105 protein-coding genes, 1 tRNA gene and 2 riboswitches (1 of these 108 running past the window's edge) are annotated in these 115,343 nt (G+C 37.4%); of the genes, 16 read left to right on the top strand and 90 right to left on the bottom strand.

The genetic code is table 11. From position 1 onward, the window contains the following. Positions 1–789, top strand: partial view of a hypothetical protein gene (locus tag VIO64_RS05090; protein ID WP_331915821.1) — the 3' portion only. It extends 930 nt beyond the left edge of the window; 789 of the gene's 1,719 nt are visible here — the last part of the coding sequence; its start codon lies beyond the left edge, outside the window; it ends in the stop codon at positions 787–789. A gap of 22 nt (positions 790–811) precedes the next feature. Here VIO64_RS05090 and VIO64_RS05085 read toward each other — a convergent pair whose 3' ends face one another. From VIO64_RS05085 to VIO64_RS05050, 8 genes are all read right to left on the bottom strand, one after another. After that, a complete protein-coding gene (locus VIO64_RS05085) occupies positions 812–2,017 on the bottom strand; it encodes a 4Fe-4S binding protein (protein WP_331915819.1) in 1,206 nt (401 codons plus the stop codon). A gap of 4 nt (positions 2,018–2,021) precedes the next feature. Next, entirely contained in the window at positions 2,022–2,993 is a 972-nt protein-coding gene (locus VIO64_RS05080) for an FAD:protein FMN transferase (protein ID WP_331915817.1), read from the bottom strand. 197 nt (positions 2,994–3,190) lie between these two features. Further along, the gene (locus VIO64_RS05075) at positions 3,191–4,102 is read right to left on the bottom strand and encodes a LysM peptidoglycan-binding domain-containing protein (protein ID WP_331915815.1); all 912 of its coding nucleotides are present in this window, start codon (positions 4,100–4,102) and stop codon (positions 3,191–3,193) included. A 198-nt stretch (positions 4,103–4,300) separates the two neighbouring features. Continuing rightward, positions 4,301–4,534, bottom strand: a complete 234-nt coding sequence (locus VIO64_RS05070) for a dockerin type I domain-containing protein (protein WP_331915813.1) — start codon at positions 4,532–4,534, stop codon at positions 4,301–4,303. A gap of 160 nt (positions 4,535–4,694) precedes the next feature. After that, positions 4,695–5,675, bottom strand: a complete 981-nt coding sequence (locus tag VIO64_RS05065) for a glycoside hydrolase family 9 protein (RefSeq protein WP_331915974.1) — start codon at positions 5,673–5,675, stop codon at positions 4,695–4,697. Between the two features lie 41 nt (positions 5,676–5,716). Further along, positions 5,717–6,136 (bottom strand): universal stress protein, encoded by a 420-nt coding sequence (locus VIO64_RS05060; RefSeq protein ID WP_331915811.1) that lies wholly within the window; start codon positions 6,134–6,136, stop codon positions 5,717–5,719. Between the two features lie 9 nt (positions 6,137–6,145). Then, the gene (locus tag VIO64_RS05055; RefSeq protein ID WP_331915809.1) at positions 6,146–6,814 is read right to left on the bottom strand and encodes a TrkA family potassium uptake protein; all 669 of its coding nucleotides are present in this window, start codon (positions 6,812–6,814) and stop codon (positions 6,146–6,148) included. 1 nt (position 6,815) lies between these two features. Then, positions 6,816–7,220 carry a potassium channel family protein gene (locus VIO64_RS05050; protein ID WP_331915807.1) on the bottom strand — a complete coding sequence of 135 codons (405 nt, stop codon included), beginning with the start codon at positions 7,218–7,220 and terminating at the stop codon, positions 6,816–6,818. Positions 7,221–7,504: 284 nt separating this feature from the next. Here VIO64_RS05050 and VIO64_RS05045 point away from each other — a divergent pair, with 284 nt between their 5' ends. Next, positions 7,505–7,984, top strand: a complete 480-nt coding sequence (locus VIO64_RS05045) for a cation:proton antiporter regulatory subunit (protein ID WP_331915805.1) — start codon at positions 7,505–7,507, stop codon at positions 7,982–7,984. A gap of 46 nt (positions 7,985–8,030) precedes the next feature. Next, positions 8,031–9,692 (top strand): cation:proton antiporter, encoded by a 1,662-nt coding sequence (locus tag VIO64_RS05040; protein WP_331915803.1) that lies wholly within the window; start codon positions 8,031–8,033, stop codon positions 9,690–9,692. 24 nt (positions 9,693–9,716) lie between these two features. On the opposite strand, the gene VIO64_RS05035 is transcribed toward VIO64_RS05040, so the two are convergent. From VIO64_RS05035 to VIO64_RS04780, 52 genes are all read right to left on the bottom strand, one after another. After that, entirely contained in the window at positions 9,717–9,941 is a 225-nt protein-coding gene (locus VIO64_RS05035; RefSeq protein WP_331915801.1) for a hypothetical protein, read from the bottom strand. 9 nt (positions 9,942–9,950) lie between these two features. Then, positions 9,951–10,556 carry a DUF6115 domain-containing protein gene (locus tag VIO64_RS05030; protein WP_331915799.1) on the bottom strand — a complete coding sequence of 202 codons (606 nt, stop codon included), beginning with the start codon at positions 10,554–10,556 and terminating at the stop codon, positions 9,951–9,953. Between the two features lie 72 nt (positions 10,557–10,628). Continuing rightward, complete coding sequence (locus VIO64_RS05025; protein ID WP_331915797.1) at positions 10,629–10,913, bottom strand: hypothetical protein; 285 nt, start codon at positions 10,911–10,913, stop codon at positions 10,629–10,631. Between the two features lie 30 nt (positions 10,914–10,943). Beyond that, positions 10,944–12,572, bottom strand: a complete 1,629-nt coding sequence (locus VIO64_RS05020) for a FapA family protein (protein ID WP_331915795.1) — start codon at positions 12,570–12,572, stop codon at positions 10,944–10,946. A gap of 61 nt (positions 12,573–12,633) precedes the next feature. Then, positions 12,634–13,404, bottom strand: coding sequence for a FliA/WhiG family RNA polymerase sigma factor (locus VIO64_RS05015; RefSeq protein ID WP_331915793.1), 771 nt, complete (start codon positions 13,402–13,404; stop codon positions 12,634–12,636). A gap of 66 nt (positions 13,405–13,470) precedes the next feature. Further along, positions 13,471–13,776, bottom strand: coding sequence for a hypothetical protein (locus tag VIO64_RS05010; RefSeq protein WP_331915791.1), 306 nt, complete (start codon positions 13,774–13,776; stop codon positions 13,471–13,473). A gap of 34 nt (positions 13,777–13,810) precedes the next feature. Further along, positions 13,811–14,296 carry a chemotaxis protein CheD gene (locus VIO64_RS05005; RefSeq protein WP_331915789.1) on the bottom strand — a complete coding sequence of 162 codons (486 nt, stop codon included), beginning with the start codon at positions 14,294–14,296 and terminating at the stop codon, positions 13,811–13,813. Further along, on the bottom strand, positions 14,296–14,916 hold the full coding sequence (locus tag VIO64_RS05000; RefSeq protein WP_331915787.1) for a chemotaxis protein CheC: 621 nt from the start codon (positions 14,914–14,916) through the stop codon (positions 14,296–14,298). Before VIO64_RS05000 ends, VIO64_RS05005 begins: the two co-directional genes overlap by 1 nt. Before the next feature lie 17 nt (positions 14,917–14,933). Further along, a complete protein-coding gene (locus tag VIO64_RS04995; RefSeq protein ID WP_331915785.1) occupies positions 14,934–15,386 on the bottom strand; it encodes a chemotaxis protein CheW in 453 nt (150 codons plus the stop codon). Positions 15,387–15,410: 24 nt separating this feature from the next. Next, positions 15,411–17,477, bottom strand: coding sequence for a chemotaxis protein CheA (locus VIO64_RS04990; RefSeq protein ID WP_331915783.1), 2,067 nt, complete (start codon positions 17,475–17,477; stop codon positions 15,411–15,413). A gap of 5 nt (positions 17,478–17,482) precedes the next feature. Continuing rightward, the gene (locus VIO64_RS04985; RefSeq protein WP_331915781.1) at positions 17,483–18,574 is read right to left on the bottom strand and encodes a chemotaxis response regulator protein-glutamate methylesterase; all 1,092 of its coding nucleotides are present in this window, start codon (positions 18,572–18,574) and stop codon (positions 17,483–17,485) included. Positions 18,575–18,578: 4 nt separating this feature from the next. Continuing rightward, positions 18,579–19,265 (bottom strand): flagellar brake protein, encoded by a 687-nt coding sequence (locus VIO64_RS04980; protein WP_331915779.1) that lies wholly within the window; start codon positions 19,263–19,265, stop codon positions 18,579–18,581. Positions 19,266–19,301: 36 nt separating this feature from the next. Continuing rightward, a complete protein-coding gene (locus VIO64_RS04975; RefSeq protein WP_331915777.1) occupies positions 19,302–20,213 on the bottom strand; it encodes a MinD/ParA family protein in 912 nt (303 codons plus the stop codon). A 1-nt stretch (position 20,214) separates the two neighbouring features. Continuing rightward, positions 20,215–21,438, bottom strand: a complete 1,224-nt coding sequence (flhF, locus tag VIO64_RS04970) for a flagellar biosynthesis protein FlhF (RefSeq protein ID WP_331915775.1) — start codon at positions 21,436–21,438, stop codon at positions 20,215–20,217. 2 nt (positions 21,439–21,440) lie between these two features. Continuing rightward, on the bottom strand, positions 21,441–23,465 hold the full coding sequence (gene flhA / locus VIO64_RS04965; RefSeq protein ID WP_331915773.1) for a flagellar biosynthesis protein FlhA: 2,025 nt from the start codon (positions 23,463–23,465) through the stop codon (positions 21,441–21,443). A 59-nt stretch (positions 23,466–23,524) separates the two neighbouring features. Further along, the gene (gene flhB / locus VIO64_RS04960) at positions 23,525–24,646 is read right to left on the bottom strand and encodes a flagellar biosynthesis protein FlhB (protein WP_331915771.1); all 1,122 of its coding nucleotides are present in this window, start codon (positions 24,644–24,646) and stop codon (positions 23,525–23,527) included. Next, positions 24,643–25,434 carry a flagellar biosynthetic protein FliR gene (gene fliR, locus VIO64_RS04955; protein WP_331915769.1) on the bottom strand — a complete coding sequence of 264 codons (792 nt, stop codon included), beginning with the start codon at positions 25,432–25,434 and terminating at the stop codon, positions 24,643–24,645. The genes flhB and fliR overlap by 4 nt, the downstream gene beginning before the upstream one ends. Before the next feature lie 52 nt (positions 25,435–25,486). Continuing rightward, positions 25,487–25,756 carry a flagellar biosynthesis protein FliQ gene (fliQ, locus tag VIO64_RS04950; RefSeq protein ID WP_331915767.1) on the bottom strand — a complete coding sequence of 90 codons (270 nt, stop codon included), beginning with the start codon at positions 25,754–25,756 and terminating at the stop codon, positions 25,487–25,489. Between the two features lie 60 nt (positions 25,757–25,816). Continuing rightward, the gene (gene fliP / locus VIO64_RS04945) at positions 25,817–26,590 is read right to left on the bottom strand and encodes a flagellar type III secretion system pore protein FliP (RefSeq protein WP_331915765.1); all 774 of its coding nucleotides are present in this window, start codon (positions 26,588–26,590) and stop codon (positions 25,817–25,819) included. Continuing rightward, entirely contained in the window at positions 26,580–27,068 is a 489-nt protein-coding gene (locus VIO64_RS04940) for a flagellar biosynthetic protein FliO (RefSeq protein WP_331915763.1), read from the bottom strand. The genes fliP and VIO64_RS04940 overlap by 11 nt, the downstream gene beginning before the upstream one ends. A gap of 17 nt (positions 27,069–27,085) precedes the next feature. Continuing rightward, on the bottom strand, positions 27,086–27,448 hold the full coding sequence (locus VIO64_RS04935) for a response regulator (protein ID WP_331915761.1): 363 nt from the start codon (positions 27,446–27,448) through the stop codon (positions 27,086–27,088). A gap of 104 nt (positions 27,449–27,552) precedes the next feature. After that, a complete protein-coding gene (gene fliY / locus VIO64_RS04930; RefSeq protein WP_331915759.1) occupies positions 27,553–28,734 on the bottom strand; it encodes a flagellar motor switch phosphatase FliY in 1,182 nt (393 codons plus the stop codon). A 1-nt stretch (position 28,735) separates the two neighbouring features. Further along, a complete protein-coding gene (fliM, locus tag VIO64_RS04925; protein WP_331915757.1) occupies positions 28,736–29,722 on the bottom strand; it encodes a flagellar motor switch protein FliM in 987 nt (328 codons plus the stop codon). Between the two features lie 12 nt (positions 29,723–29,734). Next, complete coding sequence (locus VIO64_RS04920; protein WP_331915755.1) at positions 29,735–30,253, bottom strand: flagellar basal body-associated FliL family protein; 519 nt, start codon at positions 30,251–30,253, stop codon at positions 29,735–29,737. 366 nt (positions 30,254–30,619) lie between these two features. Then, on the bottom strand, positions 30,620–30,829 hold the full coding sequence (locus VIO64_RS04915) for a flagellar FlbD family protein (RefSeq protein ID WP_331915753.1): 210 nt from the start codon (positions 30,827–30,829) through the stop codon (positions 30,620–30,622). A gap of 216 nt (positions 30,830–31,045) precedes the next feature. Further along, the gene (locus VIO64_RS04910; protein ID WP_331915751.1) at positions 31,046–32,410 is read right to left on the bottom strand and encodes a flagellar hook protein FlgE; all 1,365 of its coding nucleotides are present in this window, start codon (positions 32,408–32,410) and stop codon (positions 31,046–31,048) included. 158 nt (positions 32,411–32,568) lie between these two features. Next, positions 32,569–32,964, bottom strand: coding sequence for a TIGR02530 family flagellar biosynthesis protein (locus VIO64_RS04905; RefSeq protein ID WP_331915749.1), 396 nt, complete (start codon positions 32,962–32,964; stop codon positions 32,569–32,571). A 2-nt stretch (positions 32,965–32,966) separates the two neighbouring features. Continuing rightward, entirely contained in the window at positions 32,967–33,818 is an 852-nt protein-coding gene (locus VIO64_RS04900; protein ID WP_331915747.1) for a flagellar hook capping FlgD N-terminal domain-containing protein, read from the bottom strand. Positions 33,819–33,831: 13 nt separating this feature from the next. After that, entirely contained in the window at positions 33,832–35,508 is a 1,677-nt protein-coding gene (locus tag VIO64_RS04895; RefSeq protein WP_331915745.1) for a flagellar hook-length control protein FliK, read from the bottom strand. Positions 35,509–35,572: 64 nt separating this feature from the next. Next, on the bottom strand, positions 35,573–36,451 hold the full coding sequence (locus VIO64_RS04890) for a DUF615 domain-containing protein (protein WP_331915743.1): 879 nt from the start codon (positions 36,449–36,451) through the stop codon (positions 35,573–35,575). A 9-nt stretch (positions 36,452–36,460) separates the two neighbouring features. After that, entirely contained in the window at positions 36,461–36,907 is a 447-nt protein-coding gene (gene fliJ / locus VIO64_RS04885; protein WP_331915741.1) for a flagellar export protein FliJ, read from the bottom strand. Between the two features lie 18 nt (positions 36,908–36,925). Further along, positions 36,926–38,239 carry a flagellar protein export ATPase FliI gene (gene fliI / locus VIO64_RS04880; protein ID WP_331915739.1) on the bottom strand — a complete coding sequence of 438 codons (1,314 nt, stop codon included), beginning with the start codon at positions 38,237–38,239 and terminating at the stop codon, positions 36,926–36,928. A 35-nt stretch (positions 38,240–38,274) separates the two neighbouring features. Beyond that, positions 38,275–39,045: a FliH/SctL family protein gene (locus tag VIO64_RS04875; protein ID WP_331915737.1), complete on the bottom strand. Its 771-nt coding sequence runs from the start codon at positions 39,043–39,045 to the stop codon at positions 38,275–38,277. Further along, complete coding sequence (fliG, locus tag VIO64_RS04870; RefSeq protein WP_331915735.1) at positions 39,038–40,063, bottom strand: flagellar motor switch protein FliG; 1,026 nt, start codon at positions 40,061–40,063, stop codon at positions 39,038–39,040. Before fliG ends, VIO64_RS04875 begins: the two co-directional genes overlap by 8 nt. Positions 40,064–40,114: 51 nt before the next feature. After that, complete coding sequence (gene fliF, locus VIO64_RS04865; protein WP_331915733.1) at positions 40,115–41,719, bottom strand: flagellar basal-body MS-ring/collar protein FliF; 1,605 nt, start codon at positions 41,717–41,719, stop codon at positions 40,115–40,117. Positions 41,720–41,870: 151 nt separating this feature from the next. Further along, positions 41,871–42,173: a flagellar hook-basal body complex protein FliE gene (fliE, locus tag VIO64_RS04860; protein WP_331915731.1), complete on the bottom strand. Its 303-nt coding sequence runs from the start codon at positions 42,171–42,173 to the stop codon at positions 41,871–41,873. 87 nt (positions 42,174–42,260) lie between these two features. After that, complete coding sequence (flgC, locus tag VIO64_RS04855; RefSeq protein ID WP_331915729.1) at positions 42,261–42,704, bottom strand: flagellar basal body rod protein FlgC; 444 nt, start codon at positions 42,702–42,704, stop codon at positions 42,261–42,263. A gap of 3 nt (positions 42,705–42,707) precedes the next feature. Then, positions 42,708–43,121, bottom strand: coding sequence for a flagellar basal body rod protein FlgB (flgB, locus tag VIO64_RS04850; protein WP_331915727.1), 414 nt, complete (start codon positions 43,119–43,121; stop codon positions 42,708–42,710). A gap of 356 nt (positions 43,122–43,477) precedes the next feature. Further along, positions 43,478–44,803 (bottom strand): methylenetetrahydrofolate--tRNA-(uracil(54)-C(5))-methyltransferase (FADH(2)-oxidizing) TrmFO, encoded by a 1,326-nt coding sequence (gene trmFO, locus VIO64_RS04845; protein ID WP_331915725.1) that lies wholly within the window; start codon positions 44,801–44,803, stop codon positions 43,478–43,480. Between the two features lie 80 nt (positions 44,804–44,883). Then, complete coding sequence (gene topA / locus VIO64_RS04840) at positions 44,884–46,965, bottom strand: type I DNA topoisomerase (RefSeq protein WP_331915723.1); 2,082 nt, start codon at positions 46,963–46,965, stop codon at positions 44,884–44,886. A gap of 24 nt (positions 46,966–46,989) precedes the next feature. After that, on the bottom strand, positions 46,990–48,099 hold the full coding sequence (gene dprA / locus VIO64_RS04835; protein ID WP_331915721.1) for a DNA-processing protein DprA: 1,110 nt from the start codon (positions 48,097–48,099) through the stop codon (positions 46,990–46,992). A gap of 193 nt (positions 48,100–48,292) precedes the next feature. Then, positions 48,293–49,018, bottom strand: coding sequence for a DUF2161 family putative PD-(D/E)XK-type phosphodiesterase (locus tag VIO64_RS04830; RefSeq protein WP_331915719.1), 726 nt, complete (start codon positions 49,016–49,018; stop codon positions 48,293–48,295). 85 nt (positions 49,019–49,103) lie between these two features. Next, positions 49,104–50,300: a sensor histidine kinase gene (locus VIO64_RS04825; protein ID WP_331915717.1), complete on the bottom strand. Its 1,197-nt coding sequence runs from the start codon at positions 50,298–50,300 to the stop codon at positions 49,104–49,106. A gap of 95 nt (positions 50,301–50,395) precedes the next feature. After that, positions 50,396–52,477 carry a substrate-binding domain-containing protein gene (locus VIO64_RS04820; protein ID WP_331915715.1) on the bottom strand — a complete coding sequence of 694 codons (2,082 nt, stop codon included), beginning with the start codon at positions 52,475–52,477 and terminating at the stop codon, positions 50,396–50,398. A 22-nt stretch (positions 52,478–52,499) separates the two neighbouring features. After that, positions 52,500–54,035 carry a YifB family Mg chelatase-like AAA ATPase gene (locus VIO64_RS04815; RefSeq protein ID WP_331915713.1) on the bottom strand — a complete coding sequence of 512 codons (1,536 nt, stop codon included), beginning with the start codon at positions 54,033–54,035 and terminating at the stop codon, positions 52,500–52,502. Positions 54,036–54,142: 107 nt separating this feature from the next. After that, on the bottom strand, positions 54,143–54,946 hold the full coding sequence (locus tag VIO64_RS04810) for an A24 family peptidase (protein WP_331915711.1): 804 nt from the start codon (positions 54,944–54,946) through the stop codon (positions 54,143–54,145). A gap of 190 nt (positions 54,947–55,136) precedes the next feature. Next, entirely contained in the window at positions 55,137–56,303 is a 1,167-nt protein-coding gene (locus tag VIO64_RS04805; protein WP_331915709.1) for a 3-phosphoglycerate dehydrogenase family protein, read from the bottom strand. Between the two features lie 120 nt (positions 56,304–56,423). Beyond that, a riboswitch (glycine riboswitch) is annotated at positions 56,424–56,500 on the bottom strand. A 3-nt stretch (positions 56,501–56,503) separates the two neighbouring features. Beyond that, positions 56,504–56,624, bottom strand: a riboswitch (glycine riboswitch). Positions 56,625–56,856: 232 nt separating this feature from the next. Further along, positions 56,857–60,342 (bottom strand): cohesin domain-containing protein, encoded by a 3,486-nt coding sequence (locus VIO64_RS04800; RefSeq protein WP_331915707.1) that lies wholly within the window; start codon positions 60,340–60,342, stop codon positions 56,857–56,859. Positions 60,343–61,498: 1,156 nt separating this feature from the next. Next, a complete protein-coding gene (locus VIO64_RS04795) occupies positions 61,499–63,520 on the bottom strand; it encodes a UvrD-helicase domain-containing protein (RefSeq protein ID WP_331915972.1) in 2,022 nt (673 codons plus the stop codon). 95 nt (positions 63,521–63,615) lie between these two features. Next, positions 63,616–63,894, bottom strand: a complete 279-nt coding sequence (locus VIO64_RS04790) for a DUF1294 domain-containing protein (RefSeq protein WP_331915705.1) — start codon at positions 63,892–63,894, stop codon at positions 63,616–63,618. Positions 63,895–64,014: 120 nt separating this feature from the next. Further along, complete coding sequence (locus VIO64_RS04785; protein ID WP_331915703.1) at positions 64,015–65,373, bottom strand: PFL family protein; 1,359 nt, start codon at positions 65,371–65,373, stop codon at positions 64,015–64,017. A 12-nt stretch (positions 65,374–65,385) separates the two neighbouring features. Next, a complete protein-coding gene (locus VIO64_RS04780; RefSeq protein WP_331915701.1) occupies positions 65,386–65,655 on the bottom strand; it encodes an ACT domain-containing protein in 270 nt (89 codons plus the stop codon). 234 nt (positions 65,656–65,889) lie between these two features. Between VIO64_RS04780 and VIO64_RS04775 the strand changes: the two genes are divergently transcribed. Continuing rightward, the gene (locus VIO64_RS04775) at positions 65,890–67,200 is read left to right on the top strand and encodes a putative DNA modification/repair radical SAM protein (protein WP_331915699.1); all 1,311 of its coding nucleotides are present in this window, start codon (positions 65,890–65,892) and stop codon (positions 67,198–67,200) included. After that, positions 67,193–67,942: a TIGR03915 family putative DNA repair protein gene (locus VIO64_RS04770; protein ID WP_331915697.1), complete on the top strand. Its 750-nt coding sequence runs from the start codon at positions 67,193–67,195 to the stop codon at positions 67,940–67,942. The genes VIO64_RS04775 and VIO64_RS04770 overlap by 8 nt, the downstream gene beginning before the upstream one ends. A gap of 156 nt (positions 67,943–68,098) precedes the next feature. Here VIO64_RS04770 and VIO64_RS04765 read toward each other — a convergent pair whose 3' ends face one another. The 8 genes from VIO64_RS04765 to VIO64_RS04730 all read right to left on the bottom strand — a co-directional run bounded on the left by VIO64_RS04765 (position 68,099) and on the right by VIO64_RS04730 (position 78,711). After that, positions 68,099–69,289, bottom strand: coding sequence for a pyridoxal phosphate-dependent aminotransferase (locus VIO64_RS04765; RefSeq protein ID WP_331915695.1), 1,191 nt, complete (start codon positions 69,287–69,289; stop codon positions 68,099–68,101). A gap of 53 nt (positions 69,290–69,342) precedes the next feature. After that, positions 69,343–70,296, bottom strand: coding sequence for a serine hydrolase (locus tag VIO64_RS04760; RefSeq protein ID WP_331915693.1), 954 nt, complete (start codon positions 70,294–70,296; stop codon positions 69,343–69,345). Between the two features lie 45 nt (positions 70,297–70,341). After that, complete coding sequence (locus VIO64_RS04755; RefSeq protein WP_331915691.1) at positions 70,342–71,661, bottom strand: D-alanyl-D-alanine carboxypeptidase family protein; 1,320 nt, start codon at positions 71,659–71,661, stop codon at positions 70,342–70,344. 251 nt (positions 71,662–71,912) lie between these two features. Further along, a complete protein-coding gene (locus tag VIO64_RS04750) occupies positions 71,913–72,551 on the bottom strand; it encodes a hypothetical protein (protein ID WP_331915689.1) in 639 nt (212 codons plus the stop codon). 36 nt (positions 72,552–72,587) lie between these two features. After that, on the bottom strand, positions 72,588–74,846 hold the full coding sequence (locus VIO64_RS04745; RefSeq protein ID WP_331915687.1) for an S-layer homology domain-containing protein: 2,259 nt from the start codon (positions 74,844–74,846) through the stop codon (positions 72,588–72,590). Between the two features lie 29 nt (positions 74,847–74,875). After that, complete coding sequence (locus VIO64_RS04740; protein WP_331915685.1) at positions 74,876–76,072, bottom strand: ABC transporter permease; 1,197 nt, start codon at positions 76,070–76,072, stop codon at positions 74,876–74,878. After that, positions 76,073–76,750: an ABC transporter ATP-binding protein gene (locus VIO64_RS04735; protein WP_331915683.1), complete on the bottom strand. Its 678-nt coding sequence runs from the start codon at positions 76,748–76,750 to the stop codon at positions 76,073–76,075. It abuts the gene before it with no gap. 20 nt (positions 76,751–76,770) lie between these two features. Further along, positions 76,771–78,711 (bottom strand): HlyD family efflux transporter periplasmic adaptor subunit, encoded by a 1,941-nt coding sequence (locus tag VIO64_RS04730; protein ID WP_331915681.1) that lies wholly within the window; start codon positions 78,709–78,711, stop codon positions 76,771–76,773. Positions 78,712–78,930: 219 nt separating this feature from the next. Between VIO64_RS04730 and VIO64_RS04725 the strand changes: the two genes are divergently transcribed. From VIO64_RS04725 to sleB, 3 genes are all read left to right on the top strand, one after another. Continuing rightward, positions 78,931–79,614 carry a response regulator transcription factor gene (locus tag VIO64_RS04725; RefSeq protein ID WP_331915679.1) on the top strand — a complete coding sequence of 228 codons (684 nt, stop codon included), beginning with the start codon at positions 78,931–78,933 and terminating at the stop codon, positions 79,612–79,614. Beyond that, on the top strand, positions 79,607–80,848 hold the full coding sequence (locus tag VIO64_RS04720; RefSeq protein WP_331915677.1) for a sensor histidine kinase: 1,242 nt from the start codon (positions 79,607–79,609) through the stop codon (positions 80,846–80,848). Before VIO64_RS04725 ends, VIO64_RS04720 begins: the two co-directional genes overlap by 8 nt. Positions 80,849–81,004: 156 nt before the next feature. Continuing rightward, entirely contained in the window at positions 81,005–81,712 is a 708-nt protein-coding gene (sleB, locus tag VIO64_RS04715) for a spore cortex-lytic enzyme (RefSeq protein WP_414705237.1), read from the top strand. 113 nt (positions 81,713–81,825) lie between these two features. On the opposite strand, the gene VIO64_RS04710 is transcribed toward sleB, so the two are convergent. Further along, the gene (locus tag VIO64_RS04710; protein WP_331915675.1) at positions 81,826–82,347 is read right to left on the bottom strand and encodes a peptidylprolyl isomerase; all 522 of its coding nucleotides are present in this window, start codon (positions 82,345–82,347) and stop codon (positions 81,826–81,828) included. Positions 82,348–82,393: 46 nt separating this feature from the next. Beyond that, entirely contained in the window at positions 82,394–86,170 is a 3,777-nt protein-coding gene (locus VIO64_RS04705) for a phosphoribosylformylglycinamidine synthase (RefSeq protein WP_331915673.1), read from the bottom strand. Between the two features lie 117 nt (positions 86,171–86,287). On the opposite strand from VIO64_RS04705, the gene VIO64_RS04700 reads away from it, so the two are divergent. The 3 genes from VIO64_RS04700 to VIO64_RS04690 all read left to right on the top strand — a co-directional run bounded on the left by VIO64_RS04700 (position 86,288) and on the right by VIO64_RS04690 (position 89,533). After that, complete coding sequence (locus VIO64_RS04700) at positions 86,288–87,172, top strand: LysR family transcriptional regulator (protein WP_331915671.1); 885 nt, start codon at positions 86,288–86,290, stop codon at positions 87,170–87,172. 124 nt (positions 87,173–87,296) lie between these two features. Beyond that, positions 87,297–87,851 (top strand): helix-turn-helix domain-containing protein, encoded by a 555-nt coding sequence (locus VIO64_RS04695; RefSeq protein WP_331915669.1) that lies wholly within the window; start codon positions 87,297–87,299, stop codon positions 87,849–87,851. A gap of 26 nt (positions 87,852–87,877) precedes the next feature. Further along, on the top strand, positions 87,878–89,533 hold the full coding sequence (locus tag VIO64_RS04690) for an AMP-binding protein (protein WP_331915667.1): 1,656 nt from the start codon (positions 87,878–87,880) through the stop codon (positions 89,531–89,533). A gap of 97 nt (positions 89,534–89,630) precedes the next feature. Here VIO64_RS04690 and htpG read toward each other — a convergent pair whose 3' ends face one another. Further along, the gene (gene htpG / locus VIO64_RS04685) at positions 89,631–91,529 is read right to left on the bottom strand and encodes a molecular chaperone HtpG (RefSeq protein ID WP_331915665.1); all 1,899 of its coding nucleotides are present in this window, start codon (positions 91,527–91,529) and stop codon (positions 89,631–89,633) included. Positions 91,530–91,801: 272 nt separating this feature from the next. Between htpG and VIO64_RS04680 the strand changes: the two genes are divergently transcribed. Beyond that, complete coding sequence (locus VIO64_RS04680; RefSeq protein WP_331915663.1) at positions 91,802–93,949, top strand: methyl-accepting chemotaxis protein; 2,148 nt, start codon at positions 91,802–91,804, stop codon at positions 93,947–93,949. A gap of 377 nt (positions 93,950–94,326) precedes the next feature. Continuing rightward, positions 94,327–96,486, top strand: a complete 2,160-nt coding sequence (locus tag VIO64_RS04675) for a methyl-accepting chemotaxis protein (protein ID WP_331915661.1) — start codon at positions 94,327–94,329, stop codon at positions 96,484–96,486. Positions 96,487–96,606: 120 nt separating this feature from the next. Here the strand turns inward: VIO64_RS04675 and VIO64_RS04670 are convergent, their stop codons facing one another. The 4 genes from VIO64_RS04670 to fba all read right to left on the bottom strand — a co-directional run bounded on the left by VIO64_RS04670 (position 96,607) and on the right by fba (position 100,750). After that, complete coding sequence (locus VIO64_RS04670; RefSeq protein WP_331915659.1) at positions 96,607–97,620, bottom strand: acyl-CoA dehydratase activase; 1,014 nt, start codon at positions 97,618–97,620, stop codon at positions 96,607–96,609. Beyond that, positions 97,583–98,698, bottom strand: a complete 1,116-nt coding sequence (locus VIO64_RS04665) for a CoA protein activase (RefSeq protein ID WP_331915657.1) — start codon at positions 98,696–98,698, stop codon at positions 97,583–97,585. Before VIO64_RS04665 ends, VIO64_RS04670 begins: the two co-directional genes overlap by 38 nt. Then, a complete protein-coding gene (locus VIO64_RS04660; protein ID WP_331915655.1) occupies positions 98,670–99,662 on the bottom strand; it encodes an acyl-CoA dehydratase activase-related protein in 993 nt (330 codons plus the stop codon). Before VIO64_RS04660 ends, VIO64_RS04665 begins: the two co-directional genes overlap by 29 nt. Before the next feature lie 158 nt (positions 99,663–99,820). After that, entirely contained in the window at positions 99,821–100,750 is a 930-nt protein-coding gene (gene fba, locus VIO64_RS04655) for a class II fructose-1,6-bisphosphate aldolase (protein WP_331915653.1), read from the bottom strand. Positions 100,751–101,084: 334 nt separating this feature from the next. On the opposite strand from fba, the gene VIO64_RS04650 reads away from it, so the two are divergent. Beyond that, positions 101,085–102,326, top strand: a complete 1,242-nt coding sequence (locus tag VIO64_RS04650; RefSeq protein ID WP_331915651.1) for a 6-phosphofructokinase — start codon at positions 101,085–101,087, stop codon at positions 102,324–102,326. 149 nt (positions 102,327–102,475) lie between these two features. Here the strand turns inward: VIO64_RS04650 and VIO64_RS04645 are convergent, their stop codons facing one another. The 5 genes from VIO64_RS04645 to VIO64_RS04625 all read right to left on the bottom strand — a co-directional run bounded on the left by VIO64_RS04645 (position 102,476) and on the right by VIO64_RS04625 (position 105,496). Continuing rightward, positions 102,476–102,835 (bottom strand): zinc ribbon domain-containing protein, encoded by a 360-nt coding sequence (locus tag VIO64_RS04645; protein WP_331915649.1) that lies wholly within the window; start codon positions 102,833–102,835, stop codon positions 102,476–102,478. 82 nt (positions 102,836–102,917) lie between these two features. Next, positions 102,918–103,526 carry a flavin reductase family protein gene (locus tag VIO64_RS04640; RefSeq protein WP_331915647.1) on the bottom strand — a complete coding sequence of 203 codons (609 nt, stop codon included), beginning with the start codon at positions 103,524–103,526 and terminating at the stop codon, positions 102,918–102,920. Continuing rightward, the gene (locus VIO64_RS04635) at positions 103,519–104,193 is read right to left on the bottom strand and encodes an endonuclease III domain-containing protein (protein ID WP_331915645.1); all 675 of its coding nucleotides are present in this window, start codon (positions 104,191–104,193) and stop codon (positions 103,519–103,521) included. The genes VIO64_RS04640 and VIO64_RS04635 overlap by 8 nt, the downstream gene beginning before the upstream one ends. A 42-nt stretch (positions 104,194–104,235) precedes the next feature. Further along, a complete protein-coding gene (locus VIO64_RS04630) occupies positions 104,236–104,781 on the bottom strand; it encodes a nitroreductase family protein (protein ID WP_331915643.1) in 546 nt (181 codons plus the stop codon). A 37-nt stretch (positions 104,782–104,818) separates the two neighbouring features. Continuing rightward, positions 104,819–105,496, bottom strand: a complete 678-nt coding sequence (locus VIO64_RS04625) for a 4Fe-4S double cluster binding domain-containing protein (RefSeq protein WP_331915641.1) — start codon at positions 105,494–105,496, stop codon at positions 104,819–104,821. A 159-nt stretch (positions 105,497–105,655) separates the two neighbouring features. Here VIO64_RS04625 and VIO64_RS04620 point away from each other — a divergent pair, with 159 nt between their 5' ends. Beyond that, positions 105,656–106,195 (top strand): DUF4364 family protein, encoded by a 540-nt coding sequence (locus VIO64_RS04620; RefSeq protein ID WP_331915639.1) that lies wholly within the window; start codon positions 105,656–105,658, stop codon positions 106,193–106,195. 83 nt (positions 106,196–106,278) lie between these two features. Here the strand turns inward: VIO64_RS04620 and VIO64_RS04615 are convergent, their stop codons facing one another. From VIO64_RS04615 to pdxA, 10 genes are all read right to left on the bottom strand, one after another. Further along, entirely contained in the window at positions 106,279–106,575 is a 297-nt protein-coding gene (locus VIO64_RS04615; RefSeq protein ID WP_331915637.1) for a hypothetical protein, read from the bottom strand. A gap of 188 nt (positions 106,576–106,763) precedes the next feature. Then, entirely contained in the window at positions 106,764–107,054 is a 291-nt protein-coding gene (yhbY, locus tag VIO64_RS04610; protein WP_331915635.1) for a ribosome assembly RNA-binding protein YhbY, read from the bottom strand. A 211-nt stretch (positions 107,055–107,265) separates the two neighbouring features. After that, positions 107,266–108,540, bottom strand: a complete 1,275-nt coding sequence (gene obgE / locus VIO64_RS04605; protein ID WP_331915633.1) for a GTPase ObgE — start codon at positions 108,538–108,540, stop codon at positions 107,266–107,268. Positions 108,541–108,701: 161 nt separating this feature from the next. Then, positions 108,702–108,980 (bottom strand): 50S ribosomal protein L27, encoded by a 279-nt coding sequence (gene rpmA, locus VIO64_RS04600; protein WP_036938829.1) that lies wholly within the window; start codon positions 108,978–108,980, stop codon positions 108,702–108,704. 2 nt (positions 108,981–108,982) lie between these two features. Next, complete coding sequence (locus tag VIO64_RS04595; protein WP_331915628.1) at positions 108,983–109,339, bottom strand: ribosomal-processing cysteine protease Prp; 357 nt, start codon at positions 109,337–109,339, stop codon at positions 108,983–108,985. Positions 109,340–109,365: 26 nt separating this feature from the next. Next, on the bottom strand, positions 109,366–109,677 hold the full coding sequence (gene rplU / locus VIO64_RS04590) for a 50S ribosomal protein L21 (protein WP_331915626.1): 312 nt from the start codon (positions 109,675–109,677) through the stop codon (positions 109,366–109,368). A gap of 95 nt (positions 109,678–109,772) precedes the next feature. Beyond that, a complete protein-coding gene (locus tag VIO64_RS04585) occupies positions 109,773–111,266 on the bottom strand; it encodes an Rne/Rng family ribonuclease (protein ID WP_331915624.1) in 1,494 nt (497 codons plus the stop codon). Between the two features lie 19 nt (positions 111,267–111,285). Then, positions 111,286–112,110, bottom strand: coding sequence for a TIGR03936 family radical SAM-associated protein (locus VIO64_RS04580; protein ID WP_331915622.1), 825 nt, complete (start codon positions 112,108–112,110; stop codon positions 111,286–111,288). Continuing rightward, on the bottom strand, positions 112,103–113,944 hold the full coding sequence (locus VIO64_RS04575) for a TIGR03960 family B12-binding radical SAM protein (protein ID WP_331915620.1): 1,842 nt from the start codon (positions 113,942–113,944) through the stop codon (positions 112,103–112,105). The genes VIO64_RS04580 and VIO64_RS04575 overlap by 8 nt, the downstream gene beginning before the upstream one ends. 140 nt (positions 113,945–114,084) lie before the next feature. Further along, positions 114,085–115,083, bottom strand: coding sequence for a 4-hydroxythreonine-4-phosphate dehydrogenase PdxA (gene pdxA, locus VIO64_RS04570; protein WP_331915618.1), 999 nt, complete (start codon positions 115,081–115,083; stop codon positions 114,085–114,087). 178 nt (positions 115,084–115,261) lie between these two features. Here pdxA and VIO64_RS04565 point away from each other — a divergent pair. Continuing rightward, a tRNA-Pro gene (locus VIO64_RS04565) sits at positions 115,262–115,334 on the top strand. Positions 115,335–115,343 lie beyond the last annotated feature (9 nt).

The following is a 115,343-nucleotide window of genomic DNA, read 5'->3' as shown; positions in this document are numbered from 1 at the left end:
GCGGTAATAAGAAATAATCCTAAGACGTACTATACGAATATATTAGAAGCTATATTACATGAGTTTAATAAAGACAGTTATACCGACCTAAGCAATTTATTGCAAAACACCAAAGCCATTTCAGACTTCTTTGATATGAATGGGCATATAAATGGTGGAGGCTGGTATGCTGACTCTGTAAATGGAATTAAACTATATGAGTTTGGCGATGATAATAATATAGCTATTTATAATAATTTTGAAGGCGAGTTGTTCACATACAATGGTAAAAAGGGCAGATTTGATATCATTTACAAAAATGAAGATTACATTGCAAATATACTTTCAGGGTCTTTGGACGAGTACTTAAATATCAACAAAAGATTTAAAACAGAAGGCAAATTGTCTCCCAGCGGAAATTTAAGCTGTATATATGATTGGATTTACAGTATGAGCCAATACTTTACTATCCATACTTTAGATTTTAGTAAACCGGATTTCAGAGCACATGCAACTTCCAAAGAATTTAAATGGATAGATGACAATTATATTTTATATATCCACGCATTCAACAATATTCCCTATGCTGTAAATATCAATAATACCAATAGTGAGCATATTAACATACTTTATAAACTGGGTATTCTAACTCTACCAGAACCAGATAACCTTGGTGATTATGATTTTAAAATAAAAGAAATTAAAGATAATATAATAGTTCTTGAGGATTTAAATATAAAGAGATTATATAAAATCAAATACGCTATAGATGGCAAAGGATCTATAAAATTTAACCTGCTGAACAATTAACCTTATCATGCAGGCAGCAAAGTTACTCCCTTTTTGCCTTTTCCAATGCATCAGAAACTGCATCCATTATACCTAAACTGCTGTAGGTAGCTCCCGAAACAGCATCAACATCAGTTGACTGAGTACTTAGGATCTGGCTGGACACAGAGTTGTATGCGGGATTGAACCACGGAGCATCGTCTCCATGAGATACAACATTGATATCGGTAATTTTATCATTTTTCAGGGTTACCGAAACAGTTGTAGTAGCTCCTCTAAAGCCTATACCTGAACCTTCATAAGTGCCATCCTTATAAATGCTGCTAGCTGGCTTGGTTGATACATCTGAAGATACTGTTATATTGCTCTCATTACTTGTACCCACTGTTTTTGCTACCACGGTTCCCGTGAAATATGATCCCGATATAAACGCCACAGTGATTGCAGCAGCTACACTGTTTTGGATTTCTTTATTTGCAACGCCCACACCTGCATTGTTACGCGGGCAAGAAGAAACACATTTAAAGCAATAAATACACTCACCTGAATCAATTTTATCGTATTTGTACAAGGGTATTCCCATGCTGCAGTTATTGGTGCATACTTTGCATGAGCCGCATTTTTGTCGTGGCTTGTTTATTTTAGTTAGCCTTAATCTTGAAATTATAGTAAAAACAGCACCTAACGGACAAAGGTAGCGGCAAAAAAATCTCTCAATGAAAAAGGATGCAACAACAATTCCCAGTAAGATCAGCACTCCTACGGTAAATTCTGTAAAGGCATATGAAAAGTCAGGAAGCTTACCAAAAGTCACAAGTATACCAAAGGCATTCCATGGGCTTACAGAAGCAAAGCCTGCTATCCCCAAACTCCACACGACAACCACAAGAAACCCCAAAACTATAAACTTTATATACTTTAACACTCTATCAGCTTTTTCATTTACTCGGAATGAAATTTTGAAAACTCTTCTTGAAATATGATAAAGGATGTCACCTAATGTTCCAAAAGCACACATCCAGCCACAGAAAAACCTTCCTAAAAATATTGTTGCAGGAACTACTGCAATAACTCCTATCAGCTGTGGAAGGTAATCACGCAAACTGAAGTTTTGATGAATAACCCCGGAATAAATTTCCCTAATACCAGCAAATGCATTTATGTATAAGCCTGGCAACAATATAAAAAACACAATTTGCACTATTAATCTTATTAGTTGTATTGGTGAAGACAACTTATTTTTTTTCATAGCCTCAACTCCTGACCTTAAAATTATCTTTTAATCCATCGGTAATAATTATCTCCGCATCAGAACTTATAATAATTACCTCTGCATCTAGTTTCTTTGCCAAGTTCAACCACCTCTTACCTGTATATCCCCCTTCATTCTCATATGCAAAATCTTTGCCCAAAATAAAAACTGCAGTTGTAAGGGCATCGGCATCCATAGAACAGCCAGAGACAGCTGTAACACTTAAGAACTTAGTGTTTGCAGGTTTCCCGGTATGGGGATCAAGTATATGATGATACCTGACACCATCTTTAACAAAAAATCTTTCATTGCTTCCTGAAGTAACAATAGTTTTGCATGAGCTATTAAGGATACCAATATGCGTACCTGTTGCTTTCACTGGATTTTGTATTCCAATCTGCCAAGGAATACCATCCGGGCGATTACCTATTGTGATAATATTGCCTCCAAGGTTTATTAGAGCACTTTTAATGTGGTTTTCTAAAAGAATTCGTTTGACTTCGTCAGCTGCAAACCCTTTAGCAATCCCTCCAAGATCAATAGCCTGGCCTGGAAGTTCAAGAGAAACACGGCAATTGTTTTGATCCAATAAAACATTTTTGTAGTTAACAAGCATCCTGATTTTGTTGATCTCTTCATCTGAGGGAATAAAGCCGCTTTTTTTACCTATACCCCAAAGCTCGACCAGAGGGCGGATAGTAATATCAAAAGCACCATAAGATATTCTTGAAAAATCTAAAGATCGGCTTAAAACTTTCATGGTATCTGGATGAATATTTATAAACCCCTTGCCTGAATTACTGTTTATCCGTGAGACATCGCTTCCACCTTTATATGCAGACATTAGATCATCAATTGCTAAAACTCTCGTTATTGCTTGTCCCATTATCGCTTCATCATCACAATTGCAAATCTTAATATAATTCATAGTACCCAATGAATAAAAACTTCTTGTAATACAATTATGTTCCATTTTATACATCCTTTTACCTTGTATGTTCACGTCCTTTTTTATTTTACAATATACTTACCCTCAAAATATCAGTTAAAACGTGGCATAATTGCGGCAAAATAACCTTGACTATTGTGGTGTGAAATCATGGTGTGAATACACCATAATTTCACACCACAATAAAAAACTCACCGGGTGTCCAGTGAGTTTACTATTTTTTATATTGTCCATTGGTTATGAATAATCCCTGTCAGATACCATTTACCGCCGTTCTTCTCAAAAACCATTCTGAGGCTTACCCAATCGAACCCAGGATATTGGCCGCTTCCATTATAATAATACTCTACAATAGTGCTTCCAGGATATACTTCAAACTGGTTCTCAATTGTGTTGCCAACGCCTTTCATATTTTTATTGTAGTTTACACTACCCAGCTTGGCAAAATCCTTGTCATATACAAACTTTTTAAAGTACTCTGTGGGAGTTAACTCTATTTTATCTCCAGACCCATCGAAGTATCCCCAATGGTACTTGTTTTTATCTGAAGCAAAGTTTGATATCTGTGAAGCTGTAAATACCTTATCCTGTTTTACATTTACATATGAGTAAGGTGAAAATCTGATGCCCTTCACTGGGTGGGCGTATTTTGCCAGACCTTTAAAATCCTTATCCTTTAAAAGGTTTATAATTTCCTTTTGTAACAACTCTATATTCTCATCATATTTTGATTTCTGTATTGCCAGAACGTCACCTGTAAAAATAATATTAGGATCTGAAATGTTATTACGCTGTACAATTGATTTAACCGTACTATTATACTTTGCTGCAATTTTCCAAAGTGTCTCCCCTTTTTTAATATGATGTACTATAATATCGGCACCTACAGGTATTTTAATATTCTTTCCGATACTTAATTTGTTCGGATCAATTTCCGGGTTAATATTGGATATATCTTTCATAGTGGTATTAAATCTTAAACTCAGCGAGTAGAATGAATCTGCCTTTTTTGTTTTATAATTCACTATGTTTTCAGGCTTTGCAGAGGCAATCAATATAATACAGTTAGAAATAAATATTACGAATATCAGTAAAGTCAAACCAATTATGCGGTATCCTTTATTTTTTGGCATTTGTGCTCCCTCCAATAATTTATTTGTTTTTAATATACCCATTGATACAACATATAAATCTCACTTTTTAGCACCAGGACATGAACAAAATCGCTTTATACCTGAAATATAGATTAATCATATCATACTATATTTCGGAATATAAAGCGATTGCTAAACCGGTAATATCTGTATGTCAATTAAGAATACTCACCTGATTTAATATGTGTAGCCAAATTTTAATGCAAGCTTCATAATATCCGCCATATTTATGGCTCCGTCATTGGTGAGATCACACCTTGGATCATATTTTTCTTGATTTATTGCTTTTATAATTAACATAACATCTGCCATATTGATAGCACCCATCCTGATTGATGTCTTCAAGAACTTGTACAGGCTTACTGGTTGGTGTACTGGTTGGCTGAACAGGAAGTACGCTTCCAAATTCATCGAGATAATATGTAACCTATGCAAGCGGTGCGTTATAGCTTATAACCGGTTCATTGGTGTCCCATGAATCCACATGATCAGTGTAACACGCCTAGGATGGGATAACCTTATTTGGACTACATCCGCCTAAACCATCCATATCACGTCTTCCAGAGTTGGGTCATGATACCAAAAATCCCGGTGGAACTGATGGATAGTTGGAATTCTTCTGCGGGCAGGAGAAACAAATGTATTTTGAATCTTTAAGCAGATCGTATGCATATGCCATAACAATGGTTTCATTCATTACAAGCCCGTTTGAACCCCAGGGATATCTTGTTGCAGTCTCGATATAACCATCAAATTCACTTGTATTTGTAGATTCAGCTAGTGGAATACCATAACCTTCATTAGCTTGTACAGCCAGGAATGTATCAGCTGCCTTTTTGATACTTTCTACAATTTCCGGGAATTCTGCGGATTTATGTAAGGCAAGGGTAAGAGTACCCAATCCACCCGTAGCACACCAATCAAAGGACCCGGCTATTCCGCTTAATTCACCTGTCAATATAACAGGCATTTGCAAGCTTCCTTTGTAGCCCTTTAAATCTTTAAGGTATTCCTTTTTCCCAGTTGTCACATACATCTCACATGCTGCCCAATAGAAATCATCTTCTACATAATTGTCGCCATATGTTTTACTTCCCTGCTCCTGACCATATGGGGCAAACACTGCAGGATTTTTCTTGGCTGCAGCATAAGCTGTTTCTGCTGAAGCCAGGCATGTAGATGAAAAGCGTGAATCTATATCCTTCCAGATGCGTGAAGCCTGTGCTGCACACGCTGCAAGGTTTAGTGTTGCAGCTGTTGATGGAGGGTAATATATTCGCTTTTCCTTAGTTTCATCCATCAAATCGCTTATGCTGTTTTCACTTTCAGGAATATTTAATTTACCATCAGTAAACTGTGCATCACGCCCTGATTTAAGGGAATGCTCATATTGGTTTTGGAGAATCCAAAGTGCCAGGCCACCGTGAACAACATACTTTCCGTGATCTCCTGCGTCATACCAACCGCCTGAAGCAGTGATTGCCGAAGGTCCATTATAGTTTCTTCCTGCAACAAGCATAGCAGTATCATCAGTATGTCCCGCAGGTCTTATACTTTTAACCTAGCTATTTTATAGCTTTATATAAAAATTCATTATACAATAGTTTTGGAATTAAAAAGCCAAACACTGCATTTTGCACGTTGGTATACACTAGAGGCCATATTTGAAAAAATACGGAGCTTCTGATTATCTTGAGCTATTGCTATAACATCGACTTTTAAATCCTCAGCAGTCATCAAAATAGAATCCTCAGCAGCACGGGAATATATAATTGAAGTGCTGATAGCAGCACCGTATTTTTCTGCGATCTTGTTTGCAACATCTATGGCAAGCCTGGCATATTCGACTTTTTCCGGCATTTCAGCATGCAGAGGCAAACTTCTCGGCACCTCTATAACATATATAACAGTAATCTCCAAACCCGTTACCCCTTGAGTAGAGCATATAAAGTCAACAATTTCCTCGCTCGGCTTTTTACCATCTATCGGTATAAGTATTTTTTTATACGTCATTGTATATACCTACACCTCCGAATCGCCCAACAATATTTTCCTTAAATTCTCCTGTTCTTTTTGAGTAGAAATTGCTATCACCATATCTTTAGGGTTTAACACCGTTTCTGCTTTTGCAAAAAGCACATCCCTTCCTCTTAGTACTAATGCTATTACGCACTCATAGGGAAGTGAAATTTCACCAAGGCACTTGCCCACCGCCGGAGAGTCCTCTTCAAGCTCTGCTTCCAAAAGAACCATCTCGTTATGGTTAAACGTGAGAAGCGTGGTTAACTGCTGCTTCGCCACATATCTTTCAATGGCTTCCGCAATATAGGATGTACCGCTTATTGTTGTGCTGACACCCAACTCTTTAAATATCCTTTCACTTTTGGGATTTGATATCCTTGCAACTGCTTTAGGAATATTAAAATATTTTTTACCTAACTGGCAAATAACAAGATTATCTTCATCATCGCTTGTCGCAGCAACAATAACATCTGCACGGGCACAGCCTGCTTTTTCCAATCCTTCAATGGAAGAACCGGATGCATACATAACGCATTCTCCAAGTTCATATTTAAGTCTTTCAGCTTTATTAAAATCCCAGTCTACAAGAGTAACTTCGTATTTTTTTTCAATTAGGGTCTTTGCAAGGTAGAACCCTACCTGCCCACCTCCAACTATTACAACATACATATCAATTCACCCCCAAAAGTCCTATATAACTTGAACAGCTTACTTCTGTCGGGCAGTAGCATGTAAGCCCGATTTCCTCCTGATAAAACTTTTTGCTTTTAGGATCAACTATCCTTACAACTACCTTAGGAACCTTATACAGAAACTTTGCAATCTGTCCTACCATTATATTGGTATTATCCCCTTTTGCGACAGAAATCAGTGCATCTGCCTCTTCAATCCCTGCATTTATAAGTACATCCTCGTCCGTTCCGGTTCCTACAATCATTCTTCCCCCGAAATTGTTTAGAAGCTTATCAAAAGCAAGCGGATTACGGTCTATAAGGCAAACATCGTTTCCGGCATTAAATAATTCAATGGCCATTTTGCTGCCCACTCTTCCACACCCAACAATAATTATTTTCATTGCCAATACCTGCCTTTTCCAATTAATAAATTTGAAATCGAATATATTTTTTGATAAAATTAATAAAAATAATAATAGATTAAAAGTGATAAATCTATTACATTTGTCTGTCGCAAATCCCGTTGAACCATTCGTTATTTGCTCCGCCAAATGTAAGATTATTAACACTTTTAATATAGATAAACTTAAAATTTTATTTATTAATACTATTTTATACCTATAAAAAAGAACTGTAAAGCAAATATTACGCAGCAATGGAAATTACAATTTCAGGAGGAATTAAAATGTCCTTTTTCAGCGAAACAAACCTCCCAGGCATAGGAAAGAAAATAAATTGCGTCACTCATTCCAAAGAAAAGGTATCCTTAATACTGCATAACGACGGAAAAAGGGAGCTTTACATTATGGATAAAAATAACGAACCTCTCGCAGGTATTTCTTTGCTTGATGAAGAAGCAAGAAGGTTCGGTGCCTTTTTGTCGGGAGAAGTTTTTAAGCCTAAATCATTAGAAAGTCTCGAAATTGCAATGGAGAAAATAAAAATAGACTGGTTCAGGCTTGAAAGCGATTCACCTGTGATAGGAAAGAGGATCGGTGGACTTGGATTAAGAAAAAAAACCCAAGTTTCAATAATCGCTATCTTAAAAGAAGATACATATATTACAAATCCCAGCTCCGACTACATTTTTACTGAAGGGGATACCTGTGTTGTACTTGGTGATCCCAAAAACTTCCCTGAATTTTTAAACATAATAAGAGCTTAAAAAATCACAAAGCTATATAACAAGTCATACACATAAAAGGAGATTTATGGAACACAATATTCTTTTTGAGCTTGGTATAATAATGTTTTTTGGATTCTTTGCTGCAGTTGTAATGAAAAAACTCGGTCAATCGGTTATTGCAGGATATATGGCAGTAGGATTGATTGTAGGTCCTAAGGCACTTGGACTCATTAAAGACACTGAGCTCCTTTCCACCTTATCAGAGCTTGGAATTGTGCTTTTAATGTTCTTCCTAGGCCTTGAGTTTTCCATAAACAAATTCAAAAGAATTAAAAATTCTGTGTTTTTCATAGGAACCTATGAGGTTATATTAAATCTTATTGTTGGTTTTATAATCGGTACCTTGCTGGGATTCGCTTTTAAAGAGAGGTTGTTTTTAACATGCATCATTGCCCTAAGCAGCAGTGGTGTTGTAGCAAAGCTTTTGTTTGATATGAAAAGAACTGCTTCTAAAGAGTCTGAAATATTGATGGGGGTAATGGTATTTGAAGACTTCTTCGCCATATTGATACTAGGAATACTGTCGAGCTTTACAGCAGCGGGTAAGACTCAAATTCCTTTGACAGACATTTCCCTATCCATGCTGAAAGCTTTAGGATTTTATGCTTTGTTTATAATATTGGGAATTGTATTCATCAACAAAATCATCGATATGATGACCAAAATTGACTCACAAGAGCTTTTTACTGCACTTATGATTGGTCTTATTTTACTCACAGGATCACTGGCCTTACATATGGGGCTTGCTTCGGCAGCAGGTGCCTTCCTTTTGGGAATGCTTATTGTCAGCTATGATGTTGAGGAAAGACTCCACCGCACTGTGTCCGCTTTCAAGGATATATTTATAATTATATTTTTTATTTCTTTCGGAACGCTGCTGGATTTTCGGCAAATTCCCGATACGCTCCCTCTCATACTCATAATTGTACCCTTATCCATACTGTCGGAAATAGTTATATCCTCATCAGCGGCTTTCTTCAGCGGCTTCTCAGCGTCTAGTTCAATATCTATAGGATCAAGCATGATAGCAAGAGGAGAGTATTCAATGATCTATGCTTACCTTGGATACAGCACCGGTGCTATTTCTGAAAGCTTATATCAGTTTACCGGGGTTTACGTTTTTACCATGACGCTTATAGCCCCTGTGTTGATGAAAAATTCTGTCAAAACAAAGGCCGTTATTTCCTTTATAATGCCTAGGTTTTTAAAATACGGAACCAAGCTGGTATCCACAACATTAAAGCCCATGCTTCTTCCTGAGGAATCCGGCATCACTTATGAAAAAACTTACAGGTTTCTTACCCATTTTACTATATTCGTTGCACTTGTATTCATAACAATTATTGCCTCCGTAATGTTTAAAGGGTTATTGATAATACCCCTTATCCTTGTGCTGGTGGAATTAGTGCTAATATACAGAATGAGAACTTTTTTGTCCCAAAAAATAAAAAAGATAGAAGAGCAAATCAACTATCACGAGATACATCAAGGCCCTTACAACCTTGACTACATTATAAGATTTATTTCCAACCTTTTTACGGCTTTCCTTACCATAATAGCATTGGGAACAGCCCTCTGGAGCTTCGGATACATAATACTTGTAACGCTTATGATTCTTTTTATCATTTACCTTTTAATAGTTTGTGCTTATGTTTACACATTATCCCAGAGCAAAGTACTTAAGTGATTTAATTATTAAAAAAACAGTGCTTTAGTATGCACTGTTTTTTATATCATATCCTGGCAGAACCTTTTTTATTTCCGGTTTGTTCACAGACTTGACCATACCTAGTTTTTCCGCCCGGCTAATTATTTCTTCATTGCTGATTGTGTTTTTGGTATCATTTCCTGCCAAATATATAATACTGATAAGAGAAGTGATTATTATCCCTATTCCCATTCCAAGCAATATACTCTTTATACTAAAGCTTATCATTACAACCTCCTATACTTTAACTGTTCCATTCTCCATACTCATTCCTAATATCAGTTGAATTTCTCCCTTACCTATGTTTAGCTTTTTTGCTATTTCCGTCTCACCCAAACCGCTTTCGGAAAGACTGATTACTTCTCTGTATCTGCTGCCTCCCACAGCTCTTACTTTAGGCTTTGCATTCCTTAAAGTGTTGAATTCCTCCGTAAAATTTTTGAGCTGTATGGCCTGGATACCTATTACTTCACGGCAGTTTCCATTGTTTTTATTATCACTGGAAGCCTTTATTGTTTCATTCTTAATATGCTCATTCTTTATATGCTCGCTTTGCTCTGCTGCCACTAATTTAATTTCTTTGATCTTTTCATCAGCGGATATTAAAGTATCTTTTAATTCATTTGATTTTGAATCCATATTATCCAATATGTACCCTGAAATACTGTTCAGCTCTTCAATCATTTCCTCTGCATCTTTTATTACAACCAATAACTCGGCTTTTTTATTGTCCACACCTTTGGAGTAATCATATGCTTTTTTTCTATCATAAAGTATCAACACAAAGGAAATCACTACCAATATTATCCCAATAAAAATAACACTTATATAAAACTGTATCACAAATCACTTCCCCCTCTCCTAAAATTAAAGCAAGAACAGGTTCTACCATTTATGAGAATTACAGAAGACCTTTTATAACCTAATATCTATGGTGCTATTCTTATCTTTGTCTTTGTCTTTATCTTTATATTTTTTGCTTTCCTTTTTATTTTTCTTTTCCTTGTGGTCTCTGATTTGTGGACCTGAAGCTTTTTCCTTCGAATGAACGGTCTTAACTTCACTCTCTGCCTTATGCTGCAAATTTTCTGCATTGTTCTGATTCATGCTCAAATTCTTTTGGTGATTATCATTTACCGTTTTTGATACCTCGCTTGTTTTTGGTATCATGACCTGAAAGTCTATGGGTTTTATGGACATACAAACCACTCCTTACTCTTCAGCTAGATCCTATCTGTCATAAGGGCAAATCCTTATATCTGCTCCATCCCTGTATAATGTACAATACTGCAGGTTCTCTTTCACATACATTAAACAAGACCCTATAGCGACTTTGGTTCCACTGTAAACTGTAGCCGATGCTTTTATCTTTCCCTGGGACTCCTGCTGCAATCTCTCTTCTATCTGTGCAATTTCAACTTTTATTTCTTCAATTCTGTTTGAATAGTGCACTTTGGTTCTTATACTCTTTGCCATTAATTCCTGTTTTTCAGGTGAAAGTCCTCCGGCACTTTCAAGTTTCTTTAATATTGTAATAGCCTGATCAGCTTTTTTTATGTCAGTTTCAATTGTGGTGAATTCATCTTTCAATGCCTTATAACGTTCCCTTAAAGTAGGATCAACTCCAACCTCAAGCTCTGTCACTGTTGCCATTGTTGAGCCTATAACTTTGGCATGGATAAGCTTCCCAACCTTGGCAACCCCGCCTACAAGAAGCCCTTTCTTACCTAAAAGCTCCAGCTTCTCTCCGCATTTTATACTGCTGTGCATAATGGCCTCAGCCTTGATTTCATTTCTAGCCTCAATAATACTATGCTCAATATATTTAGCTATAATATCCCCGCCGCTTTTTAGATATCCCTTACCCATTCCCTGCATTCCCCGTCTTAGAATGATATCTCCTCCGGCTTTTATGGATGCTCCTTCAACAACACCCCACACTTCTACATTACCGCCAGCCTCAATTGAAAATCCTGAAAGAACATTTCCCCTAACTACTACGTTTCCTATAAAATTTATATTCCCTGTCGTAGTATCTACATCGGCATGAACCTCATAGATAGAAAACACATTTACTTTCCCATCAATGTAACATACCTGACCGTCTATACCCGCATATAACGTTTTTCCATCCTCAGAAACTTCTATATTTCTCCCTCTAGGTAATACCGCAGGCTTACCGTTTAAAGCCGGAATATCATATCCCATTACGGTCTTTCCTGCCTTACCTGCTACCGGGGGCAAGAGGGAACACAAAGCTTTTCCTTTTTCAACACTCTCAATAAGGTTAAGCTCCCTGTAATCCACCCTTCCATCCTCTAATATAGCTGGCTTTCTATCACTGCTTGTGTCAAAATAAAACTCCACCTTGCCGTTCTGTCCGTTTACAGGCTGGGTTCCCTGTGCAATAAGAATCTGCTCATTAAAGACGGGATACCTCAAAATATTGTCCAGCACCTCGCTGCTTACGCCGGATACAACACAATTTTGCCTTAAGATTTCAACTACTTCCCCCGCATTAAGCATCCTGCCTCCCTCAGGTGGAGTAAATGTAATATATGCTTTCATCTTATCGGGAGATACAACTACTGAAGCAGTTGAATCAACTTTGGCCTCTTGCTGGCTTTCAGCTATTTTGACAGGCACCCTGTCTGATTTTAAAACTGCCAGCTCAATAGCACCTTTGGAGAAATTCTTGACCTGCTTTCTATTTAGCTTATCTAGAATTTCCCAGGTTTCCACTTTCTTGCCTTTTCCAACGGGAGGATTTACTACAATGTAAACTCCATCCTCTTTGTATATTAACTCGTAGAACCCATCATTCAATTTAGAACCACTCTGCATTTTTAAATCATTCATAAGTCAGCCTGCCCTCCTTTTTACAAATTGTATTGTTAACTTGTATTGTCGACAAAATCTTTTAATCCTTTAATATTGATCTGTGTCGAGCTAATTTTCCTCTAAGCCTCAATATCGCTTTTGTGTGCAGCTGCGATATCCTTGACTCCGACACTTTCATAATTGAACTTATTTCCTTTAGTGTCAATTCATCAAAATAATACAGCGATATGACCTTTTTTTCCTTGTCCGGCAGCTTGCTTATGGCATCACTTAATATCTCCTTCAATTCATTGATCTCTATGTATGTCTCAGGTTTGTCTTCAGTTCTAGAATAGGGGTGGTCCACACCTATTTCATAGTTCTGCTCAAGAAAATCCTCCAAAGATACCATAGAAGAAACACTTACATCATTTAACAGCTTATAAAAATCATCCATGGAAATACCCAGTTTTTCAGCTACTTCCTTGTCTGAAGCCGAATGCCCCAGTTGATTTTCTATTTCGAAATAAACCCTTTCAAGTTCTTTATTTTTTTGCCTTAATGATCTGGGTACCCAATCCATTTCGCGTATACTGTCAATTATTGAGCCTCTTATTCTTAAAGATGCATATGTTTCAAACTTGACACCCTTACTTAAATCAAATTTCTCAATAGCATCAATGAGCCCGAAAACACCAAAACCCATAAGATCGTCATATTCCACATTGGATCCAAAGTATATGCTCAATCTTCCTGCGACGTATTTGATAAGGTGAGCATACTCAATAATGAGTTTCTCCCTAATAACAGGGTCTTTGTTTTCACTGTACTGCTTCCATAAATCGATTTGTTTGACATTTGCAGATAACATCAAAATCCCCCATTACTAATAAAATTTAGTATTGCTATAGTAAACCGCTTTAAGTTAAAACAAATTTTATTCATCAACTGTGAAATCAATATCATGTGCACTTGAATCCGATACCTCTTGGTTATCCAAACCATCCGGTTCCATGTCTTTGTCTTTTTCCTTCTCCATCTCCTCCCTTCTTTTAACAATCTCTTCGTGAATGCTATAAAAAACACTTCTTATAAATGTTCCAATAATGTAAAACACAATTAGTGCAATTGTCATCTTGATGCATGTCTGTTTCAAATCATCTTTAGCCGTATAACTTATTGCACCTATAACTATAGCCATGATTGCACTTATTATAAATGGAAATCTTTGGATATAGTCCATCAGGATTCCTCACAATCAAATAGATAGAATTAATCTAAATATAACTTACACCAAACCCTACAGTCTTTATCATCAATTTGCCGTCATCAGAATATAGTTCTATAGTCCGTCCGTGATTTCCGCCAACATCCTCAGAAATAATCGGTATATTTAATTTTGCCAGCATTTCCTTTGAAGCTTCCACATTCCTAAGTCCAATGCGAATAGAATCACTGGAATCGGTGAAATTAAACATTTGTGCCCCCCCAGCAAGCTTGGCTTTAATAAACTTCCTATTAGCCCCCAACCTAACCATATCCTCCACAAGTTTAATAATAGCTGTATCTGCAAATTTAGCATCATTAATCACATCTTTAGCAATCTTGCTTGTCGGCAGCATAATATGTGCTAAACCTATTATTTTAGTTGAAGGATCAAATAAAGCTATCCCTACGCACGAACCTAAACCAAGTGTTATTAGGATACTAGGGTGGCTGGTTGCCTTATAATCTGCCATGCCTACTTTTATATTTTCATGCATCAGATTATTACTCCTAAAGTCTTTAATAGTGTTTCATAAGAACCAATATCAGGTATCAGAAAGAAATCACCTATTACTTTGTTGTCACCTTCGTTAAACTCTGATTCAATATAGAGAACAGATTCACCCAGCTTACCGAATTCAATAGCAGGAACACTTAATATGGCACCTGCCATATCAATGGCCACATCCGGAACACTGCATAAAATCTTAAGGTTTGTCAACATGGATAGTGCTCCGACATATGATCCGGTCATTATGTTGCCAAGCTCCTTTATTGCAGACATTTCAATCTCATCAAAATCCTCGCTTGTGCTTTCTTTAAACCCAAACAGCATATTAACAAGTAAACGTGCAGACTTTTTATCAAGCATAAAAAGAATGTTGCCTGTAATGTCTCCGGTCATACCCAAAAGTATTCCTATTACAGGATCCTCAGGAGCATTCAGCATGTCTGAGATTTTCTTAAATTCAAGAATTTTTACCTTTGGAACCGCCATGTCTATTTTTCTGTTAATCATTTTTGCCAAAGCAGAAACAGCATTGCCTGCCCCTATATTCCCAATTTCACGGAGCACATCCAATTGTATGTTGTTTAATTCACTAAAATTAATAGTCATATTTTTACTCCTTGCAGCTATTCTTTGACAGAAATGTTAACCAGCTTCTCTATATTTAAAAGAGTTATAACTCTATCATCGACTTTACCTGCTCCAAGGACATTCTCCATTAACCCTTCCTTAGCAAGGCTTGTTGTACTTTCAATTTGTTCCTCATTGATATGGATAACTTCTTTAACCTCGTCCACAATTATGCCCATCTGTATTTCTTCGAATTTAACAATTATTATCCTTGTTTCCTCAGTCTCCTCAGAAATGGGAAGTCCGAACCTTTCCCTAAGATCCATAATGGGAACTATGTCACCCCTTAGATTAATAACACCCTTTACATATTGGGGAGTTTTGGGAACCCTTGTTATAGGTATCATCTTTTCAATTGTGTTTACTATTTGAATATCAAGGCCATACTCTTCATTGGAAAGTACAAAGACAACGAACTGCATAGTATTTAATGCCACTGCTTCATTCATCTATAACACTCCTTTCACTACTTACTACACTGCAAGAGAGTTAACATCCAAAATAAGTGCAACATTTCCATCTCCAAGTATTGTTGCTCCGGCTATGGTTTTGATTCCACCCAATAGCTTTCCTAATGACTTGATAACAATTTCATGCTGTCCAATAAGGTTATCAACCAAAAATCCTGAGAGTTTTTCACCCTTCTTTACAACCACTACAGTCAAAAGCTTGTTTTGCTTTTCACTTGGGGGAACATCCAGGCAGTCTCCAATCCTTATTATTGGAACAATTGTATTTCTTAGAAGTATAATTTCCTGTTTCTGAACTTGCTTTATGTCTTCTGGTTTAACCTTGATTATTTCCCTTATTGTATTTAACGGGAGTGCATATTTTTCATTATTTATCTGCACAAGCAGAGCCTGAATAATTGCCAGAGTAAGAGGAAGTCTTATTATAAATTTACTGCCCCTTCCGGCTTCCGTATCAACCTCTACCATGCCCCCTAACGTTTCAATCTTGGTTTTTACCACATCAAGCCCAACTCCTCGGCCTGACAAGTCAGTAATTTTGTCGGTGGTACTGAAGCTTGGTTTGAAAAGGAAGTCTATAATATCCTTTTGTGAAAGATTTTTTGCGGCATCCTTATTTACAAATCCTTTGTCTATAGCCTTTTTCTTCACTCTTTCCAGGTCTATTCCTTTTCCGTCATCCTCAACCTCGATAACAACGTTATTTCCATCCTGATATGCCCTTAAGTTTATGTGTCCCGCATCAGGCTTACCCATCTCTTTTCTTTTATCAAGAGACTCTATTCCATGGTCTGCTGAATTTCTCAGCAAATGTATAAGCGGATCTCCTATTTCGTCTATTACAGTTCTATCCAGCTCGGTATCTTCGCCCGACATATTAAGAACTATTTCCTTGTTAAGGCTTCTGGATATATCCCTTAGCATTCTTGGGAATCTGTTGAATACAGTTTCAATAGGAACCATTCTTACTTTCATTACCGCGTCATGAAGGTTTGTTGTGACCCTTTCAAAGTATTCAATAACTTCATTGTAATTCTGAGTTCTTTCTATCTCGTCCAAGCCTTCAAGCCTGGTCTTAATTATAATAAGCTCACTTACAAGATTCATAAGGACATCAAGTCTGTCAATATCAACTCTTACTGTTTTTCCTGTCTTCAAATTGTTTTTTGAGGCCTGTCCTTTTTGTTGATCGGCTGATTCATTATCATTGTTTTGGCTTTCTTCTTCAGATTCCTCACTTACTTTTTCCTGGACTTCACAATTAATTTCGTGAACAGTTCCCTGGGTATCATTTGAATGAACAGTTGTTATTATGACTTCATCAACTTCCGATATTGATGTCAATTCTTTATGGAATGTTTCTAAGTCCCTTCTGGTTATGACCATTACAGTAAATTCAAAGTCAAATTTTTCATCCTCAATATCCTCAACTCTTGGCTCCGACTTAATTATTTCAGCATGACGCTCTAGAGTCTGGAATATTATGAAAGCTCTCGCAGATTTTAAGACACAGCCCTTATTTAGCACAACTACAATTTTAAAAACATTCATGTTCATTTCAATAGCTTTGTTAATAAGGTTCTGCTCATACTGGTTCAATTTAAATTTGGAAGTAATGTGCTCAATACTTGACTCTGTACTGCCAATAATTTCCTGACTTTCAGCCTTAACCTCTACGTTGCCGTTCTTCTTATTCAAAATGTTATCAAGGCCTTTAATTATTTCGGAATATTCGGTATTACCCTCTGTTCCTTTGGTAACCACTTCATTTACGTAGTTCTCCAATGCATCAAGGCACCTGAATAATAGATCTACCAGGTTGGTATTAACTTTGATTTCATTATTACGAAGTGCGTGCAGAACATTTTCCATATCATGGGTTAACTTGGCCATTTTACCGAAACCCATTGTTCCAGCCATGCCTTTAAGAGTATGTGCTACTCTAAATATTTCATTCAAAATCGGCACATCCTGAGGATTCTTTTCAAGCTGCAGCAAACTTTGATTCAGCCCCTGCAGGTGCTCCTTTGATTCCTCAATAAATATTTCCAGATACTGGCTCATATCCATCGTTACTACACCCCCACTATCTCATTAATCTTTTTCGTGATCATTTCAAGCGGTACAACTTCATCAACTATTCCCAATTCAACTGCAACCTTAGGCATACCGTATACAATACAAGTCTTTTCGTCCTGTGCAATTATATATCCGTTGTTTTCCTCTTTTAATCTTCTTGCTCCCTCACTGCCATCACTGCCCATGCCGGTCATAATAATTCCTACAATATTCGCAAGACCCGTCTCGCTTAAAGACTCCATCATAACCGTTGCAGACGGTCTGTGTGCACCATATGGCGGGTCTTTAGTCAACTTTATTGTTAAGCTTTTATCCCTTGCTAGAGCTATTTTCATATGATAATCTCCAGGTGCTATATAAACCACCCCTGGCCTGACCATCTCGTTATCTTCCGCTTCCTTAACCCTTACATTGCTTAGGGAATCCAGCCTTTCTGCAAGTGACTTGGTAAAACCCGGCGGCATATGCTGAACTACAAGAAAGGCTGCCGGTATGTCGCCTGGCAGTTGAGGGATTACATCCCTTAGTGCTTTAGGTCCCCCTGTAGATATTCCGATAGCCACAATTTTTTTTAAATGCGAGCCTTGATTGTTTCCTTTATTGAGACCCTTTTGATGCTCATAATGATTCTTGACTTCAAGAATCTCTCTATGTGCTCTAGATGTATTATTTTTCAACTTTGCAATTACCTTTACTTTTTCAATCAACTCATTTCTCTTATTAAGGGAGTTCATATGAAATATGTTGGAAGGCTTTGTGATAAAATCAATTGCTCCATGCTCCAAAGCATTTATTGTTGCCTCGGCACCTTCCTTTGTATGGCTGCTTAGCATTATGACAGGTATACTGCAGACATTTGAAAGCTCTTTAAGGCAGGTAAGACCGTCCATAACAGGCATTTCAACGTCCAAAGTTATTATATCAGGCTTTAAGTTAACAGCCTTTTCAATTGCTTCCTTTCCGTTCCTAGCAGTATCGATGGTCTTTATATCCCCATCGCTATCTAAAATATCTGATATAACCCTTCTCATAAAAGCCGAGTCATCTACCACCAGTACCCTAATTACGGATTCATTTTTTATAGACATAGCTCTATATCAATCCCTTTTTCCTTAGTTTTCTTTGCTCTTCAAAAATAAAACTGATTATAGCATCCCTCGACCTATTATCTATGTTGTAAAATTCTACTCCTGCTTCATATTTGTTCTTGCCTTCGGACTCGGTTTTTGAGCTTCTTACTATTGTTCCGTAAAACTTAATGGTCTTATTTTCCGATAACTGAAGTTCACATTCTATATATTTCCCCTTCTCAATACCCTCAACGAGAGCTAAACAAGTTCCTCCCCCGCTTATATCCCTTGTAAGTCCATTGGAGAATTTACTCTTTGGCACAGCGGTGTTATTTATCATCTCAACTTCCCTGCATTTTATATCTAATACACAATCAAACCTAAAAAATTGTCTTCTTTGGATTTTTTCAATATCATTTTCAATATTTAATTTATATATCGGTAAACCCTCCTTGATAAGTCTCTCTATTAGAGTTGCCTTTACTTTATAAAACTCACTTTTACAATTTATATAAAGATTCATACTTGTTCCGCTATGAACAGTCAAATATCTTCCTTCATGTATGGGAGCAGCCACGCAGATCACTTTTTCCCCTTCTGACCATTCAAACTCGCTTATATATAGTTTGTTCGGATCTATTCCCGCCATTGAAAAATCTAATAGTTCAATTTCCAACTTAGTCCCGGGATTTAACTCGGCAGCTTTCATATATACCCCCATAATCTTTTAGTATATACTTATTTCCTAGACATTTAAGAAACCAACCAGCCTGTTCATAAAACCTTTTATTCCTTTTATTTCTGCTTCACTGCTATCATTATTGTCGCATATTAATTTTCTTGATATATCCCTAATCTGCTTTGAAGCATTGCTTTTTGGAAAACTAATGAGAAAAGGGTTTTGAGTTTTTACCGCTTTGATAACAGCTTCGTCGTGCAGCACATAACCAAGAGGCATTAGCTTTAAGGAAAGGAACTTTTCCGATACAATAGAAAGCTTGCTCAATAAATCATTAGCTTCATTTGTATCCTCAGCCCTGTTGACTATAACCTTTATAAGTCTTCCCTTATCCCTGTTGGATATCATCTTTATAAGTGCATATGCATCGGTTATTGATGTCGGTTCAGGTGTTGTAACAAGGAGCACCTCATCGGCAGACATAACAAAGTTCATCACATTATCGGAAAGTCCTGCACCTGTATCTATTAAAATGATATCTGCTATCTTATCCATAAGTGAGATATTTGACAAAAACTTTTCAAGCTGGCTGTTATCAAGCTTTATGAGTTCTTCAACGCCTGACCCTCCAGATATGAACTTAACATTGCTAGGCCCTTCCGATAGAATTTGTAAAATGTTTTTCTCACTATGTATTACATCAACCAGTGTATGCTTAGGTATCATTCCAAATAAAACATCTATATTTGCAAGGCCAAAGTCAGCATCCAAGATTATGACTTTAAGCCCTAATTCACTTAAGGCAATTCCAAGATTCACCGCTATATTGGTTTTGCCTACACCGCCCTTACCGCTGGTTACGGTGATCACTTTGGCATTTTTCTTCTCAACCGCAGGAATCAAATTCTGTTTGTTATTTTTTTGTAGGGATTTCAGATTGTCAACAATCTTTCTGAGTTTTTCTGCCTGATCCATCATATCAAGATATGCTCCCTAATAAATTTTTGGTCATCTTGTCGATATTCAAAACCTCAATATCATCAGGCACACATTGTCCAGTTGTAACAAATGATAAGTTCTTACCCGTACGGAATTTAGTATTTAAAATAATTCCATTAACCTGACTTTCGTCAAGTTTAGTAAAAATCAATTTATAATCCTTTAAGAAACTGTAATTTTGAAGAATGTCATTGCAGTTGCGTACGCTTGTAGTTGAGCTCATAACCAAATATACTTCATCCGCTTCCGAGGCGGCAATGAGAGCCTTTAACTCATCAAATTGGGATTTGTTCCTATAGCTTCTTCCTGCAGTATCAATGAGAACTACATCCTTGTCCGCATATAAGGAAATTGCATCCTTAATTTCATTAGGTGCGTAAATTACATTAACAGGCAGGCCCAATATTTCCGCATATGTCTTTAACTGCTCAACTGCTGCAATCCTGTACGTATCCGCAGTAATTAGACCTACATTTTTTCTGAGATTCAAAGAATAATTGGCTGCAATCTTCGCAAGTGTCGTTGTTTTGCCAACTCCGGTGGGACCGACAAATATTATCACTGTCGGCTTTTTATCTTCTTTAAGACCAATAGTTTCCGGTTTGCCTAAAATTCCGGAAATCAGGCTGTATAGCATGGAAGCTGCATCATTAATACTTGTAGTATCACCAATTTTTTTGCTTACAGTATCAATAAGCTTCTTTGCTATTTCCTCCTCAACCTCATTTTTAATAAGATTGTTATAAAACTGCATCAAAACCTTGGAATAAGGCCTTTCTGTCTTTTCCTGCCTTGGCGGGGCAGAAACCGGTGCTGAAGTTGATGTTGAGGCTGGAGCTGAACCGGTATTATTCTGGAACTGCTCATAGATTTTCTTGAGCATGGTCTCCATGTTATTTACCTTATTCTCCAAAACATCGATTTTTTCCTCTTTTTGTTCCGAATTTGTTTTAAAATTTATTTCCTTTTGTGTCGAACTTTCCTTTTGTTTGTTTGTTTCGACTTTTTTCACAGTTTCTTTCTTAGTACTGATATCATCATCGATGGCTGCAAGAACCTCAACCATAGGCTTGGCAAAAAAACTCAAAAGGCCTCTTTTTCTTACCTTTCTGGTGTTTAGTATAACCGCCTCATTACCCAAATCCATTTTCACCTTCAGTATTGCTTCCTGCGTATTACTTCCCATATAACGTCTAATCTTCATACTTAAATACTCACCATCCCTATCGATTGAACTTCTATATTAGGGTCAATTTCACTATATGATAGAACAATTAACCCCGGCAGAAACCTTTCCGTCAGTCTTTTAAAATATAACCTTACAACCGGCGATGCCAGTACAATGGGCTGCTGTCCCAATTCAACCAGCCTCTGCACCTGCCTTGACAAACTGGACAAAATGGTGTTTGTAACATCAGGCTCAATTGTAAGGTAAGAGCCGTTTTCTGTTCTTTGTACTGATTCCATAATAATCTGCTCTAGCTTAGGATCTATAGTAATCACATTGGATTTATTGTCATTTATAAACTTTCTTGATATTGCTCTTCCTAATGCCTGCCTAACATATTCAGTAAGAATATCGGGGTCATGAGTAACAGGTGCATAATCTGCCAATGCTTCCAGGATTGTTACCATATCCCTTATTGAAACTCCTTCTTTCAAAAGATTGGCAAGGACCTTTTGTATCTCACCAAGAGTCATAACCTTTGGAATAAGCTCCTCCACTATGGCAGGATAGTTCTGTTTTACGTTATCTATAAGGGTTTGAACCTCCTGTCTTCCCATCAGCTCATTGGCGTTTTTCTTTATTACCTCGGTAAGGTGAGTAGCTATTATTGAAGGTGAATCAACTACGGTATACCCAAGCATCTCGGCACGGTCTCTCTGGCTTTCAGAAATCCACACTGCAGGAAGTCCAAACGCCGGCTCAACAGTCCTTATACCATCTATTTCCTCCTCTACAGTGCCAGGATTCATTGCCATGTAGTGATCCAGCATTATATCGCTTTTTGTAATCTCAACACCCTTTATTTTAATCACATACTCATTTGGGCTAAGCTGTATATTATCCCTGAGTCTTATTACGGGAACAATCATTCCAAGCTCAAGGGCCAGCTGCCTTCTTATCATAACAACCCTGTCTAAAAGGTCTCCACCCTGATTGACATCGGCCAGCGGAATTATTCCATAACCAAATTCCAATTCTATCGGGTCAACCTGCAAAAGGGATATTACATTCTCAGGCTTTCTGATTTCCTCAACTTCACTCTCCTGAACCTGAACCTCTTCCTGGATTTGCACTTCCTTCTGCTGTTTCATAAGCGTGGCACCAACAATTGCAAGAATGGCTGCCAGTACCAGAAACGGTATTGTAGGCAAAAACAGCGATAAAACAACACATAATCCGGAAGATAAGAACAAAACTTTGGGGTTTCCGAATATCTGTTTTATAAGGTCATTACTCATCGCTGAGTCGGATGCTGCCCTGGTTACTATAATACCGGTAGCTGTCGATATAAGGAGAGCAGGGATCTGGCTCACAAGACCATCACCAATTGTGAGTATTGTATAGTGCTCAAGTGCAGTTCCAATCTCTTCACCTCTCATTAATACTCCAATGATAAGGCCGCCGATTATATTGATAAAAGTGATGATAATACCTGCTATTGCATCACCTTTTACGAACTTGCTGGCACCATCCATTGCCCCGTAGAAATCCGCTTCTCTTTGTATCTTCTTTCTTCTTTCCTTTGCATCCGCTTCATTAATAAGTCCTGAGTTAAGGTCCGCATCAATTGCCATCTGTTTTCCAGGCATAGCATCGAGGGTAAATCTTGCTGCTACTTCCGATACTCTTTCGGAACCTTTGGTTATTACCATAAACTGTACTACCATTATTATGAGAAATATTATAAATCCTACAACTATGTTTCCCTGTGCGACAAAGTTACCGAAACCAGCTATAACCTGACCTGCCTCACCTGATGAAAGAATATGTTTTACGGCTGTAATATTAAGTGACAATCTATATAATGTAGTTATAAGCAGCAGCGATGGGAAAATTGACATATCCAGTGCTTCCTTGGAGTAGATAGTGTTGAGCATAATTACAACGGCAAGGGATATGTTTATAGCAAGAAGGATATCCAATACGAAGCTAGGTATGGGTAAAATTATTATAAGAACTATGGATACTATAATAATGGCAACTGACATATCTCCTAGCTTCATTTTATACAAATACCCCCTCTTTACAAGCAGTTTATTTCTTCCTTCGAGATGACTAAAACCTAACTTCTTGCACCAGCCTCATTCTTAAGGCCATAAACAAAGGCCAGTATTTCCGCAACCGCCTGATACATTTCCTCAGGAATCTCCTGTCCTACCTCCACACTTTGGTACAAACTTCTGGCAAGGGGCTTGTTTTCTACAATTTCAACTTTATTCTCCCTTGCAACCTCCTTGATTCTCTGGGCTAGATAGTCCTGTCCCTTTGCTATTACCATGGGGGCAGGTGAAACGTTTGCATCATATCTTATTGCTACCGCAAAGTGGGTAGGGTTTGTTATTACAACATCGGCCTTAGGTACATCGCTAAGCATTCTGCTCATTGATATTTGTCTTTGCTTTTGCCTTATTTTGGACTTTATTTCCGGGTTACCTTCTGTCTGTTTAAACTCTTCCTTTATTTCCTGCTTGGACATTTTTAGGCTTTTCTCAAATTCATACCACTGATATATATAATCAACAGCACCTATAAAAATAAGTGCTATACATATCCTGATTGCAAGGTCAACTATGGATGAAGCAATAAAGCTGGCAACACCTATAGCATCCAAATCCATCATTATCAGTATATTGTCTGCTTGAGATTTGATGTAGGAGTATGCAATAAGCCCTACAATTGCAAGCTTTATGATGGATTTTACAAGTTCAACTACTGATCTTAATGAAAAAATTCTCTTCAAGCCGCTTAAGGGGCTGATCCTCTCAAACTTAAACTTAAGGTTTTCAAATGTAAAAAGAAATCCAACCTGTGCATACTCTGCTATCAGCCCTGTTATTAATGCTACCGCTAATATGGGACCGCATATTTTTATCAGTTCAATGCCGGAAAGCATAAAAAGCTTTGTAATTCCGTTTATTGTATAAAGATCAGGAATATTTACATACTCGGTAAGCACAACCTTGGCGAAATATGTGATTTCATTATACATGTATCCGCCTAACAAACGAAGTGCTACAAATATAAACAATAAAACAAATGCCGACGTAATTTCCTTACTTTGTAAAACCTGCCCTTTCTTTCTGGCATCCTGCCTTTTTTTCGGAGTTGCCTTTTCGGTTTTGTCACCGGCAAAAAGCTGCAGGTTAACCTGTATATACTTTTTCCTAAAAGGGTCTATAGTCATTTTTTTAATACCATATCCTTTATGACTTTGAACATTTCATTATCCAATTCTCCTACCATAAAGCCTACCAGATAAATAAATGCCGGTATTGTAAGCACCATTACCAAAACTCCAAGAATGATTTTTGCCGGCATACCTACTATAAATACGTTAAGCTGCGGAATACTCTTTGATATAATCCCCAGTGCAATGTCTGTAACCAATATGGCAGCTATTATAGGTGCACTTATCTTAAACCCTATCAAAAACATTTTACTGAAGCTAGCCAGTACATCGTTAAGGAGAATAGTATTAAAAGCCACCTCCCCGGCGGGAATGAATCTATAGCTTTCAAAAAGACCTTTCATAATTACATGATGGCCATTTGATGCCATCAGTACCATCATGCTTATCATATAGTAGAAGTTTGACGATATGGGAATCTGGATATTGCTTATGGGATCTAGTACGTTTACCATACCGAAGCCTACCTGCATGTCAATTAACTGACCTGCCATCAGTATTGCATCAAAAATAACATTAGCTATATATCCTAGAATAATTCCTACTATAAACTCTTTAAATATCAGCATGGTATAGGAATAAATATTATTTCCATAATCCACCGGATTCATCTTTACTGCATTCATGAGCAAAAGGGCTGTAATAAGAGCCAGTCCTACCTTTAAATAAACCGGTATGTTTCTTCTCCCGAATATGGGTGCTATCACAAAAAGCCCCGTCATCCTGACAAAAACCAGGATAAACATTCCTATGCCGTTTAACAGTATCCCTTCCGGTATTTGCATTATACTCCACCTACTAGTGTATAAATAATTTGAAATCCAACTATAATTCTATTTACTTAATATAATGATTTACATTCATAAAAATCCCCTCAGTAAACTCAATCAGCACCCTCAGCATCCATGAACCGAAAAGCAGTATACTTCCTAATACAGCCAGAATTTTTGGTATGAATGTAAGTGTCTGTTCCTGAATCTGAGTAGTGGCCTGAAAAATACTGATTGCAAGACCTATAATAAGACTAAGCCCCAGCATGGGAGCTGAAACATATACAACAGTCATCAGCGTCTTTTGTGCCAAATCTATTACTGCTCCCTGATCCATATAAAATCCTCCTGTTACTTTTAAGTCTCTATATTTCCAATAGCTATAAATTCTATTGCGTCATCGGACAAAGCTATTGACAATTGTTTTTGTCAATAGATTCCAGCCATCAACCATTATGAACAGCAGTATTTTAAAGGGCAGAGATATCATTACAGGAGGAAGCATCATCATCCCCATTGACATCAAAGTACTTGAGACAACCATATCTATGACCAAAAATGGTAAATAGATTAGAAAGCCAATTTGAAATGCCGTCTTAAGCTCGCTTATTAAAAAAGCCGGAATAACTACTGTAAGAGATAAATTTGACAGATCCGCTTTTTTTACAGGAGTTGTGCCTCCTGATAATGATACGAAGAGAGCAAGATCCTTTTCATAAATATATTTGTACATAAAATTCTTTATTATTGTAGATGCTTTATCAACAGCAACCTGCTGAGTTATCTCACCCTTTGTATAAGGCTGGAACGCCTGCTCGTTTATTTCCTTGCCTACAGGTGCCATAATAAACAAGGTGAGAAACAGTGCCAAACCTATTAACACCTGATTTGGCGGCATTTGCTGTGTACCCAGTGCGTTACGCAGAAAAGATAATATTATTATAATGCGGGTAAAGGATGTCATCATCATTAGTATCGATGGTGCTAATGATAAAACCGTCAGTAGCAGTAAAATCTGTATGCTCGAAGAAACATCCTTGGGATTCTGGGAAGTACCTATATCCAGGCCAATTTTAGGGATTGGTATAGACTGCTCGGCAAAAACGGCAACTGGAATAATCATTATGAAAATAAAGGCAATTATTGTAATGAAAACCTTTTTATTTCTCATTAATATTATCATCTCCATAATCTTCAACCGGTTTTCCAAACTTAGAAGACAGTATTTTTAGCCTTTGTAAATTGCCTTTAAACCTTGACGCTTCCATGTTACTATTTGGTTCATCATTATTATCATTCTTTTTATTTTTGAAGTTTTGAAAATACTTATCAAAAATCGCTTTAAAATCAAAGGTATTATTTGTTTCGGCATCCATTTCCATATCTAATTCATCCAGCTTTATTTCCTTAATAAATTCAAGGTTCTTTCCGGATGATGCCATGAGAATAAACTGGTTTCCGGCCTTAACCAGATACAACTGCTTATTCATTCCTAATGTTACTGTATCAACAATACTTAAGTACTTTCCTTTTGATGCTTTGTTCATTCTTGTACCAAGGAACCTGGTGGTGATGTATGTGAGAAACAGTATGGACCCGAAACCCACCAAATAAACAAATCCCTTAAATACAGTAACTGTAGTATCCATTAGCCAATGCTCCTATTCTACCCCAGGACTTTCTTTACAGCCTCGACAACTCTTTCTGCCTGGAATGGTTTTACAATGAAATCTCTTGCTCCTGCCTGTATGGATTCTATAACCATAGCCTGTTGTCCCATTGCTGAGCACATGATAATTTTTGAATCGGTATTAATTTTTTTAATTTCCTTTACTGCCTGAATACCATCAACTTCAGGCATGGTTATATCCATTATAACCAGATCTGGAGAAAGCTCCTTGTACTTTTCAATTGCCCTTGCACCATTTTCTGCCTCACCTGCAATTTCATAACCGTTCTTTGACAGGATATCCTTGATCATCATCCTCATAAACGCTGCATCATCAACAATTAGAATTCTTTTACTCATTCTTGATCCCTCTCCTTAAATTAGATTCTGTTAAGCTTAATGTATTATGAGAGTACTGCAATTTAATAACACAGTAATTTATATAAATTAATATTACCCACATTTTATAGTCTTTTCGAAGGATGTATAATATCAGTAATTCTCACACCAAAGCTTTCATCAATTACAACAACTTCACCTTTTGCAATAACTTTTCCGTTTACCAGTATATCTACAGGCTCACCAGCAAGCTTGTCGAGCTCTATAATTGAACCCGGGCCAAACTCCAAAATATCCTTTATAAGCTTATTGGTTCTTCCAAGCTCAACAGTTACCTGAAGAGGAACATCCATAATAATGCCTATATTCTTTTTTTCAACCACCAGCTTGCCCTCATCAAAGGACTGAAACTGTACGGGCTGCACATTTATAGGCCCGCTGTTGTGATGAGGTTCATTATATCCCATATGCTCGTTCCCAAACCCGAAACCCGTTTGCTGCTGAGGCTGGGGCGAAAACTGCTGCCCAAACCCTGATGATTGCATGGATTGTGATGAAAACTGCTGCATGGAAGGCTGCATCGGCTGTGGTGAAGACTTAACAGGTTCAGGCTGGCTAGTGCTTTTCGTATCCATGTTAAGCAGGTTATCCACAAGGTTTTTGGCAAAGTTAATAGGTATAAGCTGCATAATTTCGCTGTCAATGAGGTTTCCAATAATCATTTTAAAGGAAATCTTTACTACAGTCTTTTCCTTCTCAAACTCATTAAATGGATGTTCTGCTCCTGTCCTTATATTGAAAGCCTTAGGGGGCGAAATATCTATTCTTTTATCAAACAGCGATGACATAGAGGTTGATGATGATCCGATCATCTGGTTCATAGCCTCTCCTATAGCACTTAAGTGCAATTCGGAGAGTTCTCCCTGACGGTTGCTTCCATCCCCGCCCATCATTAAATCGGTTATTATCTTTACATCATCTTCTTTCATGATTAATAAGTTTATGCCGTTAAGCCCTTGGGTATATTCAACCCTTACCGCAACAACAGGCAGATCATATGCTGCCGACAACTCACCCCAGGTTGATACGGTAACCTTTGGCGTTGTTATGGTTACCTTGTGGCCTAGTAAAGTAAACAAGGTAGTTGCAGAGGTTCCCATGCTTATATTGCCTACTTCTCCAAGTGCATCAATTTCCTGAGGGCTAAGACCTTCTGCATTGCCTGCACCATTATCCAAAGAAGGTTCTGATATGGGTGTACCATTCAGCAAGGCATCAATTTCTGCTTGTGAAAGCATATCTCCCATTCTATTCATCCTCCCTTTTTAAAACATCCGTAATTTTTATGGAAACTTTACTCTTTTTTACTCCCGGGCTGGCGTAAAACTTAAGAATGTCCCCCACCAGAACCTCAAGATTGCCGTTTATATTTGTATCTAAAGGCAAAACGTCTCCCTGCTGCAATTCGATGAATTCCGATACATTAATAACTGTTCTCCCAAGTATTGCTTTTAAGGGTACCACCGTCTGCTCTATTTTACTCTCTATATTTTCTTTTATATCTGAAGTAAATTCTTTCTCTATGGTAGAAAACCAGAACTTTGTGCTGAGCTTTGAAACAATAGGCTCAACAACCATATGAGGGATACATATGTTAATCATTCCTTCCACTTCCCCAACTCTTGCACTTAATGTTACCAGGGCTACAATTTCATTAGGAGAAATGATTTGTGCAAACTGTGCATTGGTCTCAATTTTTTCAAGCCTAGGTCTTATGGCAATAACATTTTCCCATGGCTCTCGCATGAGGTTTAACATCTGAATTATAATTCTTTCAATAATAGCCAGTTCTATTTCGGTAAATCCCCTTACCCTATCCATTGATGAACCTTTCCCACCTAAAATTCTGTCAATCAAAGCAAAGGATATGTTAGGAGCTATTTCAAATATAATTGAGCCTGTTAAAGGCGTAAAATCAACAACAGACAAAATAACCGGGTTGGATATGGAGTTATTAAACTCATAATACGAAAGCGGTTCGACAGATATAACATCGACCTGCACAAGAGTCCTAAGGTAACCTGATAAAAAGTTTGTTACCAAACGGGAGTAATTCTCATGTATTATATGTAATGTTTTCAAGTGATCCTTTGCAAATTTACTAGGCCTTCTGAAGTCATGGCTTTTAATCTTCTTCTCTTGAGTAGTAGTCTGCATCTGTTGTACATCTATTTCCCCGGTATTCAGGGCTCTAAGCAGTTCATCTATCTCATTTTGCGAAAGTATATCTCCCATTTGGTCACCTCCTTACTGATAGAACCAATCTTCAAGTACAACTGAATATACCAGATCAGTCTTAATTATTTCAGACTCCAACAACAAATGGTTAATCTGCTGCTTTAACTCTTTTTTGGTTTTTTCCTTGGTTTCCGGCTTTGATACTTCATCCACAGACATATTTAAAAAGTAATTTCCTACCAGTTCCCTCATTTCACTTTCATATGCCTTGAGCTTTACTGCAACATCCTTGATTCCTTCAACCTTAATAAAATACTTGAGTTTTATACTTACTCTGATAGCAGCAAGTGACTTTTCTTCGGATGACGGACTTGATTTCAGGTTGAAAATTTTATCACCTTCAAAAAGTGCCATTTCTGCCAATTCACTGTCCTTAGGTGTTGTAACAGTCACTGTCTCAACAACCTTTGTCTCTTTACCAGAGTTGTTGCCTCCGAAAACAAAGACATAAATAGCAAGCACAGCTAAACTTAAAGAAAGAAACGCAACAACAATCAGCAGAACAAAAAAGCTTCCTTTTCCACCCACCTCTAATGCCCCCTTTTATAATCCTTATAGTACCCATTTAGGGATACCTAAAAGAATTACACTGAACAAAATCACAAAGTGATTTTATACACAACACTAACATTAATGTTCTATAGCTAAACAAAAAGTAAATCTAAAAAATAACATCGTGTTACCTCAATTTACTTTCCTACTACTAAATTTCAATATTTCTTTGGATTACTTATTAAGGAATGACTAAACAATTACTTCCCTTTCAAACGTGTATTAACGAATTATGTCAATGCATAAGCCCATATTATAGTGGAAGTTATATATTGGTCATTACTGTCCAGACAGCTTAATTTAAGATTATTAAACCTTCAAATTGCTTTATTAAAAATGTAATCAAGAATAGATCAGTTCATCTCTGCTGATAAACATTATTTTTCCCTTATATTGTATCACCTTATCCACTATTTGATCAATAGTTTCCGATACAACAAGTTTTTTACCATGTATTGTAGTCAATACAGTATCTGGCGTTGACTCAACCGACTCAATTAATTCACAATTTAAAACAAATGTTGAACCATTCAAACGCGTTAATTTAATCATAATATTTTTACCTCAAAAACTCAAGTGTTTTTTTATGTTACTTTTTTATGTTAAGAAATTATTAGACTGCGGCCATATTAAATTTACCCTGATGACATAAGCGTTTAGCAGGAATTTATAATACTCAAAAATTATTACTATAGACTGCTTGAAATTATTACAAGCAGTCTATTTGAAAACAATGTAACATAATTTAATTATTCAACCATAATTATCTTACCTTTTTAGGTTAACCAATTCCTGAAGCATCTCGTCTGATGTGGTAATAATTCTGCTGTTTGCTTGGAATCCCCTTTGAGTTACAATCATATCTGTGAATTCTCTGGAAAGATCAACGTTCGACATTTCCAGTGTTCCAGGATTCAAACTACCTACCCCTTCACCGCCAGGCTTCACGGCCTTCTTAAAGTCTCCCGAGTTGGTGGTGGGCAAGTACATATTGTCCCCAACCTTCTGAAGGCCTCCAGGGTTTTCAAAGCCGGCCAACGCCAACAGCCCTAACGGCTGCTGCTGACCATTGCTGTAAACCCCTGTAATAATCCCATCGCTTCCGATATTGAATGTAACCAGATTACCTGTTGGATAACCATTTACGTCGCTAGGCTTAACAGAGCTATCTGCATCATACATTGTAAGCTTTTGAAAATCCAGTGTTACATCAATAGGCTGTGTTCCCACACTTGATCCCGGTATCAGCTGTATCATAGGATTTGTACTATAGCCGGATGCAGTCGTAACAATCTGCCCTTTTGTATCAAACTGTAAAAAGCCGTTTGCAGTTGATGACCCAAAAGTGGCATTTACACCTGATCCTGATGATGCCGACCAGAACCATACTGTTCCTCCTGTGGTTCCGCTGGCTGTTATACCGCTTGCTGAATCCTTCCAGAAGTTAATACTTATCTTGTAATTATTGCCTAAAGTATCATAAACTGTCATTGGGACTGTAAACTGAGGCAACGATGTAGAAATTGCACTTCCAAGTGGAGCCTTTGATGCATCCAGATTTCCTGCGAATACAGCACTCGAAGTTTGTCTTGCTGCAATCATTCTCTTATTTTTATTATATACATCAGAGTAAAGGTTTATTGGCTCTACAGGCTTTTCAGTATCAAATTTATAAGAACCGTCAGCCTGCATGGCTCCGCCGTAATCCTGCCATCCATAAACATTCAACCCCCCTGAAGAAACAAGGTTTCCCAGCTTGTCCACACCAAAATTACCTGCCCTGGAGAATTTGAATAAATCAGCTGAACCACCCTTCAGTATGAAAAAGCCTTCTCCTTCAATGGATAAGTCTGTCGGGTTATCGGTTCTTTGTAAGCTTCCCCTTGTATGTATGGTATCAACAGCTCCTACACCCAGCCCGAGACCGAGCTGCATGGGATTAGTTCCCCCTCTGCCTGTGGTTGAATCTGGTGCTGATGCACCTTTCATAGTTTGACTGAATACTTCCTGGAATGTTACCCTTCCTGATTTAAATCCAACAGTATTAACATTTGCAACGTTATTACCAATAACGTCCATTCTTGTTTGGTGAGCCCTTAACCCCGATACACCGGAGAACATAGATCTCATCATATTAAAACTCCTCCTTCAGCGGACTATTCCATCAGTCGATCCGGAATAGGCGGCCCCCCCGAAGGGTCCAGCCGCAATATAATAACCTTCATTTTAATATCGGAAAATTTTGCTTGTTTGTTAACCTTTAATGCAGATCAAAATGTTAATATAGAATACTATGCGAACACAGCTCCATCAATATTTGTAAATACATTGTCTTTAAGTTCGTTGTTGTTTACCGCAGTTATGACTGTTTTACTTTTTACATTAACTACGAATGCCATATTGTCCACTATTACCAATGAGTCCTTTACTCCTTTCATGCTGGCCTTGTTTACTGCCTCTGACATCTTTTCCTTTTGGGCTTCAGTAAGCTTTATGTTTCGGGATTGGAGCCTTTGCTCGGCATGCTTTGAAAATTTCAGACCTTCATTCTCGTTTATTTTATCCTTTAATATAGAACCAAAGTCATTGGCAGCACCTGTCTTTTCCTTTGTGGGATTGCTTCTTTGCAAATTTTGACTGCCATTTATTCGTCCGATGTTATTAAAGTAATTGTTGTTTACAACCATAACTACTCACCAGCCTTTGGCGGCTCTACCGATCTGATATTCATTATGCTTTCAACAGGCACATCCAGTTTGTCGAGTATCGCAGTAGTTACACCGTCCGGCGTTATCTTATACTCCCTGAGTATTCCCGATACAGGCACTTCCTTTCTTGTTTTCGGATCTATTACGTTAACCTCTACGGTCTCACCTATATGAGATTCCAGGTAGCTTTTCTTATATGTAGTATCTGTAGTTTGTACACCGGTTGCAATACTGGAAATCTGTACCTTGACTCCGTCCATAACCGCATAGTCTTCATAATAGCCCTTTTGTATTTCCGTTACTGTACCGCTGACAGGAACAATATCACCGGTGGAATTGCTGTAAACAGCACCCTTACACTCAAATCCAATCAGGTTGGTATAATTGGAAATATTACTGTTTCCACCTCTTTGCCCCTCTGTAATCTCTGTTACCTGGTCAACAGGAACCTCTTCACCTTTAACAATAACAAAGGTCTTATCCTTGGATATCTTTACAGATGTTACTTCTCCCTCAACGATTTTCTGCTGATTTGTGGATGCATCGTTTACCGTTGCTGTCACATGTTTACCCACCAAGTTCATGGCCTTTACTGAAGAAAACCCTGTATTCATGTTTTGCATCTGTTCCAATGAGCTAAACTGTGCCATTTGGCCTATAAATTCCTTGTCTTCTGTCGGCTTCATAGGATCCTGATATTTCAGCTGTGTTACCAAAAGATTTAAAAAATCAGTTTTACCAAGATCTCCAGTCTTTCTATTGCTGGTTGCCTTTGAAGACTCATCAATAATCTGCTGTATGGTTTTTTGTGTACCTATAGAACTAATAGCCATCTTACTTCCTCCTTCAAGCAGTAAGGTTAATTCTGCTTTCTCCCATTATGTAAGGATTCACTTTTTCAACATTTGAAGCTGCTTCCATAGTTGATACGGTATTGAACCCAATCGGTTTACCCTTGCTGTTATTTTCTTTTGCTCCCTGATTATAGTCCTTCTGCCCGCTAAATTCTCTTGAAGGGTTGCTGTCTACAGAAACGGAAAAACCCTGTATTGAAATGCCCTGCTTTTCCAATGTATCCTTCAAAAGCTGCATATTTGACTCCAGAACTTCTTTTACCTGTTGACTTTCCGCTATAAACTTTGCTGTGATTATTCCGTGTTCTGTTACTACTTTGAGGGAAAGCTTTCCAAGGTTCTCAGGTCTCATTGATATAACCATTTCAGACTTATCTCCATTAAAAACAACCTTTGCCTTATCAATTACCTGAGTCAAAATATCCCTTTTACTAACCGGCTGATCCTTAATAGTCTTAAGTGCTTCCACATCTCCCGCACTTTTATTTAAATTACCCTGTTCAGCCGGCACAGATTGCAAATTACTGCTTATTCCCTTCACATCAGCTTTTGACTCAATACTTAAATCCTCCTTTGAAGATTTAAGATATACCTGTTCCTGGTTTTTTCCTGCTCCCTGGTTCTCTGAAGCTTTTACATTTTCCTCTTTGCTATTTGCTCTTGGGTCCCTTAAATTCTCGGAATTTTGAGAAGCCTCTTTCTTTGCATCTCCAGCTTCAGTGATTTTTCCCATATTTATAGGCTGTGATTCTACAGTTTCCTCTTCGGAGTCCATAACCATCTCACTTTCGGTATTCCCTTGCATTGAAGCCTTACTGCTGTACTTGTCCATCATGCTCCTAACAACCTTTGTCAGTTCTTCTTTCATAGCTTCAGGATTTTCCTTAAGTTTTTGAGTCAGTTCCTCTATTTTTTCCTTCAACTTTTCTGCCAGCTCTTCAAGAGATGTCTTGGATTCTTCCTTTATGTTATTCACCTCTTTGGCATTGCTACCTCCAGCTTTTAGTTCATCGGTATTCATCTTGCGGATATCATCATTTTGCAAATCTTCCAATACAACGCTGCCATCTGCCGACTTCAAATCCACAAGCTTTACCACACCCTCAACAAGTTCCTTTAATGCATTTTTCTGCTCTACGTTGAGACCAAGCTTTTGTGCAATACCTTCTATGATAGCGGGAATTTTGGCTTCATCCTGAAAATCCTGAGGCTCGATATTAATATCTTCCATTATTTTTCTGAATTCCTCCGGCTGCATACCAAGAACCTGTGCAACAGCAATTTCTTCCTGTGATATTTCAAGACTTGCAGGTTTCTTTACTTTTTTATTATTCTCACCATTCATGCCGTCTTCTCTGTCAATATCATCATTGACCTTTTTAGACTCCTTTGTGCTGTTCATTTCAGGCTTTTGGTCGTTTCTTAGAGCTTCCTTGAAAGAGTTAAACCTTGGGCTATTCCTTTTAATTGATTCTCTTGCTTCTGCCTGGTTTCTGTTTAAGTTTCTTCTGTTTTCAGCCGCTTTTAATTGGATGTCGAAAGCCTCTCTCTCAAATGATGCTTTTTGAATTGTAGGTGCCGCTTTTTCATCGCTTAATGCTGCCTTGGATCCTGCTGGAAACACTTGCGTTTTTTGCATAAATCCTAGCATTAGGTTTTGAGTTATCATTGTCTCACCTCCTTTCGCTGTTAGCTCATTAATATAAAAACTAAACCTTTATTCCTATAGCTGGTTATTGGGGTTTAGGTGTAGCCATGTAAAATTTTGATAGTTTCTCAGAAACCTTGGCTGAAAATTCCGTCTTCATTGCTGCAAGGACCTCCGCTGAAGACTCTTTTTTCATATACCTTAGTATGTCTACCACAAGATCAATTTTACCAGTGCCAAGCTGCTCAAATATAGCAGCCGCAGCAGATGGATCCATGGTTTCATACAAAGTTGCGAATTTCTTTGTTTCAGTGTCAACCTTTTTTTCTGTAATTATCTCTTTGTAAATTTTCTCTGAGACCTCAGGATTAAGCTGCTCGTAAAACTCTTTGAACCCTGTTTTGTCTCCCTTTGCTACAATCTCGTCTATCTCTTTTTTATAGCCTTCCAGCTTCTTTCTTTCATCTTCCATTTGTTTTTTGCCAGCCTCATTTTGTTTTTTCAATTCTTCGTTATCCTTCTTGTACTTATCAGCCTCAACTTTTATTTTATCCTGCTCATTTTTTGTCTTCTCAAGTTCAGCAATCTTTTTATTTGCGTCATCCAACTCTTTTATTTTTTCATCCTTTGCCTTTTTAAGCTCCACATACTTTTTCTTTAAATCCTCAGGTGTCAATTCTTCCGGATCATCAGCTTCTTTGGCTGTTGGTAGTGCCAGGTTTAAAACAGGTATTCCCTGGATTTCCTTCCTGTACTTCTCAGCAGTACCGTTAACATTATTTTTTATAACAATAAATAAAGCCCCTCCAATAACCGCAATCATTATTACCAGTGCTGTCAAAAGAGCAAACAATACAAACAAGATTCCTTTTTTATCGCTCTCATCCACGCTTCCTTGCGGTTTAGGGCTTTGTAGTTGTTGATTTACTACTTCCTCTTCCAGGTTTTTATCCTTTTTGGCCATTTTTATCCCCTAAATTTCATTCTCTGTATATTTGTAGCTGACGATTTCATCCATTCTCTTTTGTTCATCCTTGCCTAACTCACTTAAGTATTCCTTATATTTTTTTTCCTTAAGTTTCTCTAAAATTTTCCTCTCTTTAACTATTTTTATAAGGTCTTCCCTATATCTATCGACATTATCGCTAGCTTCCTTAATATTTTTATTTTGCAGTTCAATGTTTTGGGCAAGCTTTGAAATATACAGTGTGTATCCCTTGAGCTCATCAATCCTTACGTAGGATGATGTCTTTTCCTGAAATTCACTTATATATTTTTCCCTGTTCTCAACAAGGAACCTTGCTTTTTCCTTCTCCTCCTCCAGCCTTTGAACAGCTTTTCCAAGCTCATTCTTTGCACTATCCTCAAGCTGGATTTTTATGTTTAGAAGAGGCTGCAGTCTGAATTTAAATTTTGCCATATATGATCATCCTTATCATTAATCCAATAGGCTGAACATCATATTGGTAGTCTCATCAAAAGTCAATTTGTCATGAGTTCCCTGCTCAATAAAGCCCAAAATTTTATCATGAACGTCTATTGCATAGTCAATTTTTTCATTGCTGCCCCTAACATATGCACCTATATTTATCAGGTCTTCCGCCTCTCTGTATACAGCCATAATCTTCTTTATTTCTGCTGCTGTTTTTTTGTGCTCTTTTGTTACAATGTCCGACATAACCCTGCTTATACTTGCCAATACATCAATAGCCGGGTACTGGTTTTTATTTGCCAGGGCTCTGGATAGCACTATATGTCCATCCAAAATTCCTCTTGCCGTATCAGTTACTGGCTCCATCAAGTCGTCACCATCAACCAATACTGTGTATAGTCCTGTAATGGAACCTTTATCGGAGCATCCTGACCTTTCCAAAAGCTTGGGCATCATAGCAAATACCGATGGGGTATAGCCCCTTGAGACTGGCGGTTCTCCTACTGCAAGCCCTATTTCCCTCTGTGCCATTGCAAAACGTGTCAATGAATCCATCAGCAGCAGGACATCCTTTCCCTGATCCCTATAATACTCTGCAATAGCCGTTGCTACAAGGGCTCCTTTAAGTCTTACCAATGCAGGCTGGTCTGATGTGGCGATTACAAGAATTGATCTTTCCAGCCCTTCTTCTCCCAAGTCCTTTTCTATAAACTCCTTAACTTCTCTTCCACGTTCTCCAATAAGTGCAATAACATTTATATCCGCTTTAGTATTCCTGGCAATCATACCTATAAGGGTGCTTTTTCCAACACCGCTTCCGGCGAATATGCCCACCCTCTGACCTTTGCCAACCGTCAAAAGCCCATCTATTGTTTTAACCCCTAATGACAGAGGCTCTGATATTCTCTTTCTTTGAAGGGGATGAGGCGTGGTGTTTTCAACTGGGTAAAAGCACTGGGTTTCAAAAACACCCTTACTGTCAATAGGCTTACCCATACCGTCCAATATCCTTCCCTTCAGCATTTCTCCCACACCAACCCGCAGCAGTTCACCTGTAGCCACTACCTTGTTACCAGGACCTATGCCGCTCATATCACCAAGAGGCATAAGAAGAACCTTATTGTCCTTAAATCCAACAACTTCCGCTTCTATGGCTTTTCTCCCCTTTGAAGTGTGAATGTAGCACATTTCTCCCATATTTACTTCAGGACCGGTAGATTCAATTGTTAATCCAACAACTTTTGATACTTTACCTGTATATTCAATATAATCAGATTTTTCCAGTATTTCCGCGTATCTTCCCAAGTCTATTACAGGCATTGTCCGCACCCCTCATGTAATTTTCAGGTAATCATCTATTTGTCCAAAATAACATTTCTGAATGCACTCTCGATTTTTTTGAATTTAGTCTGCATCCCTGCATCAATAGTTCCGTATGCTGTCTCCACCATACACCCTCCGGCCTTTAATGATGAGTCTTTCTTTATGTCAAGTTCACCTATACCCTCAACCATTCCCAAAATAATATCCTTGTTGGCACAGACATAGTCAAAGTCTTCATTTGATACCTTTAAGACCACATTTTCCTTGCTGGAACACTTTTCAAAGGCCTGCTTTATAAGTCCAAGAACGACTTCCTTATTGGTACTGATTTCCATGCCCAAAACCTTTCTGGCTATATCCAACACAATGTTTACAGCATCAGACTCAATACTTTCAAGGACCTCCTTATATTCAATCCTTGCATGCTCCTTGATAAACTCTGCCTCCTCAAGCAAGTCCTCATACTGCTTCTTAACCTCGTTATACCCTTCTTCGAAGCCTTTTTGCCTGGTCTCTTCCAAAATTGCAGCTGCATTCTCCATAGCTTGGTTCTGGATTTGATTTACAATCCTTTCGGCCTCGAAATTTGCCTCTTTTATTATCATTTCCGCTTCTTCACGGGCAGCTTCCAGTATTTGTTCCCTGGTTTCAACGTCATCCTGCTGCTGAATGAAAAGTTCCTTATCATCATCAAAACTCATATCATCGTCCATATGCTTAACTGTCTGAAAATTTAACGGCTTATTTACTTGAAACGGTAATCCCAGATTTATCTGATAGTTTTTATATACCTTGTTATACAATTATTTCATCTCCTCCGCCTCTGGAAATAACAATTTCACCTGCATCTTCAAGCTTTCTTATTACATTAACAATTTTTTGCTGTGCCTCTTCAACATCTTTGAGCCTTACAGGTCCCATGAAGTCTATATCCTCTTTTATCATCTCGGACAAACGCTTTGACATATTACCGAATATAAGCTTCTGAACCTCTTCGGTAGAGCCCTTTAATGCAATAGCAAGCTGGCTGTTGTCAACTTCCCGCAAGAACCTCTGTATCGATCTGTTGTCAAGGGTTAATACATCTTCAAATACAAACATTCTCTTCTTGATTTCTTCTGCCAAATCAGTATCTTCAATTTCTAAGGTTTCCATAATATATTTTTCTGTTCCTCTATCAACATTATTGAGGATATCAACAATTGACTGAACACCACCTGCAGCTGTAAAGTCCTCAGTCACCAGTGAAGAAAGCTTCTTTTCAAGCACCCTTTCTACTTCTTTTATTACTTCGGGAGATGTCCTGTCCATCGTCGCAATTCTCCTTGCCACATCCGCCTGTTTGTCCTGAGGCAAAGCCGATAAAACTATTGATGACTGCTGAGGCTTAAGATAGGCAAGAATTAGAGCTATCGTTTGGGGATGCTCGTTCTGTATAAAGTTTAGAAGCTGCGAAGGATCTGCTTTTCTGACAAAATCAAAGGGTCTCACCTGCAGCGATACAGTAAGCTTGTTTATAACCTCCAAAGCCTTTTGAGTTCCTAAAGCCTTCTCAAGAATTTCTTTGGCATAATTTATACCACCTTCTGCTATATAATCCTGTGCGAGGCATATCTGGTAAAACTCTTCTAAAACCCGTTCCTTGTCTTCTGGTGTTACAGTCCTAATATTTGCAATCTCAAGTGTAAGCTGCTCTATCTCTTCTTCCTTTAAATGCTTGAATATTTCAGCGGATTTTTCAGGTCCAAGAGATATTAAAAGCATAGCTGCTTTGGTTTTTCCATTATAATCACCTTTAAATCCGGTACTGTTACGGCTCACCTTTATCCCCCCAGCAATTTTTCGGCTAAGTTTCTTTTTATTATCTATATATTACTCCCAATCATCTGAAAGCCATGTTCTTAAGAGCTGTGCCACAGAATCAGGTTTTTGTTTTACAAACTTTTCAATCTGCTTCTTAACTTCAGATTTCTCTTCCATATCAATTTCTTGGATTTCATCCTCAAATTCATCTCCAACCGTTACATCAAAGCCACCTGTTGTTGCTGCAGCCAAAGCCGGCTCGGCCGCCGGAGCCGCCTCCTGTGGTGCTTCCTTTTTCTTCTTTCTCGGTATAAGTGCAATCATAAGACCTATAGTTAAAAGCAGCAGCAATGCAAAGAACCCATAAGCATTGACAAGCTCCTTTATTGTGTCGGCTAATGACTTAACTTCAATGGTTTCAGGAGCCATTTTATATTTGTTAACCGATATGTTAGCTGCCGGTATTCCTGTAGCTCTGCTCACATCGCTCTTAATTGACTCGATGAACTCAGCAGTGATATTCTTATCATCCTTAACCCTTCTTCCATAGTATAATGCAACGGTCATGGATGATTTCTCCATATTTAAGGCACCCAGTGCCTTCTCCTCATCTGTAACTGTTCTCTTATACTCGTTATTTATCTTCTCAGATGACTTGTCATATGTAGAATTGCCATCGGAATTTAATGGGTATGTAGTGGTATCTCCCGGGTTTGTGTCGGTTCCGGGAACTCCCCCTGCTTCTCCGTTAACAAGCTTCTCCTTCGTCCTCTCGGAGCTGATAATGGCGGGACCATCCAGACCTGTACCGTTTGAAATGTCACTTGTCTGCCTTTTAAGTTTATCAAAATCAAGAACAGGATTTACAACAGCCCTAATGCTTTCAAAGCTGTCAAGGGGCACCTTGTTGTAAAGATTATATACACTGTTCTCAAGTGTCACTTTCATCTTTTGCTTCATATCATACTGATTGTTTGCCTCATTTATTGTACTGTCCACCGATTGGTTATTCAAAATATTCAGATTATTATCAAGAACAGTGACATCCTTTGGTTCTAGCCCAATAACACTTGATGCAACCATCATGACAATACCCTGAACCTGTTTCTCAGTAAGCTCACTCTTCGGTTTGATAATTACATTTGCAGAAGGCTTTTCATTATCCTTCTTGTCAATTATAAACGGAGTGTCTTCAGGTTTGGATATAGTGACGCTTGCATCTTCAATATTATCCGCCAGCATTTTTAGTTTTGTGCTTAATGTTGACTCGTCATAGTGTTGCCAAAGCTTTTGTTTGTCGCTTTCGGTAGTATTTATTTTTATGGAGCTGAAAGCATCCTCAAAGGTCATGCCGCTTTTAGGATATCCGCCCTGAATTAATGCTACCTGTGCTTTGTTATTGTCTTTTGAATTTATAAGAATAGTTCCTGAATTTTGATCCAGCTTGAACTTTATATTCTGCTCCTGGAGAATTTTAGTCATCTCACTGATATCTTTTTGATTGGAACTTTTAATAAGCGGCACATAGCTTGTACGAGTAGCCAAAACTATGCTCGCTGCAAGAACAGTCACCAGAATGGCAGAAATAATATAAATCCGCCTTTTCTGGGACTTATCGAGAACTTTCCATAATTCAGCAGCTTTTTGCTGTAGCCTTGAAATAAATTCAGGCATAATTACACCACCTTTTACAGAGCTTTCTCTTCCGTGAAAAATTTCCAATCCTAGATTTGATACCCATTAACCCCTAATATAATCTTCCATTTATCTCCGTTCAGGTATTGCCATATTAACTTTCTTGTTTTGATTTTATTTAATTAAAACTTTAGATCTGCATTCTCATTATTTCAGTATATGCATCAAGAATTTTGTTTCTGATTTGAATAGTGAGCTGTAAGGCTACATCCGCCTTCTCTCCGGCAATCAAGACCTCGTGAATATTGTCAGTCCTTCCTGCTGCCAAATCATTTGTAAGCTCCTTTGATTGGGCCTGTAGTTCATTAACGGAGTTTAGGGCATTATTAAAAATCTCCGAAAAATTTAATCCCTTATTTTCACTGACCGGGATGTTCTTATCAAAAGTAACAGGGGATATTGCATTAAAACCGTTTATCGAGTTAACAGCCATAACATCCTCCATGTATAGTAGTTTTTACTAGATAATTATGTAGAATATACTTTATTTTATTAATACCATATTAATCTATTCGATATGTTAACGACCGATATCAAGTGCTTTAAGAGCCATACTTTTTGTGGTATTTATAGCAGTAACATTGGCTTCATAGGATCTTGTGGCAGAAATCATATTTATCATTTCCGTAAGAACATCCACATTGGGCATGTTTACATAACCATCTTTGTCAGCATCAGGATGTCCGGGGTTGTAAACCTTTTTTAATGGAGAAGAGTCTTCAACAATGTTACTTACCCTGACACCATTGCCTGCTATCTTATTTTTGCTGCTAGCACTTAAATACTCTGAAAATGGTGCCGATGCCGACTTTTCCTCAAATACCACAAGCTTCCTTCTATACGGCAGTCCGTTTTCACTTCTCGTTGTCTCGGCATTCGCAATGTTCTGGGATATTATGTCCATTCTGAGTCGTTGGGCTGTAAGCCCTGTAGAACTTATATCAAGAGAACTGAAGTATCCCATATATTATTTTCTCCCTTCACTTATTACCGACTTAAGCTTTCTAAATTCTCCTGAAAGTTTTTGCGTCAATGCGTTATACAATATGTTATTCTTTGCCATCAAAGACATCTCTGCCTCAATGTCAACATTATTACCGTCAAGTCTCATTTGAAGTGCGGAATTATCCTCTGTGACACTTATATTAACATTATCCACATTGCTTCCTCCAATGGGGATGTGCCTTTTATCTGTACGATAGCCCCTAAAGCTGCTTTTATCCATCGCATCGCTTAAAGCCTTTTCAAAAGCTACTGTTTTTCTTTTATAATCCGGTGTATCAACGTTGGCGATATTTTGTGTGATTGCTTCATTCCTTAAGACTGTACCATCCATTGCTTTTTCCAATATTTTTGCATTGTTGAATAACCATCCGACCATAGGTTATCCCCCTTCCAGTGGAATTCTTTAATTTTCCTATCACACCCTAAAATAAAAGAAAAAATTGTATTAATTGTATTAATGGTAACAAAAAATGATTAATCTTTCATATGGCAAAATTTCGACAAAACTTTTGGTTTCTCTTTACAAAAAGCTTAAATTTGATATGTAAATGCACTAAGAAGATAATATCTTGGTCATATAAATACATAATATCATAATTTTCTATGAAATTCAACAAAAAATGCAGTTGGAAAAATATATGCAATTATATATTTCTGGAGATAATACTAATAACTGCCTGGCACCATATAATGGACATCAGGCAGTCTATTAATTTACTGTAATATAGCTATTTATGAACTAAATCGTTCTTCAATCTGACTTTTTATTTCTCGTACCTTCTCTAAGGCCCTCTGGGATATTTCAAAGTTTTTCTTTCTCTTGTCTTTGATTCTGACATCCAAGCTGTCCATCAACCCGAAATTGACATTCATAGGCTGAAAATTTTTAACTGCAGGATTGGAAATATAACTGCTCAACGCTCCTATAGCCGTAAGTTTTGGAAAAAGAACCACATCCTTACCAAAATAGGTTAATGCAGCATTAATTCCTGCCAGCATACCGGATGAGGCCGATTCCACGTATCCCTCAACTCCTGTCATCTGGCCTGCGAAGAACAGGTTTGGCCTATCCTTAAGCCTATATGCTCCGTCCAGCTTACCAGGCGAGTTGATAAAAGTATTGCGATGCATTACTCCGTACCTTAGATATTCAGCATTTTCAAGGCCTGGTATCAATCCGAACACCCTTTTTTGTTCAGGCCATTTGAGCCTTGTCTGGAATCCTACTATATTATAAAGAGTGCCTTCTGCATTGTCCTGCCTCAGCTGAACTACAGCATAAGGCTCCTTTCCTGTATTGGGATCTACCAGACCTACAGGCTTTAAGGGGCCGAATCTTAGCGTATCCTTTCCTCTTTGAGCCATGCTTTCTACAGGCATGCAGCCTTCAAAAACAGCATCCTTTTCAAAGTCCTTTATCTCGGAAGTTTCTGCATTGTTAAGCTCATTTAGAAAATGCTCGTATTGCTCCTTATTCATAGGACAATTGATATAGTCATCTGACCCTCTGCCATATCTGGCAGCTCTAAAGGCCTTGCTCATATCAATGGAATTGTATTCAATAATAGGTGCTGCCGCGTCGAAAAAGTACAGGTATTCCTTTCCGATCAAACCACCTAAATAACCTGAAAATTCTTCAGAGGTAAGGGGCCCGGTTGCTATCACGGTAATCCCCTCTTCCGGCAGGCTCTTTATTTCCTCGTTTATAATTTGAATGTTTTCAGTTTTCTTTAAAATATCGGTAACCATTCCGGAAAAATTGGTCCTATCGACAGCCAGTGCACCTCCTGCTGGCACAGAAGTATCATCTGCACACCTTAGTATGATAGAATCCAATATTCTCATCTCTTCCTTCAAAAGGCCCACTGCATTTTCAAGCTGTGCTGAACGCAGTGAATTGCTGCAAACAAGCTCCGCAAATGTTTCTAGATGATGTGCCGGTGAAAATTTGCGGGGCTTCATTTCATAAAGCTTTACCTTTACACCTCTTTTGGCAATCTGCCATGCAGCTTCGCTGCCTGCAAGGCCAGCTCCAATAACATTAATATAGTCAGTCATTTATCCACATTTCCTCTTATTCTTTAGTCATTCTTTAGTTATTATTTAGTTATTATTTAGTCATTTATAATTATCCCTAATCATTCTTTAGGCTTTACATAATCGCAGCCTTCTTTACTGCATTTAATGGTCTCCTTCTTTCCGGATGCATGAGAAACCAAAAAGCTGTCGCATTTAGGACATTTTTCATCGGTTGGCTTATCCCATGTCATAAAACCACAGTCAGCTCTATTCTCACAGCTAAAATATTTTCTTCCCTTTTTAGTCTTTCTTATTACAACCTTGCCACCGCATTTTGGACAATTAACCCCTGCCTCTTCGACAATAGGCTTTGAGTTCCAGCACTCAGGAAATCCGGGGCAAGCAAGAAACTTACCGAACCTGCCCATTTTTACAACCATATTTTTACCGCATTTCTCGCAAATAACATCAGAAACCTCAACAGGTATTTCTACCTGGCCAATGCTTTCCTCTGCTTCATTCAATACAACAGCAAAATCTTTGTAGAATTCTTTCATGATTTCCACCCATCTTTTGCCTCCAACCTCCACTGCATCAAGTTTATTTTCCATTTGAGCAGTGAACTGAACATCCACTATATCTTTAAAATTATTTTTCATAATATCCGTTACAATTTTGCCCAGCTCTGTTGGAAAAAGAAATTTCTTATCCTTTTCGACATATCCCCTTGCAAGGATGGTAGTAATGGTAGGGGCATAAGTACTTGGCCTTCCTATCCCCTTCTCCTCCAATGCTTTTACAAGTGTTGCTTCTGTATACCTTGGCGGAGGCTGAGTAAAATGCTGTTTGGGATCAAGCTTTTTAAGGTCAAGCTCTTCACCTTCTTCTAAAACAGGTATATTGGTTTCGGAATTTTCTCCTTCATCATCCCTGCCCTCAATATATACTGACATAAACCCTGGAAATTTCACCTTCGATCCTGTTGATTTAAAAATATAATCGCCGGCATTTATATCTACACTCAATGTATCATATACTGCAGATGACATTTGACTTGCAACAAATCTTTCCCAAATAAGCTTATACAACTTATATTGCTCATTGGACAATGAATCCTTAATTTGATCAGGCTCCATACTTACGTAAGTAGGCCTTATGGATTCGTGTGCATCCTGGGAAGCGGATTTATTTTTATAAATCCTTGTTTCCTGAGGTACAAACTTTTCTCCGTATTTCTCCTTAATGTATTCCCTGGTCTCGTTCTGAGCCTCATTGGATACTCTTGTGGAGTCAGTTCTAATATATGTTACAAGACCCATTGCACCATGGCCCTTAATATCGACACCCTCATAAAGCTGCTGTGCAACCATCATTGTCTTCTTAGTGGTAAACCCAAGCTTTCTTGATGCTTCCTGCTGCATTGTACTTGTTATAAACGGAGGTGCCGGGGTCCTTTTCTTTTCACTTTTCTTTACCTTGGTTACAACATACTTCTTGCCATCAATAGATTTAATTATTTCATTTACCCTTGCTTCATCCTTTAATTCTATCTTACCTTCCACGTTTCCATGAAACTTTGCGTTGAAGGGAGTTTTGCCTTTTATCTGGTTCAATTTTGCATCAATAGTCCAGTACTCTTCAGGATTAAAATTTTCTATTTCATCCTCCCTGTCGCTTATAAGTCTTGTAGCAACTGACTGAACCCTACCCGCACTTAATCCCTTCTTAACCTTTTTCCATAGCAGAGGACTGATTTTATAACCTACTATTCTGTCCAATACCCTTCTCGCCTGCTGAGCATCAACCAGATTTAAATCAATCTTTCTTGGAGCCTTTATTGCATTTTTAACAGCATTTTTTGTAATCTCATTAAATGTGATTCTACACCTGTCATCTTCGCTTATATTCAAAATATTGGCCAAATGCCAGGATATAGCCTCACCTTCACGGTCAGGGTCAGTGGCAAGATATATCTTTTCTGCGTTTTTTGCTTCTTTTTTTAATTTTGCAATAAGATCGCCTTTACCTCTAATTGTTATATATTTAGGCTCAAAATTGTTATCAATATCAACCCCCATTTGGCTCTTCGGTAAATCCCTTACATGGCCCATGGAAGCAGTTATTTTATAACCCTTGCCCAAAAACTTTCCTATAGTTTTAGCTTTTGCAGGCGACTCAACAATTACTAAATTACCAGCCATCATAATCCTCCGTAATCTGCTTTTTTAATCTTTTATCTTAAAAACTTTACCGGGTATTTGCTCTATTACCCCTTTTAATTCCAGCATTACAAGCAGAGAACCTACAACCTTAACACTAAACCCGCTCTTTCTTGTAAGTTCATCTATGTGCAAGGGCTCAAGCTTAAGGCATTCAACCAGTCTTCTTTCATCGCTGCTAAGCCCTTTAAACAAGGCTTCATCAAAAGTCTTGTCATTTTTGATACTCCTAACGTTGTCAGTTATACCATAGTTAATTAATTCTTCCAATATATCTTCTACGCTTGTAACAATTTTTGCTCCGTCTTTAATCAATCTATTTGTACCTTTGCTATTTATGCTGTTTATATTTCCGGGAACTGCAAAAACTTCCCTGCCTTGTTCTAGTGCAAACTCTGCTGTGATTAAGGAGCCGCTTCTTTCACCTGCTTCTATAACCACTACTCCGATAGCCATTCCGCTGATAATCCTGTTCCTTGCAGGGAAGTTAGAAGGAAGTGGAGGTGTGCCGGGAGGGTATTCGGATATAACCGCACCATTTTTGGCCACTTCCGAAATAAGCCCTCTGTTTTCAGGTGGATATGCAATATCTGTCCCACACCCTAAAACTCCAATTGTCCTTCCCGTTTGTACTGCTCCCTTATGTGCATTAGTATCTATGCCTCTTGCCATGCCGCTAACCACCGTCAAACCAATACCAGCTAAAGCATAAGACAAGGTCTCCGCCATCTTTTGCCCATAGGAGGTTGCTCTTCTTGCCCCCACTATTGCAATGCATTTTTCATTTTTTAGTATATTCCCTCTTACAAATAAAATTATCGGCGGATCATATATATTTTTCAAATAATATGGATAGTTTTCATCTCTAATAGTAATTATATTTATTTTCTGCTCTTTTGCTACTTTTAAATGTTTCATTGCATCTTCTCTGTATTTTCCATTCATTAAGGAATTAATCCCTTGACGATTCAGAAAGGATGCCTTATTTAATTCTGCCTCGGAAGCACACCATATATTCTTTGGATGCTCAAAAAACTTGAGGAGCTGGCCGCATTTAACGCTGCCTAATCCTGGTATTGAATTTAACCAAACCCAATATATAAGTTCATCTTCCATATTTATACCTCTTTTATTGAAGTATGCAATCACTAGGCTATTATACCATACAAAACACAAATAACAATAACTTTATGACTATAATACTAAGTGTTTTATTTTTTTATATTGTTCCACAGATATATATCGTAAAAATTTGGATAAATATTAATTACTATTTAAATGCTTATAATATTTAAAAACTGATATATAATTATTGATCATTATAAAGTATTTTGTTCTTATAATGCTCTGCCAGTTCGGGGTATTCATCAAGTGCTCTTTTACCCGCATCACTGAGCCCATAAACACTTTTTTCATGTTTATAGAACCAACCGTAGAAGTTTCTATTTAAAATACTCCACGTTTTATTTGGGTCTGTTCCATATTGAGTAATTTTTTTTGCTGTCATTGGACCGAACATATTAAGGCAGCATGCTATATGAAGCGAGTTTTCCTTATAAGCTGTTACAAGTTTTTTTCCTCTGCTGCCGCCAACATTCAGCTCCATAGTTCTACCCTTAAGCTCTTCAACAAGCTTCAATCTTTTATCTTTACTTTTTTGTCTGCTCGCCTGAAAATCGAAGGGCTTTGGTGAAATAGGAATTTCCACAAGGTTTTTGCCTTCTAATGAAACAAGAATCAATCCTAACTCAAGCCTTTTAATGAGATTGCATATATCTTTCCATTTGGATGTACCTATAAGCTTTTTTGGCTTGGGAACAGCAATATAAACAAAATCACCAAGCTTTTGCCTCTTTACTGCCTGTGCTAGCAATTCAACACTTAAGTTTCTCTTGAGTTCAATTATTGTCAGCTGTTCATCCTTGGTTGCACATATATCACAGTAATGGGCCTCGCTCCTTACCTCATAGCCTTCCTTCACAAACAAATCATGTATAGGTTTATACAAATCAATTTCCAAAAAATCTTTTCCCATAAAAACAGGCCTCATTATTCTATGATTTTATTTACAACAGAAATTATAGAATAACTGGCCTTAATTTTCAACTATATAAACTCGACTAATTATTTACATTTGGAATGGAAATTGTAAATGCGGTTCCTTTACCCTCATGGGATTCAAACTTAATGTCTCCTTTGAACTCGGTTTTTATAATCTGATATGAACTGTATATACCGAGTCCTGTACCGTCTTTCCCCTTTGTGCTGACCATTTCCTTAAACAGTTTATCCTTTATATTCTCCGAAATTCCCCCAGCGTAGTCTTTTATTAGTATTTTTATCTCATCCCCTTGTTTATCTATCATCAGATCAATTATGCCCCCATCCTTATATGCCTGAGCGGAATTAATAATAAGGTTGTTTATAACTTGAATAAGACTTATAAGCCTTCCCTTAAATAAAGCATTATCACTTATGTTATACTGAGGATTTAATACGCACTTATGTATTTTCAGCTCATCTTTTATAATAATACCAAGCCTCTTTATCAAATCGGCTGCTGTAAAAGAATTGTATGGTGATATTGACCTTGAGACGGTTTGATCCTTTAAGGTTTGGACCAAATCCCGAAGATAAAAATAGTATTCCTGAATATTTGTAGCATAGGATTCCATATCTTTTGCTATTTCTTTATGGTCTTCATTTGTAACTGCAGGATCTCCAATAGAAAGGTTGTATTCATTTATAAGTTCCCTAAGAGTCTGGATGGAAGTGCCGATACACATTAGCGGAGTTTTCATATTATGAGATATACTACCTGTTATTCTTCCTATGAAATACAATCTCTCATTATCAATAAGGGTTTCATGTATTTCCTTCATCTTAACTTTAATTGACTGCTGCTCCTCTAGCAAGGCACATATTTGTCTTTTTTGCATGCATGATTTCTTTGCAGAAAGGACTTCTATCAGCAAATTATTTTTTAAACTTGATTTTATATAGCAGCTGTGTATATCGTATGCCGTAAACATATCCAAACTTGGGAATAATTCATCGCTTTCGACCAACAAAATTATTTCTACTGTAGAACTTATATTCCTTATTGACTCAATCATTGACATTTCCGAATGATCAGGATTATTTGTACTTAGGATCACCATATCTATATTACCGGATTTTAATGCATCCTGCATATCCAGCTTGTCGCTAAAAAAGTGCAAATCTACCTCATGCATTTGCAGAAGCTCTTTTTCCTCTGGCAAAAAAGATGTATCATTGCTATGAATAAGTACTTTTATTATGCTAGAAGTATTCAAATCCTGTCACTCCTTATTTGTTATTTCCTGAGGCATGATTAATAAATTTATATCGGAAGTTATTTTTTGATGGTGCCTAGACTTGATCAAAAGCTCTATAAAAAGAGCTTAATATAAAACGTTGTTCCCGCTGTATCATCTATGTTAAAGTATAAGTCACCGCCAAATCTTCCTTTTATTGTAGAGTATGAAAGCATAAGCCCGATACCTGTAGCGTTTTTGCCTCTTGTAGTAACCATCTTTTTAAAAATTGATGACCTTATTCCCTCAGGTATTCCAGTTCCATAATCTTTAACAGAAATAAGAATGCAGCCTTTTAACTGCTCAAATCTTATTTCAATCATGTCCGAATCATTCTCTTTATTGGCGTGAGCTGCATTAATCAATATATTGTCAATTACCTGAAGCAAGTTTATAACTTCTCCTGCTATTCTCAATTCAGGATTCGTTTCTATTTTTATATTAATTTTCTGAGTACTCAGAATTTCAGACTTTCTTATATGATTCTTAATACCTTCAATAAGGTCGCTAATGCTAAAGCTGTCCATATTTTTTGTTGTAAACTTGGCGTACTGGTCATTGATCTGATCCAAAACATTAGTCATATACCTTAAAGTAGAATCAATTCTTTCTATCCACGAACCCATATCTTTAGCTATATCGTGATGATCTTCCATTGTTACGGATTTGTCATCAATTGACTTTTCATATTCTTCTACCAGAGAATCCAGTGCAACGGTTGAGCCTGCAATTGTCATTATATGTGATTTTATATTATTGGCTATGCTGATTAATAACTGACCTAAAGTTGACATTCTTTCCTGCTCACTTAATTGTTCACTCATTCGTTCCTTTTCTAAAAGCATAAGTGCACCTTTTAATGTATTGCTTATCTGTCCCCTTAAAAGTTCAAAATTTATAACATCATCACTGTCAACCTCAAAACAAACAAAACCAAAATGTTCACTATTAAAAAACAATGGCTTTACAAGATATGTAAACTGCCTGTTATTAGGTATAAAGTTATCAGGCACCAGCATCTTTGTTTTAAACAACATGTCCTGTAATACTTGTCTTTCGTTATCATAATAAGCATACATAAGCTCTGAAAAATCCGGTATAGTGCTATTAAGATTTATGGGTCCTTCCTGGTATTTAATAATAAAACAGCTTTTGATGTTTAACTTTTTTAACGCTGTTGTTAAGAGATCATAAAGTGTTTCAAGGCTATAGGTTTGTAAATTTTCATGGATCTTAAAATTAGATATTGCCCTTATATAAAAATCCGAAAAGGTAGAAGATCTATTGGTATTTGAACTACATCCACAGGATTCTCTTACTACCATGGAGGTAGGAAGCTTTATCACATCAGATACTTCTGTACCGTTAATCTCCTCAATAAGCAGCTCAATAGCCTTTTCGGATATCATGTCCATAGGCTGACTTACAGTGGTCAGTGAAGGTGTTATTATTGCCGAATTGTGAGCATTATCAAAACCGCATACCACAAAATTATCTTTATAATCAAGGTTCATGCTTCTGAAATATTTAATGGCTCCAATTGCCATTTCATCATTGGCACATACAAGGGCATCAATTTTTATATTATTTTTTATTATATATTCTGCTGTTTCCCAGCCGGTCTCCGACTGGAAGTTACCGCTAAAAATTATCTTATCGTCAACCTCGATCTTGTTTTCTTCCAAAACGCTTATGTATGCACTAAACCTTACATTGGCTTCATCATTACTTAAAGGCCCCTTCAAAAACCCGATCTTTCTAAATTTATGATAATTTACCAAATGATCCACTAAGCTTTTCATGCCTTTTTTGTTATCCACAAGTATGCTGGGTACACCCGGAATATTTTCATATATAGAGACCTTTGGAATACCTTGGAACTCTTTGATATAGTCAATAAAGCAGTCCATTGAAACCTTATTTATCAAAGTCCCTGTTGCTATTATAAGGCCATCAAGTCTTGCAGCATCAGCAAGCTTGTAAACTATGTTATGCTCTCCGCTTATATTATCAGTATTAAATAGAATCCTTCCCTCATAAGTGATCAGATTGACATCCAGCTTCTCTGCCGCTTTTCTTATTGACGTCCAGAAAAGCGTCTGAAAATCTCCATCAATTTCATTTACAAAGAAACCAATATTCGGTCTTCTTCCCATAAATAATCTCCCTTTCAGAATTCTATCTTCCCCAGACTTTTCTGTCCAGACTTCTATATTGAATTGCCTCAGCCAGATGCTGTAGCTTGATATCAACACTCTCATCCATATCGGCAATTGTGCGGGCTACCTTTAATATTCTGTTATGTGCCCTTGCACTTAGCCCCAATCGCTCAAAGGCGTTTTTCAAAAGTGCCTTTCCTTCATTATCCAGTTTGCAGTATTTGCTTATCAGGGAGGAAGTCAGTTGGGAATTGGAAAATATTCCAAGACCTTTATATCTTTCAACCTGTATTTTTCTAGTCTTATTTACCCTATCTCTAATTACATGGGATTTTTCCCCGGATTGGGTACTGTCCAGGTCTGCATATTGTACCCCAGCTACTTCTATGTGCAAATCAATTCTGTCCATAAGGGGACTTGAAATCTTTCCAAGATATTGCTGTACTTGCTTTGGTGAACAGCAACATTCCTTGCTTTCATCCAGTAAATTACCGCATCTGCACGGATTACCACAGCAAACAAGCATTGTTTTTGAAGGATATGAAATACTTCCGCTCAATCTTGATATGGTCACATAACCATCCTCCAAAGGCTGTCTCATAACCTCAAGTGCTTCTTTGCCATACTCCGGTACCTCATCCAAAAACAAAACTCCGTAGTGGGCAAGGCTGATTTCCCCAGGTCTGGGGACATTTCCTCCGCCTATAAGGCTATAGCGTGATATTGTATGATGTGGAGATCTGAAAGGTCTTCTAGTCATAAGTGGTGTCTTTGCAGGAAGAGTTCCCGCTATACTATGAATTTTAGTAACTTCAAGGGCTTCCTCAAATGTCATGGACGGTAATATTGAAGGGATTCTTCTGGCAATCATAGTTTTCCCAGAACCTGGGCTTCCGATAAGTAAACAGTTGTGACCACCTGACGCAGCCACTTCCAAAGCTCTTTTAACATTTTCCTGACCCTTAACATCAGAAAAATCAAGTTCATCCTCGGTGTTTTTGCAAAAAAGTCTATCGATATCTATAGTGTAGGGATTAATTTCCATATCTTTATTCAAGTGCCTTATTACATTGATAATATTCACTGCCGGAAGAACATTAACCCCTTTGACAACTGCTGCTTCCTCAGCATTATCCACTGATAGTATTATGTTTTCAATCCCTTCATCCCTTGCCCGCACAGCCATAGGCAAAACACCATTAACAGGTCTTATTTGACCGTCTAGTGACAACTCACCTATAAACATATATTTATGTATTTCACTTGTATTTATCTGCTCTGTGGCTGATAATATACCCAAGGCGATGCCTAAATCAAAATGGGATCCTTCCTTTCTTATACTTGCCGGGGATAGGTTTACAGTAATCCTTCTCACAGGAAATTCCATCCCTGAATTTTTTATGGCAGCCCTGACTCGTTCTTTTGACTCCCGAACAGCAGCATCACCAAGCCCTACAATATCAAAGGAGGGAATTCCGCTACTTATATCAGTTTCTATTTCCACAACATATCCATCAATGCCAACCAATCCACAGCTTTTAATTCTGGAAATCATAAGGGATCAGCCTCCTCATTAATTGGGTGGATGATAAACTGCCAGTAAAACTTAAATAATAAAAACATATATTAACTTATTTATTATCGGATAAAATTTAAGATTGTTTAATAATTATTAAACTGTAAATACCAATTTAATATATCAGTACCATAAAGGATGGTGGCAAGAGTACCCAATACGATAGCTGGTCCAAATGGTATAGCTTCTCTAAGCTTCTTACGCCTGATTATCATCATCACAATTGATATTAGTGAGCCAATGATTGCTGAAAGTATAAATGACACTATTACCATCCGCCAGCCAAGGAAAATCCCAATTGGTATGAAAAGCTTTACATCTCCCAATCCCATTGCCTCTGTCTTGTAAATAAATAGGCCAACTATTCCTATTAATAAAAGCACAAGAGAAACTGAGGCCCCCCCAAGTACAGGATTCCACCAGGCTCTATCCATATAAATCGGAAACTCATAAAAAAGATTATAGACAAATACCAGAAGTGCACCCCCCAGACCTGCAAACAACAAATCGTCAGGAATAATATAGTAGTCCATGTCAATAAAAAACACTGCTATCAATACTGACATCAGATAAAGAAATGCAAAAAACTGTATTGTAAAATCAAACTTTAGATACAAGAGTACACAAACAACAAGGGCAAACAGAGTAATCTGAATGGGTCTGCCAAATATTTTACTTTCACATTTGCCGCATCTTCCGTGATGTAAAAAGAGGTTTATTGGGAAAAGCATTTGAAGCGGTTTGAGCTTTGTGCTGCATGATCTACAAAAAGGCCAAGCCCATGTAACGTCTTCAATGTCATTTTCCACTACTTTAGGAATTCTTGATGCAATTATATTTAATAATACTCCAAGGAACAAACTAAAAATTGATAATAATACGATTGCCATTTGCAGCCCTCTTCCTGTTTGTTAATTGGCGGTGCTATCATACAATTTTTATTATATTGGATTAATGATTACTTTTCAAGTCATAGTAAACTATAATTCCTTAGAGTGGTATAACATAGACAACAATTTCTTAAAATACAAAAAAGTTTGCAGGCTGCTTCAAAGAAGGCCTGCAAACTTTCTGCCTTTATTACTCAATAATTCTAACCATCTTAATCCCAGGAATACTCTTGACAGCTTGATATATCTGTTCATTTACTTTTCCGTCTACGTCAATCATATTAAACCCAATATTGTTTTTATGATGAGTAAGCATGTCTGCAATATTTAATTTATTGTTAGCAAGTATAGTTGTAACCTGTCCTACCATGTTAGGAACATTTTCGTGTGCGGTTAATATTCTTGTGCTTCCTGATCTCACCATATCACAATCCGGGAAGTTAACTGAATTCTTGATTGTACCCCTTTCAAGATAGTCCTTAACCTGATTAACAGCCATAACAGCACAGTTTTCTTCCGACTCAGGTGTTGAAGCTCCAAGATGAGGTATAGTAATGACTTTATCATTTCCAATCAATTCATCTTCAGGGAAGTCGGTCACATAGCATGCTACAGTTTCATTTTCCAGAGCCTCAAGCATGTCTTTATTAACAACAAGACCTCCTCTTGATAGATTTATTACCCTTGCTCCCTTTTTCATTATAGCAAACTTGTCTTTATTGAACATTCCTTTTGTTTCAGACCCAAGCGGAACATGTACAGTAATGTAATCACATGTAGACATAATCTGATCAAGGCTGGTTGCTCTAATTACACTGCTTGAAAGCCCCCATGCCGCATTAACCGAAATAAAAGGGTCATATCCTATAACTTCCATACCCAATGAAACAGCATCATTTGCAACCATAACGCCTATTGCTCCAAGACCTATAACGCCAATTCTTTTTCCCTTAATTTCAGGGCCATCAAATTGGGATTTGCCCTTTTCCACCAACTTAGGAACCTCATCTCCCTTGCCTTTAAGTGATTGAGCCCAGTTAATTCCCTGGCAAATGCGTCTGGATGACAGAAATAATGATGCTAATACAAGCTCCTTTACTCCATTGGCATTCGCACCTGGGGTATTGAAAACAACTATTCCCTTTTGCGTACACTTGTCGATAGGAATATTGTTTACTCCTGCTCCTGCCCTTGCAATAGCCTTGAGGTTGGGTCCGAACTCCATTTCTAGCATATTGGCACTCCTAACCAATATAGCATCCGGATTTTCTGCATCATTTGATAATTTGTAATGATCCACCGGCAGCAATTCCAATCCTTTTTCAGAAATACCGTTGAGCATTTTTATATTAAACATAAAAGCCCCTCCCTTTTTGTTTGTTTACTAAGTAAAATTTATGCAAATATAAAGGAGTCAAACTCTAATAGAGTGACCCCTGTGATAAACACAATAATACACATAAATAATGTGAATTAGCTCTGTCCTTTTGCCTGAGAGATTATTTCCTTAACAGGAACTTGCCCCTTCGGCGCCATATATTGGTCTCTCCAGAGGTTCGTCCGGCTGAAGTCTCTATACCTGAGAGTATGACTCCTTCGGTGAACGGAATGTGTTATTAACTCTTTAACCCTTAAATATAATTAATAAAACAAACAGTTACTCTCCCTCAACCATCATCCGATAATATTAAATATTCAATTAACTTTAATTATAATAATCTATACCATTGTTGTCAACAAATTTTACCTATAGTCAACCTTAATGTTGTCGTAAAAAATTATGGTGTAGAATACGACACAATTTCCTAAATATTTAAAAAACTTCACATAGCAGTTTAAAGATAATTTCTCCAAATTGCTATGTGAAGTCAATTCACTAAGATAACACTTTATTTATATTCAGTATTTAGTTATTCAACAATTGCAGATGCCTTAATTGATTTACGGCTTGGGTCAGAGAATGATCCCATCTTAGAAATCTTTAAGCTGTCGGAATCAGATGAGACATCAGCTTTCAATTTTAATGTTATGTTGGCAAATACCCCATTTTCCTTTATAGGCATGGATCCTTGTGTAGCATCGTTAAACAGGAATGAGATAGCACCAGGAGTTCCGAAATAACCGACAAAATTAACTATTGGTAAAGTTGCAATTAAACCAGCATCAACACTTACTACTTCCATAACACTAGTATCGTAAGAAAGTCTAAAGTCACAGTTATTTAATCCTTCTTCAGTAAGCCCTTCGAATTTAACCGGTACTGTTACAGTGCTGCCTGCTTTACCGTTGAAGTCCTCTACAATAACTCTTAATCCATCAGCGACAGGAGTTGGAGTCGGCGTAGGATCAGCTGCTGCAATAGTTACTTTTCCTTCTGCGAAGGATGGCAATATCTGGGATATTTTGCCGTTTGAGAATGCTGAGAATGACCCTACACGATTGAGGCTTAGCTTGCAATCCCCAGATGTAGCATTATCCTTTATTTTAGCCTTTATTACAGCAAACACTCCATCAGAAACTATCTGTAATGAGCCTTGAGTTGCATCACTGAAAAGGAATGATATATACCCCTGTGAATCAATATTGGATGAGAAATTGGCTACAGGAAGCTGAACTATTGATCCTGCTGTTATGCTCATAATTTCAAGTGCATCCTTATTGAACATCAATTTGAAATCACAGTTGTTTATACCGTTTGCAGGCACACCATTAAAGTTAACAGGAATCTCTATTACATCACCTGGCTTACCTTTTCCATTGCCTATTTCTACATTCACTTTCAATGCCGGATTAGTAGGAGTAGCAGTTGGTGTAACTGTTGGTGTTGGAGTATTTGTTGGCGTTGGAGTACTTGTTGGCTTTGGTGTACTTGTTGGCTTTGGTGTACTTGTTGGCTTTGGCGTACTTGTTGGTGTCGGTGTGAAGGTAGATGTTGGTGTAGGAGTATATGTAGGTGTAGCAGTTGCTGTTGCCTTTACAGCAATTACAGTCACCTTTCCGTTTGTAAATACAGGCTCAACACGAACCATGTTTTTACTTGAGAAAGCACCAATACTACTTAATGTTATTTGGTAATTTCCTGTTACATCAGGATTTAAAACTTTAAACTTGATATTTGCAAAGACACCGTCTTTTATTATTGGACTTTGACCTTGTGTAACATCACTATAGAGGAATGCAACAATTCCATTATTGCTGTTTGAAGTAAAGTTAACACTTGGAAGAGTTACTATATCACCTGGGGTTACACTAGTAATACTTAATGCACTGCTGTCAAATGATAATCTAAAGTCACAATTATTTATACCTTGTTCAGGTACATTAGTGAAGCTTACAGGCACTATGGCTTCCTGCCCTTCAACTGTAACATTTCCAATATCAACCTTTACTTTTAATGCAGCAGCATTTGTAGGAGTACTTACAGGTGTTGCCGGGGTTTCAGTAGGTGTAGCTGTTGGTGTACTCTGTGCCTTATTAACAATTAATTCACCATCTTTTGTACTGGCTTTTATAGCAACCATATTCTTACTGGAGAAAGAACCCACTTTGATAAACTTGATCTGATATTTACCTGCTGGTGCATTTTCCTTAATTTTTACGGTGATATTTGCAAAAACACCATCTTTAACTATAGGATTTAAACCCTGAGTTGCATCACTGTACAGGAATGATATGATTCCTGCACTCTTGTTAACAACAAAGTCAGTCAGAGGACTTGGTATAATATCTCCAGCCTTTACTTCAACAATATCCATTACACTGCTGTCAAAAGAAAGTCTGAAGTCACAGTTATTTACCCCATTTGCAGGTACGTCACTGAAGTTTACCGGAACAGTTACAACACTTCCAGCGTCACCCTGCTGGCTGCCTACAGTCACATCAATCTTGTTTTCAGAAACTATAGGTGTAGGAGTAGGTGTAATTGTAGCACTTGGCTTGATTGAAGCAATGGTAACATTACCATTAGTTGATGTTACTTTTACAGATTGCATGTTTTTTGTTGAACATGCACCCACACTGCTGATTTTTATGTCGTATGTACCCGCTATTGCAGTACTTTTTATTACTGCCTTGATTTTTGCAAACATTCCCTTAGTTACAATCGGGTTAGACCCTTGAGTAGCATCGCTGTATAAGATTGATATCTGTCCTGCCTTGCTGTAATTGGCAGAAAAATCAGTTAATGCAGAAGGAATTATAGCTCCAGCCTCAACATCTTTTATTTGTAAAACGTTGCTATCATAGGAAACCTTGAAGTCACAATTGTTAATTCCTGTTTCAGGAATATTCTCAAATATTATTGGAATATAAATTTCATTTCCAGGCTCACCATTTGTGTCTCCTATTTGAATGCTTACCTTTGCATTTGTAACAACAGGAGTCGGTGTAGCCGGTGTTGGTGTAATTTTTGATGCAGATACTTTAATAGTACCTCCATCTATAAATGCGTCAACCGGTGTCATCTTGTATGCTTCAGATGGACTAATGCTTGATATTGCCCCAACTTTTGAGGATACCAACATGTAATCCCCTGCAGCTGCACTATCCTTTACCTTTAGCTTTACACTTGCAAACAAACCGTCATTCTTTATCTGATTTGAACCTTGTGTAGCATCTGCAAACAAGAAAGATACTGTTCCGTTACTCTTTGCATAAGAATAGAAATTTGTTGAGGAATTGTATATAATTGAACCTGGAATAATGCTTTCCATTTCAAAAACATCACTGTTGAACTGTAATCTAAAATCGCAGTTATTTATTCCACTAATTGGAACATTTTTAAAACTGATGGGTACTGTAACAGATTGACCTGCAACGGCCTCGGCTGATTCAACCGATATCTTTAAGCCATCTGTAACAACTGCTGTAGGTGTAGGCGTTTGTTTTACATCCCCCTTAACATTCAAAGCACCTGATGCGAAGTCTGGATTGATCTTTCCGCCTCTTGTGTCTGAAAATGATCCTACGGAATCCATTTTTACAGTATAATTTCCGCTTACTGCGTTATCCTTAATCTTAAATTTCAAATTGGCAAAAGGACCGTTGATGGTAATCGGTAATAACCCTTGTGTTGAATCACTGAATAAAAATGAAACAACTCCGGATTTACCACAATATGAAGAAAAATTTACAACAGCATTAGGCACGATTATTCCAGGTGTAACTTCTTCAAGCTCCATCGCATTGCTGTCAAATGACAATCTAAAATCGCAATTATTGATTCCGGCTGTTATACCTTGAAAACTTACAGGTATAGTTACGGAATCACCCTGACCTCCTGCGGCTGTGCCTATAACTACATTGACTGCTGAGGCCGCAAACGATACAATTGGAAACAAATTAGAAACTAACATAACCATCATTAGAACAAGTGCAAATATTTTATTCTTTTTCACTTAGATAAACCCCCTTTATTTTGTTCCGTACTTATTTATAAAACGAAACTTTAAGCACTTTTCTAGTTTACCCCTTAGATAAGATAAGTAAAACCCCTTAGTCTTTCTCTCTGTTAATTCTCAGTCGCAAATATGCGGCTATTTGTATGCTCTATCCTTTCCGTATTCTGTTATTAATATAACTTTTTGGAGTCTCAACAGAATGTATTGGCTTTTGTTAAGTTGATATATCACTCCTCTCAAAATAGTAATAAAAATTAATTTGCGGTTTTTGTACGCATTATAAAACAAAACCGCAAATATCTTCAGAAAAATTATATTTAATCAACGATCTTTCTAATTTGCCTTTTTCAAATAATATCAATCATTATTTGATCTATTAAATAAAGACCAGTTTATTTATTCCTGAAGAATTAATTTTTAGTCAATAATCAATTATTAAAAAATTGTAAAGTATGGATTTCGTACTAGATGTGAAAATTGTTATAAATCAGGATCAAATCAGCAATAGGTAATATAAATATTATAACCCAATAGATCTAATATCTGCTTGGAGTTGAGAATACTTATATCTTTCAAGAATGAAGTGTGTTATTGGTTCGAATAAAGAGTATGTTTAATTTTGTATAATCAGTAGTAAAAAAATCATTTATTAGTGTATAGTTAATCTTAACAGCTTAAATATTATTCAGCATTACTTTATATAAAAGCTATTTATATGCTCATATGAATTTTTCAAAGTTCGAAAAACAATAACGCTGCAGTAAAACAATCAATTCATGCATAGCTAGACTAATATCTCTAAATTAATTAAACCCTCGAACATTGTTTCTCGTATAAATGCAAAAGTAAATCAATGAAACATACAACGAAGAACCCAGTAACAACCGATCTCGTTAAAATATATTAGTGTATGTAACTCGTTTAATATTACTTCCTTAACCACCTTATATAAAATTAAAGAAAAAACGGACAACAAAAAGGAAGAAATCAAGCGATATCTCAATTGCTTCCCTATGTAAAAAATAATATTATTACGAATCAACTAAATATATATCTAATCTCTATAATCTATTATAATCAATTTGCACGGTTTTTTTTATGATTTATTTTTTGATTTTTTGATAAGACTTATGAATTTCAAACAAATTATAAACTATCCCAGAATTTCATCAAAATATTCCCCCAAAATACCATCATTTTCAAATCCATTAGCTGAAAGAATGGATTCGAATGTTATAACTTTATCTTTGCATCTTTTAAGTACAGATCTCATGATCATAGCAAGATATTCCTTCTGATTTTTTTCCTCAAGTTCTTCTGTGTATATAGATTTGTCATCCCATGTTTTAGAAAGAACATGAACATTAGTTAATTCCTTAATGCTTCTAGGCGTCCAATTTTTGCTGCTCAAACTGCTTAATATAATAACCTTAGAAGTCATTGAGCATGATAGATAGGATACAGGAGTAGTTAATACAACCGAATTGCCTTGCAATTTCTCCTCCAATTCAAAAATACTCTCTGAAGCTTTAATCCCGCTTCTTACCATTTCTAAAAAACCCTTGTCCACACTGATATTCTTAAACCTCGATACTATTTCGACAAATGTTTGAGCACTATCTATGAGATTTTTTGCCTGTAATACATCATTATCGGACAAATCATGGGATACAAGTATTTCAAGAAAAACCTTCTGCAGAAAGGCATCTATCGGCAGCTTATTTTCTAGCTCCCTGTATTCATCAATCCAATTTCTTATATATTCATATTTTTCTATATTATAGTATCCTATTCTCTCTACTAGACCTGGAAACTCAATATCAGGAAACTTTGCAAAGGGCTTTTGCCTGCAAATCTCATCTGCTAGAATAGAGCTTCTTATTGGGTCAATCTTTAATATCAGCCTTATTAAAGCTCTCACATTATCCCTGTTAGGGGGAAGATTGAATGAGGGATGACAAAGTAAAGCCAATGTAATAAGTGCCTGAGAAAAGGGGTTATCTATTATTCTGTTTTTTCTTGAGTGATTGTTTAAAGTCAGACCGTTAGCTTCCAATATTCTTCCGATAACAAACTCAGTAACTGGGTCTGCATACGTTGATAGAATTGTTATATCCGAAGGAAGGTAACCCTCTTCCCTTATGAGTTTTACTATTTTATCACCTATAAGTTCTAACATCTCACTTCTAAGTTCAACAGGCTGGGTCCTCTCAACAAATGCTTTATTTGATGCTTTGAAGGCAGTATTTCCCTCAATGTATTCATAAAGCATGTCTGAGAATTCATACATAAAGCTTTGACATGTAAAAGAGCTATCAAGGTTTATAACCTTGCACCTACCCAAAAGCTTTTCCTTCACATACTCATGGCTGCTGCCGAAAACCTGACCATACCCGCCCTCATGGTTATAACCGAAAAGACAAGACCTGACATTAGGCAGAAGCAATTCGATAAAATCAACCTCTGTAGGCACACACTCTTCAAGATTATCTATTATTAAATGCTGCACCCTCTTAAATAGCTGCTCTCTATAGAAATCATCCGTAATAAGGCAATTATTATAAAGCTCAACAGCCATGGCAAAATCAAACACTCCAAGCTCAATGCACTTATTTCTGTATGCAGCGGTAATATTATCAGCATCACTGAAAATCTGCTTTTTGAGGTCATCTTTGATTTCCAGAGAATTGTACAGCCTTTTACCTATATCCTTATAAGATATACCTGAGGTTGCCGCTTTAACAAGATTTGAAGTAATATCTATGGATATCCTATCTGTAAATGATGTCACCCCTGGGAATATTCCCTTTCTTTCCCTGTGTGCCTGGATAACTGCAGATACCAAAAACTGGGCAGACTCAAAAGTAAGGAAAGTCGGCTTTATCCTTCGGTCCATAATATCTCTGCAGTTTTTTAATACAATCGGATAATGGGTCCTGATTTCACTCTGAATAAATCCATAATATGAAGTTCTCCAAATGTTCCCGGACCCCTTAAGAAAGGTTTTTGTTCTCCAATCAAGGGATTGAGTCCTATTTAATAAAAGTATCAATATTTTCTCACTTGGTATCCCCAGCCTGTCCACCATATATTTGTACCTTTCCAGTAATATGGTGGTCTTACCGGAACCTGATGATCCTTTTAAAATAATCTTTGAATGCTTCGGTGTTTCTATAATACCTTTAAATTTGCTATTGTCAAATATAGCTAATCACCCCAAAAAGTCTCTTGGGAATATTATAGCACCTCAGGCAAAATTTAAAAATATATTTAATAAATTTTACCTTTGATTAATAAAACTGCTGTAACCTGTATAGCAAAAATAATAGGAATTCCTATCATGAATTTCATGTGCCTGGTCTTATGTCTGAACACAAAAAAAGATGAATATAACCCCGGGCATCCCCCGATTATCCCCAACAGAAAAAGCGTTTTTTCCGATATTCTCTGTTTTTTATGTCGGGCTTTATATTTATCAATACCGGAAATAATGAACGCAATGATATTTAAAATAATAAGAACTACAGCTATAATATAATTTTTAGGCATTTTGGTCACTCCAGAATAATTTATATATGTATATAAAGATAACGAGTCTGTAATCTTACTTACAGCCCGTTACCCTAGACATCAACCTTTATGTTGAGGTGAGAAATTTTAGACTATTCATCAATTTCGCAAACTGTTGATAGGTGCGGGTATACGGCCTCCGCGCTTTATAAATTCCTCACTGCCAAATCTATTCACGTTCATAACAGGTCCCGAACCTAAAAGCCCTCCAAATTCAACAATATCTCCTACTTTCTTTCCGTAGGCAGGAATAACTCTAACCGCAGTCGTTTTATTATTTATCATACCTATGGCAGCCTCATCGGCTATAATCGCAGATATGGTTGAAGCACTGGTATCACCCGGTATAACAATCATATCGAGCCCTACTGAACATACACAGGTCATAGCCTCAAGTTTTTCCAATGTAAGAGCACCAGCCTTGACAGCCTCAATCATTCCGGCATCTTCACTTACCGGTATAAAAGCACCGCTCAATCCCCCAACATATGATGACGCCATAACTCCACCTTTTTTGACTGCATCGTTTAATAGTGCCAAAGCTGCAGTTGTTCCATGAGCACCACATTTCTCAAGTCCCATTTCCTCCAAAATGTACGCCACACTATCACCTACTGCCGGGGTTGGGGCCAATGAAAGGTCTACAATACCAAACTCCGTATTAAGCCTTCTTGAAGCTTCCTGTGCTACCAACTGACCCATTCTGGTAATTTTAAAAGCAGTCTTTTTAATGGTTTCGGATACAGTTCCAAAGTCCGCACCCCTTACCTTCTCCAAAGCACTTTTTACAACTCCCGGACCACTTACGCCAACATTAATCACACATTCCGGCTCACCTATTCCATGAAATGCACCTGCCATAAAGGGGTTGTCCTCAGGAACATTTGAAAACACCACAAGCTTTGCACAAGCCAGACTGTTATCATCCTTTGATAGCTCTGCAGCCCTCTTTATTACTTCCCCCATTTCTCTCACTGCATCCATATTTATCCCCGCTTTTGATGTTGCCACATTAACTGATGAACACACTAATTTAGTGGAACTAAGTGCTTCAGGGATTGATCTTATAAGTTTCCTGTCTCCGTTTGTATAACCTTTATGAACCAGTGCCGAAAAGCCTCCTATAAAGTTTATACCGATTGCATCAGCCGCTTTATCCAAAATTTCTGCGAATCTCACATAATCTTCTTCATCGGAACTTTCAGCAATAATTGAAATAGGAGTTACAGAAACCCTTTTGTTAATAATGGGTATACCATATTCCTTTTCTATATCATTCCCAGTCTTTACTAAATCAGCTGCAAGCCTGGTTATTTTATCATAAATCATTTGCCTCGACTGCTTTGAGTCCTTATGGCAGCAATCCCTTAACGATATACCCATTGTGATTGTTCTTATGTCAAGGCACTGTTCCTGTATCATATTGATTGTCTCAAGTACTTCCCTTGTTCTTATCATTAATCCATCCCCCTAAATTCTATGCATTGAGTTAAAGATGTCTTCATGTTGGATCCTTACTGAAAGACCAAGTTCCTCGCCTTTTCTCTCCAACCTGTCGGCAAGTTTTGTAAAATCTATTACAAGGCCTGAAATGTCTACAAGCATAATCATGGTAAAAACATCCTGAAGTGTTGTTTGGTTTATATCTAATATGTTTACATTGTTATCCGCCAATACATTACTGATCCCGGCAATTATTCCGACCCTGTCCTTACCTATAACTGTTACGATAGCTCTCATAAATATACCCCCGTTAAAATATTTTAAAATGTGTCATATAATAACCCTTCTATATTTTTCTTTATTTAGATATTCAAAGAAAATTAAAGCAAATATAAAATCTTCCCGGCTAGAACGGTATAAGCGTATTATACAGTTTAAAATCCACAATATCAACCCGAACATATGTTTGATTTATTGATGAATTTGTGATAAATTAGCTGTAATAACCACATATGACGAAAAGGTGATGAAATGGAACTGGAAACCAAACTGGAAATCTTATCTGCAGCAGCAAAATTCGATGTATCATGTTCCTCAAGCGGCAGCAACAGGAAGAATACTCCAAACGGCTTGGGCAATGGCCATAAGGCTGGTATTTGCCATAGTTGGTCGGAAGATGGCCGATGTATATCACTATTAAAAATACTTTTTGCAAACCAGTGTATATATAACTGTACATATTGTGTTAACAGATGCAGCAATGACACCCCAAGAGCTGCTTTTACTCCACATGAAGTGGCAAACCTCACTATAAATTTTTATAGAAGAAATTATATAGAAGGTCTCTTTCTAAGCTCAGGCGTTATTAAAAGCCCCGACTATACCATGGAACTTCTCATTAAAACAGTAAAGCTATTAAGAGAAGAGCACTCCTTCAACGGCTATATACACTTAAAGGCAATTCCCGGGGCAGACACCAGGCTCATTCATGAAGCTGGCTTGTATGTTGACAGGATGAGTGTAAACATTGAGCTCCCATCAAGCCAGGGACTAAAGCTTCTTGCACCGGATAAAAACAAGGAGGCCATAATAAAGCCCATGGGCTTTATAAATAAAGCTATAGCAACTGTTAATGAAGAAAACAGGATATACAGAAAAAAACAGTCTTTTGTTCCTGCCGGACAGAGTACCCAGTTAATTGTCGGTGCTACACCGGACCATGACTACAACATAATAAAGCTCTCCGAAAACCTTTATAAGCATTTCAGGCTTAAGAGAGTGTACTATTCAGCTTATGTTCCAGTTGTAGAGCATCCCAGCCTGCCAGCTATAGGGAGTCCTCCCCTGCTAAGAGAACACCGGCTTTACCAGGCAGACTGGCTTATGAGATTCTATTCCTTTCATGCCAATGAGCTTTTAGATGATAGAAGTCCCAACTTCGATCTGGAACTGGACCCCAAATCATGCTGGTCAATTCGCAATATGCACCTTTTTCCCTTAGAAATCAACAAGGCAGACTATCAAATGCTTATACGGGTTCCCGGTATTGGTGTAAAGTCCGCTCAAATCATAGTATCAACAAGAAAGCTCTGCTCCATAGGCTTTGATGACCTGAAAAAGATTGGGGTGGTTTTGAAAAGAGCAAGGCATTTTATTACCTGCAAAGGCAAATTCTACGGAAGCTCCTTTAATGAGACATACCTAAGGGACCAATTAATGTCCGAGAATGTTGGCGGTTCCAAAAAAGTATGCAGCGGACAAATTTCCATATTTTCATACTTTGGAGCAGGTTTAAACCAATTACAGTTCAACATCCCAAAAAAGGAGACCACTTATGAATAATCAAATGGTGAATTATACCTATGACGGAAGCTTCGAAGGGCTATTGAGTGCAATTTACGATTCATACTACCGACATGAGATACCCCTCAACATATTACCGGAAGGAATGATACAAGTAGGTATTTTTAATAATGATTATAGCGTACAAACTGACATGGAAAAATTCGATAAAGTTTATAATTCAATCAGAGAAAAGATATCCCCAATAGCTTTGAGGAATATTTATTATGTTTATGTATCGGAATGGGCAAATAAGGAGTATATTATTTACAAGTACCTAAGGCTTGGCTTTAAATTAGGCAGAGACGTGGACAGATTTATAACAGATGATTCCGTTTTAAAAGTGCGAATAATAAGCCGGAAGGTAACCAGCGAATGCCATAGATTTTTAGGCTTAGTCCGCTTTAAGCTTATGGATGGAGATTATTACTATGCTTCTTTAGAGCCCGATAACAACATAATAAGTTTATTGGCACTTCACTTTTCAAAAAGGCTTTCGGATCAAAGGTGGGTTATTCATGACCTAAAGAGAAAATCTGCAGTGGTCTATGATAAAGAGGGCTGGTTCCTAACTTCCATCGATAAGCCTGTTAAAGGCAGCTTAAGTTCCGATGAGAAAGGTTTTCAAAGTCTATGGAAGCTGTATTTTAAGAATATAGCTATAAAAAGCAGAAAGAACCCCGGACTTCAAAAGCAGCATATGCCGGTGAGATATTGGGCTCATCTGGTAGAAATGGAATAGGTATTTCATTTACACTTTTTATATAGATATGTTGCGAAAAAGGGCTTACACTAACAAATGCAATTGAAGCATCTGCTCATGCAATATATTTTTCGCAACATACATGAATAAAATTGCTCGTGATTTTGCAACCTTAAGGAAAGTGTTTTAGGATAGTTACCCTAGTTCCCTGCAATCCTTAGCAAGAGCTTCAAAAGCAGGAAGTGCTGCATTAATTGTATCTAAACTACTGCAATATGCAATCCTGAAATATCCCGGACATCCAAAACCTTTTCCTGGTACAATAAGAAGATTATATTTAAGTGCCATCTTTACAAACTCAACATCATCCTCAATAAGTGCTTTCGGAAAAAGGTAAAATGCACCCTCAGGCTTTACGCATGTAAAACCGAGACCTATCAAGTGATTGTAAAGTATGTCTCTACGCTTCTGATACTCTTCAACATTTATTGTAACATCCATGGTTTCTGCTATCACCTTTTGAAAAAGTGAAGGAGCATTAACATATCCTAAAGTTCTATTTGTGAATATTAAAGCATCCATCAGCATGTTTATTTCTTTTATTTTGGGGCTGGCCGCAACAAATCCTATCCTCTCACCCGGAAGTGACAATGATTTACTAAAGGAACACCCTTGTATGGCATTATCAAATATTTTTAATATGCTAGGCAGCTTTACCCCATCATAAACCAGCTTATTATATGGTTCATCCGATATTACAAATATTTCAGTTCCGAATTCCTTTTGTTTTTCTTTGAGAATCTCAGAAATTTTTATTAAGGTTTCCTCTTTGTAAATAACACCTGTGGGATTGTTTGGAGAATTAATTATTATGGCTTTGGTATTCTTTGAAATTTTGCTTTTTAAGTCATTCAGATCGGGTTCAAAAGTATTCATATCAGGCTTTACAATCACAGTTTTTCCGCCATGGTTATCTATATAGAAAGAATATTCTACAAAGTATGGTGCAAAGATGATTACTTCTTCATCAGGGTTTAGTATAGATTTAAAAATAATATTAAGTCCTCCTGCCGCACCGCAGGTCATAACAATATTATCTGCTTTTAACTCGACATCTGTTTCTTTTGTCAGACTTTGAGCAACTTTTTCCCTTACATCGGCAAAACCTGCATTATTCATATACTTATGAATTCCAGCTTCATCGTTTAATATATATTTCTTCAAAGTATCCTTTACCAATGAAGGAGGCTCCATATCGGGATTGCCTAATGTAAAATCAAAAACATTTTGGGCACCGTGAATTTTTCTTAATCTTTCCCCTTCTTCAAACATTGCTCTTATACCTGACGAGTTTGTCAGGTTATTAACTACCTTTTTTGAAAGCATACTAAACTCCTCCTATGTAATTTTATCTATATATTCATATATTATTCTTTATTTTAATCCAAATCATATACTATTTTTGATATTTTAGCAACTTCCCCGGGGGCCTTATTCTCATCAACTTCTTTGGACATTATGGAAATTATGTACGGGTTATCTTTAAAAACTATGCCCACATCATTTACTGTATTTACCTGAGTCCCGATTTTGTGAGCCACTTTTATATTTGAAGGGAGAAGTGCCGGAATTCTGTCATTGAACTTAGTATTTAATAGGCTGTCCATCAGTTCCATACCCAATTCACCATTTGTGTTGGAAAACTCATAGATATGCTTCATATATATCCCCATGTCTCTTGGACAGGAAACATTCTTGTCGTCTTTGACAACAGTCCCACCAATACTCCTCATGTAATTCTTAATGTTATTAATTCCTAAATATCTTAAAAGCATATTTGTAGCTACATTGTCACTGTGAGTTATTGATAATCTCGACAACTGCTTTATAGTATACTTCTTACCAAAACTCTGAGACTGTATTATGCCGGTTCCTCCTTCGAAATCATCCCTTATATATTTTAATGTTCCTAACGGATTCACATCACCAGTTTCTATCTTCCGGAACAAATACAGGTTTATCGGCACCTTAATAGTGCTCGCAGCAGTAAACTCTTCGTATTCATTAATACCGAAGGATTCTCTAGTTACAAGATTATAGTAATAAACTCCATAGTGACCATCTAAACCACTAAGATATTTAGATAGTTCATTCTTAATCCTGTCGGTTTTTTCACTACCAACCCCATTTAAATTGTCTTTGTTGTCCTCTTGATGGTTTATGGAATCTATCTTGGAAAATTGCTGTGAAAAAGCTAATACATCTTTTATTATATTCTCACCTGACAACATTCTATTTATTTGATACCCCATAAAGAATAGCAAACACAATATAAGGAGAAACCTTATTCTTTTATAAATAAGCCTTATCCTTTTGGCCTTTTTTGAAGCCATATAAACACTACCGCCCTTACATATGAAATAACATATTTGAAATTATCAGAGGCTGTTCATCCTTCTGGCTCTTCTTGATATGCGTCTCATAACAAACCTTAAAAGCATAAATGAAACACATAAAATAGCAAGGGGAAGTATTATTTTTTTTACAGCACTATCGGACTTTTTAACCTCTTCAGATTCCTGGTTTACTACTAAAGGATTTTCTATACTGCGTGCAGCTAATACATTTACTTTTCCTACAGAAACGCCGTTTTGTTTATATTCTATAAACCCTAACTTATCTCCTTTTTTTACAGGTGCCTTAACAGATAACTGTATTTGCTCATCCTTTGTAATATCGTCAGGAGAATTTATTGGCACTATAGAAGAAAAATCGGTTTCTGCAATTAAATCCAGTTTTTCATTGCTTGTAGAATTCTCAATAGGTATACTTTTAAGCACTTCATTGGAAGACACAATCTTTTTGTTTGCAAAGTGTTCAAATCCATACTTAAATATCTCCTTTGTGTATGCAAACACTTTGTTGTTACCTTCTGTTACATGCATTACTGCAGCTATCAATTCAAGCCCTTCACTGTTTACAGCTGATGAAACCAGATTATTTCCTGCTGCACTGGTATACCCTGTCTTTATACCATTAACTTCGTATTCGTATTTCTCACCATTTATTGTATACGGGTATTTATTTGAATACCAAAGCAGTTTATTTGTAGATCTTAAAGGATCCCATTTTTGATGTTTGTTTGTTGCAGGCAAATCGTTATAATATTCTTTAGTCACTATCTCTCTGATTTCCGGCTTTGTCATGGCATATCTGGCAATCAGTGCCATATCCCTGGCAGTAGATAAATGGTTTGCCTCTTCTTTTGTATCGTCTTTACCACATGGATTTACGAAATTCGTATTAAATGCCCCAATCTCCCTAGCCTTCTCATTCATTTTCTTTGCAAATTCCTTATTAGAGCCGCTTATGTTTTCAGCAATTATATTAGCTGTTTCATTTGCAGACCTAATAAGCATTACATTGATCATATTCGCTAAAGTAAGATTGCTTTCACCGGCCATAATACCAATATTCATACCACCTGGACCAATATCATACACAGCATTTTGCGACACGTCCATAATGCTGTCTAGCTTACCGTTTTCAACAGCCAAAATGGCAGTCATAATTTTCGTAGTACTTGCAGGTCTAAGCTTAACATCAGCATTATTTTCAAGTAAAACCTGTCCTGTTTTTGAGTCCATCAATATATAAGAGTAACTTGAAGGAATGTTTACCTGCTGCGAAAAAGCAACGCTCTTTAATGATGCCATTATTATACATGCTTGTAAAAAAAACACAATCCTCTTCTTCATATTTATCCTCTGTAAAATGTAATATTTAACAAATCTTTCAAATCCTCAACAACCCTATTTCATCTCGACCAAGGCTATTATAACACTGTGGCTTTAGAACAATCAAGCAATTTGATTACCCAATTTCAGGTTACTCAAGACAAACCCGAATTATTTCTATAATGACAATAATTTAGGATATTTTTTCAAATACCAAACTATTGCCAAATAGAAATAAATTTTTATTTGCCAATTTCAGTTTTGCTGGGGAATCAACTCCTTGGTGATGGATCTTGAGAAGAAGCTGTATCAGGTGCTCCTGAAGATCTTGCAGCAGGTGTCTGCATAACTCTTATAGTTTCAATCTCTTTCTTGTCTCCATTATCCTTTTTGTACCATATTTGCACCGTCATACCCACTTTTATATCCTCTACTTTAAGCTTTTTCTCACTTAAATCATTGTTACCCCTTTCAAAGGTTGTAATTTCTGCTGACGAAGGAATTTCAATATCCATATTTTCTCCGGTCAATTTTCTCTGCGTCATTCCTCCAAAACCCTGACCCTCTCTTCTATTTCTGCCGATACCGTTATTGCTGTTATTTCTATCCTGAGAATTTTGCCTTCTTTCCCTCATTTGCTGCATTTCCTCTTCTGTAGGCTGCCTTCTCTGGGGAATTTCAATCAATGCCAAGGTAACCTTTCTTCCCGAAACAGACTTTACCTCACCATATATATCAGGGCTATTGTTTCCCCACATTCTTCTCCCATTCTGATCCTGGGCTGAGGTATTCAGATTATTTGATTCCTGAGCCGATTGCCCTAAATCATCTGATGATTGACCGCATGCTGAAAGCCCAACAAGACTTGTTACCAATAACAGAACAGCAATTGATCTTTTTAAATTTTTCATACTCATATTCCTCCATCCGCCTTACAAACTCATTTATCATATTTCACTTAATAGCACCATTTTTACCATATTGTTATAATCGGTAAAAAGAGATACATCAACATATGTCTTATCTGTTCTTAAATCATCCTTGCCAATAACTGTAATGCCACCATCTATACCCTTTTTATATATTACCATATCATTCCTAAATCTATATACTTTGTCGTTAATCTTAATACGCTTCATGTCATAAGCTTGTATTTTTGTCGACTTGTTATATGAATAGGTAATTCCAAGTACGGCATCAATGCCTCCTGACATACTTACAATTGTGGTAGAGCCTATCTGGGCATTTGTCACAGGTCCGTTATAACTATACTCTCTGCCGTCAACCATAATAGAATACCTGCCGCCGCTAATCTTAGACACCACACCTAGCTTATATTTTTGGTCTAAAAGATCGCTTGCCACAATTATATTAATATCACCAAATTCTCCCGATTTATTTATATGAATAATTTTTCCCGCTGGAATATTTCCGTATGGGATATCTGACCAATTTAATATATTTACCTGGGTATCTGAACCATCATTATTGGACATTATGTTATAGATTTTCACATCATCAGTTACAAGATATGAATCAATAAGCCTGTCATCCTTGTTTATGGTGTAGTCCTTAAAGCTTGTATACTCGATAGCCGAGACCGAAATATACTCATCATCTATCTTATTGTAGCTTATAAGGGTTCCCTTTAAACCACTGAAAGCATCTTTTGTTTTATAGGAAGCTGTAGTGTTATTAGGCAACAAGAGCTTTATAGTGCGTGAATCACCTGCAGTAGCATCAGAATAATTCAGCACAAGTGCATAATTCACAGAATCTTCGTAGGGGTATATAACATCTACAACTTTACCTTCATATCCGATCAATGCTATAACATCATCATCAATATTATAGCGGGAAGTGTTTCTGACCTTGCCAATATCCATATCCTTGCCGAATTCATAAGTTTTGGTGTCGATCTGAATCTGCTTTGCAGTTACTTTAGTGGGCAGAAAACCTTTTAGCTTTCCGGAAACCTTACTGTCCACAACTAAAATATAACTGTTCCCTCCCCATATGTCGGAAATTTTATAGCACACATCGTATTTTTCTATACTTGCAGCCTTTATAATCTGACTGTTTCTTATAATTGGCAGATTGTCATCATATGCAATGCTGCCGATCTTTTTCTTGGAAATATCGAGCTTACTTCCTATCTCTGGCTTACTATACACCGGATCGAAAATAAGTGCGTATTCATAGCCGTCCTGGCTGCTGTTTTCAGCAAAAATAATAGATGTGTTTGTCTGAAGCAAGTTTTTAAGGTTGTCATAGGTCTGCTTTGTTCCATTATAGTAATAGGTTGTTTTGTCAGGCAGAACAAGTGAATTGCTCCTGCCCTCCTTATCCTTGTAAGTAATCTTTGTATCCGAAGCACTTTCTACAGTATAATTAATCAGTTTATTGAGCTTGTTGAAAACGCTAGTAATTTTGTCATCCTTTATATAAAATTCATATTTACTTCCTAATTCAGGCTCTTTTACCTTTACATCCAGGTAAAACACTCCCTTATCGGTCATTATCTGATTTGATGCCAGTCTTTCCATAGTTTTGGAATTGGCCAGTACTATGTATGACTTGTAAAAGTCTATAGATTCTGAAAATATTTTTTCCGTTTCCTGAGGATTTGTCTTTTTTATACTAGCCGACAGCATTGAATTTATCATAACAGCAGCGGCCCACCTAGGCATTGCGTCCATGGCCTGGAGCTTTACTCCGCTAGTGAGACCTATAACCTTGGCCTTCTCTATATAGTTATCAGGCCAGAACCCCTTCAAATCCTGATCTGTGTACCCTAAAACCCTTACTAGAACTGTACATGTCTGTGCAAATGTCACCTTATCGTATGGGTGAAATTTACCGTCCGGCATTCCGGTTATAAATCCTTTGCTGAGTGCAACATTTATGTACCCACTGGCCCAGCTGTTGTTAGGAATATCTGGAAACACAGTTGAACCCTTTAATGAATTGGCATCATCTCCAAGACCAGCCGTTACAACTATGATTTTTGCAAATTGCTCCCTTGTCAGCATACTGTCAGGATTAAACTTATTGAAGTTATCCCCATTCATGATCCCGAATACAGAAAGCCTGCTTATGGCATCATAATATGATGCATCACTCTTAACATCTGAAAACTCAGCAAACGCAACAGTTGATGTTGCCATAAATATTAGAATAATAAACATTGTTACTCGTAGTTTCATTTGGTATATCCTCCATTCTTTAAATGTTTTTATTCAAATCTCAATGCTTGAATTGGATTTAGTTTAGCAGCTTTATATGCAGGAAAAAGTCCAAACACAATTCCCGTTATAAGAGATATTCCGAAAGAAATAATTATCCACTCCATAGAGTAAACCGGCTGTATTGCGAAGGAAGATTGGAATTTGCCTATATTTCCTATAACAAATTTAATTATGCCCAGCCCTATTAGTACCCCTATAATTCCCCCGATGCCGGTAACCATGGCAGCTTCTATGAGAAATTGTATAAGGATACTTCGCCGTTTGGCCCCGATAGCCTTTCTTATACCTATTTCCCTGGTTCTTTCAGTCACCGATACAAGCATAATATTCATTATTCCAATACCTCCAACCAATAGGGATATAGCTGCTATCCCGCCCAGAACAAGCATCATTAATCCTGTAATATTATTTAAGGTTGAAAGCATCTGTTCCTGATTAAACACCCTGTACGAGTTAGTGTTATTGTATATCCTCTGCAGCAATGCATTTAATTTATCCATCACAATCGGAACAGACTCAGGTGTTGCCGCCTGTACCAGGAAATTACTGATTGTAGCTGATCTGCCAAGTCTCTGGGCAGATGTTACGGGTATTATGACCTGATCATCATCTGATTGGTCCAGTCCACCTGCCTTTTGCTCAAGGAGCCCTACCACTTTATATATTTGGCCGTTTATTTTCATTGTCTGACCTAAGGGATTCCTTCCTTCAAAAACATCATTTGCCACGGCTGTTCCTATTACTGCAACTTTTTGCCTGTAGTCCAGATCAAATGATAATAAAAACCTGCCTGATTGTACATGTACATTTCTAATTATCTCATACTCAGGACTGGTACCTATTAAAGAAGTACTTCTGGTTTTAGTTCCAACCTTAATTGTGACGTTGTTGCTGATAGTAGGTGCAACTGCAGCTATTTGACTGCTGTTTTCCTCTGAGAACTTCTGAAGGTCCTCATAGCTTATATTTCTATTACTGTTTCTCCCTTGTATGTTAATAGAAATCAGATTGGTACCGAGACCCTGCAGCTGATCGGTTATACTCTTGGTACTGCCCTGGGCAAATGCCACTGCCGCTATAACAGACCCAACACCTATAATAACTCCCAGCATTGTAAGAAAAGACCTTACCTTGTTGCTTAAGATACTTTTTATTGCCATTTTATATGCTTGAAAGAGTCCCATTTATCCCACCTCCCTGTCTTCAATAATTTCTCCGTCTTGAATTCTGACAAGTCTCTTTGCCTGATTGGCAATGTTATTATCATGGGTTATGAGAATAATGGTATTCCCCTTTTGGTGAAGCACGCTTAATATATTCATTATTTCAGCCCCGGATTTTGTATCCAGATTACCGGTAGGTTCATCAGCAAGAATAATCGGCGGATCACTTACAAGTGCCCTTGCAATGGCAACTCTCTGCTGCTGGCCTCCGGATAGTTCAGTGGGCTTGTGATGCAGCCTGTCGCCCAATCCCACCATTTCCAAAGCAGCCTTACAACGCTGATGCCTCTCTTTGGTCCCAATACCTTGATATATAAGGGGAAGTTCCACATTTTCAAGAGCAGATAGCTTTTGAAGAAGATTAAAACCTTGAAATATAAACCCAATTTTAAAATTTCTTATTTCAGCAAGCTGGTTATCATTGAGCTTGCTTATCTCACGGCCATCCAAGGTATATGTCCCTGAAGTTGGGGTATCAAGACAGCCAAGCATGTTCATGAGCGTTGACTTTCCTGAGCCGGAGGGCCCTATTATGGCGACAAACTCATGCTTATTTATATAAAGATCAATACCATTTAGTGCATTAATTACATTATCACCCATTTTATATATTTTTCGCATATTTGATATTTCAATCATGTCCATCCTCCCGATTATGATCAGTTTCTTCTCTGATTGCCGGATTGCTGGCTGCCGGATTGCTGATTGCCGGATTGTTGGTTGCCGCTCTGTTGGCCCCCGGATTGACGAGTGGTGTTCCTCTGCTGGAAGTTTCCTCCCATTCCCCCTCCAGGCATTCCACCGCCCATTCCACCTAATCTAAATCCTGATTGGGTATTTTCTTGGGAAGTGCTGGCTATAATAGGCGGCAGTATCACTGTCTCTCCCTCTTCAAGACCGCTGACCACTTCTATGTAAGAATCATTGTTTATCCCCAAAGCAACCTGCTTTGGCACAGCATTTTTGTAATAGTCAGCCATAGCAGGATTTCTTTGCATCATTCTGTTTGCATTGCCAGGTCCCTGATCTCCTTGTGGATTACCTGTTCCGTTTCCTCTTTGTCCCTGATTATTACCTGCCTGCTGTCTTTGCCTTCTATTTGGTACATCACTGTCTTGCTGGCTTTGACCTATATTCTGATTGTTTTCATTTACCTGACCTAAGTCATTGCCCCTAACCCATACACTGCTTCTGTTTCCCATTCTAGTCACAGCCTCGATAGGCACTCTTAGTATATCGGTTTTTTCCAATACCATTATTTCTGCATTAACATTCATTCCAATCCTCAGATTATCAATATCATTAACCTTTATAGTAACGGGATAGACACTCACCCCATTAGATGATGTACCCTCAAAGGCTATCTTGGATACCTCTCCCGTCAATGGCCTTACATTCGTTTCAGTTAAGGCATCAACCGTAATATTTACCTTCTGTCCCGTCTTAATTTTATCTATATCAAGCTCATCAATATTCACATCAAACTGAAGGTTTTTCATATCTATGATATTTCCCAGCAAATCTCCTGCCTTTACATTGTCTCCTACTTTCTTTGTCTGATCCATAATTATTCCGTCGATTGATGCATAGACCTTGTAGTAAGACAATTGTTTCTTAGCTGATTCCACCTGTGCGTTTGCATCAAGAATTTTAAGATCGCTGTTTTGCTTTGCCAGGGATAAATCATCGTTTTCCAGTTCAACTAAAATATTTCCGGCACTTATATGTGAATTTTCCCTTACATTTATACTTTTTACCGTTCCGCCGGAAGTACTTTTAACATTTTTTACATTTACATATTCCATTTTTCCTGTATCGGTACTTGTATGGCTACCTGATGATGTGCTTACCGAAACGGTGGCTTTCAACCCATCCTTCAATGCACCTGGATTATCAAAAGTTACTTCCACATCAAAAACTTGCCCTCCTGACGCAGATGGATATGGACTGGCTCCAATATATGTAACAACTCCGTTTACAGATTGCATTAATTCCTGGATATGCAATACTGCCTTATGTCCTAATTGAACTTGATTCTTTAGTGATGCATTAAAGGGAGCTGCTATTTTTAATTTAGAGGTATCTGTTATGGTAAGTATATTTGCCCCTCTCCCCAGCTCATCTCCTATTTTTGGGGTAAGATTTGTTATTCTTCCGCTTATAGGTGCAGTTATATTAAGCTCGGTAATGCTCTTTTGATTGTCATTGGCTGTAACCTGGTTCATCGCAAGATTGTTTTTAGCCTTTTCATAATTCAGCTTCGCATCGGAATCATCAAGCTCATAAAGCAGATCACCCGCTTTTATATTATCCTTATCTTTAAAATAAACCTTGGTTATAGTACCGGATACGCTTGTTGAAATGTCAACCTTATTGGCTGCTTTGATAAACCCCGAACCGGTGACCGACTGTGATATTGTTCCCCGCTCCACCCTTGCTGTCCTTATCTGCTGGTTGGTGTTTGCAGTTTTTGAACCAATCTTTATGATGTTGAATTTTACCAACCCAAACCCTACAGATCCTAAAACAATTAATACAATAAGGACTTTTATCAGCTTTCTTGAGAATAATCCCTTAATTTTGCCAGATAGTTTTCTCACAATATTTACCTCCTGCATAATGTTTTTCACTCATTTTACAATTCTAATAAACAAACCTTAGAAAATCCTTAAAAAGTATCGGAAAATTTTATTATTTTTAAAACACTGCTCTACATAGAATTTAAGGAAATTTAAAGAAAAGTGATCTAAAATAATTATTGAATGTTAAAATGTAATAATGAAATATATTTTTAATGCCATAACGAAGGGGAAATACAAATGAGACTTCTATTAGTTGAAGATGAACGCAGATTATCCGAAGCACTTTCTTATATTCTGAGGAAGAACAATTATCTTGTAGATGCAGCGTTTGACGGACCCTCAGGTCAGGAAATGGCAGAATGCAATATTTATGATGTTATTATACTTGACAGAATGCTTCCCGGAAAAGAAGGACTTGCTGTTTTACGTGACTTAAGGAAGCAAAATATAAGCACCCCTGTATTGATTCTTACGGCTAAAGATGAAATAAAGGACCGTGTTGAAGGCTTGGATTCAGGTGCTGATGACTATCTTGTAAAGCCATTTTCAACCGATGAGCTTTTAGCACGGATAAGAGCACTTAGCCGCAGAAAGAGTGAACAGATACAAAGCACTAACCTCAAAACTTCCCAATTTGAGCTGGATCCTTTAAACTGTGAAGTAACAATGAATGACCAAATAATCAAGCTGACTCTTAAGGAATCCCAGCTTTTGGAGCTATTAATCCGCAATAAGGGAAAAGTCATTTCCAGGGATCAGATACTAAGCAGGGTTTGGGGCTTTGACTCCGATGTTGATATGAACAATATAGAAATTTATATCTATTATCTTAGAAAAAAGCTTAATCTTAAGGATACAGGTGTACGCATTGAAACTATAAGAGGTATAGGCTATTCATTCAGGGAGGATAATAATGTTTAACGGTTTAAGGTTAAAGCTTACTCTCACAAATACAATAGTTACCGGACTTATTTTCCTGTTTCTTCTTTCAGGTGTTTATATTGTTATGCAGCACAGTATATCAAACCAGTCTGAAAAAATGATGAGAGCCATAGCCTCAAATGATAGATTCAGATATAGCCCGTTTATTACCAGAGCAAGGCCACTTGATCCCAACTATTTTTTTGTAGTGGTTGACAGTGTCGGCAACATAGTAGATACCTCACCTAATCTAACCAATTCACATGAAGAAATATATGCTCTTGTTGATAAAACCATGGAGGTTGGCCAAGATTTCTCATATATAAAAATTGATGGTGTAAGTTTCAGGTTTTTAAAGTCGTATTCCAATTTCAGAAATGACCTTTTAAAAATAGTGTTTTATAATACGCAGCCTGAGTCACAAATGCTGAAAAAGCTGCTCACCGTCATTGTAACCATCGGAATAATCACAGTTCTCATAACATTCCTTGCCAGCCTTTTTATGGCTAACAGGGCTCTTATACCTGTAAGACAGTCATGGGAACGGCAAAGGGATTTTGTTGCTGATGCTTCTCATGAGCTAAGAACCCCTTTAGCGGTAGTTCAAACAAACCTGGAGCTTGTGATGAGCAACAAGGAAGATACTGTAGAAAACCAATTGCATTGGCTTGAAAACATAAAAGCCGAAAATGCCAGGATGACCAAACTGGTAAATGACCTGCTTTTTATTGCCAGATCGGATGCAGGTGAATCTCAGGTTGAAAAGGCCTATTTTCCATTGGATATTATCTGTAAGGAAACCATTATTTCCTTCAAGCTTCTTTGTGACGGTAACAATGTCAATATAATAGATGATATTGAACATGATGTAAACTTTTACGGCAATGAAACCAGAATCAAACAGCTAATAACAATTCTGCTGGACAATGCTGTAAAATATACGCCCTCAGGCGGCCAAATAAAAGTTTCGCTTAAACAGATAGATACAAATGTAGAAATTAATGTTTCAGATACAGGCCTCGGTATCCCAAAAGAACATCTTAATAAGATTTTTGAGCGTTTTTACCGTGTAGATTCTTCCAGATCCAGCACAAGCGGAGGGACAGGTCTTGGACTGTCGATAGCAAAAATTATTGTTAATGAGCATCATGGCCATATCAGCGTCAATAGCGTATCTGGCCAGGGTTCATGTTTTCACATAACTCTCCCACTAAAAAAGAAAACTCATCATTGAAAATATATTAAGAGTTTTAATATATCATAATGAACTTTATTTTTTACCTTGCATAAAGTTTTTGAATTAATTATGTCAAATTACAAATAATAATTTATGTATTCCAGCTAATAATTACTTTTAAAACACTAAACTATAATAGCGAGGGAGAGTAAATTGTTTAAAAAAAGATATCTATCATCAATAATAGCACTTGTTTTATGTTTGGCACTTTGCCTGGCAACGGTGTATAGGGAAACAATATCCGATTTTTATGGCTTTAGCAAGGCTGCACTGTCCTATTACGGTTCACGAGGACAAGAAGTTATAGATATACAGTCAAAACTTTACAACTGGGGTTATTACAACGATATTGTAGACGGTATCTATGGTTATAACACTTATAAAGCAGTTACTTACTTCCAATCAAAAAACGGATTATCCGCGGATGGGATCGTAGGTCCTAAAACATTGGCAGCACTGGGCCTTCCAACAGGTGAAACAACCGTTAGTACTAAAAACAATTATTCCAATAACGGAGATACCTATTTGCTAGCACGGCTGATACATGGAGAGGCCAGGGGCGAATCGTATACAGGAAGAGTTGCCGTTGGTGCTGTAATTCTTAATAGGACAAGGGATGGAAGATTTCCTAAAACCATAGCAGGGGTAATTTATGAACCCGGAGCCTTTGATGCTGTTTCTGACGGTCAAATTAATCTTGAACCGGATCAACAGTCAATTAAGGCGGCAGCAGATGCCTTAAACGGATGGGACCCTACTTATGGCTGTGTGTTTTACTGGAACCCAGCCACAGCTACAAGCAAGTGGATATGGTCGAGAAAAATAGTAACTCAAATTGGAAAACATGTTTTTGGGGTATAGTCTTCTACACATTCCTATATATTCGTTTGTAACATTGATCTTTATTAAAAAACTCCACGGTTTCACAACAATATTGCATAAGTGAAACGTGGAGTTTTTTTATATTTCTCTAGCTAGGCTTTTTCTACTTCGCCGTAGTCTTCACCGAAGGTGTCCACTGTAATGCTCTTTATCTTTTGATCCTCAAGGGGCCTATCATTGTAATCTGTTTTGACAGACACTATTTTGTCCACTTCCTCAATACCCTCAAGAACAGAGCCGAAGGATGCATATTGTCCGTCTAAGTGAGGAGAATTTTTTACCATTATAAAGAATTGTGATCCTGCAGAGTTGGGCATCCTTGATCTCGCCATGGAGATTACACCCCTCTGGTGCTTTAGGTTATTTGTGTGCCCGTTCTGGGAAAATTCCCCGCGAATGCTGTAGCCAGGTCCTCCAATACCGCTTCCTTCAGGGCAGCCTCCCTGAATCATAAAGTCAGGAATAACCCTGTGAAAAATAAGACCGTTATAAAAACCTTTTTGTGAAAGAGAAATAAAATTTCTTACCGTATTAGGTGCTATATTGGGATACAGTTCCACCTTGATCTTATTTCCGTTTTCCATTTCTATTGTTGCAATCGGATTATTTGCCATTCCATATTCCCTCTTTCTTATTAATAAATAATATTGATCACATTTCTTATTTAAAATATTCGACTCCTGCTTCAAATAACTTCTGGTCCTTTTCTCCAGGAACGTTTTTAATTACGTTGGTTCCGATCCTTTCAGAGTGACCCATTTTACCCAAAACCCTACCATCCGGGCTTGTAATACCCTCTATAGCTTCTATGGAACCATTTGGATTAAACCTTATATCATATGTCGGGTTTCCATCAAGATCAACATATTGGGTAGCAATCTGTCCATTGTTTTCCATTTCCTTTAATATTGCCTCATTAGCAACAAATCTGCCCTCACCATGTGAAACTGCTATTGTATGAATATCCCCTGCGTTAACATTATTAAACCACGGCGACTTTACCGATACGGTTTTTGTCCTAACCATGCAGGATACATGGCGGCCGATGGTATTAAATGTAAGCGTAGGACTGTCATCTGTAAGATCCCTTATCTCTCCATATGGAACAAGCCCCAGCTTTATAAGGGCCTGGAATCCGTTGCATATACCAAGCATCAATCCATCCCTCTGGTTTAGAAGGTTCATAACCGCCTCTTTAACATAGGGGTTTCTAAACGCGGTAGCTATAAATTTTCCTGAACCGTCAGGTTCGTCCCCGCCGCTAAAGCCTCCAGGAATCATGATAATTTGGGAATTATTTATTTTCTTAACCATGAGCTCTATGGATTCTTCGATCTCATGGGAAGAAAGGTTTTTAATTACAAGTACATCCGCAGCTCCTCCTGCTTTCTCAAATACCTTAGCTGTATCATACTCGCAATTGGTTCCGGGGAAAACAGGAATAAATATTCTTGGTTTTGCTATGCTTAAGCCTGATATTTTGTTGTTCCTGCTCTGGCACAGGTATTGTTTAGGTTTGCCGGCATTTTCCTCAGCCCTTGTAGGGAAGATTCTCTCAAGGGTGTTTTCCCAACTTTCCAACGCTTTTTCAAGGCCTATACCGGTACCGCTCACATTTATAAACTCCTCTTTTTGTGTATGTCCCAACAAAACATATTCGGTCTCACCAAAAGCGTCTTTAAGGTTAGTATTCCCCGGCACTTCAAGAATAATTGATCCTATTTCGGGCTTAAACAAATCACTATAATCCAGGCTGTCGTCAAACTTCATTCCAATCATGTTTCCAAAACACATTTTACTGACGGCCTCAGCAGCACCTCCTGCCTTAACCGTGCTGGCAGCCAACACCTTACCTGATTTAATAAGCTCACTAATTTTTTTAAAACCTGCCTTCAAGCTGTCAAACTGAGGAACCTCATCCTTGTCCCTTAACGCCTTTATCATTACAACCTGACTGTCTGTTTCCTTAAACTCACAAGATACTACGTCATTTACATTTACAGCAGCCACTGCAAAAGATACAAGAGTCGGAGGAACAGTCATATCCTTGAAGGTACCAGACATGCTGTCTTTCCCGCCTATTGCAGGAATACCAAGGTTCTTTTGAGCCATATATGCACCTAGCAATGCACTAAAAGGCTTACCCCATTTCTGAGGATCCTTGCCAAGTTTCTCGAAATACTCCTGTAATGTGAGCCTTGCTTTTTCATAATCCCCGCCTAACGCAACAATCTTTGCAACTGACTCGATTACAGCAAAAACGGCACCATGGAACGGACTCCATTTTGCAATGGCAGGGTTGTACCCAAACGTCATCAACGTACCAGTGCTGGTATCGCCACTTAATAAAGGTATTTTTGCAGCCATTCCTTCCTGGGGACTTAACTGATATTTTCCTCCAAATGGCAGCAGCACCGAGCCTGCACCTATAGTTCCATCAAATCTTTCAACAAGTCCTTTCTGACTGCATACATTAAGGCGTGAAAGGTTATTGAGCCACTTGGTTTCTATATCGGCTCCGGCTAAAACTTCATCCGGCAGTTTGTTGAAGTAATTGTCCTCCATAACAGGGGCCTCAACAAAAACCTCGGAATTTTGCTTTACACCATTGGTATTTAAAAAGTCTCTGCTTATATTAACAATTGTTTTATTTCTCCAGTTCATCCTGAGCCTGTTTAACTCAGTAACTTCAGCAACCACTACTGCCTCAAGATTTTCTTCCCTGGCGGCATTTATAAATGCCTCTACATTTTCCTTATCTACGACAACCGCCATTCTTTCCTGGGATTCCGAGATAGCAAGCTCAGTTCCGTCAAGCCCTTCATACTTTTTAGGAACCGCATCAAGATTTATTATCAGACCGTCAGCCAGCTCCCCTATGGCAACAGAAACTCCTCCTGCTCCAAAGTCGTTGCATTTTTTGATCATGCTGCTTACTTCCTGCTTTCTAAAGAGCCTCTGTATCTTTCTTTCGGTAGGAGGATTACCCTTTTGCACTTCAGCACCGCAAGTAAGAAGGGACTCTTCAGTGTGCTCCTTTGATGATCCTGTAGCTCCGCCGCAGCCGTCACGGCCTGTTCTGCCTCCTAAAAGTATAATTACATCTCCAGCTTGAGGGGACTTTCTTATTACATTTTTCTTTGGTGCAGCACCTATAACGGCACCTATTTCCATCCTTTTTGCAACAAAGCCTTCGTCATAAACCTCGGCAACCTGGCCTGTAGCAAGCCCGATTTGATTACCGTAAGAACTGTAGCCCGCTGCTGCACCTGTTGTTATTTTCCTCTGAGGGAGCTTTCCCGGTATAGTATCTTCCACGCTGGTTCTTGGATCGCCGCTTCCTGTAACACGCATTGCCTGATAGACATATGAACGACCTGAAAGAGGGTCTCTTATTGCCCCCCCAAGGCAGGTTGCCGCTCCGCCAAAGGGCTCTATCTCTGTCGGGTGATTATGGGTCTCGTTCTTAAACATTACCAGCCATTCTTCATTCTTTCCATCTACATCTACATTTACTACTATACTGCAGGCATTTATTTCGTCTGAAACATCCAGGTCCTCCAGCATGCCTCTCTTTTTAAACTCCTTCATGGCAATTGTGGCTATATCCATAAGGCAAATGTCCTTGTTTTTGTTTTCATAAACATAGCCTCTTGAGTCCAAATATGTCTTGTATGCCTTGTCTATTGCATCTGTATATATGCCTTTCTCTATATCTACTTTTTTAATTTCGGTAAGGAATGTAGTGTGTCTGCAGTGGTCCGACCAGTAGGTGTCAATAACCTTGATTTCTGTAACGGAAGGATTTCTTTTTTCTTCTTCCTTAAAGTACTGCCTGCAGAACTTTAGATCCTCAAAGGACATAGCTAATCCCATTTCTGTCATAAATCCCAAGAGCTTTTCATCATCCATCTCAATAAACCCATCAAGCTCTTCTACATCGTCAGGCATCTGCACTTCTACATCCAATGTAGAAGGCTTATCAAGCTTTGCTTCCTGACACTCAACAGGGTTTATACAGTAATTCTTTACCTTCAGGTATTCTTCATCAGATACTTGTCCTTCCAAAACAATAAGCTTTGCCACCTTTATCTGCGGCCTTTCACCCTCTGTAAGTATCTGAACACATTGGGAAGCTGAGTCAGCCCTCTGATCATATTGCCCAGGAAGGTATTCGATAGCTATAAGTTTACTGTTGCTTTCCAAATCTATCTTTTCATCACAAACACTGTCAACAGGAGGCTCTGAAAATATTATTCTTCTTGCTGCATCATACTCTTCATCAGATACACCTTCAACATCATAACGGTTTATTATTCTCACGGACTTTAACCCTTCAAGCTTAAGGTTCTTCTTTAGGTCCTTGTAAAGACCGTTTGCCTCTATGTCAAACCCTTTCTTCTTTTCAACAAAAATCCTTCTAACTATCCTGTTCATTTATATATCCCCCATTTAAATAACAATCTTAGGTCTCCAAGTTTTACACTATTATTATAATATGATATTATAAATAAGTAAAATTAATAATACTAATATGTTTTATAAGGATAACTTATGGATATAAACTTTGAGCTTTACAAAATTTTTTATCATGCCGCTAAATCCGAAAGCTTTTCATCAGCATCTGGGAAGCTTTTTATTTCCCAATCTGCTGTGAGCCAATCTGTTAAAAGCCTAGAAGGCAAGTTGGGAATTAAGCTGTTTGTCAGAAAAGGAAAACAGATGGTTCTGACCAGTGAGGGTAGCCTTTTATTGACTCATGTTGAACAGGCATACAATTTTATAAAAACTGCAGAGCACAAATTATTTGAAATACAGAATATGGATGCAGGAGAAATAAGAATAGGTGCCAGCGATACAGTTTGCCGCTATCACCTTGTACCTTATTTGGAGCAATTCAATACCCTTTACCCAAAAATTAAAATTCATGTTATAAACAGGACCTCCTCACAAATACTAAACCTTTTGAAAAATGGAATAGTGGATTTCGGCATTGTAACACTTCCAGTGGATTCTGATGATGTGGATGTCAGGGAATTTATGAGTGTTCAAGATATTTTTGTTGCATCGGATAAGTATTATGAGCTTATGGGAAAAAGCATCAGCTTTAAAGATTTGTCCCGCTATCCTCTTTTAATGCTGGAAAAAAACAGCTCTACAAGGCGTAATATGGATAGCTTCTTTAAGGAAGCAGGTGTATTCATAACCCCTGAAATCGAATTGGAAAGCGTCGACCTTCTTGTTGATTTCGCAAAAATCGGCTTTGGAATAGCCTGTGTACTAAAAGAAAGTGCTGCGGATTCCCTCAACAAAAATGAGCTTTTTGAGGTCTTAACAGAAGAAGATTTGCCTATAAGAAAGCTAGGCATTATTTCCATGAAATCGGTCCCGCTTTCAAAGGCTTCCTCAAAATTCATAGATTCTATACCTCACCTGTAAAATTGCCCTTAAACGGCCTTAATTCTTTACTTTTATGCCTTAATTATGCTATGATAATATTGTTTATTAAGGAACATCCAGTCACAAAGATGTTTCAATGCACATTTTATAAGGAGATGGTGCTATGTCCGAACAAATTAAACAAATCGCATTGCGAATCAGAGATTTAAGAGAAATATCAAAAGTTTCAGTAGAGGACCTGGCAGTTCAATTGAAAGTGCCCTTGGAGACATACAAGCAATACGAAAGCGGCACTTGTGACATTCCTGTTAGCTTCCTTTATGAAATTGCCAACAGGTTTAAAGTTGATCTTACTGCTATTTTAACAGGAGAAGACCCCAAACTTCATACTTACTCTCTTGTAAGAAAGGACAAAGGTATTGAGGTAAACCGCAGAAACGAATATAAGTATCAGCACCTTGCATATAATTTCCTCCACAAAAAAGCAGAACCATTCCTTGTCACGGTTGAGCCCGATTCCGAAGATTCGACCATTCAAAGCAATTCCCATCCTGGTCAGGAGTTTAATTATTGTTTGCAAGGTACTTTGAAAATAGTAATTGACGGTCATGAGATTATTTTAAATGAAGGAGATTCAATATTTTTTGATTCTTCTGCAAAGCATGGCATGAAAGCCCTAAATGGAAAAACCGCCAAGTTTTTGGCTATAATCTTGTAATTACATTGAGTTTAGGAGGTTTACAAATGTTATTGGAAAAATACCTTCCTCGCGTTGAGTTTGATTCTTACGAGGATTTCTTTGAAAATTTCAAAATAAATGTACCGGACAACTTTAACTTTGCTTATGATGTTGTCGACCATTATGCAGAAAAAACACCCGATAAGAGAGCTATGGTATGGTGTGATGAAAAAGGCGACTATGCTACATTTACATTTAAGCAGCTAAAGGAATACAGCGATAAGGCAGCTAATTTCCTTAAATCGGCAGGTGTTAAAAAGGGCGATCCCGTAATGCTCATTCTTAAAAGGCGTTACGAATTTTGGTTCTTGATACTTGCACTTCATAAGATTGGTGCTGTTTGCATTCCTGCAACGCATCTTTTAACAAAAAAGGATATAGCATACAGGAACAATGCTGCTGATATTAAAATGATAATTTGCGTTAATGAACCGGAAGTAATAAAACATGTTGAGGAGGCAGAGCCTGATTCACCTTCTCTCAAATTAAAGGCAATTGTGGGCGGCAGTCGTGACGGCTGGTTTGATTTTGTAAGCGAGCTTTCCAAAGCACCTGCCGAATTCACAAAACCTACAGGCAGCGATGCACCTACTAACGAAGATATTCTTTTATTATATTTTACATCAGGTACTACAGGAATGCCTAAGATGGTAAGGCATAATTATACATACCCGCTTGGCCACATCCTCACATCCAGGTACTGGCAAAACACTGTTGATGACGGCCTCCACCTTACTGTAGCCGATACCGGCTGGGCAAAGGCAGTATGGGGGAAAATATACGGCCAATGGCTTTCCGGAGCAGCAGTATTCGTATATGACTATGACAAGTTTGTTCCAAAAGAACTTCTAGAGGTTATTACCAAATACGGTGTTACCTCCTTTTGTGCTCCTCCGACAATCTACAGGTTTTTCATCAAGGAAGATTTGTCCAAATATGATTTCAGCAAGATGAAATATTGTGCAGTTGCCGGTGAACCCCTTAACCCTGAAGTGTATAATCAGTTTTATAATGCAACCGGACTTAAACTGATGGAAGGCTACGGTCAGACTGAGCTCACCGTTACTGTAGCTACATATCCCTGGATGGAGCCAAAGCCTGGGTCCATGGGCAAGCCCTCTCCAGGCTATGATATCGATATCATAAATGAAGACGGTAGCTCCTGTGAGGTCGGTGAAGAAGGTCAAATAATATTACGCACCGATAAAAGAAAACCAGTCGGAATGTTTGATGGATACTACAGGGACCCCGGCCTTACTTCCAAAGTTTGGCACGATGATATTTACTATACAGGGGACATGGCTTGGAGTGATGAAGACGGCTATCTTTGGTTCGTAGGCAGAGCTGATGATGTTATCAAAAGCTCCGGATACAGAATAGGCCCCTTTGAAGTTGAAAGTGCACTTTTAGAGCATCCGGCAGTTTTGGAATGTGCAATAACAGCAGTTCCTGATCCCGATAGAGGGCAGATTGTAAAGGCCACTGTTGTATTGACTAAGAACTATGAGCCTTCCGATGATCTGGTAATTGAGCTTCAGAACCATGTAAAGAAGGTTACTGCTCCATATAAATATCCTAGAATAATCGAATTTGTGAAAGAGCTCCCAAAAACAATAAGCGGCAAAATCCGCAGGGTAGAAATAAGAGATAACGATAAATAGCGTTGATTTTTATCATAAGGAATTGCGGTGCAAAATATTATATTTCCAGATAATAACAAAAGGGACCAAACAGGTCCCTCTTATTATTCCGGCAATATTAATTAGTCTCTACCAATCTGGTCAGCAACATGTTGCTTCTCTCAATGAATTTGGTCATCGCATCCGCACTAAGCTGCTTATGGCTCATCATTGCAAGATCATATATATGCTCACAGATAAGCTTTACTTCATCCTTACGCTCATCCTTGTCCTTAATGTTTATGACCTTTTTGATCAAATCATTGTTTTTGTTAAGAACCAGTGTTTCTTCATTTCCAAACATGTGGCTCATATCGAACCCACCGAATCTTGCCGACATCTCCTGCATTCTCCTTGAATGCTCATCTAGGAGAATCATTCCCGGTACACTGGCTGCTTTGAGGCTTTCCACCTTAAGCTTCAGCTTATCATTGCCAAGTGCGTCCTTAAACAGCCTTTCAAAGCTTTCCTGAAGCTCTTTGGATGCATTTTCATCAACATTTTCTTCCTTCTCCTTAAGGCTTTCCGAAAGATCGGAGTCAATTCTCAAAAACTTAACCTCGGTTTGCTTGGATTCTAAAAAGCTTATGAAATGGTTATCTATCATTGTTGATAAAATAACCGCTTCCATTGCGTTATCCTTAAATAGTTTGATATATTGGGCCTGCTGCCTCTCATCCGAAACATAGAAAATCTTGTTTTCGTGCTTCTCCTTATTGCGTTCTAAATACTCCTTCTGAGAAACATAATCGCCATTGGTTGTCTTATAAATTACAATATCCTTAACCCTGTCATAGAACTTACCTTCACGAATACATCCGTATTTTACAAATGGGTTTATATCATCCCAATACTTATTATAGTTTTCCCTGTCATTCTCATAAATTGATGTAAGCTTATCCGCCACCTTTTTATTTATATGAGTTGATATTTTATTTACATAACCGTCATTCTGCAGAAAACTTCTCGAAACATTAAGAGGCAGATCAGGACAATCCAGCACACCCTTTAAGAGCATAAGGAACTCAGGTATCACTTCTTTAATATTGTCCGCAACAAAAACCTGATTGTAATACAGCTTAATCTGCCCCTCCATTGTTTCAAACTCATGCTTTAATTTGGGGAAATACAAAATACCCTTAAGGTTAAACGGGTAATCCATATTCAAATGGATCCAGAACAGCGGCTCATTAAAGTCGTGGAACACCTTCCTGTAAAACTCTTTGTATTCCTCATCGGTACAATCCTTTGGGTTCTTGAGCCAAAGCGGGCTTGTATCGTTGATAGGTTTTAATTCTTTTTCTTCCTTATCCTTATCAGCTTCTTTCGCTTCTTCTGAAGGCTCTTCTATAGAATCAAAATACACTTCATATGGAAGGAATGAAAAATACTTTTCCAGAATTTCTCTAACCTTATAGCTTTCAAGAAACTCAAGGCTGTCTTCAGCCAGGAAAAGTGTTACTGTAGTTCCTCTTGAAGTTCTATCCGACTCGCCTATCTCATAATCAATACCGCCTGTGCTGACCCACCTTACAGCTTTTTCATCCTTCTTATAAGACAATGTATCAATCTGAACTTTATCAGATACCATGAAAGATGAATAAAAACCAAGTCCGAAGTGCCCTATTATCTGACCCTCATCGGTTTTGTCCTTGTATTTTTCCAAAAAGTCCTTGGCTCCTGAGAAAGCGATTTGGTTAATGTACTTACCAACCTCTTCAAATGTCATCCCGATACCATTGTCTATAATTTGCATTGTCTTGTCTTCTTTATTAATAACAACTTTTATTTGCCAATTGTCATCACCATCAAGATCAGCTTCACCTATTGCACTTAACTTTTTAAGCTTACTTATGGCATCTGAGGAGTTTGATACCAGTTCACGGACGAAAATGTCCTTTTCTGAATATAACCATTTCTTGATAATAGGAAAAATATTTTCCGTGTTAATTGATATACTTCCGCTCTCGTGCATCATATATATGCCTCCTTAACCATTATTTCTAATAATAAATATTACACTTACATCAGATTTTGTCAAGTATATTTTAGCACTCTTACATATAGAGTGCTAAAATATACTTGACAGTTTTATACACCCCCTTACTATCCTTTACAGTTATTGCAATTTGGCTACCTATAAAGTATTTCATATATTTTGTCGATATTATATTTAATATTACAACCTTGAACATCTCAGTAACCAACAATTTATCCAACAAAACCAATAATTGAAAAGGGGCTTTTTCTATGAGATTTATTAAAATTAATAAAATTACTCATTCTAATTTACTTCCAAAGTTTAAAGAAGTACTTTATAGAATTGCACGCTATTCAAGACATATTGGTATTCAAAAAAGACTTCTGGCATTTTTTATTCTATTATCCAGTGTGCCATTATTAAGTATCGGTATTCTCAGCTATACCAAATCCAGCTCAGCGGTTCAATCAAAGACAGAATCCTATTCCAGTGAAATAATGTCACAGTCTGCACGTAATATAAAAAATGTTTTATTTTTTATTGAATCGGGTTGTAACGAAATTATGAAAACTGTAGAATTCACAGAGACCATAAAGAAATATGACCAGGGCGGAATGCTTAATGGTGAAGCCTCTGAGATAATAAACCCAATCCTGAACAACAAATTCTCACCTACAGTAATAGAAGGCTGTGAAGGAGCAATATACATAACCAAAGGCCAGGTTCTAGGATCTTCTTCAAGCTATCAGACCGGCAGCGAATTTATAAGCATGATAAGCGATTTTGAATCTATTGCTAAAGATGCAAACGGAAAATATGTTTGGATGATGAAAAAGGGTGAACGAACTTTCCAGAATTATATTCTATCCATTGTTGAAGTATATCATGAATTGACAAATGAGCCTTTGGGCACTATTGTAGTTATGTTAAATGAGGCTTTCATAGGAACTATTTTTGATTCAACAAATATAGAAGGTTCTACCAATATCTTTGTGGTGGACAGTTCAGGAACTGTAATTTCAAGTAAAAATAAGAATACACTTAAAATAAATACTCAGTATTCCAATAAAAAATTTATTGATACTATCAAAAAAGCATTTGAAGTAAAAAACACTGATCCAGATCAAAATGGCAAAGCAAATAAGGGATATACTCACCTAATAGAAAACGGTGAAGAATTTTTGTTTTCATATTCCCAAGTCCCCGGTTTAAGTTGGTTTGCTGTTTCAACTATTCCCACATCATTCATACAAAGTGAGTCAATAACAATAAGATCAACTATTCTATATGTAAGCCTGATAATTTTTATCCTTGCAATTATTATTTCGATATTCATTGCCATTAGTATTTCCAATCCCCTGCATAAACTTGAAGGCCTCATGAAAAAGGCCAAGGACGGCAACCTTGATATATCTGTAAACGATACCTTCAATGATGAAATTTCCCACCTAAGCAATAACTTTAATGAGATGGTTGCAAATATAAGAGAGCTGGTTACAAAGGTTAACACCTCTTCAAACCAGGTTCTGTCAAGTGCCGAAAAACTTAGTGAAATGTCTTATTCTTACTACACATCATCTGAACAAATCGCAGTCAGCATGGATGAGATTGCCAAAGGAACCTCTGATCAGGCTTCAAATAATTATAAATCTTTAGAATATATAACCCAATTGTCTGATGATATAAAAAAAGTAGATTGTGATATGAAAAATGTATCAGAAATCATACATGATACCAGATATTTAAGCCAAAATGCAATCCAATCGGTAAAATCCCTTAATGAAAAGTCTCTTCAGACCAGCAAGGTATCAGAAGATATAGTAAATCAAATAAATTCCTTTTATGCAGATATGAAAGAGATACAAAACATTGTAAAATTTATTGGTAATATCTCCGAAGAAACCAACCTCCTTTCATTAAATGCTGCCATAGAGGCAGCCCGTGCCGGAGAGGCTGGGAAAGGCTTTGCAGTGGTGGCTGATCAAGTTAAAAAACTTGCCAGCCAGACAAAAGACTCTTTGGCATCAATAAACAATTCGATACAAAATATACAAAAAAAGGCAGATTTAACTTTCACCTCCGCAAACAAAACACAGGAAATCGTGGGCGATCAATTGAGTGCTGTTAGTGACACAGACACTTCATTCAAAGCAATTTTTAATTCAATGGAAAAAATCATTAAGTATATGAATGAGTTTGAAGTTTCAGTGAATAAAATACTCGACTCCAGCACTAAAACACTTGAATCAATCAATAACATATCAACCGTATCACAGGAAACCGCTGCTACCGTGGAAGAAATAACTGCAACAACTCAGCAGCAGATAGAAGTCATAGGAGAAGTTTCATCTCAATCAAAACTTCTAAGAGAAATGGCAAAAGAACTTAATGATTCGATATCATCCTTCAAGATATAGCAATATTACACTCAATCCACATATATTAACAAAAAATGCAAAATAAATATGTTAATAAAATTGTGTTAATAAATATAGCCAAAGGCAGGCAAAACAGCCTTTGGCTATATTATCGGTAATCTTTACATAACCTATCAGGTGCTGATATTACACTAAAGTATTTTTATCTTAATCCGATAATTTATATAGGAAACTGTAAACTGCAGCCTTATGATATTAAATTGTCATAGTAGATATATTTCAGAGGAGACATATTTGAGGCACATTAATTAACTTGTCAAAATTAAAATGAAAGTTATACTATTTTCTTCTCTCTATTACAAACCAGAAATTTATTTAAATATTACAGAAATAACTACAGAAAAGGGGTATTCTTTATGAACATTATCAGGAAGTATCTTTTAAGCAGTAAAAAACCCATTTCGATGCTACTATCACAGTTCAAAAAATTACTGGATAAAGTCGCACAATATTCCAGGTATATACGTATACAAAAAAGGCTCCTGGTATTTTTTATTCTCCTGTCCAGTGTACCTTTGGTAAGTATTGGAATATTAAGCTACAGCAAGTCCAGCACTGCAGTTGAAACAAAAACCCAGTCATACTCCAGCGAAATCATGTCACAGTTCAGCCAGAATGTAAAAAACCTGTTATTCTTTATAGAGTCCAGCGGAAAAGAGCTTATGAGAAATGAAGAATTCATTGAGCTTCTGAATAAATACGATACGGGTGAACTTCCGGAAAATGAACTCAATTATTTAATCGATCCCATGGTGGTAGCAAAGTTCTCACCTTCGGTTATGGACGGCTGTGAAGGAGCAATGTATATAACGAAAGGGCGATATTTAGCCGGTGCCTCAGCATATCATGTAAGCATGGACTTTGAAAACGATGCAAAAGAATTTGAGTCTATAGCAGAACAGGCCAAAGGCAAATATGTTTGGATGATGAAAAAGGGAGCAAAAACCTCACAAAATTATGTGGTGGCAGTTGTCCAAATATTCAACGAGCTTACAAACAGTTCTTTAGGTAGTCTTGTTGTATTTCTAAATGAATCATATATCGGAAATATATATAAATCAATAAATATAGACGGTTCTAAGGAAATATTCCTGGTTGACACTTCAGGGACAATTATTTCCAGTAAAAATACTGATAGTATAAAGACAAATACAAAGTACAGTAATGAAAATCTTATTAACCATCTAAAAGGTCTGATGGATGAAAAAAAATCAGATGCTGCGAATGCTGCCTCTATAAAAAAAGGACACATTTATTTGAAGGATGATGGCACGAAATTTTTAAATACCTTTGCTCAGGTTCTCGACTCAAATTGGTTTGTTGTGGCAACTATACCTACATCCTTTATCCAAAGCGAATCAGATGCAATCAGGACAGCAATCTTTTATGTAGGTTTATTTATTTTCATACTTGCCATTATGATATCGGTACTCATAGCTCTAAGTATTTCAAGTCCCCTTAAAAAGCTCGAAGCTCTTATGCAAAAGGCAATGGAGGGAAACCTTAATATCTCTATTAATGATAATTTTAGAGATGAAATATCATACCTAAGCAACAACTTTAATAAAATGCTGGCAAATATAAGAAAGCTTGTTACAAACGTAAACACATCTTCAAACCAGGTTTTATCAAGTGCTGAAAAACTAAGCGAAATGTCCTATAATTACTATACTTCATCTGAGCAAATTGCAGTTAGTATGGATGAGATCGCTAAAGGTACTTCCGATCAGGCAACCAACAATTATAAATCTCTTGAGTATGTAACAACACTATCCAATGACATTAAAAAAGTAGGCTCCGATATGGAAACTGTATCTGAAATCATATACAGCACCAAACACTTGAGTCAAAATGCACTTGAATCTGTTAAGGATCTTAATGAAAAATCTATTCAAACAAGTAAGGTGTCGGAAGATATTGTAAGTCAAATAAACTCTTTCTATGCAGATATGAAGGAAATACAGAAGATAGTAAAATTCATAGGTAACATTGCAGAACAGACTAACCTATTATCATTAAATGCAGCTATAGAAGCCGCTCGTGCCGGAGAGGCGGGGAAAGGGTTTGCAGTTGTAGCAGAAGAAGTAAGAAAGCTTGCTGACAAAACTAATGAGTCATTATCATCAATAAATAATTCAATACAGAACATACAGTCAAAAGCAGACATGACATTCAATTCTGCAAACAAAACCCAGCAAATAGTAACCGAGCAGCTTCACGCAGTAAACAAGACCGATAATTCATTTAAGGCAATATTCAACTCAATGGAGAATATAAGCCAATATATGAAAGAGTTCGAAGTATCTGTCAATAAAATACTTGAATCAAGTTCCAAGACACTAGAATCAATAAACAATATCTCCTCAGTATCAGAAGAAACTGCAGCTACTGTAGAGGAAATAACAGCAACAACACAGCAGCAGATTGAGGGCATAGCAGAGGTCTCCTCACATTCAAAGCTCTTGAGTAAGATGGCACAGGAACTTAATGCTTCAATTTCATCCTTTAAAATTTAGCAATAAAGAAATTGCAGTGCAAAACATTCAGTAATCTTTCAGACATTAAAATAGCCTTCGGAGCATCTAAACTCTTTGAAGGCTATTTTTTTATTTTTACAAGGAGTTATTTTATCTGCCTTAATTTGCAGCGTTACTTATGCTTATCTGTGCACTTTCCTTACCCTCTGCGGACCACTTGCCGCATCTGTCGCCCCAGCTTGCTAAAACCGTGTCATTTGATATAATCTTTATAAGTTCACATACATTAGAGCAGTCATTGCATTCCATGCTTGCTACTGTAAATTCCTTCTTGGAGATATCAAATCCTCCGAAGTTGGTCTTATATTCCTTTTGGCACATTTTTTCTTTGGCCATCAATGCTGCACCATAGGCACCCATTACATCATAATATTGGGGTATTATAATCTTGGCATTTAATTCCTTTTCAAAGGCAGCTACTATCCCCTGATTGGCAGCAACTCCTCCTTGAAAAACAAAGGGCTCCAATAATTCTTTTCCCTTTGCCAGGTTATTTATATAATTCCTTACCAAGGCTTCACATAATCCGCATATTATATCCTCAACGCTATGTCCCGCTTGCTGCTTGTGTATCATATCAGACTCTGCAAATACGGCACATCTTCCAGCAATTCTAACGGGCGAACTTGAATTTAGTGCATGTTTTCCAAACTCCTCAATTGGAATATCCAGCCTTGCTGCCTGCCTATCTAGAAAGGATCCCGTTCCTGCAGCACAAACAGTATTCATGGCAAAATCGTATACAACACCATTTCTGACAAATATTATTTTTGAGTCCTGCCCACCGATTTCCAATATGGTCTTAACATTTGGGACCAACTTTAGTGCAGCTATGGCATGGGAGGTTATTTCATTTTTCACAATATCACAGCCGACTACAACACTGGCCAGATGCCTTCCGCTTCCGGTTGCACCTGCCCCCAGGATATTAACCGATTTTCCCAATGATTCATTTAGCATACTTATACCGGTTCTCATAGCTTTTATAGGTTGTCCGCCGGTTTTCAAATATAGCTTTTCAATAACAAAGCCATCATCGTCTATAACAACAAGGTTTGTACTTACCGAGCCTACATCAATTCCAAGATAACATCCCTTTTCCTTCAAATGCATCTATCTCCCTTCTTCTTTTCAGCAAATCTATAAATGCTTCAACTCGAGTCATATAGCCTGCTTCCCCAGTCATTTCATCAATTATCAACGACATTACCGGTATTTTAAAATCCCTTTCAATAGAGGGCAAGATGCTCTCCGATACAATCTCAGGCATACAACCAAGAGGAAATATCTGAACGACACCATCATAGCCATCCTTTGCAAATAAGACAGTATTACCTATGGTTTCCTGAGAATGTCCGCCTATCATCGTGCCTAAGTATGGTTTTGCGGCCTCCTTATACCTCTCGTCTCCTTTTAGATGTAAAGCCTTTTTAATCATATGATCAATAATCCAGCCGCTGACTGTAACAGGCCTTGTAACTTCTATTCCTTCATTTCCAAGCCTTGATTCTATATATAGATTTGAATAGGGATCGTTAGTTGTATATATCTCTCCGACAATTCCCACCCTTATTGGCTTCATTTCCTTGTCGGTTTGAATCTCCAGCAGCTTATTCCTGGCTTTATCAATATGTTTCTTAATGTTCCTTGAGCCCTTTATTTTTAGAATGCTATAAAGAAAGGACCTGTAAATTTTATCAGTCGCTCCCTTATGTATTTCCCTGGGCCGTATCTTAAAAGTCAGCCTTTCAAGTTCATCTACCTTTTTGGAAACTTCCACCGTATTTTTTACTGCTTTTAAAATCTTATATATGTTTAATCCGCCTGTTATTTCCCTTACATTATTTAACAGCTTGTTATAATCATTTCCCGGAATATCCAGAGTGATTACCTTCATATCCACTCCCATATCACTTAATATCTCCCTGTGCATCTCGCAATAGTATCCAAATCTGCAGGGACCGCATCCGCCTGTCATTAGTATTGAATCAGCACCCATTTCATATGCCTGTATAAAATTACCCAGGTTTATCTTAAGCGGGAGGCAAGCTAATTCAGGAGCAAGCTTGGTTCCTATTTCAAGTGCCTTTTTATTATTAAAGGGTGGAATTATACAATTTACACCAAGGTCGTCAAGCATAGCCTTAACCGGGATATATGTATTACCCATATGCGGAAATGTCAACTTCATTCTTATCCCTCCACCTTATCATATCAATAAATGCTTCCAATCTGGTATCAAGACCTGCTTGGCCTGAATGCTCATCGATTGTTACATATATAAACGGTATATCGGTATGCCTCCTTATCATTCTTTCCGCCAAATCCCCAATAAAAGAATCTATACCGCACCCGAATGACATTAGAAATATCATCCCTTTTATATCACTGCCCTCTATCATATGCATAACAGATCCTAATGCCTTTCTTCCAAAGTTCCAGAAGACCCTTTTATTAAGCTTTCTCGCATGAAGATTGATAACATCCTCGCCAATCATCTCTTGTGTTATTATGTTTACGCCGTTAGCCCTCAGTTTCTTAAATAGATTCATATTTATATAACTGTCATAGAGGTTGTATGGATGTCCTATGACGGCTATATTTATAATACCGCTGTCCTTTACTACGAATAGATTGCTCTTTCTGTTTTTATCATCTTCAGGCATAAACCCTTTTTTAATGTCTTCATTATAATCATTGAATTTATCCACTGCTTTTTTATATGCATTTTTTATAGCCTTTTCATCCTTAACTATGAAACTGCCTATTGTGATAATACTTTCAATGTCATTGCTATCTGCTTTTCTCCAGTTTATTTCTACATCAATTATTTCTGGAAGCCCTTTTACTGTACTTTTGACCATATCAGGCAGACCTCCGAACTTAGGGCATACATACTCCCCTTTGGAAATGCTGGTCAGCCTTGGAATAAACAGAATATCCACCTTATCTTTGATGCTTAATACATGTCCATGAAACAGTTTAACAGGTACACACGCTTCATCAACACATACCCTTACACCCTCATCTAAAATTTTTTTAGTCGTATTTGGGGAGGTAATAACCTCAGCACCTAGTTCTTCAAAAAATGTATTCCATAAGGGATACATTTGATAATAGAACAAACTCTTTGGAATACCCACTTTTATAGACATTGTCATAACACCTCGGTACATATTATTTACATATTGGTATTTTTTATACACCATAATTTCTTAGACATAAATAAAAGGCTGCTCTATTGAAATAATAGAACAACCTTTATCAATTATATTTATTTACTTACATAATATTTAGAACCTTAATGGTTTTCTTATGCTTTTCCGTTACATCCCAATACATTAACCAATTTGTGCTTAACAACTTCTTTAATAGCTGCTCTAGCTGGTCCTAAGTATTGTCTTGGGTCAAAGTGTGATGGATTTTCAGCAAAATACTTTCTGATTGTAGCTGTCATAGCAAGCCTTAAGTCTGAGTCGATGTTTATTTTACAAACAGCCATTGAAGCAGCTTTTCTGAGCATATCTTCAGGAACACCCTTTGCACCAGGCATGCTTCCTCCGAATTTGTTTATTATTTCAACATATTCAGGCATAACTGATGATGCACCGTGTAATACTATTGGGAAACCTGGAAGTCTCTTCTGGATTTCTTCAAGAATGTCAAATCTTAATTTAGCTTCGCCTTTGAATTTGAATGCACCGTGGCTTGTTCCTATAGCTATAGCTAATGAATCAACGCCTGTTCTCTTAACAAATTCTTCAACCTGATCAGGATCTGTGAAAGCAGCGTCTTTTTCAGATACATTAACTGCATCTTCGATACCTGCGAGTCTTCCCAATTCACCTTCAACAGTTACTCCCTTGTCATGAGCGTAATCAACAACCTGCTTGGTGAGTTTGATGTTTTCTTCGAATGAATGGTGTGATCCGTCGATCATAACTGATGAGAATCCGCCGTCGATACATGACTTACAAAGTTCAAATGTATCACCGTGGTCCAAATGCAATGCAATTGGAAGACCTGTTTCCTGGATAGCAGCTTCTACCAATTTAACAAGGTATGTATGGTTTGCATACTTTCTTGCTCCAGCTGATACCTGAAGTATCAAAGGTGCATTTTCTTCCTTTGCCGCTTCAGTAATACCCTGGATTATTTCCATATTGTTAACATTGAATGCACCGATTGCATAACCGCCTTCATAGGCTTTTTTAAACATTTCTGTAGTTGTAACTAATGACATTTTGTTCACTCCTTGTATTTTTATTATATTATAATAACTTATTTTTAAGGGATTAAACTTATTATAGGAATGTCTTATTCAAATGTCATTCCATTAATTAGTTTCCACTTAATTGTTAAGTTTTTGTCATTCCAAATCTAATTTTAACAGATTTATCTTCAAAATCAAGGGTTTATTTAAAATTAACGATAAAAATCACCTAATAAAAATTATTTCCCGAAGACATAATAAATATAGCAATTATAGAATTGCTTTTTAATCCTTCTTATGCTATATTTTAATGTGACCGTGCAATTAACTAATAAATTACATATATTTTAAGGAGGTACTCATAATGAGTGAATTGGTAGGTGCAGCTATATTCGGTCAGTCTGGCGGACCGACATCAGTTATAAACGCCAGTGCAGCAGGAGTTATTCAGGAAGCATTAAAGCAACCCTGTATTACTAAAGTATACGGTGCAGCTCACGGTATTAAAGGAATACTTGATGAGGTTTTTTATGATATGAGCCAGGAAGATCCTAAAGAATTGGATCTTTTAAGGACTACTCCATCTTCTGCTTTAGGATCAGTTCGTTACAAACTTAAGAGTGCAGATGAAGACGAAACAGATTACAAGAGACTTGTTGAAGTATTCAAGAAATACAACATTAAGTATTTCTTCTATAACGGCGGAAACGATTCAATGGATACATGCAACAAGGTCAGCAAATACATGCAGAAGGTTGGTTACGAGTGCAGAGTTATGGGTGTTCCCAAGACAATAGACAATGACCTCTTTGGAACTGACCACTGCCCAGGCTACGCTAGTGCTGCTAAATATATTGCAACATCTACAATGGAAGTATATCATGATGCAAGAGTTTACGACACTGGTATGATTACAGTTTTAGAAATAATGGGAAGAAACGCCGGATGGCTTACTGCTTCTGCAGCACTTGCAGCATACAAAGGTAATGGACCTGATCTTATATACCTCCCAGAAATTCCTTTCAGCATGGAACAATTCTTAGAAGATACCAACAAAGTATACAAGGAAACAGGAAAAGTTATAGTAGCCGTTTCAGAAGGTTGTAAGGATGCAAAAGGTACTTACGTGGCAGAAATGGGTGCCAACCTTGCAAAAGACTCCTTCGGACATGCTCAATTGGGCGGAACTGCATCAATTCTTGCAAATATTGTTAAAGAAAAGATTGCAAAGAAGGTTAGAGGAATTGAGTTCAGCCTTTTACAAAGAGCAGCTGCTCATGTTGCTTCATTGACAGACGTTAACGAAGCATATCTCGCAGGTCAAATGGCTGTTAAATATGCCGTTGAAGGCAAGACTGACTACATGGTTGCTTTCGAAAGAGAAGCAGGTCCTGTATACAAGTGCAACATAAAGCTTTTGAACCTTACAGATGTTGCAAACACTGAAAAGACTATTCCTAGAGAGTGGATAAACAAAGAAGGCAATGGATTAAATAAGGAATTCATAGATTATGCTCTTCCTTTGATCCAGGGAGAATCATGCCCTCCATTAGAAGATGGTCTTCCAAGATTCGCTAAGTTAAAGAAAGTTCTTGCTACAAAATAAGATATAAGCATTTTAAATAATAAAGAGGATGGTAAATTCAATAAACTTTACCATCCTCTTTATTATGAATTAATAACACTTTTCTGTAGATACCAAACTGTAAAACTATTTATAGGGTTATGTAATTTCAATACTATTATTATAAGTTATCAGTCAACTTTAGTTCCGCATTTTGAACAGAAAACATCATCCTTATCGATCTCATTGCTGCATCCCGGGCATTTTTTAAGATCTCTTACATCAATTATCTTGAGCTTCAATTCTTCGATGACTTTAATGGATTTTTCAATCTCTTCACAACTGGTCTCTACATCCGGGTCTATCCCCTGGCCTTCTTTGTATTTATCAAATATGGTGCTTCCTATATTGGCCATGAACCCCTGAATTTTGCTTTCTTCCGACTTGATGGCCATATTAAGCTTTGTTATTTGCACCATATTGCCTGATGCCTTTATAGCAACCTTACCAGCCCCTGTTATTTTCTTTCCTACGTTATTAATTAATGACATAAAAATACCGCCTTTCATATTTATTTTCTATTTATTTTATATTTTCTTTTTATATACTTATATTTTTTTGTACTTGTATATGTTATTTCTTTGGAGATTTATTAACTAACCTTCGTCTTTTAACACTCTTTTTTTTAGTTATGGAGTACCCAAAATACCCCAAAGACTTTTTCAGACTCCAGTACTCACCATGAGAATAGCATATAAGACCTGCTTTTTCAATACACAGCTTACCATCCTCGTTTAGAAGCTCTTCATCTACGTTCACAGCCACTATTTCTGCTATAAACATATCATGGGTACCTAGCTCCAATATATTTTTTACCACACACTCAATATTGACAGGACTTTCTTTTATCAGAGGTACATCAACTACCGAAGCTTTTACTGTGCTCAACTTAAGGTGTTCTAATTTGTTCATATCCCTGCCTGATTTTACTCCGCAAAAATCTGTTGCAAAGGCAAGTTTTTCTGTTGTAAGGTTAACCACAAACTGCCCCTTATCTTTTATAAGCCCATGTGAATACCTCTCCTTTCTAATGGATATGGACAGCATGGGCGGATTTGAATTAATTGTACCAGCCCATGCAATGGTAATAGCATTAGGTTTCCCGTCTTTATCGACACATGATACCAGTACGGCAGGTACAGGATTTAAAATTGTGGATGGTTTCCATAATTGTTTAGCCATTTTCTTTTCTCCATTTACAAATTAAATTAACAGGGCAATCATTACAGTCAGGATTTTTGGAAAAACAGTAGTGGCTTCCCACTCCATCTATCTGAGCATGATATTCATTAAACAATGCTGTATCGTGCTCAAGGTTATCCATAAAAAACTTCTGCATATCTTTATATTTTATATCTTCTTTAAAGTACCCAAGCCTTGAATAAATCCTTCTGGTATAGGCATCTACCACAAAAATGGGTTTATGTGCTGCATATAACACAATGCAATCTGCAGTTTCTTCACCAACCCCATATAATGATAGCAGCTCTCTTCTCAATTCCTTGATTTCTTTGCTTAAAAATCTTTCCAAATCCCCGTCATAATTATTTACTATATGAGAGCAAAACTCTTTGAGCTTTCTAGCCTTTTGCTTAAAAAACCTGGTGCACTTTATATGTTCCTCAAGCTTTTCATTTTCTATACCATTTATAGCTTGGATAGATAAAAGTTTTTGTCTTTTTAAATTGTCAATTGCAGTAGTTACATTCTTCCAAGAAACAAACTGGGTAAGTATTGCCCCTATAATCATTTCAAGCTTTGTATCTGCCGGCCACCAATGTCTCGGACCGTTTTTTTGGAGCATCATTCGGTAAATATCCAAGAGTTCTCTATTTATTGTATGATCCACTAAATTCCCTCCAAATTGTATAACGTCTCGTCTTTATTAAAATCATTGTTTTTCTTCATGGGAATTCTTATCCCAGGTGTTGTAATAGATGATCTGTTCAGGTTTCTTCCTAGTGGAATGCTTCGGTACATCACACGCATATCCTAATGGCGTGAACGCCACTACTCTTATATTTTCAGGTATATTTAGTACTCCTTTAACAACCTTTTCATCAAACCATCCGACTATGCATGTAGAAAGTCCTTCCTCCGTTGCTGAAAGCACTAGGTTTTCCATAGCTAAAGCACAGTCAAAGGTATAATACTCAATCCCATTCTTCACCCCGGATTCTTTAGGGTTTGCACAAACAACTATGACGTATGGAGCATCCATGCACGCCTGTGCAATAAGAGGCTGTCCCGCAGCCTTACCTATAAGATTTTTTTCCACCCTGCTATTTACTATAATAAACCTCCAGCACTGCTTATTTCCCCATGAAGGAGCTGTACAAGCAGCTTCAACAACCTTCTTGACAATTTCCAAATCTATTTTGTCTTTCTTATAGGCTCTTATACTGACTCTATTATTTATGGTGTCATAGATATTCATGCTTACCCCCTCCTTCTCACTACTCTTAAAAATATTCCTAATTTCTGTACGGACATACATTTATGCAAATTCCACAAACCGAACCCCTTCCGATATGCTTGAAATTCTTATTCATATAGGTAGAGCAGGCCTGTGCGTCCACTATATCACTTCGATCCATACCTATCTGCCACTCATTGCCGGTCAGTGCATAGGCCGGACAAGCTTTTACACACTTATTGCATTCACCGCATTGGCTTAAGATAGTGTCATTTGAGCACTCAACCTCTAGATCTGTCAATACAGTACCCAATCTAGCAGCAGGTCCATATTTACTGTGTATAAAAAGGCCATTCTTACCAATCCACCCCAGGCCTGACAGAACCGCACCTGTCTTATGGGGAAAAACTCCGCTATAAGGTACAGCCGCATCCGGAATAGATTGTGATGCAGGTACTGTATAAGCTTTATACCCTTTCTCCTGGAGAAATAACATTATTTTCAATGTAAGCTGATCTATAAAAAAATTAACCGACCTATAGTGACTAAAATAGGTAAAAGTCGGCTTATCGTCTATTTCATCTATAATGGCATCAGACAACCTGATTCCCACTGTAATGGCATATGGATATTTGGCAAGTTTAGGATCTACTGCGGCTCTTACGTCGGAAAATCCTACAAAAGTGGCACCAAGTTGTACAATATATCTTTCTAATTCTTCAGTTGTAATTTTCATAATATCCTTTCTATGTCAGCACTTTTCATTTATAATAGATAAATCGATTTTAATATAGTATAATAATTATCATAATATGAATAATACTAAAGCGTAAGAATGATGGACTTAAGTCATTATATAATATAATATCATATCAAATAATGTATGGAGGCATCAATGTATTTTGAAGAAAATCAAGAATTGGCAGAAAAAAAACTTATTTTGCTCTATGTTATAAATAAAATAAACATCCCGGTTAGCAATACTCAGATTACTAAAATAATTCTTGAAAACAGATTTATGAATTACTTCTATTCCCAGCAGTTTTTAATTGACTTGTGCAAGCAAAACCTATTACAGTCCGAAAGCACAGAAGGAAAGGTATATTATAAAACAACCGATAAAGGCAGAGAAATTCTAAACTATTTTATAAATCATATTCCCTTAGGGGTAAAAAACAGAATTGATGAAGCCTCATCAAGCATTAAAAAGAAGATTAAAAATGAAACTTCTGTAATTGCAGACTTTTCACCGGAGGATAATAATCAGTTTGTAGTAACATGTAAGATAAATGAAGACGATTTTTCGTTGATTAATTTAAATATAACCGTCGGAACAAAAAGCGATGCCCGCAAAATCTGTGATAACTGGCATGCATTCCCTCAGGAAATTTACTCGGAAATCATAGAAATACTTATGCAAAACAGAAATAAATAGTATAATAACGTAATATTAGGGCATTTTAAATACCCTAATATTTCACCTAAGAATATTGCAAGATAAATTCCATCAGATTTAATCTATATTTTGGGGCTTTTTCCCCCTGTTTCGCTAAAAAATATTTTTTTAATATCATTATCTATATCAATCTCTTTTTCTTCTGCAGCTTTGATTAAATTGATAAGTTCATACTTTGCAAACTCCAACCTCAGTTTGGCAATTTTATATTCGCCGTAGTCATCAATCCACTTGTTGAGAGTTGCTTCACAGCTTTCATAAACCTTGTACGCCTCTTCAATCCTATCAGTCAATGTATTTTCTTCTAAGTCACCATTTAACTCTTGTTCCTTGCAACTTTCAAACAACTCTTCACTCATAGCAATTCTCCCATCTTACATTATATTTTTAACTTTAGGATAATCCCTTCCTGAAAAAGCAGTAAATAATTACTTTTTCAGAATAGTTTATGTTAATTGAATGTATATGGTTCTGTATATATTTACTATTATGTTTTATGTTGTTTTTCCTGTTACTTTGTTAAAAGTACTGGTAATACTCCATTTGCCTATGGCAAGTCGATAACCTTATTCTTAGTAGATTCTTTATATAATACAAACTTTTTACCAATAACCTGTACAATTTCAGCTCCCGTAAGCCTTGCAGCCTCGTTACATAATTCCCTGGTGTCCTCCAGTGAATTTTTTAAAACTGACACCTTAACAAGCTCTCTTGCCTCTAATGCATCGTTGAACTGAGTAATCATATTGTCATTGAGGCCACCCTTTCCTATCTGAAAAATGGGTTCAACCTCATTTGCCAATGCCCTGAGAAAGCTTCTTTGTTTTCCTGTTAACATTCTTTGCACTCCTTAACCCTATTAAAGTCCATTATTTCCTAGATATTTTAAAAGGGATAGAAACTACATTCTATCCCCCACATTATTTATTTCGCAATTTGTACCTAACCCACCAAGCCAAGCATTTTATATAAATATTTTACATCATAACAATATGGCTTGTCTACATTAAAAAGTATTATTAATCTTACGATGGAAGATTAATAGGGAATTATCTCATATACTCAAATTCCCAGTCATGTACCTTTACAGTATCACCTTCGTTGACTCCAAGCTTTTCCAGTTCATCAACAACACCTTTTTTCTTTATGGCTCTTTGAAAATACTGGAGGGATTCATAGTTTTCAAAATTGGTTGATGCAACCAATTTCTTAATCCATTTACCTTCCACAATGAAAGTATTGTTTTCCCTTCTTACTTCAAAAGGCTTTTCTTCCTCAGCAGTATATACAACCTCCGTATCTGCTTCAGATATCAAAATGCTGTCAGGAATAGTCTTTAACATATCCGCTGCCGCATATATGAGTTCTTTAATTCCCTGGTTTGATGCAGCAGATATGGGAAATACCTTATACCCTAAAGGTTCTATAGCATCTCGAAACTTTTTAAGGTTGTCCTCAGAACCTGTCACATCCATTTTATTGGCTGCCACTATCTGAGGCCTCTCCGATAGCTGCTGATTATATTTTCTTAACTCTTCGTTTATTACCTTGAAGTCTTCAACAGGGTCCCTGTATTCTGAACCTGAGACATCAACAACATGAATAAGTAATTTGGTCCTTTCCACATGCTTTAAAAACTCATGACCAAGACCAGTTCCTTCATGGGCACCTTCAATAAGCCCAGGTATATCCGCAATTACAAAACTTTCAATACCTGGAATGCTTACAACACCTAGATTAGGTTCTATTGTAGTAAAGTGATAATCCGCAATCTTTGGCTTTGCAGCTGATACCACAGATAGAAGGGTAGATTTTCCAACATTAGGGAAGCCTAAAAGTCCCACATCCGCCAAGAGCTTTAATTCAAGCAATACCCATTTTTCATCTCCTGGGTCACCTGCCTTTGCAAAGCTGGGGATCTGCCTTGTAGGTGTAGCAAAGTGCTGGTTACCTTTGCCTCCTTTACCCCCCTTGGCAATAACCGCTGTCTGGCCTGGTTTGGTCAAATCAGCAATAATTCTGCCTGTTTCCGCATCCTTTACCACTGTACCCTGCGGCACCTTTACAATAAGGTCTTCAGCACTTCTGCCAGTGCAGTTGGCAGCCCCTCCATCCTGTCCGGAGTCTGCTTTATAATGCCTCTTGTACCTAAAATCAGCCAATGTCCTGCTGCCTTCATCAACTACAAAGACAACGTCACCGCCATTTCCTCCGTCACCACCGTCAGGGCCGCCCGAAGGCTTATATTTTTCTCTGTGGAAAGATACTACACCGTTTCCGCCGTCACCGGCTTTTATATATATCCGTGCACTGTCAATAAACATGGGTTTCAACTCCTATTACTGATCACAATAAAATAGTAATCAGTCTATTATTCCACAAAATATAATAAAAAATTACACCATACAAAATTGTAGTGTAGAATACACCATAATTTCCTAGACATAAATAAATCCCGGAATATCCGGGATTTTTAATTTAAATATTAAGCTTGAACTATACTTACCTGCTTCTTATCTTTGTTAAGTCTTCCGAACTTAACCTTTCCGTCTACTAGTGCATAGAGTGTATCATCACTACCGATTCCCACGTTTGTTCCCGGATAAATCTTAGTTCCTCTTTGCCTTACCAGAATATTTCCTGCAAGTACGAACTGACCGTCACCTCTCTTGACTCCAAGTCTTTTAGATTCACTGTCACGTCCGTTTCTGGAACTACCAACCCCTTTTTTATGGGCGAACAATTGTAAATTAACCCTAATCATCACTACACCTCCTCATCCAAAATCGATATATACCTTCTATAATCAGGTGTTTGTATCAATTGTTTAAATCCTACCACCATAGTATCAAGGATAACTTTAACGGCTTGTTTCTTTTCCGGGTCAATATTATAAGGCAATACACACTTCATGTATCCATCCTCTTCAACAAAGCCTTTTGAATCATCCTCATAAAGCACAATGCCCGCCAATTCTTCAAGGGCATTTACGCCCATATAAGCAATGACTGAAACAGCTGCACACACGATATCCTGTCCATGTTTACCTGCTCCCGCATGCCCTTTAATCGTATACTCCCGAACAAGACCTTCCTTATCCCTGACTATATGAATCTTAATCATAAGTACCTTTTCAGGCTAGCAACCTATTAGGCGTTGATCTTTTCGATCTGAACCTTTGTATACGGTTGTCTATGTCCTTGTTTCCTTCTATAACCTTTTTTAGGTTTATATTTGAAAATGATAATCTTCTTTTCTTTTCCATGTGATAAAACCTTACCACTTACAGTTGCATTAGCAACTATCGGACTTCCAAAGCTAACGCCACCTTCTTTTGATACGGCAAGAACCTTATCAAAGGTAACTACTGCACCTTCATCAGCAGTAAGCTTTTCTATGAAAACAACATCACCTTCCTGAACCTTATACTGTTTTCCACCAGTCTCTATAACAGCGTACATCGGAACACCTCCTTAATCCAAAACTCGCCGTTCCAGGCAGCAATCCTTAATAATTGCATTTAATGCCTATTCCGTGCGGCCACCAAGATATATTATCACATCAGTGAATTGATGTCAATCTCTTTTATCTTTATCTCTTCATGCTTAACTTCTTTTGATTCCTTTACTACAATCCTTTTATTGTACAGCTTCTCCATTCTTGAGAGCGTTTGTCCATCTGCCCCGGTTAGGATAGTTGCTACCGACGGATGTACCTCAACCTGTATAGCATTTGCTATGGTCTGGGTAAAATATCTGTTTATTTCTTTCTCAACATTTCTTGCAATGGACTCAGGTGACAATATCTTGCCGGTACCGTCGCAGTATGGGCAATCTGAATGCATAACCGAAGCAAGGCCCTGCCTTACCTTCTTTCTTGTCATCTCTATAAGACCCAAACCTGTCATTCCTACAACAGTTGTCTTGGTCCTGTCCCTTTTCAAAGACTGCTTCAATGTGTCCAAAACCTGCTGCTGATGCTGAGGCTCCCTCATATCTATGAAGTCAATTATTATAATACCCCCAATATCTCTGAGCCTTAGCTGCTTTGCAATTTCCTTTGCCGCCTCAAGATTTGTCTTAAGGACTGTATCTTCAAGATTGCTTCCGCCTACATATTTGCCAGTATTTACATCTATGACGGTCAGAGCCTCCGTTTGATCCAAAACAAGGTAACCGCCGCACTTCAGCCATATTTTTCGAGCAAGTGCTTTTGATATCTTAGGCTCAATCTGATAGTATTCAAAAAGGTCTATGCTCTTGCTGAAATACTCAACACGAAGCTTCAAAGCAGGAGAAACCATTTCAACAAGCTCCAATACCTTCGAATATTCCTGCCTGTCATTAATGATAAACTTATCTACATTCCATGTAAACAGATCCCTTACTGCCCTGTATATAAGGCTAATATCCTTATGAATACACCTGGGTGTAGGACCGCTTCTCTCCTTTTGCTTTATTTTTTCCCATAGCTTTATAAGAAAGTTGAGATCATTTGATAAATCTTCAGTGCTTTTGCTTTCATATGCCGTTCTTACAATAAGGCCCATTCCTTTAGGTTTGATTTTTTCCGCCATTCTCTTCAGGCGTACTCGCTCTTCCTCATTCTCAATCCTTCTGGAAATACCTATGTAATCCGCATTCGGAAGTAAAACCAGCTGCCTTCCAGGCAAAGTTATGTGTGTAGTCACCCTAGGTCCCTTTGTCCCAATAGGCTCCTTTGTTACCTGAACTGTTATTTCCTGTCCCGGTCTTAAAAGCTCATCAATATTATATCCCCTAAGTTCATGGTAGACATCGTCGTCTTCCTCAGTAAATTCTTTTTGGGAAACTGCATCCCCCACATATAGAAACGCATTTTTTTCATACCCTATATCAATAAAAGCTGCTTGCATACCAGGCAAAACACTGCTTACCTTACCCCTGTAAATATTGCCCACAAGCCTTTCCTGGTTAGGTCGCTCAATATATATCTCTACAAGCTCCTTATCTTCCAGAACTGCTACTCTGTTTTCCTCAAGTCCGATATCTACTATAATCTCGTTAACCACATTTCAACCTCCTTAAGCTTCAAGACAAGGCATCTTGACTCATAGGATCTAGTATCCTGCTTTCTCTCTCAATATAAAGCCCTGTTCTATGAACTTTTACAAGTTTTAACTCCAAATCCGACAACAAATTAAAAGCTGAAATCAATAAATCCGGTTTTAAATTAGACTTGCTTCCGGCACCTAGTTTTGCAGAAATGCAGAATAAATTCTTTACATCGTAGCTAAGAATTCCTGGTTCATATTTATAAAGCCCTTTAATGTAATCTACCATAAAGGGATTAGAAATCATTTTTTTACTTACCATACCGCCATTATCGTCATGGTTTTCCAGACCATCTAAAAATCTTATATCCAGACTATAAATCATTGGCCTGATATCAACATCCTTTTTACTCCTCTTACTCTCTTTACTTACAAATATACCATCCTTTGACATTATATTACCAACAACATCATTTATATAATCCATATCATGCTTTTTATTTGAAGCTACGAGGATTTCATAATCAGCTGCCGCAATAGTTGCCATAATATTTGATTTTGTTGTTTTATCCATAGCTTCGGTTATCTTTAATCCATCGGGTAAATTGCCATTATAAAGCTTGGAAAACTCAGATGGTTCTATAGGATTTAATAGCTCAAAATCTGCATACTCACTTTCACTTGTTACACCTACAGACAGAGGCAAACCAAACACCATATTAGGATGGGGGTTAAAGCCCTGGGAATATGAAATGGGAATGTTTCCTCTTCTTGCCGCTCTCTCAAAAAGCTTCATCATGTCAAGATGAGAGATATACTTTACCTCTTCCCCACGTATAAATTTGACCCTTATGCTATTCAACGCAGACTCCTCCCTCAAAAACAGCAACTCCACAGCCGGAACAGCCCGCCCTACAGTTGGCTGTCAGTTCCCCCGCTTTTGCCTTTTCCATTTCATTTATGAAAAAGTCTTTTGAAACACCGATATCAATGTGGTCCCATGGCAGTACTTCGTCGTAGTTTCTTTTCCTGTTTGCATAGAAAGCTAAATCAACTTCGCTTTCTATAAAGGCTTCCATCCATGCATTAAATTTGAAATGTTCACCCCATGCATCAAATTTGCAGCCTTTTTCCCATGCTTTTACCAATACCTTGCAGAGGCGTCTATCACCTCTTGCAAAAACAGCCTCTAGGAGACTTAGCTTGGAGTCATGCCAGTTATAGCTTATATGCTTATTTTTAATCTTACTTTTTAAAGCCTTCTGCTTCTCCGTAAAGGTTTCAATTGAATTCTGAGGCTCCCACTGAAATGGTGTAAAAGGCTTGGGAACAAACGAAGAGGTGCTTATTGTCACATTAAGCCCTTTCCCTCTCTTTTCCTTTGGTACGCTCATATATGCATCAACAACTTTGTTCCCGAGATCTGCTATACCCTCTACATCTTCCATTGTTTCGGTAGGCAATCCAATCATAAAATATAGCTTGACCCCATTCCATCCGCCGCTGAATGCCAATGTGGCAGACTTTATAAGATCCTCCTCGGTAACGCCTTTATTTATAACATCTCTAAGTCTCTGTGTCCCAGCTTCCGGTGCAAAGGTAAGTCCGCTTTTTCTAACTTTCTGTGCCTTTTCCATCAAATCCAGGGAAAAAGAATCTATTCTAAGGGATGGAAGTGACAAGTTAACCTTTCTTTTTTCCATCTCTTCAATAAGCTTATCCGTCAAGTCCGGCAAGTCGGTAAAATCACTTGTACTTAAGGAAGTAAGAGAGATTTCATTATATCCCGAACTATCTATCAATTTTTTTGCGGTATCCGAAAGCTTTTGTGTACTTCTCTCTCTTACAGGTCTATAAATGAAGCCTGCTTGGCAAAACCTGCAGCCTCTTATACACCCTCTGAAAAGCTCCAGCATAACCCTGTCATGAACTATATCAGTAAAAGGAACTATTATTTCCTCCGGGTAAAAAGTGTTATCCAAATCTTTTATTATCCTTTTCTTTATAACAGCCGGATAATCCTTTTTTTTAGGTACAATCTTTTCTAAGGTACCGTCTTCTTTATATTTAACATCGTAAAGTGAAGGTACATAAACCCCTTCAATATTAGATATCTTCTCTAGGAAATCTTCTCTTGAAGTATTCTGGTCCTTCCATAATGCATATATATCAAGCACATCCGGCAAAACCTCTTCGCCCTCTCCTATAATAAAAAAGTCGATAAATTCAGCTAAAGGCTCGGGGTTGTAAGCACATGGCCCTCCTGCACATACAAAGGGATGGTCTTTGGTTCTTTCACTGCTCATTAAAGGTATGTCGGATAGATCAAGTGCATTAAGTATATTTGTGTAACTCATCTCGTATTGCAGTGTAAAACCCAATATATCAAAATCTTTAACAGGGCTCTTTGTTTCCAATGCAAATAGAGGGATACTTTTTTCCCTCATCCTGGATTCCATGTCTACCCATGGAACAAAAACCCTTTCACAATATGAATCATTTCTTTTATTTATAAGATGATACAAAATTTTCATTCCCAAATGGGACATCCCTACTTCGTAAACATCGGGGAAACAAAACGCAAAACGTATTTTAATGTCCGATATATCTTTATTTACACTGTTCCATTCGTTGCCTGTATATCTCGAAGGCTTTTCAACGCTTAATAGTATTTCATCACTTATTTTATTTATCATATAATATTCTCCCATTACTTATAATACCCAATATCATGATTTTTAGCAACATAAACTTGCTTAAAGCCAAGCAATGGCATATATTTTCGGCATTTTTTTGATTAATAGGTATTTTATGTAATTAAGCATATAATATTGATTCATGTAGAATATTTATGGCCATAAATAACGGCAAGCTTAATAGCCTCCTCCATGCTTACCGAACTTGCCACCCCCTTACCCGCAATATCAAATGCGGTTCCGTGATCAACAGAAGTCCTTAAAAAAGGGAGCCCGATAGTCAGCGAAATGGTCCTTTCAAAATCAACCATCTTTGTGGCTATATGTCCCTGATCATGGTATAGGGATAGCACAGAATCATATTTTCCTTTAAGAGCAAGATAATATACCGAGTCTGCAGCTATAGGCCCGTCTACATCTATGCCCCTTGCCCTTAAAAGGTCAACTGTCGGCTCTATCTCTCTTATTTCTTCATCACCGAAAAGACCATGTTCACCGCTATGAGGATTTAGCCCTGCAATGGCAATTTTTCTTCTGTCTACCCCAAGCATTCTTAATGCATTTTCCAATCTTGTTACATAATCAATGATTCTATCACTGGTAACCAAATCACAGGCTTTTTTTAGCGATACATGCCTCGATAGAAAAAATACCCTGAGGTTGCCTACCTGAAACATTGTAAGAGGATCAGCCGTTCCAGTAAGACCTGCTAGCATTTCAGTGTGACCTATAAAATCTATCTTCGCAGCTTTTATTGCTTCTTTGTTTATAGGGGCTGTAGCAATAGCTCCGATGCTTTTTGATTTAGCTAGTTCAACAGCTTTTTCTATGGCTTTGTATGAAGCTCTGCCTGCTTCACCACTAATATGACCGAGCTTTATCTCACTGATATTTATACCCGGGATATCCACAACATCGATAGCCCCATGGCAATATTTCCCTTCCTCTGCAACTTCTACTACATTCATCTTTAATCCTGTATTAACAATTTGATCAGCCTTTTCCAGAATTGCAGCATTTCCTATGACCAACGGTTTACATTTGGAATACAGTTCATTATTCTTTAATGCCTTTAAAATTATTTCAGGGCCTATACCAGCAGGGTCCCCCATTGTGATACCTATAACAGGTCTATCCATAAACACGCTCTCCTTTATATATTCCACCCAAATTTATTTTCAAATCGCCTTACTGTTTCTTCTTATTATTTACATATTAGCAATTTATGTAACGTTATTGCAATATTTTCTTTTTACCATTAAAATTTTCTTGAGATTTTTTTTTATATAATTTATAATATATAGTGTTCTCATTGATCGGGGTGTGGCTCAGGTGGTAGAGCGCTTGGTTCGGGACCAAGAAGCCGGAGGTTCGAGTCCTCTCACTCCGACTATAGTAA

This window comes from Pseudobacteroides sp., assembly GCF_036567765.1.
In the GTDB taxonomy this organism is placed as follows: Bacteria; Bacillota; Clostridia; order Acetivibrionales; family DSM-2933; genus Pseudobacteroides.
This window is presented reverse-complemented; position numbering and strand designations above follow the sequence as displayed.

What these genes read in the sequence shown, in the direction of transcription:
- VIO64_RS04705 (WP_331915673.1), bottom strand. Translation starts at nt 86,170, where the DNA reads ATGAACAGGATAGTTAGAAGGATTTTTGTTGAAAAGAAGAAAGGGTTT.
- VIO64_RS04775 (WP_331915699.1), top strand. Translation starts at nt 65,890, where the DNA reads ATGGAACTGGAAACCAAACTGGAAATCTTATCTGCAGCAGCAAAATTC.
- VIO64_RS04660 (WP_331915655.1), bottom strand. Translation starts at nt 99,662, where the DNA reads ATGTCTATAAAAGTGGGTATTCCAAAGAGTTTGTTCTATTATCAAATG.
- fliY (WP_331915759.1), bottom strand. Translation starts at nt 28,734, where the DNA reads ATGGGAGATATGCTTTCACAAGCAGAAATTGATGCCTTGCTGAATGGT.
- VIO64_RS04740 (WP_331915685.1), bottom strand. Translation starts at nt 76,072, where the DNA reads ATGGGACTCTTTCAAGCATATAAAATGGCAATAAAAAGTATCTTAAGC.
- trmFO (WP_331915725.1), bottom strand. Translation starts at nt 44,803, where the DNA reads ATGACTGACTATATTAATGTTATTGGAGCTGGCCTTGCAGGCAGCGAA.
- VIO64_RS04790 (WP_331915705.1), bottom strand. Translation starts at nt 63,894, where the DNA reads ATGCCTAAAAATTATATTATAGCTGTAGTTCTTATTATTTTAAATATC.
- VIO64_RS04785 (WP_331915703.1), bottom strand. Translation starts at nt 65,373, where the DNA reads ATGATAAGAACAAGGGAAGTACTTGAGACAATCAATATGATACAGGAA.
- VIO64_RS04615 (WP_331915637.1), bottom strand. Translation starts at nt 106,575, where the DNA reads ATGAGTGAAGAGTTGTTTGAAAGTTGCAAGGAACAAGAGTTAAATGGT.
- VIO64_RS04620 (WP_331915639.1), top strand. Translation starts at nt 105,656, where the DNA reads ATGTATTTTGAAGAAAATCAAGAATTGGCAGAAAAAAAACTTATTTTG.
- fliP (WP_331915765.1), bottom strand. Translation starts at nt 26,590, where the DNA reads ATGAGAAATAAAAAGGTTTTCATTACAATAATTGCCTTTATTTTCATA.
- VIO64_RS04780 (WP_331915701.1), bottom strand. Translation starts at nt 65,655, where the DNA reads ATGAGAGCTATCGTAACAGTTATAGGTAAGGACAGGGTCGGAATAATT.
- VIO64_RS04940 (WP_331915763.1), bottom strand. Translation starts at nt 27,068, where the DNA reads ATGGATACTACAGTTACTGTATTTAAGGGATTTGTTTATTTGGTGGGT.
- VIO64_RS04805 (WP_331915709.1), bottom strand. Translation starts at nt 56,303, where the DNA reads ATGTTTAATATAAAAATGCTCAACGGTATTTCTGAAAAAGGATTGGAA.
- VIO64_RS05085 (WP_331915819.1), bottom strand. Translation starts at nt 2,017, where the DNA reads ATGAAAAAAAATAAGTTGTCTTCACCAATACAACTAATAAGATTAATA.
- VIO64_RS04690 (WP_331915667.1), top strand. Translation starts at nt 87,878, where the DNA reads ATGTTATTGGAAAAATACCTTCCTCGCGTTGAGTTTGATTCTTACGAG.
- fliE (WP_331915731.1), bottom strand. Translation starts at nt 42,173, where the DNA reads ATGGCTGTTAACTCGATAAACGGTTTTAATGCAATATCCCCTGTTACT.
- rplU (WP_331915626.1), bottom strand. Translation starts at nt 109,677, where the DNA reads ATGTACGCTGTTATAGAGACTGGTGGAAAACAGTATAAGGTTCAGGAA.
- VIO64_RS04665 (WP_331915657.1), bottom strand. Translation starts at nt 98,698, where the DNA reads ATGAAGTTGACATTTCCGCATATGGGTAATACATATATCCCGGTTAAG.
- VIO64_RS04710 (WP_331915675.1), bottom strand. Translation starts at nt 82,347, where the DNA reads ATGGCAAATAATCCGATTGCAACAATAGAAATGGAAAACGGAAATAAG.
- VIO64_RS04935 (WP_331915761.1), bottom strand. Translation starts at nt 27,448, where the DNA reads ATGAGTAAAAGAATTCTAATTGTTGATGATGCAGCGTTTATGAGGATG.
- VIO64_RS04695 (WP_331915669.1), top strand. Translation starts at nt 87,297, where the DNA reads ATGTCCGAACAAATTAAACAAATCGCATTGCGAATCAGAGATTTAAGA.
- VIO64_RS04820 (WP_331915715.1), bottom strand. Translation starts at nt 52,477, where the DNA reads ATGGGAAGAAGACCGAATATTGGTTTCTTTGTAAATGAAATTGATGGA.
- flhA (WP_331915773.1), bottom strand. Translation starts at nt 23,465, where the DNA reads ATGAAGCTAGGAGATATGTCAGTTGCCATTATTATAGTATCCATAGTT.
- VIO64_RS04975 (WP_331915777.1), bottom strand. Translation starts at nt 20,213, where the DNA reads ATGATGGATCAGGCAGAAAAACTCAGAAAGATTGTTGACAATCTGAAA.
- fliR (WP_331915769.1), bottom strand. Translation starts at nt 25,434, where the DNA reads ATGCAAATACCGGAAGGGATACTGTTAAACGGCATAGGAATGTTTATC.
- VIO64_RS04755 (WP_331915691.1), bottom strand. Translation starts at nt 71,661, where the DNA reads ATGAAGAAGAGGATTGTGTTTTTTTTACAAGCATGTATAATAATGGCA.
- VIO64_RS04995 (WP_331915785.1), bottom strand. Translation starts at nt 15,386, where the DNA reads ATGAATGAAGCAGTGGCATTAAATACTATGCAGTTCGTTGTCTTTGTA.
- VIO64_RS05075 (WP_331915815.1), bottom strand. Translation starts at nt 4,102, where the DNA reads ATGCCAAAAAATAAAGGATACCGCATAATTGGTTTGACTTTACTGATA.
- VIO64_RS04675 (WP_331915661.1), top strand. Translation starts at nt 94,327, where the DNA reads ATGAACATTATCAGGAAGTATCTTTTAAGCAGTAAAAAACCCATTTCG.
- obgE (WP_331915633.1), bottom strand. Translation starts at nt 108,540, where the DNA reads ATGTTTATTGACAGTGCACGGATATATATAAAAGCCGGTGACGGCGGA.
- flhF (WP_331915775.1), bottom strand. Translation starts at nt 21,438, where the DNA reads ATGAAGATTAGACGTTATATGGGAAGTAATACGCAGGAAGCAATACTG.
- flgB (WP_331915727.1), bottom strand. Translation starts at nt 43,121, where the DNA reads ATGGTCGGATGGTTATTCAACAATGCAAAAATATTGGAAAAAGCAATG.
- flhB (WP_331915771.1), bottom strand. Translation starts at nt 24,646, where the DNA reads ATGACTATAGACCCTTTTAGGAAAAAGTATATACAGGTTAACCTGCAG.
- VIO64_RS04760 (WP_331915693.1), bottom strand. Translation starts at nt 70,296, where the DNA reads ATGGCTTCAAAAAAGGCCAAAAGGATAAGGCTTATTTATAAAAGAATA.
- VIO64_RS04765 (WP_331915695.1), bottom strand. Translation starts at nt 69,289, where the DNA reads ATGCTTTCAAAAAAGGTAGTTAATAACCTGACAAACTCGTCAGGTATA.
- fliQ (WP_331915767.1), bottom strand. Translation starts at nt 25,756, where the DNA reads ATGGATCAGGGAGCAGTAATAGATTTGGCACAAAAGACGCTGATGACT.
- VIO64_RS04625 (WP_331915641.1), bottom strand. Translation starts at nt 105,496, where the DNA reads ATGAAAATTACAACTGAAGAATTAGAAAGATATATTGTACAACTTGGT.
- VIO64_RS04770 (WP_331915697.1), top strand. Translation starts at nt 67,193, where the DNA reads ATGAATAATCAAATGGTGAATTATACCTATGACGGAAGCTTCGAAGGG.
- VIO64_RS04900 (WP_331915747.1), bottom strand. Translation starts at nt 33,818, where the DNA reads ATGGCTATTAGTTCTATAGGTACACAAAAAACCATACAGCAGATTATT.
- VIO64_RS04985 (WP_331915781.1), bottom strand. Translation starts at nt 18,574, where the DNA reads ATGTCTATAAAAAATGAATCCGTAATTAGGGTACTGGTGGTAGATGAC.
- VIO64_RS04735 (WP_331915683.1), bottom strand. Translation starts at nt 76,750, where the DNA reads ATGATTGAAATATCAAATATGCGAAAAATATATAAAATGGGTGATAAT.
- VIO64_RS04815 (WP_331915713.1), bottom strand. Translation starts at nt 54,035, where the DNA reads ATGATTTCCAGAATTAAAAGCTGTGGATTGGTTGGCATTGATGGATAT.
- dprA (WP_331915721.1), bottom strand. Translation starts at nt 48,099, where the DNA reads ATGGAAGATGAACTTATATATTGGGTTTGGTTAAATTCAATACCAGGA.
- VIO64_RS05025 (WP_331915797.1), bottom strand. Translation starts at nt 10,913, where the DNA reads ATGTCCATAAAACCCATAGACTTTCAGGTCATGATACCAAAAACAAGC.
- rpmA (WP_036938829.1), bottom strand. Translation starts at nt 108,980, where the DNA reads ATGATTAGGGTTAATTTACAATTGTTCGCCCATAAAAAAGGGGTTGGT.
- VIO64_RS04595 (WP_331915628.1), bottom strand. Translation starts at nt 109,339, where the DNA reads ATGATTAAGATTCATATAGTCAGGGATAAGGAAGGTCTTGTTCGGGAG.
- VIO64_RS04645 (WP_331915649.1), bottom strand. Translation starts at nt 102,835, where the DNA reads ATGTCATTAATTAATAACGTAGGAAAGAAAATAACAGGGGCTGGTAAG.
- fliI (WP_331915739.1), bottom strand. Translation starts at nt 38,239, where the DNA reads ATGCCTGTAATAGACTTGGGAAGATACGCGGAAATACTGGAAAAATCT.
- VIO64_RS04700 (WP_331915671.1), top strand. Translation starts at nt 86,288, where the DNA reads ATGGATATAAACTTTGAGCTTTACAAAATTTTTTATCATGCCGCTAAA.
- VIO64_RS04725 (WP_331915679.1), top strand. Translation starts at nt 78,931, where the DNA reads ATGAGACTTCTATTAGTTGAAGATGAACGCAGATTATCCGAAGCACTT.
- VIO64_RS04745 (WP_331915687.1), bottom strand. Translation starts at nt 74,846, where the DNA reads ATGAAACTACGAGTAACAATGTTTATTATTCTAATATTTATGGCAACA.
- VIO64_RS04915 (WP_331915753.1), bottom strand. Translation starts at nt 30,829, where the DNA reads ATGATTAAATTAACGCGTTTGAATGGTTCAACATTTGTTTTAAATTGT.
- VIO64_RS04670 (WP_331915659.1), bottom strand. Translation starts at nt 97,620, where the DNA reads ATGCATTTGAAGGAAAAGGGATGTTATCTTGGAATTGATGTAGGCTCG.
- VIO64_RS04750 (WP_331915689.1), bottom strand. Translation starts at nt 72,551, where the DNA reads ATGAAAAATTTAAAAAGATCAATTGCTGTTCTGTTATTGGTAACAAGT.
- VIO64_RS04720 (WP_331915677.1), top strand. Translation starts at nt 79,607, where the DNA reads ATGTTTAACGGTTTAAGGTTAAAGCTTACTCTCACAAATACAATAGTT.
- topA (WP_331915723.1), bottom strand. Translation starts at nt 46,965, where the DNA reads ATGGCTGGTAATTTAGTAATTGTTGAGTCGCCTGCAAAAGCTAAAACT.
- VIO64_RS05040 (WP_331915803.1), top strand. Translation starts at nt 8,031, where the DNA reads ATGGAACACAATATTCTTTTTGAGCTTGGTATAATAATGTTTTTTGGA.
- fliM (WP_331915757.1), bottom strand. Translation starts at nt 29,722, where the DNA reads ATGGGAGATATACTTTCGCAAAATGAGATAGATGAACTGCTTAGAGCC.
- VIO64_RS04680 (WP_331915663.1), top strand. Translation starts at nt 91,802, where the DNA reads ATGAGATTTATTAAAATTAATAAAATTACTCATTCTAATTTACTTCCA.
- VIO64_RS04890 (WP_331915743.1), bottom strand. Translation starts at nt 36,451, where the DNA reads ATGGCCAAAAAGGATAAAAACCTGGAAGAGGAAGTAGTAAATCAACAA.
- VIO64_RS05020 (WP_331915795.1), bottom strand. Translation starts at nt 12,572, where the DNA reads ATGAATGATTTAAAAATGCAGAGTGGTTCTAAATTGAATGATGGGTTC.
- VIO64_RS04630 (WP_331915643.1), bottom strand. Translation starts at nt 104,781, where the DNA reads ATGAATATCTATGACACCATAAATAATAGAGTCAGTATAAGAGCCTAT.
- VIO64_RS05045 (WP_331915805.1), top strand. Translation starts at nt 7,505, where the DNA reads ATGTCCTTTTTCAGCGAAACAAACCTCCCAGGCATAGGAAAGAAAATA.
- fliF (WP_331915733.1), bottom strand. Translation starts at nt 41,719, where the DNA reads ATGCCTGAATTTATTTCAAGGCTACAGCAAAAAGCTGCTGAATTATGG.
- yhbY (WP_331915635.1), bottom strand. Translation starts at nt 107,054, where the DNA reads ATGTTAACAGGAAAACAAAGAAGCTTTCTCAGGGCATTGGCAAATGAG.
- VIO64_RS05060 (WP_331915811.1), bottom strand. Translation starts at nt 6,136, where the DNA reads ATGACGTATAAAAAAATACTTATACCGATAGATGGTAAAAAGCCGAGC.
- VIO64_RS04810 (WP_331915711.1), bottom strand. Translation starts at nt 54,946, where the DNA reads ATGGCAATCGTATTATTATCAATTTTTAGTTTGTTCCTTGGAGTATTA.
- VIO64_RS04575 (WP_331915620.1), bottom strand. Translation starts at nt 113,944, where the DNA reads ATGATAAATAAAATAAGTGATGAAATACTATTAAGCGTTGAAAAGCCT.
- fliJ (WP_331915741.1), bottom strand. Translation starts at nt 36,907, where the DNA reads ATGGCAAAATTTAAATTCAGACTGCAGCCTCTTCTAAACATAAAAATC.
- fba (WP_331915653.1), bottom strand. Translation starts at nt 100,750, where the DNA reads ATGTCATTAGTTACAACTACAGAAATGTTTAAAAAAGCCTATGAAGGC.
- VIO64_RS04910 (WP_331915751.1), bottom strand. Translation starts at nt 32,410, where the DNA reads ATGATGAGATCTATGTTCTCCGGTGTATCGGGGTTAAGGGCTCACCAA.
- htpG (WP_331915665.1), bottom strand. Translation starts at nt 91,529, where the DNA reads ATGATGCACGAGAGCGGAAGTATATCAATTAACACGGAAAATATTTTT.
- VIO64_RS05010 (WP_331915791.1), bottom strand. Translation starts at nt 13,776, where the DNA reads ATGGACTATATCCAAAGATTTCCATTTATAATAAGTGCAATCATGGCT.
- VIO64_RS04980 (WP_331915779.1), bottom strand. Translation starts at nt 19,265, where the DNA reads ATGAAAGCTGCCGAGTTAAATCCCGGGACTAAGTTGGAAATTGAACTA.
- pdxA (WP_331915618.1), bottom strand. Translation starts at nt 115,083, where the DNA reads ATGGATAGACCTGTTATAGGTATCACAATGGGGGACCCTGCTGGTATA.
- VIO64_RS05055 (WP_331915809.1), bottom strand. Translation starts at nt 6,814, where the DNA reads ATGTATGTTGTAATAGTTGGAGGTGGGCAGGTAGGGTTCTACCTTGCA.
- VIO64_RS05005 (WP_331915789.1), bottom strand. Translation starts at nt 14,296, where the DNA reads ATGCATGAAAATATAAAAGTAGGCATGGCAGATTATAAGGCAACCAGC.
- VIO64_RS04830 (WP_331915719.1), bottom strand. Translation starts at nt 49,018, where the DNA reads ATGGGAAAAGATTTTTTGGAAATTGATTTGTATAAACCTATACATGAT.
- VIO64_RS04905 (WP_331915749.1), bottom strand. Translation starts at nt 32,964, where the DNA reads ATGGTTGTAAACAACAATTACTTTAATAACATCGGACGAATAAATGGC.
- VIO64_RS05050 (WP_331915807.1), bottom strand. Translation starts at nt 7,220, where the DNA reads ATGAAAATAATTATTGTTGGGTGTGGAAGAGTGGGCAGCAAAATGGCC.
- VIO64_RS05070 (WP_331915813.1), bottom strand. Translation starts at nt 4,534, where the DNA reads ATGAATTTGGAAGCGTACTTCCTGTTCAGCCAACCAGTACACCAACCA.
- VIO64_RS05035 (WP_331915801.1), bottom strand. Translation starts at nt 9,941, where the DNA reads ATGATAAGCTTTAGTATAAAGAGTATATTGCTTGGAATGGGAATAGGG.
- VIO64_RS05000 (WP_331915787.1), bottom strand. Translation starts at nt 14,916, where the DNA reads ATGACTATTAATTTTAGTGAATTAAACAACATACAATTGGATGTGCTC.
- flgC (WP_331915729.1), bottom strand. Translation starts at nt 42,704, where the DNA reads ATGGGATACTTCAGTTCTCTTGATATAAGTTCTACAGGGCTTACAGCC.
- VIO64_RS04650 (WP_331915651.1), top strand. Translation starts at nt 101,085, where the DNA reads ATGAGTGAATTGGTAGGTGCAGCTATATTCGGTCAGTCTGGCGGACCG.
- VIO64_RS05080 (WP_331915817.1), bottom strand. Translation starts at nt 2,993, where the DNA reads ATGGAACATAATTGTATTACAAGAAGTTTTTATTCATTGGGTACTATG.
- VIO64_RS04640 (WP_331915647.1), bottom strand. Translation starts at nt 103,526, where the DNA reads ATGGCTAAACAATTATGGAAACCATCCACAATTTTAAATCCTGTACCT.
- VIO64_RS04990 (WP_331915783.1), bottom strand. Translation starts at nt 17,477, where the DNA reads ATGGATATGAGCCAGTATCTGGAAATATTTATTGAGGAATCAAAGGAG.
- VIO64_RS05015 (WP_331915793.1), bottom strand. Translation starts at nt 13,404, where the DNA reads ATGTTATCTGCAAATGTCAAACAAATCGATTTATGGAAGCAGTACAGT.
- VIO64_RS04895 (WP_331915745.1), bottom strand. Translation starts at nt 35,508, where the DNA reads ATGATAACTCAAAACCTAATGCTAGGATTTATGCAAAAAACGCAAGTG.